The organism is Pseudomonas tremae, assembly GCF_001401155.1.
GTDB classification, from domain to species: domain Bacteria; phylum Pseudomonadota; class Gammaproteobacteria; order Pseudomonadales; family Pseudomonadaceae; genus Aquipseudomonas; species Aquipseudomonas tremae.
Genome location: NZ_LJRO01000313.1, coordinates 1 through 113,097 on the forward strand (window position 1 = coordinate 1; position 113,097 = coordinate 113,097).

109 protein-coding genes, 2 tRNA genes, 2 other RNA genes and 1 pseudogene (1 of these 114 only partly in view) are annotated in these 113,097 nt (G+C 58.2%); 77 read left to right on the forward strand and 37 right to left on the reverse strand.

From position 1 onward, the window contains the following. Positions 1–130 (forward strand): annotated as a pseudogene (locus tag ALO43_RS17685) (GNAT family N-acetyltransferase); the annotation flags it as partial. A 620-nt stretch (positions 131–750) separates the two neighbouring features. On the opposite strand, the gene ALO43_RS17690 reads toward ALO43_RS17685, so the two are convergent. The 7 genes from ALO43_RS17690 to smpB all read right to left on the reverse strand — a co-directional run bounded on the left by ALO43_RS17690 (position 751) and on the right by smpB (position 4,857). Further along, the gene (locus ALO43_RS17690; protein WP_005888926.1) at positions 751–1,317 is read right to left on the reverse strand and encodes a GNAT family N-acetyltransferase; all 567 of its coding nucleotides are present in this window, start codon (positions 1,315–1,317) and stop codon (positions 751–753) included. Between the two features lie 286 nt (positions 1,318–1,603). Further along, the gene (locus ALO43_RS17695; RefSeq protein WP_005888928.1) at positions 1,604–2,029 is read right to left on the reverse strand and encodes a DUF1493 family protein; all 426 of its coding nucleotides are present in this window, start codon (positions 2,027–2,029) and stop codon (positions 1,604–1,606) included. A gap of 2 nt (positions 2,030–2,031) precedes the next feature. After that, positions 2,032–2,463 carry an STM2901 family protein gene (locus ALO43_RS32150; RefSeq protein WP_005888930.1) on the reverse strand — a complete coding sequence of 144 codons (432 nt, stop codon included), beginning with the start codon at positions 2,461–2,463 and terminating at the stop codon, positions 2,032–2,034. Between the two features lie 11 nt (positions 2,464–2,474). After that, entirely contained in the window at positions 2,475–2,978 is a 504-nt protein-coding gene (locus ALO43_RS17705) for an Hcp family type VI secretion system effector (protein WP_005888931.1), read from the reverse strand. Positions 2,979–3,303: 325 nt separating this feature from the next. Next, positions 3,304–3,695, reverse strand: a transfer-messenger RNA (tmRNA) gene (gene ssrA / locus ALO43_RS29155). Between the two features lie 111 nt (positions 3,696–3,806). Next, positions 3,807–4,091, reverse strand: coding sequence for a hypothetical protein (locus ALO43_RS17710; protein WP_024668778.1), 285 nt, complete (start codon positions 4,089–4,091; stop codon positions 3,807–3,809). 283 nt (positions 4,092–4,374) lie between these two features. Continuing rightward, a complete protein-coding gene (gene smpB, locus ALO43_RS17715) occupies positions 4,375–4,857 on the reverse strand; it encodes an SsrA-binding protein SmpB (protein ID WP_005888957.1) in 483 nt (160 codons plus the stop codon). Positions 4,858–4,970: 113 nt separating this feature from the next. On the opposite strand from smpB, the gene ALO43_RS17720 reads away from it, so the two are divergent. From ALO43_RS17720 to ALO43_RS17730, 3 genes are read left to right on the forward strand one after another with little or no spacing between them, the layout of a single operon-like run. Beyond that, positions 4,971–6,374 carry a sodium-dependent transporter gene (locus tag ALO43_RS17720; RefSeq protein WP_024690090.1) on the forward strand — a complete coding sequence of 468 codons (1,404 nt, stop codon included), beginning with the start codon at positions 4,971–4,973 and terminating at the stop codon, positions 6,372–6,374. A 7-nt stretch (positions 6,375–6,381) separates the two neighbouring features. Then, positions 6,382–6,816 (forward strand): type II toxin-antitoxin system RatA family toxin, encoded by a 435-nt coding sequence (locus ALO43_RS17725; protein ID WP_005888959.1) that lies wholly within the window; start codon positions 6,382–6,384, stop codon positions 6,814–6,816. Continuing rightward, positions 6,809–7,123, forward strand: coding sequence for an RnfH family protein (locus tag ALO43_RS17730; RefSeq protein ID WP_005888960.1), 315 nt, complete (start codon positions 6,809–6,811; stop codon positions 7,121–7,123). The genes ALO43_RS17725 and ALO43_RS17730 overlap by 8 nt, the downstream gene beginning before the upstream one ends. 65 nt (positions 7,124–7,188) lie before the next feature. Here ALO43_RS17730 and ALO43_RS17735 read toward each other — a convergent pair whose 3' ends face one another. After that, positions 7,189–7,710 carry an outer membrane protein assembly factor BamE gene (locus ALO43_RS17735; protein WP_005888962.1) on the reverse strand — a complete coding sequence of 174 codons (522 nt, stop codon included), beginning with the start codon at positions 7,708–7,710 and terminating at the stop codon, positions 7,189–7,191. A gap of 98 nt (positions 7,711–7,808) precedes the next feature. Here ALO43_RS17735 and fur point away from each other — a divergent pair, with 98 nt between their 5' ends. Further along, positions 7,809–8,216 carry a ferric iron uptake transcriptional regulator gene (fur, locus tag ALO43_RS17740; protein WP_002555142.1) on the forward strand — a complete coding sequence of 136 codons (408 nt, stop codon included), beginning with the start codon at positions 7,809–7,811 and terminating at the stop codon, positions 8,214–8,216. 47 nt (positions 8,217–8,263) lie between these two features. On the opposite strand, the gene recN is transcribed toward fur, so the two are convergent. Beyond that, the gene (recN, locus tag ALO43_RS17745; RefSeq protein ID WP_005888965.1) at positions 8,264–9,937 is read right to left on the reverse strand and encodes a DNA repair protein RecN; all 1,674 of its coding nucleotides are present in this window, start codon (positions 9,935–9,937) and stop codon (positions 8,264–8,266) included. Positions 9,938–10,207: 270 nt separating this feature from the next. On the opposite strand from recN, the gene grpE reads away from it, so the two are divergent. From grpE to greA, 7 genes are all read left to right on the forward strand, one after another. Beyond that, positions 10,208–10,771 (forward strand): nucleotide exchange factor GrpE, encoded by a 564-nt coding sequence (gene grpE, locus ALO43_RS17750; protein WP_005888968.1) that lies wholly within the window; start codon positions 10,208–10,210, stop codon positions 10,769–10,771. A 110-nt stretch (positions 10,772–10,881) separates the two neighbouring features. After that, positions 10,882–12,798, forward strand: coding sequence for a molecular chaperone DnaK (gene dnaK / locus ALO43_RS17755; protein ID WP_005888970.1), 1,917 nt, complete (start codon positions 10,882–10,884; stop codon positions 12,796–12,798). Between the two features lie 326 nt (positions 12,799–13,124). Beyond that, positions 13,125–14,264, forward strand: coding sequence for a molecular chaperone DnaJ (dnaJ, locus tag ALO43_RS17760; RefSeq protein ID WP_005888972.1), 1,140 nt, complete (start codon positions 13,125–13,127; stop codon positions 14,262–14,264). Positions 14,265–14,286: 22 nt separating this feature from the next. Next, positions 14,287–15,090: a 4-hydroxy-tetrahydrodipicolinate reductase gene (dapB, locus tag ALO43_RS17765; protein WP_005888974.1), complete on the forward strand. Its 804-nt coding sequence runs from the start codon at positions 14,287–14,289 to the stop codon at positions 15,088–15,090. Between the two features lie 215 nt (positions 15,091–15,305). Beyond that, positions 15,306–16,442 (forward strand): glutamine-hydrolyzing carbamoyl-phosphate synthase small subunit, encoded by a 1,137-nt coding sequence (carA, locus tag ALO43_RS17770; protein WP_005888976.1) that lies wholly within the window; start codon positions 15,306–15,308, stop codon positions 16,440–16,442. Positions 16,443–16,579: 137 nt separating this feature from the next. After that, complete coding sequence (gene carB, locus ALO43_RS17775) at positions 16,580–19,801, forward strand: carbamoyl-phosphate synthase large subunit (RefSeq protein WP_005888978.1); 3,222 nt, start codon at positions 16,580–16,582, stop codon at positions 19,799–19,801. Continuing rightward, positions 19,798–20,274, forward strand: a complete 477-nt coding sequence (gene greA, locus ALO43_RS17780) for a transcription elongation factor GreA (protein ID WP_002555134.1) — start codon at positions 19,798–19,800, stop codon at positions 20,272–20,274. The genes carB and greA overlap by 4 nt, the downstream gene beginning before the upstream one ends. A gap of 80 nt (positions 20,275–20,354) precedes the next feature. Here greA and ALO43_RS17785 read toward each other — a convergent pair whose 3' ends face one another. Next, on the reverse strand, positions 20,355–20,666 hold the full coding sequence (locus tag ALO43_RS17785) for a YhbY family RNA-binding protein (RefSeq protein WP_054997869.1): 312 nt from the start codon (positions 20,664–20,666) through the stop codon (positions 20,355–20,357). A gap of 103 nt (positions 20,667–20,769) precedes the next feature. Between ALO43_RS17785 and rlmE the strand changes: the two genes are divergently transcribed. The 16 genes from rlmE (at position 20,770) to ALO43_RS17865 (ending at position 36,794) form a co-directional block, all read left to right on the forward strand. After that, positions 20,770–21,420: a 23S rRNA (uridine(2552)-2'-O)-methyltransferase RlmE gene (gene rlmE, locus ALO43_RS17790; RefSeq protein ID WP_005888982.1), complete on the forward strand. Its 651-nt coding sequence runs from the start codon at positions 20,770–20,772 to the stop codon at positions 21,418–21,420. A 193-nt stretch (positions 21,421–21,613) separates the two neighbouring features. Beyond that, complete coding sequence (gene ftsH, locus ALO43_RS17795) at positions 21,614–23,518, forward strand: ATP-dependent zinc metalloprotease FtsH (protein WP_003313633.1); 1,905 nt, start codon at positions 21,614–21,616, stop codon at positions 23,516–23,518. A gap of 8 nt (positions 23,519–23,526) precedes the next feature. Continuing rightward, positions 23,527–24,378: a dihydropteroate synthase gene (gene folP / locus ALO43_RS17800; protein WP_024668783.1), complete on the forward strand. Its 852-nt coding sequence runs from the start codon at positions 23,527–23,529 to the stop codon at positions 24,376–24,378. Positions 24,379–24,394: 16 nt separating this feature from the next. Continuing rightward, complete coding sequence (glmM, locus tag ALO43_RS17805; protein ID WP_005888986.1) at positions 24,395–25,738, forward strand: phosphoglucosamine mutase; 1,344 nt, start codon at positions 24,395–24,397, stop codon at positions 25,736–25,738. A 66-nt stretch (positions 25,739–25,804) separates the two neighbouring features. Further along, entirely contained in the window at positions 25,805–26,560 is a 756-nt protein-coding gene (tpiA, locus tag ALO43_RS17810; RefSeq protein ID WP_005888987.1) for a triose-phosphate isomerase, read from the forward strand. Positions 26,561–26,564: 4 nt separating this feature from the next. After that, entirely contained in the window at positions 26,565–26,945 is a 381-nt protein-coding gene (gene secG / locus ALO43_RS17815) for a preprotein translocase subunit SecG (protein WP_024668786.1), read from the forward strand. A 46-nt stretch (positions 26,946–26,991) separates the two neighbouring features. Beyond that, positions 26,992–27,077, forward strand: a tRNA-Leu gene (locus tag ALO43_RS17820). A 95-nt stretch (positions 27,078–27,172) separates the two neighbouring features. After that, a tRNA-Met gene (locus ALO43_RS17825) sits at positions 27,173–27,249 on the forward strand. A gap of 130 nt (positions 27,250–27,379) precedes the next feature. Then, positions 27,380–27,838, forward strand: a complete 459-nt coding sequence (rimP, locus tag ALO43_RS17830) for a ribosome maturation factor RimP (RefSeq protein WP_005888991.1) — start codon at positions 27,380–27,382, stop codon at positions 27,836–27,838. A 59-nt stretch (positions 27,839–27,897) separates the two neighbouring features. Continuing rightward, positions 27,898–29,379: a transcription termination factor NusA gene (gene nusA / locus ALO43_RS17835; RefSeq protein ID WP_005888993.1), complete on the forward strand. Its 1,482-nt coding sequence runs from the start codon at positions 27,898–27,900 to the stop codon at positions 29,377–29,379. A gap of 27 nt (positions 29,380–29,406) precedes the next feature. Continuing rightward, positions 29,407–31,944 carry a translation initiation factor IF-2 gene (gene infB, locus ALO43_RS17840; protein WP_054997870.1) on the forward strand — a complete coding sequence of 846 codons (2,538 nt, stop codon included), beginning with the start codon at positions 29,407–29,409 and terminating at the stop codon, positions 31,942–31,944. Positions 31,945–32,103: 159 nt separating this feature from the next. After that, positions 32,104–32,520, forward strand: a complete 417-nt coding sequence (rbfA, locus tag ALO43_RS17845; protein ID WP_005888997.1) for a 30S ribosome-binding factor RbfA — start codon at positions 32,104–32,106, stop codon at positions 32,518–32,520. Positions 32,521–32,523: 3 nt separating this feature from the next. Continuing rightward, the gene (gene truB / locus ALO43_RS17850; protein WP_005888999.1) at positions 32,524–33,441 is read left to right on the forward strand and encodes a tRNA pseudouridine(55) synthase TruB; all 918 of its coding nucleotides are present in this window, start codon (positions 32,524–32,526) and stop codon (positions 33,439–33,441) included. Positions 33,442–33,599: 158 nt separating this feature from the next. After that, the gene (rpsO, locus tag ALO43_RS17855) at positions 33,600–33,869 is read left to right on the forward strand and encodes a 30S ribosomal protein S15 (RefSeq protein WP_002555121.1); all 270 of its coding nucleotides are present in this window, start codon (positions 33,600–33,602) and stop codon (positions 33,867–33,869) included. 175 nt (positions 33,870–34,044) lie between these two features. Then, positions 34,045–36,150 carry a polyribonucleotide nucleotidyltransferase gene (pnp, locus tag ALO43_RS17860; protein WP_024668788.1) on the forward strand — a complete coding sequence of 702 codons (2,106 nt, stop codon included), beginning with the start codon at positions 34,045–34,047 and terminating at the stop codon, positions 36,148–36,150. Positions 36,151–36,440: 290 nt separating this feature from the next. Beyond that, positions 36,441–36,794 carry a BON domain-containing protein gene (locus ALO43_RS17865; protein WP_002555119.1) on the forward strand — a complete coding sequence of 118 codons (354 nt, stop codon included), beginning with the start codon at positions 36,441–36,443 and terminating at the stop codon, positions 36,792–36,794. A 148-nt stretch (positions 36,795–36,942) separates the two neighbouring features. On the opposite strand, the gene ALO43_RS17870 is transcribed toward ALO43_RS17865, so the two are convergent. The 3 genes from ALO43_RS17870 to ALO43_RS17880 all read right to left on the reverse strand — a co-directional run bounded on the left by ALO43_RS17870 (position 36,943) and on the right by ALO43_RS17880 (position 41,355). Then, positions 36,943–37,248: a DUF2845 domain-containing protein gene (locus ALO43_RS17870; protein WP_054997871.1), complete on the reverse strand. Its 306-nt coding sequence runs from the start codon at positions 37,246–37,248 to the stop codon at positions 36,943–36,945. 26 nt (positions 37,249–37,274) lie between these two features. Then, complete coding sequence (locus tag ALO43_RS17875) at positions 37,275–40,229, reverse strand: DUF748 domain-containing protein (RefSeq protein WP_053931509.1); 2,955 nt, start codon at positions 40,227–40,229, stop codon at positions 37,275–37,277. 109 nt (positions 40,230–40,338) lie between these two features. Continuing rightward, positions 40,339–41,355, reverse strand: coding sequence for a class I SAM-dependent rRNA methyltransferase (locus ALO43_RS17880; protein ID WP_053931508.1), 1,017 nt, complete (start codon positions 41,353–41,355; stop codon positions 40,339–40,341). Positions 41,356–41,518: 163 nt separating this feature from the next. Between ALO43_RS17880 and ALO43_RS17885 the strand changes: the two genes are divergently transcribed. Then, positions 41,519–43,102 (forward strand): alkaline phosphatase D family protein, encoded by a 1,584-nt coding sequence (locus ALO43_RS17885; RefSeq protein WP_054997872.1) that lies wholly within the window; start codon positions 41,519–41,521, stop codon positions 43,100–43,102. A 105-nt stretch (positions 43,103–43,207) separates the two neighbouring features. After that, on the forward strand, positions 43,208–44,158 hold the full coding sequence (locus tag ALO43_RS17890) for an AEC family transporter (RefSeq protein ID WP_005889008.1): 951 nt from the start codon (positions 43,208–43,210) through the stop codon (positions 44,156–44,158). Here the strand turns inward: ALO43_RS17890 and ALO43_RS17895 are convergent. The 6 genes from ALO43_RS17895 to gatC all read right to left on the reverse strand — a co-directional run bounded on the left by ALO43_RS17895 (position 44,145) and on the right by gatC (position 49,425). Beyond that, entirely contained in the window at positions 44,145–44,528 is a 384-nt protein-coding gene (locus tag ALO43_RS17895; RefSeq protein WP_054997873.1) for a carboxymuconolactone decarboxylase family protein, read from the reverse strand. The two genes, ALO43_RS17890 and ALO43_RS17895, sit on opposite strands and share 14 nt — an antisense overlap. Before the next feature lie 32 nt (positions 44,529–44,560). Further along, positions 44,561–45,592: a calcium/sodium antiporter gene (locus ALO43_RS17900; protein WP_005889010.1), complete on the reverse strand. Its 1,032-nt coding sequence runs from the start codon at positions 45,590–45,592 to the stop codon at positions 44,561–44,563. Positions 45,593–45,656: 64 nt separating this feature from the next. After that, positions 45,657–46,025 (reverse strand): septal ring lytic transglycosylase RlpA family protein, encoded by a 369-nt coding sequence (locus ALO43_RS17905; RefSeq protein WP_005889011.1) that lies wholly within the window; start codon positions 46,023–46,025, stop codon positions 45,657–45,659. A gap of 190 nt (positions 46,026–46,215) precedes the next feature. Then, positions 46,216–47,661, reverse strand: a complete 1,446-nt coding sequence (gene gatB, locus ALO43_RS17910) for an Asp-tRNA(Asn)/Glu-tRNA(Gln) amidotransferase subunit GatB (protein ID WP_024668791.1) — start codon at positions 47,659–47,661, stop codon at positions 46,216–46,218. A gap of 10 nt (positions 47,662–47,671) precedes the next feature. Continuing rightward, positions 47,672–49,123, reverse strand: a complete 1,452-nt coding sequence (gene gatA, locus ALO43_RS17915) for an Asp-tRNA(Asn)/Glu-tRNA(Gln) amidotransferase subunit GatA (protein ID WP_024668792.1) — start codon at positions 49,121–49,123, stop codon at positions 47,672–47,674. A 14-nt stretch (positions 49,124–49,137) separates the two neighbouring features. After that, positions 49,138–49,425 carry an Asp-tRNA(Asn)/Glu-tRNA(Gln) amidotransferase subunit GatC gene (gatC, locus tag ALO43_RS17920; RefSeq protein ID WP_002555109.1) on the reverse strand — a complete coding sequence of 96 codons (288 nt, stop codon included), beginning with the start codon at positions 49,423–49,425 and terminating at the stop codon, positions 49,138–49,140. 205 nt (positions 49,426–49,630) lie between these two features. On the opposite strand from gatC, the gene mreB reads away from it, so the two are divergent. The 8 genes from mreB (at position 49,631) to tldD (ending at position 60,919) form a co-directional block, all read left to right on the forward strand. Then, positions 49,631–50,668 carry a rod shape-determining protein MreB gene (mreB, locus tag ALO43_RS17925; RefSeq protein ID WP_002555108.1) on the forward strand — a complete coding sequence of 346 codons (1,038 nt, stop codon included), beginning with the start codon at positions 49,631–49,633 and terminating at the stop codon, positions 50,666–50,668. 230 nt (positions 50,669–50,898) lie between these two features. After that, positions 50,899–51,966, forward strand: coding sequence for a rod shape-determining protein MreC (gene mreC, locus ALO43_RS17930; protein WP_054997874.1), 1,068 nt, complete (start codon positions 50,899–50,901; stop codon positions 51,964–51,966). Continuing rightward, positions 51,959–52,450, forward strand: coding sequence for a rod shape-determining protein MreD (gene mreD, locus ALO43_RS17935; protein WP_024668794.1), 492 nt, complete (start codon positions 51,959–51,961; stop codon positions 52,448–52,450). Before mreC ends, mreD begins: the two co-directional genes overlap by 8 nt. Positions 52,451–52,517: 67 nt before the next feature. After that, a complete protein-coding gene (locus ALO43_RS17940; protein ID WP_053480146.1) occupies positions 52,518–53,120 on the forward strand; it encodes a Maf family protein in 603 nt (200 codons plus the stop codon). Next, positions 53,117–54,574, forward strand: a complete 1,458-nt coding sequence (rng, locus tag ALO43_RS17945) for a ribonuclease G (protein ID WP_005889028.1) — start codon at positions 53,117–53,119, stop codon at positions 54,572–54,574. The genes ALO43_RS17940 and rng overlap by 4 nt, the downstream gene beginning before the upstream one ends. Positions 54,575–54,767: 193 nt before the next feature. Beyond that, complete coding sequence (locus ALO43_RS17950; RefSeq protein ID WP_054997875.1) at positions 54,768–58,583, forward strand: YhdP family protein; 3,816 nt, start codon at positions 54,768–54,770, stop codon at positions 58,581–58,583. Between the two features lie 48 nt (positions 58,584–58,631). After that, positions 58,632–59,477 (forward strand): carbon-nitrogen hydrolase family protein, encoded by an 846-nt coding sequence (locus tag ALO43_RS17955; protein ID WP_054997876.1) that lies wholly within the window; start codon positions 58,632–58,634, stop codon positions 59,475–59,477. Positions 59,478–59,479: 2 nt separating this feature from the next. Next, positions 59,480–60,919 (forward strand): metalloprotease TldD, encoded by a 1,440-nt coding sequence (gene tldD, locus ALO43_RS17960; RefSeq protein ID WP_054997877.1) that lies wholly within the window; start codon positions 59,480–59,482, stop codon positions 60,917–60,919. Positions 60,920–60,960: 41 nt separating this feature from the next. On the opposite strand, the gene yjgA is transcribed toward tldD, so the two are convergent. Next, on the reverse strand, positions 60,961–61,482 hold the full coding sequence (yjgA, locus tag ALO43_RS17965; RefSeq protein WP_003364101.1) for a ribosome biogenesis factor YjgA: 522 nt from the start codon (positions 61,480–61,482) through the stop codon (positions 60,961–60,963). Between the two features lie 107 nt (positions 61,483–61,589). Between yjgA and pmbA the strand changes: the two genes are divergently transcribed. The 3 genes from pmbA (at position 61,590) to ALO43_RS17980 (ending at position 64,283) form a co-directional block, all read left to right on the forward strand. Then, complete coding sequence (gene pmbA, locus ALO43_RS17970) at positions 61,590–62,936, forward strand: metalloprotease PmbA (protein WP_005889033.1); 1,347 nt, start codon at positions 61,590–61,592, stop codon at positions 62,934–62,936. Between the two features lie 272 nt (positions 62,937–63,208). Then, complete coding sequence (locus ALO43_RS17975; RefSeq protein ID WP_054997878.1) at positions 63,209–63,670, forward strand: tetratricopeptide repeat protein; 462 nt, start codon at positions 63,209–63,211, stop codon at positions 63,668–63,670. A gap of 1 nt (position 63,671) precedes the next feature. Continuing rightward, positions 63,672–64,283: a superoxide dismutase gene (locus tag ALO43_RS17980; RefSeq protein WP_024668799.1), complete on the forward strand. Its 612-nt coding sequence runs from the start codon at positions 63,672–63,674 to the stop codon at positions 64,281–64,283. A gap of 197 nt (positions 64,284–64,480) precedes the next feature. On the opposite strand, the gene ALO43_RS17985 is transcribed toward ALO43_RS17980, so the two are convergent. The 10 genes from ALO43_RS17985 to ALO43_RS18030 form a co-directional block, all read right to left on the reverse strand. Continuing rightward, the gene (locus ALO43_RS17985; RefSeq protein ID WP_005889036.1) at positions 64,481–64,753 is read right to left on the reverse strand and encodes an HPr family phosphocarrier protein; all 273 of its coding nucleotides are present in this window, start codon (positions 64,751–64,753) and stop codon (positions 64,481–64,483) included. Positions 64,754–64,769: 16 nt separating this feature from the next. Beyond that, positions 64,770–65,627 (reverse strand): RNase adapter RapZ, encoded by an 858-nt coding sequence (gene rapZ, locus ALO43_RS17990; protein WP_005889037.1) that lies wholly within the window; start codon positions 65,625–65,627, stop codon positions 64,770–64,772. A 2-nt stretch (positions 65,628–65,629) separates the two neighbouring features. After that, positions 65,630–66,097 carry a PTS IIA-like nitrogen regulatory protein PtsN gene (gene ptsN / locus ALO43_RS17995; RefSeq protein ID WP_005889038.1) on the reverse strand — a complete coding sequence of 156 codons (468 nt, stop codon included), beginning with the start codon at positions 66,095–66,097 and terminating at the stop codon, positions 65,630–65,632. 11 nt (positions 66,098–66,108) lie between these two features. After that, the gene (gene hpf / locus ALO43_RS18000) at positions 66,109–66,417 is read right to left on the reverse strand and encodes a ribosome hibernation-promoting factor, HPF/YfiA family (protein WP_005889040.1); all 309 of its coding nucleotides are present in this window, start codon (positions 66,415–66,417) and stop codon (positions 66,109–66,111) included. A 74-nt stretch (positions 66,418–66,491) separates the two neighbouring features. Further along, entirely contained in the window at positions 66,492–67,985 is a 1,494-nt protein-coding gene (locus tag ALO43_RS18005) for an RNA polymerase factor sigma-54 (protein ID WP_005889042.1), read from the reverse strand. A gap of 181 nt (positions 67,986–68,166) precedes the next feature. Next, on the reverse strand, positions 68,167–68,892 hold the full coding sequence (gene lptB, locus ALO43_RS18010) for an LPS export ABC transporter ATP-binding protein (protein ID WP_005889045.1): 726 nt from the start codon (positions 68,890–68,892) through the stop codon (positions 68,167–68,169). Beyond that, the gene (gene lptA, locus ALO43_RS18015; RefSeq protein WP_005889046.1) at positions 68,892–69,440 is read right to left on the reverse strand and encodes a lipopolysaccharide transport periplasmic protein LptA; all 549 of its coding nucleotides are present in this window, start codon (positions 69,438–69,440) and stop codon (positions 68,892–68,894) included. Before lptA ends, lptB begins: the two co-directional genes overlap by 1 nt. Then, complete coding sequence (gene lptC / locus ALO43_RS18020) at positions 69,427–69,999, reverse strand: LPS export ABC transporter periplasmic protein LptC (RefSeq protein WP_005889048.1); 573 nt, start codon at positions 69,997–69,999, stop codon at positions 69,427–69,429. Before lptC ends, lptA begins: the two co-directional genes overlap by 14 nt. 8 nt (positions 70,000–70,007) lie before the next feature. Beyond that, complete coding sequence (locus tag ALO43_RS18025; RefSeq protein ID WP_024668800.1) at positions 70,008–70,547, reverse strand: KdsC family phosphatase; 540 nt, start codon at positions 70,545–70,547, stop codon at positions 70,008–70,010. Then, positions 70,547–71,521: a KpsF/GutQ family sugar-phosphate isomerase gene (locus tag ALO43_RS18030; protein WP_024668801.1), complete on the reverse strand. Its 975-nt coding sequence runs from the start codon at positions 71,519–71,521 to the stop codon at positions 70,547–70,549. Before ALO43_RS18030 ends, ALO43_RS18025 begins: the two co-directional genes overlap by 1 nt. Before the next feature lie 304 nt (positions 71,522–71,825). Between ALO43_RS18030 and ALO43_RS18035 the strand changes: the two genes are divergently transcribed. The 10 genes from ALO43_RS18035 to hisC all read left to right on the forward strand — a co-directional run bounded on the left by ALO43_RS18035 (position 71,826) and on the right by hisC (position 79,812). Further along, positions 71,826–72,635, forward strand: a complete 810-nt coding sequence (locus ALO43_RS18035; protein ID WP_005889055.1) for an ATP-binding cassette domain-containing protein — start codon at positions 71,826–71,828, stop codon at positions 72,633–72,635. Next, a complete protein-coding gene (gene mlaE / locus ALO43_RS18040; RefSeq protein ID WP_005889057.1) occupies positions 72,635–73,432 on the forward strand; it encodes a lipid asymmetry maintenance ABC transporter permease subunit MlaE in 798 nt (265 codons plus the stop codon). The genes ALO43_RS18035 and mlaE overlap by 1 nt, the downstream gene beginning before the upstream one ends. Next, on the forward strand, positions 73,432–73,899 hold the full coding sequence (gene mlaD / locus ALO43_RS18045) for an outer membrane lipid asymmetry maintenance protein MlaD (protein ID WP_005889059.1): 468 nt from the start codon (positions 73,432–73,434) through the stop codon (positions 73,897–73,899). The genes mlaE and mlaD overlap by 1 nt, the downstream gene beginning before the upstream one ends. 10 nt (positions 73,900–73,909) lie before the next feature. Then, positions 73,910–74,560, forward strand: coding sequence for an MlaC/ttg2D family ABC transporter substrate-binding protein (locus ALO43_RS18050; protein WP_005889061.1), 651 nt, complete (start codon positions 73,910–73,912; stop codon positions 74,558–74,560). Continuing rightward, entirely contained in the window at positions 74,557–74,862 is a 306-nt protein-coding gene (locus ALO43_RS18055) for an STAS domain-containing protein (protein ID WP_005889063.1), read from the forward strand. The genes ALO43_RS18050 and ALO43_RS18055 overlap by 4 nt, the downstream gene beginning before the upstream one ends. A gap of 114 nt (positions 74,863–74,976) precedes the next feature. Beyond that, positions 74,977–75,216 carry a BolA family protein gene (locus ALO43_RS18060; protein WP_005889065.1) on the forward strand — a complete coding sequence of 80 codons (240 nt, stop codon included), beginning with the start codon at positions 74,977–74,979 and terminating at the stop codon, positions 75,214–75,216. 22 nt (positions 75,217–75,238) lie between these two features. Next, positions 75,239–76,504 (forward strand): UDP-N-acetylglucosamine 1-carboxyvinyltransferase, encoded by a 1,266-nt coding sequence (gene murA / locus ALO43_RS18065; RefSeq protein WP_005889067.1) that lies wholly within the window; start codon positions 75,239–75,241, stop codon positions 76,502–76,504. Between the two features lie 150 nt (positions 76,505–76,654). Continuing rightward, a complete protein-coding gene (hisG, locus tag ALO43_RS18070) occupies positions 76,655–77,290 on the forward strand; it encodes an ATP phosphoribosyltransferase (RefSeq protein ID WP_005889068.1) in 636 nt (211 codons plus the stop codon). 123 nt (positions 77,291–77,413) lie between these two features. Further along, entirely contained in the window at positions 77,414–78,760 is a 1,347-nt protein-coding gene (gene hisD / locus ALO43_RS18075) for a histidinol dehydrogenase (RefSeq protein ID WP_053480140.1), read from the forward strand. Next, entirely contained in the window at positions 78,760–79,812 is a 1,053-nt protein-coding gene (gene hisC / locus ALO43_RS18080) for a histidinol-phosphate transaminase (RefSeq protein ID WP_053480139.1), read from the forward strand. The genes hisD and hisC overlap by 1 nt, the downstream gene beginning before the upstream one ends. A gap of 124 nt (positions 79,813–79,936) precedes the next feature. Here hisC and algW read toward each other — a convergent pair whose 3' ends face one another. Then, positions 79,937–81,097, reverse strand: a complete 1,161-nt coding sequence (algW, locus tag ALO43_RS18085) for a Do family serine endopeptidase AlgW (RefSeq protein WP_005889072.1) — start codon at positions 81,095–81,097, stop codon at positions 79,937–79,939. Between the two features lie 111 nt (positions 81,098–81,208). Here algW and ALO43_RS18090 point away from each other — a divergent pair, with 111 nt between their 5' ends. From ALO43_RS18090 to cysN, 3 genes are all read left to right on the forward strand, one after another. After that, on the forward strand, positions 81,209–81,967 hold the full coding sequence (locus tag ALO43_RS18090; RefSeq protein ID WP_005889073.1) for a Nif3-like dinuclear metal center hexameric protein: 759 nt from the start codon (positions 81,209–81,211) through the stop codon (positions 81,965–81,967). A gap of 144 nt (positions 81,968–82,111) precedes the next feature. Next, complete coding sequence (gene cysD, locus ALO43_RS18095; protein ID WP_005889074.1) at positions 82,112–83,029, forward strand: sulfate adenylyltransferase subunit CysD; 918 nt, start codon at positions 82,112–82,114, stop codon at positions 83,027–83,029. Positions 83,030–83,041: 12 nt separating this feature from the next. Continuing rightward, positions 83,042–84,940: a sulfate adenylyltransferase subunit CysN gene (cysN, locus tag ALO43_RS18100; protein WP_005889075.1), complete on the forward strand. Its 1,899-nt coding sequence runs from the start codon at positions 83,042–83,044 to the stop codon at positions 84,938–84,940. Between the two features lie 340 nt (positions 84,941–85,280). Here the strand turns inward: cysN and ALO43_RS18105 are convergent, their stop codons facing one another. Further along, positions 85,281–85,724 (reverse strand): Z-ring associated ZapG family protein, encoded by a 444-nt coding sequence (locus ALO43_RS18105; protein ID WP_005890140.1) that lies wholly within the window; start codon positions 85,722–85,724, stop codon positions 85,281–85,283. A 145-nt stretch (positions 85,725–85,869) separates the two neighbouring features. On the opposite strand from ALO43_RS18105, the gene ALO43_RS18110 reads away from it, so the two are divergent. From ALO43_RS18110 to zapE, 3 genes are all read left to right on the forward strand, one after another. Further along, positions 85,870–86,499 (forward strand): alpha/beta hydrolase, encoded by a 630-nt coding sequence (locus ALO43_RS18110; protein ID WP_005890141.1) that lies wholly within the window; start codon positions 85,870–85,872, stop codon positions 86,497–86,499. 39 nt (positions 86,500–86,538) lie between these two features. Continuing rightward, positions 86,539–87,888 (forward strand): tryptophan--tRNA ligase, encoded by a 1,350-nt coding sequence (locus ALO43_RS18115; protein ID WP_005890142.1) that lies wholly within the window; start codon positions 86,539–86,541, stop codon positions 87,886–87,888. 61 nt (positions 87,889–87,949) lie between these two features. Continuing rightward, positions 87,950–89,044, forward strand: coding sequence for a cell division protein ZapE (gene zapE, locus ALO43_RS18120; protein ID WP_005890143.1), 1,095 nt, complete (start codon positions 87,950–87,952; stop codon positions 89,042–89,044). A gap of 19 nt (positions 89,045–89,063) precedes the next feature. Here zapE and ALO43_RS18125 read toward each other — a convergent pair whose 3' ends face one another. Continuing rightward, positions 89,064–89,984 carry a GlxA family transcriptional regulator gene (locus tag ALO43_RS18125; RefSeq protein ID WP_162010123.1) on the reverse strand — a complete coding sequence of 307 codons (921 nt, stop codon included), beginning with the start codon at positions 89,982–89,984 and terminating at the stop codon, positions 89,064–89,066. Positions 89,985–90,477: 493 nt separating this feature from the next. On the opposite strand from ALO43_RS18125, the gene rplM reads away from it, so the two are divergent. The 4 genes from rplM to ALO43_RS18145 all read left to right on the forward strand — a co-directional run bounded on the left by rplM (position 90,478) and on the right by ALO43_RS18145 (position 92,638). Continuing rightward, positions 90,478–90,906: a 50S ribosomal protein L13 gene (rplM, locus tag ALO43_RS18130; protein ID WP_002555065.1), complete on the forward strand. Its 429-nt coding sequence runs from the start codon at positions 90,478–90,480 to the stop codon at positions 90,904–90,906. A 14-nt stretch (positions 90,907–90,920) separates the two neighbouring features. After that, positions 90,921–91,313: a 30S ribosomal protein S9 gene (gene rpsI, locus ALO43_RS18135; RefSeq protein WP_002555064.1), complete on the forward strand. Its 393-nt coding sequence runs from the start codon at positions 90,921–90,923 to the stop codon at positions 91,311–91,313. Positions 91,314–91,592: 279 nt separating this feature from the next. Further along, positions 91,593–92,210 carry a glutathione S-transferase N-terminal domain-containing protein gene (locus ALO43_RS18140; RefSeq protein ID WP_005890147.1) on the forward strand — a complete coding sequence of 206 codons (618 nt, stop codon included), beginning with the start codon at positions 91,593–91,595 and terminating at the stop codon, positions 92,208–92,210. A 17-nt stretch (positions 92,211–92,227) separates the two neighbouring features. Beyond that, the gene (locus tag ALO43_RS18145) at positions 92,228–92,638 is read left to right on the forward strand and encodes a ClpXP protease specificity-enhancing factor (protein WP_005890148.1); all 411 of its coding nucleotides are present in this window, start codon (positions 92,228–92,230) and stop codon (positions 92,636–92,638) included. A gap of 47 nt (positions 92,639–92,685) precedes the next feature. Here the strand turns inward: ALO43_RS18145 and ALO43_RS18150 are convergent, their stop codons facing one another. The 4 genes from ALO43_RS18150 to ALO43_RS18165 form a co-directional block, all read right to left on the reverse strand. Further along, positions 92,686–93,264 carry a BON domain-containing protein gene (locus tag ALO43_RS18150; RefSeq protein WP_005890149.1) on the reverse strand — a complete coding sequence of 193 codons (579 nt, stop codon included), beginning with the start codon at positions 93,262–93,264 and terminating at the stop codon, positions 92,686–92,688. Continuing rightward, complete coding sequence (locus ALO43_RS18155; protein WP_024668808.1) at positions 93,261–93,854, reverse strand: phosphoheptose isomerase; 594 nt, start codon at positions 93,852–93,854, stop codon at positions 93,261–93,263. Before ALO43_RS18155 ends, ALO43_RS18150 begins: the two co-directional genes overlap by 4 nt. Positions 93,855–94,021: 167 nt before the next feature. Then, positions 94,022–94,393, reverse strand: a complete 372-nt coding sequence (locus ALO43_RS18160) for a YraN family protein (RefSeq protein ID WP_005890153.1) — start codon at positions 94,391–94,393, stop codon at positions 94,022–94,024. Beyond that, entirely contained in the window at positions 94,393–96,207 is a 1,815-nt protein-coding gene (locus ALO43_RS18165) for a penicillin-binding protein activator (RefSeq protein WP_024691042.1), read from the reverse strand. Before ALO43_RS18165 ends, ALO43_RS18160 begins: the two co-directional genes overlap by 1 nt. Before the next feature lie 281 nt (positions 96,208–96,488). Between ALO43_RS18165 and rsmI the strand changes: the two genes are divergently transcribed. The 16 genes from rsmI to ftsA form a co-directional block, all read left to right on the forward strand. Then, positions 96,489–97,358: a 16S rRNA (cytidine(1402)-2'-O)-methyltransferase gene (rsmI, locus tag ALO43_RS18170; RefSeq protein ID WP_024691041.1), complete on the forward strand. Its 870-nt coding sequence runs from the start codon at positions 96,489–96,491 to the stop codon at positions 97,356–97,358. A gap of 76 nt (positions 97,359–97,434) precedes the next feature. Then, positions 97,435–97,792: RNase P RNA component class A (gene rnpB, locus ALO43_RS18520), an RNA gene on the forward strand. Between the two features lie 307 nt (positions 97,793–98,099). Beyond that, complete coding sequence (gene mraZ / locus ALO43_RS18175) at positions 98,100–98,555, forward strand: division/cell wall cluster transcriptional repressor MraZ (RefSeq protein WP_005620303.1); 456 nt, start codon at positions 98,100–98,102, stop codon at positions 98,553–98,555. A 2-nt stretch (positions 98,556–98,557) separates the two neighbouring features. After that, the gene (rsmH, locus tag ALO43_RS18180) at positions 98,558–99,499 is read left to right on the forward strand and encodes a 16S rRNA (cytosine(1402)-N(4))-methyltransferase RsmH (RefSeq protein ID WP_083492198.1); all 942 of its coding nucleotides are present in this window, start codon (positions 98,558–98,560) and stop codon (positions 99,497–99,499) included. Beyond that, positions 99,496–99,789: a cell division protein FtsL gene (ftsL, locus tag ALO43_RS18185; protein WP_003340690.1), complete on the forward strand. Its 294-nt coding sequence runs from the start codon at positions 99,496–99,498 to the stop codon at positions 99,787–99,789. The genes rsmH and ftsL overlap by 4 nt, the downstream gene beginning before the upstream one ends. Further along, complete coding sequence (locus ALO43_RS18190) at positions 99,786–101,516, forward strand: peptidoglycan D,D-transpeptidase FtsI family protein (RefSeq protein WP_005890163.1); 1,731 nt, start codon at positions 99,786–99,788, stop codon at positions 101,514–101,516. The genes ftsL and ALO43_RS18190 overlap by 4 nt, the downstream gene beginning before the upstream one ends. Then, the gene (locus ALO43_RS18195; protein ID WP_024668813.1) at positions 101,516–102,982 is read left to right on the forward strand and encodes a UDP-N-acetylmuramoyl-L-alanyl-D-glutamate--2,6-diaminopimelate ligase; all 1,467 of its coding nucleotides are present in this window, start codon (positions 101,516–101,518) and stop codon (positions 102,980–102,982) included. The genes ALO43_RS18190 and ALO43_RS18195 overlap by 1 nt, the downstream gene beginning before the upstream one ends. Beyond that, positions 102,975–104,345, forward strand: a complete 1,371-nt coding sequence (locus ALO43_RS18200) for a UDP-N-acetylmuramoyl-tripeptide--D-alanyl-D-alanine ligase (protein ID WP_005890167.1) — start codon at positions 102,975–102,977, stop codon at positions 104,343–104,345. Before ALO43_RS18195 ends, ALO43_RS18200 begins: the two co-directional genes overlap by 8 nt. Next, entirely contained in the window at positions 104,345–105,427 is a 1,083-nt protein-coding gene (gene mraY / locus ALO43_RS18205) for a phospho-N-acetylmuramoyl-pentapeptide-transferase (RefSeq protein WP_005890169.1), read from the forward strand. The genes ALO43_RS18200 and mraY overlap by 1 nt, the downstream gene beginning before the upstream one ends. Positions 105,428–105,432: 5 nt before the next feature. Continuing rightward, positions 105,433–106,779 (forward strand): UDP-N-acetylmuramoyl-L-alanine--D-glutamate ligase, encoded by a 1,347-nt coding sequence (gene murD / locus ALO43_RS18210; RefSeq protein WP_024668815.1) that lies wholly within the window; start codon positions 105,433–105,435, stop codon positions 106,777–106,779. Beyond that, positions 106,776–107,990, forward strand: a complete 1,215-nt coding sequence (ftsW, locus tag ALO43_RS18215) for a putative lipid II flippase FtsW (RefSeq protein WP_005890173.1) — start codon at positions 106,776–106,778, stop codon at positions 107,988–107,990. Before murD ends, ftsW begins: the two co-directional genes overlap by 4 nt. Next, the gene (gene murG / locus ALO43_RS18220) at positions 107,980–109,050 is read left to right on the forward strand and encodes an undecaprenyldiphospho-muramoylpentapeptide beta-N-acetylglucosaminyltransferase (protein WP_024668816.1); all 1,071 of its coding nucleotides are present in this window, start codon (positions 107,980–107,982) and stop codon (positions 109,048–109,050) included. The genes ftsW and murG overlap by 11 nt, the downstream gene beginning before the upstream one ends. Continuing rightward, positions 109,043–110,503 (forward strand): UDP-N-acetylmuramate--L-alanine ligase, encoded by a 1,461-nt coding sequence (gene murC, locus ALO43_RS18225; RefSeq protein WP_005890176.1) that lies wholly within the window; start codon positions 109,043–109,045, stop codon positions 110,501–110,503. Before murG ends, murC begins: the two co-directional genes overlap by 8 nt. After that, complete coding sequence (locus ALO43_RS18230; protein ID WP_054997880.1) at positions 110,500–111,459, forward strand: D-alanine--D-alanine ligase; 960 nt, start codon at positions 110,500–110,502, stop codon at positions 111,457–111,459. The genes murC and ALO43_RS18230 overlap by 4 nt, the downstream gene beginning before the upstream one ends. Before the next feature lie 3 nt (positions 111,460–111,462). Next, a complete protein-coding gene (locus ALO43_RS18235) occupies positions 111,463–112,332 on the forward strand; it encodes a cell division protein FtsQ/DivIB (protein ID WP_005890178.1) in 870 nt (289 codons plus the stop codon). A 14-nt stretch (positions 112,333–112,346) separates the two neighbouring features. After that, positions 112,347–113,097, forward strand: the 5' portion of a protein-coding gene (ftsA, locus tag ALO43_RS18240) for a cell division protein FtsA (protein ID WP_003364017.1). Its footprint extends 506 nt past the window's final position; only the first 751 of its 1,257 coding nucleotides appear in the window; the start codon lies at positions 112,347–112,349; the stop codon falls past the right edge of the window.

Genomic DNA, 113,097 nt, shown 5'->3' on the forward strand with positions numbered 1-113,097 from the left:
GATTTATAAGTGCCATCTGGATGTGATGAAGACGAATGAGGCTGCTGGGCGGTACTGGTCGGGGCAGGGTTGGGTGTTGCGGGAAGATATTGATCGGTATTCGATGGTGCGGCGGGAGGGGGATGTTTGAAGGGGGGGCTCTCTCTGGGATAAAAAACGATAATATTTCGGCTAGCTTGTCACGACATCCCATACGTTTCGCTTTTTCAACTTGTTCGATAGCAAGGGTGATAGGCTCAGTAGTGCCGTGCACGTACCGAAAATAGTTGACTTGAACAGTTCATGCTGCGGCCGGCCTTTGGCCTAGACCCGGAGGACATTCAGACCTATTACGCCGAAGCTTTTGAGCTTAGGCACAACATGAAGCGCTTTGATCGTTACTTAAATCAAAACGGGCCCACTTGGACAATGGATCAACGTGCTGACCACGTACGAGCCTTGTTGGTACCATTTGCAGAGCTGCATGGTATGGGCATGGCTCACCGCGACGTGGATTGCCACAATTTGTGGTATGCAACGGATAACGCCACTATTGTGACCTCGGAATACTACGCCTCATTTATTTCCGAACAAACCACAGTCAAAGACATCCGGACACTGCTTAAAAGCACGCAGTTGCAACTGCCCGAAGATGTGTTCAGCGGAGCGGGCGACATTCTCGACCCCTTTCGCGTGGACGTATTTTTACTTGGCCAGATCGCTCACCGCATTTGCTTTGTGGATAAACGATTGGAGCGCGAGGATCAGATTTCAGTCTGGCGTCCGCACGCCAGCGGTGATCCGTTTAATGGCCAGTTGGATGAGTTTTTCGCCAAGGCCCTGGATTGGGATGCAGCCAATCGCTATAAAGATGCCGGAGTTTTTCCGCATCGGTGTACAAGCCAGCTCAAGACCGGTGGGCGAGGTATAGAAAGCTTGAATATCTCCGTGATAGCCACACCGACGATAGAACGCGGTTGCGTTAGAGGTAGCATCTAAATGGATGTCGACGATCGCAGCTTTAAAGGCCAGTCGCTCAAGGTATAGGAGCATTGTCTTGCCAATCCCCTGTCCCATGAATGCAGGCAATACGAAAATAGCGCCTATCTCTCCAGACTGGAAATCAATCAGACCTGTTGCGACCGGTATCTCGCCCAACCAGGCAAAGTGGTACTCCTTTTCCACCCAAGCCCGATATCGGTCTGTGAGCGGCACATCAGTCCACGCCATTATCTGCTCAGCGGTATCGACGGTAATGCATTGATGCCGGATCGCCTGGAGGCGTATATCAAACACGGCCTCGGTGTTAGTACGTTTGGCTGGGCGAATCAACAGCATCTTCACTCTCCTTGTCATCAATGAGTTGGAAGGGCAATGAAAAAGCCCTATCCATTTCTGGCGGGGCTTCTGGTCAATGCTTCTGTTCTAAGCGCGCACCGCCCTATGACCCGCCAAAGGCAGTCATCAAGGGGTACATCATGCTAACGAGATTTGTAGAAGTCATTGATCGACAATCTGGAGATTTGAGCACTGTATCAAGAAACGAAAATGCGGACTGGCGAGTTTATCGTCCGGGAAGGGCCGACTCGGCGAGTGTTCACTGGTCTATCCTCCGACACAGATATTACCTTGTTCTTATGCTAAAGCCCTCAAGAGGGATTTCTTCGGTTCGATTGTAAATTGGCGAAGTGCTAAAGTTTATGTTTTCAAGAGTTTCGCAGTTCCATGTCTTGGTTTGGGCAGCGTTATATAGCATGCCTAACGTCATGATCCTCTTTGCGCGTCGGTCTTTAGATCTGAAGAACACAAAAATGTCAGTCCCTTCTGGCTTGAAGTAACGGTAATGGTCGTAGTCGCCGGGGTCAACACCAAAATGTTCGAAAAAATTTTCCATAAAGTCACTGGCATCGTCACCATCAAGCCCTAGATCCCAGCTGACTCTAGTGGCGAGGCTGAGAGTTTCAAAAGCCTTTCGGCCAAATCCAACATAAAAGTAGATTCTCTCTACGAGATAGTCAACTATTTCATAGTTCAGATCGTTTCTATCCATTTTTAAAAAACCTGATCTTGTTCATCTACGATAGAGTTGTAGGTGTTCACCGTTATGTAGCCTATTTTACCAAGCTCGTATGCGGTATAGGACCATCCTATAACGGGTGTTGCTCGTGCGATGAAACCACCAATACTTCGTGTCCATCGAAGGTGCGGCGGGAACCATCCTGTAAGAGACGGTGCCCTGAAGCTTCCGGGGAACTTGCGGTTATTTAGAGTGCGCCGCATGACTATAGACATGATCGACGTGTTATTAATCGCTCCGCCAGGCTTCGCTCTAGTAGGTATTATATTGGCGCCTAAGACGATGGACAGTGCAGCCCCTACATCGTCCAATCCAAATTCATCCATTGCCACCTCCGTGGCAATAACAAATAGCAGTTCATTCGCGGTTAGTCCGCAGTCGCCGTCATAACAATATATTCTCGCCACTTAAGATGTCCTTATGCGTAAGTGCTATTTCGTATTTGATCCCAGCCGCCGGAGATCTGTCCAATTATCAAGCCGGTGGTTCGGCTTTGCTGTGAATACTGCATGCTGACCTTAGCGTAACTAAACCTTACCACCTCCTCGGGAAAGTTTGAGGGCGATTGCTCAAATAGATTGCCGGAGGCAACGCCGCTTATGATAACTTCGTCAAACACATATTCCAGATATTTTTGCTTTTCGCCGCCAGCACGACGCACGCATAGCTTCATTTGCTTAATATGTTGGCCTGCGCAACATGCCTCGAAAATCTTAGGTGTCGAAGTGTCAATGGTTTTTACAACGCTGAAGTCGCTTAAGTACACTCGGCCAACTGTAGCCCCGCCAGCCGAGCTTGCGGTTCTTGACACTGACTGAGCGGCTGATAAGCAAAACGTACTAATCTCAATCCAGTTTTTGCAGTCAGAGTCCGTTGACTCTCCACTAATAGCATCAATCCAAAGAAATGCATCAATACTCATTCCAGCTCCTTGGAATATTTTTAATGTGAATTGTTGCCTTTACACGATAGCATAAAGTATGTATCTAAGGCTCGTAAGCAACCGTCAGACAGTATAGGTTGACCTCTCGGCGTAACCCCCATTCCTATAATGGCGCATCATTCTGGTTCGGATTCCAGTCGATGGCAAGTATCAGAATCTTTCACTATCTCTGCCAGCCTCTGCGGCCAACTGGTCCGCTGTGTTTTTGCTATCATTAAGCTTGCATCACTCAGCCAAAACAGCCCAAAAAGGCACAAAAAAAGCACTTGCGTAAACGCGAAGTGCTTGATTTGTAACGCTTGTATGGTGGAGCCGGGGGGATTTGAACCCCCGTCCGCCAGTACTCCGCTGTCGGTACTACATGCTTAGCCGTGTCTATTAAGTTAACCCTCAGCGACCCGACGGGCAGGGTGCTTTGGGCGAGTTGCGTAAGTTTTAGTCGCTTCGTCCGCAACGTACTAGGCGACGATCCTGTTCTATATGACAATCATTTCGGGTTTACAGGCATCCCCTGATGATTGCTGGAGCCGAAGCTACCAGAAGGAAGGCTAGCACCGCTTACGCGGCGAGAGCGTATTCCCCGTAGGTTTCGTCATTGGCAACTATAGAAAGTTGCAACAGTGGATTTACGAGTTCTGTTACCAACTCGGCATGCACCTAAAGTTTCATCACCGGCGTCGAATCCAAATCGGCCCCGAGATTGCTTTCGCAATCGCTGGGGCGGAGTGTACACCGATTGGCGTGCCACGTCGACCCGTTTGCTGCAATCGATCAGGTCAGCCTGCACAGCCAGCCTGATCGACGGTGTTATTTAGTGCCTTCGCTACCCGAGCCAGTGTTTTTCAGCGAAGTGATCACCTTGGTGGTGATTTCGACGCATTTTTTCTCGTCCTTCTGGGCTTGAGCGGCCTTGGCGTTCTTCTCGGTGGTTTCGAGCATGGTCTTGTTTTCAGGGCTCAGGTTGGTGCCGGAAGAGGCCTGGGCATTTTCGATGGTCTTGATGTTCGCAGCACACAAATCATCGGCGGCGAAAACCGGCGAAGCCAACAGGGCAGCGCTGAAGAACAATCCAGTGAGGGCGGTACGCTTCATGTGTCTCTCCTTATAACCTGTGGACTCGGTGTGGCCGGTCTTTGACGCCGTCGCCCGAGGGTTTTGAAAGCCCGTTTTACAGTTGGGCCTAAAGGATTGACTGTGTCGTAACGCAGGCGTTCTATTTTATTTTTGGGCTGGAGCGAAAAAGCCACATAGGGCTGCTCGGGCACCAAAGTGGGGCGATCTTCGAGGAGATTGTGAATTGTTAGCGGAGGAGGGGGCAATGCTGAGGTGAAGAGGCGTCCAATGCACGGGCATGGCATTGGACGCGTCGCAGGACTTATTCGTCCTTGCCCTTGGAGCGAACGGCGCGTTGCAGCTCGCGGTCCGAGTCGCGTTCGCGCTCGGTGTGGCGCTTGTCGTATTCCTTCTTACCCTTACCCAAAGCAATTTCGCACTTGATCAGGTGCTGCTTCCAATAAATGGAAAGGGCCACGCAGGCATAGCCTTTCTGCTGAACCGCGGTGGTGAGCTTTTCGAGCTCGCGCTGGTTCAGCAGGAGTTTGCGGGTGCGTGTCGGGTCAGCGATGACGTGCGTGCTGGCAGTCTTGAGCGGCGTGATGTGGCAACCCATCAGCCAGGCCTCACCGTCCTTGAGCAGCACGTAACTGTCGACCAGCTGTACCTTTGTGGCACGCAGGCTTTTTACTTCCCAGCCAGCCAGGACCAGACCGGCCTCGAACTTGTGTTCGATGAAGTAATCGTGACGCGCCTTCTTGTTCTGCGCGATGGTCCCTGTGGGGTTTTTCTTGAGCTTAGCCATAGGGGGCGCATTATAGGGAGTTGCATCAATGTCGGCTACGGGAAAGCGCGTGCTTGAGCACAAAGGTTGAATCCCGGACAATGCGCGATCTTTTTTGGCTGGGCGTTTCAATAATGTCGACGGACAAGGTTTCGGTCCACGGTAGCTGGGCAAGCCGCTGGGTGTTCATCCTGGCTGCCACTGGTTCCGCCGTGGGGCTGGGCAGTATCTGGAAATTCCCGTACATGGTCGGTGCCTATGGCGGCGGCGCATTTGTGCTGGTGTTTCTGGCGTGCATCGCGTTGATCGGCATTCCGGTCATGATTGCGGAGACGCTTATCGGTCGTCGCTCGCGCCTCAGCCCTGCCAATGCGCTCAAGACCCTGGCGGTGGAATCGGGACATTCGGCGCGCTGGTCCTGGGGGGCCTTCGCCGGGATGATCACGGCGTTGCTGATTCTCTCCTTTTATAGTGTGGTGGGCGGCTGGTCGCTGGATTACATCATCGACATGGGGCGCGGCGATTTTCAGGGTGTGTCGCCGGATCAGGTCGGTGCGTATTTTGGCGCTGTAATTGCCGACCCGTGGCGCCTGATTCTGTGGCACACCGTGTTCATGCTGCTATCGGCCGTGGTGATCGGCAAAGGCGTCGAGGCGGGCCTGGAGAAAAGCCTGCGCATCATGATGCCCATGCTGTTCCTGCTGATGCTGGCGTTGTTGGGCTATAGCCTGACAACCGGGCACTTCATGGAAGGTGTGCATTTTATGTTCGACTTCAACCCGGACAAAGTGCTGGATGGCTTGCTGCCGGCGATGGGCCACGCGTTCTTTTCGTTGAGCGTCGGCGTTGGCTCGATCATGGTCTACGGCGCTTACATGACCAAAGACGCCTCGATCAGCACAACCGTCGTCGGCATTGCATTGCTCGACACGTTCGTCTCGCTGCTGGCAGGGCTTGCACTGTTTCCGATTGTGTTTGCCGCCGGCCTCAACCCGAGTGAAGGCCCCGGCCTTATGTTCGTCACCTTGCCTTACGCGTTCGGCAATGTGGCTTTCGGTCAGTTGATGGGCATCGTGTTCTTTGTATTGGTGGCCGTCGCAGCCTGGAGCTCGGCCATTTCATTGCTGGAGCCGATGGTGGCTTATCTGGTCGAACGCACCCGCGTTCGCCGGGGCTGGGTAACGTTCTGGTTGGCGTTTACGTGCTGGTTTGTCGGGCTCGGGACGGTGTTTTCCTTCAATATTTGGCAAAAAGCGAAGTTCTTCGTGAACGATGGGGGCGTATTCCACCTCTACCAGTGGGGGGCATCAACTGGCCTCGACTTCTTCGGAGTCATTGATTTCTTCACTTCGCGGATCATGCTGCCGCTGGGTGGTTTGTGTTTCGTGGTATTCGCTGGCTGGGTGATGAACCGTGAGGCGGTGCGCGACGAATTGTCGATTCGCAGCCCATTGCTCTTCAGCCTGACCTTCTTTTTGATGCGCTACGTGGCGCCGCTCGGCATTCTTGTGGTGTTTGCCGCTCAGCTCTGGAAATGACGCTCACATGACTACGCACATACAACGTTCTGCCTTATTGCCTTATCCGGCCAGGTTTCTTTACGACCTGGTCAACGACGTGGCCCGTTATCCCGAATTTCTGCCGTGGTGTTCGTCTGCCACCGTGCTGGAGGCCAGTGAAGCGCAAATGCGCGCCAGTCTGGAGATTGCCAAGAGCGGTCTGAGTCAGAAATTCATGACGCGCAACACGCTGATTCCCGGCGAGTCGATCGTGATGGATCTGGTCGAAGGGCCATTCGAGCAGTTTCACGGCGTTTGGACTTTCAAGCCGTTGGGTGAGAAAGCCTGCAAGATCAGCCTTGATCTTTCGTTTGATTACGCCGGGACAATCGTTCGCGCAACCTTGGGGCCACTGTTCAATCAGGCGGCCAATACGCTGGTGGATGCGTTCTGCCAGCGGGCGAAAGAGCTACATGGCTGAGGCATCGATTCAGGTCGAGGTGGTGTATGCCTCGGTACAGCGTCAGGTGTTGATGACGGTTGAGGTCCCCGCCGGCTCGACCGTGAGTCAGGCGCTGGCGATGTGTGGCATGGATCGGGAGTTTCCCGAGCTGGATCTGACTCAATGCCCGGTGGGTATTTTCGGTAAAGTGGTCACTAATCCCGCCGAGCGTCTGCTGGCAGCAGGGGAGCGGATCGAGATTTATCGCCCGCTATTGGCCGACCCGATGGAAATCAGACGTCTGCGCGCAGCCAAGGCGCGTGAAAAAAGAGGGCTGTCTGGCTGAACATTTGCTGAAAGAGACCCGCAAAAAAGCCCGGCACGCCGGGCTTTTTGATGAGCGTCTGAAGACTAACGGTTGTTAGTGTCCAGCGGCTCCTGGGTCGGGACCGGAACGGTCTCAACGCTGTCCACGTCCTTCTGGATAGTGTCCAGCAGCGAGCCTGGTTTGGCTGGCTCTTCTGGTTTCTGCTCAGGTTGCTTCTCTGCAGGCGTCGCGGTATCGCTGCCTTTGCCGAGAATGGCCTCATCGCGACTGACGCCGGGCATGAAGTCACCTGACAGGCTGACCAGTTGGTCGCTGTCGTTGAATACCAGACTGACACGCTCCTGCTGGCGTTCACCGCCACCTGGCTGCAGGCTGTACAGGTAATCCCACCGGTTGGAGTGGAAAGTGTCGGTCAACAGGGGGTTGCCCATGATAAACCGTACTTGCCGCCGGGTCATTCCGGGGCGCAACTGGTCTATCATGTCCTGCGTGACGACATTACCCTGCTGGATGTCGATTTTGTAAACCCCGGGGAATGAACAACCGGCGAGTGCGAGCAGTCCCACGAAGGTGAAACTGGTTAGCAAGAGCTTGGTGTTTTGCATCGGTGGGCGACTTCCACTATCTTGGCTGGGACAACGTAAACCCCGATCATACCTGCATTAAGAGAAGCTGCGAAGCAGCGTCTGCGAGAAAGCTGACCATGGTTGAAAATAGCGAACTACGTAAAGCAGGACTCAAGGTAACATTGCCGAGGGTTAAAATACTCCAAATGCTCGATTCTGCCGAGCAGCGCCACATGAGCGCCGAGGATGTCTACAAGGCTCTCATGGAGGCTAGCGAGGACGTCGGCCTGGCCACGGTTTACCGTGTCCTGACCCAGTTTGAAGCCGCGGGATTGGTGGTTCGCCACAATTTCGACGGCGGTCACGCTGTGTTCGAGCTGGCTGACGGCGGCCACCACGACCATATGGTCAATGTGGAGTCAGGTGAGGTGATCGAGTTCTTCGACGAAGAAATCGAGAAGCTTCAGAAGGCCATTGTCGAAAGACACGGCTTTGACCTGGTGGATCACAATCTGGTGCTCTACGTCCGCAACAAGAAGGCATAGCACTAGCAACGAAGGCGACCCAGGGTCGCCTTTGTGCTTTTTATCGTTCAGCTTTTGGCCGTGACGACCATCTTCTTGGCGTGCGCCAGGGATTCCTTGGTCAGGTCGATGCCGCCCAGCATTCGGGCCACTTCTTCTATGCGCTCAGTTTTGCTGAGTTTGGAAACCGCTGTGCGCGTTGCGTCGTTGTCCCTGACCTTGTGCACGAAGAGGTGCTGATGGCCCTGCGCTGCAACCTGCGGAAGGTGCGTGACGGTCATCACTTGCCCGCGTTCACCCAGGCGGCGCAAGAGCTGGCCCACGATTTCAGCGGTGGGGCCACCAATGCCGACGTCGACTTCGTCGAACACCAGCGTCGGGACGCGCGAGGTTTGCGCAGTAATGACCTGGATGGCGAGGCTGATTCTCGAAAGCTCACCGCCTGACGCGACTTTCGCCAGTGCCTTCAGCGGCTGGCCCGGGTTGGCGCTGACCAGCAGTTCTACCTGCTCCAGGCCATGCGGAAGCGGTTCTGCATTGGCATTGGGTTTAAGCTCGATCTGGAAGCGACCGCCGGGCATGCCCAGGCGATGAATTTCCTGTTCGACGGCGCTGGCCAGTTTTGTCGACGACGTGTGGCGCAGATCGCTCAGCTCACGGGCTTTTTCCTGGTAGTGGCGAGCGAAGGCCTGGACTTCGTGCTCCAAGCGCTCGATGGATTCGTCATTGGCGTTCAGCGTTTCTATTTCATCCAGCAGTTTCTGTTGCAGTGTAGCGACTTCGCCCGGCTGGATGCGATGTTTGCGTGCCAGTGTATAGATAGCATCGAGTCGCTCTTCAAGCTGTTGCAGTCGAGCCGGATCGGCATCGAAATGATCCAGAAAGCGGTTCAGTTCGCCCACCGCTTCTTCAACCTGAATCTGGGCGCTGGACAGCAAGCCTGTCGCCTCGCTCAATGCCGAGGGCGAATGGTCGACACTGCCGAGCCTGTGAAGGCTGGCGGTCAGGGCATTCAGCACATTGCCGGAGTCGCTTTCACTGCACTGCTCGACTACTTGCCGACAGATGCTCAGCAGGCTTTCGGCGTTGGTCAGGTCCTTGTGTTCCTGCTCGAGCTGTTCAAGCTCGTTCTCGCCGAGGCTCAGGCTTTCCAGCTCTTCCAGTTGATAGCTCAATAGCTGATGCCGGGCGCGTTGTTCGTCGCCGGAATTGGAAAGGCGCTCCAGCTCTTGGCGTGTCTGGCGCCAGCGCTGGGCGGCAAGATGGACCTGACGTGCGAGGTCGGTTGCGCCAGCGTATTCGTCCAGCAGGCGACGATGGGTGTCGGTCTTGAGCAGCGACTGATGCTCATGCTGACTGTGGATGTCGATCAGCAGTTCGCCCAGCGCTTTCAGGTCGCCCTGAGGGCAGGGCGAACCATTGATATAAGAGCGTGAGCGACCTTCGGCGGTAATCACGCGACGCAGGATGCAAGGGCCGTCGTTGTCCAGGTCGCGCTCTTTCAGCCAGGCCTCGGCCTCGGGAATGTCGCCCAGATCGAACGTGGCGAGTATGTCGGCCTTGTCGGCACCTGGCCTGACCACGCCGCTGTCGGCCCGATCGCCCAGAGTCAGCCCGAGAGCATCGAGCATGATCGATTTGCCAGCGCCGGTTTCGCCGGTGATGACGCTCATGCCCCGATCCAGTTCAAGATCAAGGTGTTCGACGATGGCGTAGTTGTGTACGGAAAGGTGCACCAGCATTGAGCGGCTCCCGGGCTGTTTGTCTGGTTATTTATACAGTGTTTTTCTTGTTGCTGACAATGCCCCTGCTTAGCTCGATTTAATCGGTTTCCGGAGGTTCTTAGTCCCTGTTGCTCGCCAAGGCGATTTTCCCGAGGGGCTGGAAGGCGGATTTTTTGTCAGGGAATACGTATCTGGATGACTTGGAACCCTTGAAGCCGAAAAATCCGGTCCCATATAGGGGACAGAAGCGCGAATCGGGATCGCGGAAGTTTTTAGAGGAGAATACTTATGGCTGACGAACAGAATCTGGATGCGCAGGCTCAGGATCAGGCTGCCGAGGCAGGCGCGGGTGAAGAGTTGACAACCCGCGTGCAGGTGCTCGAAGAGCAACTGGCTGCTGCGCAGGACCAATCCCTTCGGGTGGCTGCGGATCTGCAGAATGTCCGCCGCCGTGCCGAACAGGATGTTGAAAAGGCGCACAAGTTTGCGCTGGAAAAATTTGCCGGTGATCTCTTGCCGATCATCGACAGTCTGGAGCGAGGCCTTGATCTGTCCAGTCCGGACGATGAAAGCATTCGTCCAATGCGTGAAGGCATCGAGCTGACCTTGAAGATGTTCCAGGACACTCTCAAGCGTTATCAGCTGGAAGCCATCGATCCGCACGGTCAACCGTTCAGTGCTGACCAGCACCAGGCGATGGCCATGCAGGAAAGTACTGATGTAGAGCCCAATACGGTGCTCAAAGTGTTCCAGAAGGGTTATCAGCTTAACGGTCGTCTGTTGCGCCCGGCCATGGTTGTGGTCAGCAAGGCACCGTCGCCTGCAACGCCGTCAATCAACGAGCAGGCTTGAAATAAGCAGTAAGGCCCCCATTTAAAGGTCAAGCGTTTAAGAGCTACCGCAAGTTGTAAACGCAATTGCGGCAACCACATTCAAATTTTGCAAGTTTCGGGAGAGTCAAGATGGGCAGAATTATCGGTATCGACTTGGGGACTACCAACTCCTGCGTCTCCATTCTGGAAAACGGTAACGTCAAGGTTATCGAGAACGCCGAAGGTACTCGTACTACACCTTCGATCATCGCTTATGCAAATGATGGCGAGATTCTGGTCGGTCAGTCCGCCAAGCGTCAGGCGGTCACCAACCCGCACAATACTCTGTACGCGGTGAAGCGCCTTATCGGTCGTAAGTTCGAAGAGGATGTCGTTCAGAAAGATATCCAGATGGTCCCTTACAAGATCGTCAAGGCTGACAACGGTGATGCCTGGGTTGAAGTGAATGGCCAGAAAATGGCGCCTCCTCAGATTTCCGCTGAAATCCTGAAGAAAATGAAAAAGACTGCCGAAGACTACCTCGGCGAAACGGTTACCGAAGCGGTCATTACCGTTCCGGCCTACTTCAATGACAGTCAGCGTCAGGCAACCAAGGACGCTGGCCGTATTGCTGGTCTGGACGTCAAGCGCATCATCAACGAACCAACCGCAGCCGCGCTGGCTTACGGTATGGACAAGGCCAAAGGCGATCACACTGTCATCGTTTATGACCTGGGTGGCGGCACTTTCGACGTCTCGGTTATCGAGATCGCTGAAGTTGATGGCGAGCACCAGTTTGAAGTGTTGGCAACCAACGGTGACACGTTCCTGGGCGGTGAAGACTTCGATATTCGCCTGATCGACTTCCTGGTCGACGAGTTCAAGAAAGAAAGCGGCATGAACCTTAAAGGTGACCCGCTGGCCATGCAGCGCCTGAAAGAGGCTGCTGAAAAAGCCAAGATCGAGCTTTCGTCCAGCCAGTCGACCGATGTCAACCTGCCTTACATCACTGCAGATGCAACCGGTCCAAAGCATTTGAACGTGAAAATCTCGCGTTCCAAGTTGGAATCACTGGTTGAAGACCTGGTTCAGCGCACTATCGCACCGTGCGAAATGGCGCTTAAAGATGCCGGTATCGAAAGAAGCCAGATTAACGACGTGATTCTGGTCGGTGGTCAGACTCGTATGCCGCTGGTCCAGAAGCTTGTTACCGAGTTCTTCGGTAAGGAAGCACGTAAAGACGTCAACCCGGACGAAGCTGTTGCAATGGGTGCTGCCATCCAGGGCGCTGTACTGGCCGGTGATGTCAAAGACGTTCTGCTGCTGGATGTAAGCCCGCTGACCCTGGGTATCGAAACCATGGGCGGCGTGATGACTGCGCTGATCGAGAAGAACACCACGATTCCTACCAAGAAATCTCAGGTGTTCTCGACTGCTGACGACAACCAGAACGCCGTGACCATTCACGTGCTGCAAGGTGAGCGTAAGCAGGCGACTCAGAACAAATCGTTGGGCAAGTTCGATCTGGCCGAGATTCCGCCAGCTCCACGCGGCGTGCCACAGATCGAAGTAACCTTCGACATCGACGCAAACGGCATCTTGCACGTTGGCGCGAAAGACAAGGCGACCGGCAAGCAGCAGTCCATCGTGATCAAGGCCAACTCCGGTCTGTCCGAGGAAGAAATTCAGAAGATGGTTCGCGACGCCGAAGCCAACTCTGAAGAAGACCGCAAGTTCGAAGAGCTGGCATCTGCCCGTAACCAGGGCGATGCACTGGTCCATTCGACTCGCAAGATGATCACTGACGCAGGTGACAAGGTCACTGCCGAAGAGAAGACTGCCGTCGAAGCTGCGCTGGTTGCTCTGGAAGCTGCCATCAAGGGCGACGACAAGGCTGTCATTGAAGCCAAGGTCGAAGAGTTGTCGAAGGTTTCCGCGCCAATCGCTCAGAAGATGTATGCCGAGCAGGCCGAAAACCCTGAAGCAGCAGCCAAGCCTGCTGAAGAAGCGACCAAGGCTGACGATGTCGTCGACGCCGAGTTTGAAGAAGTGAAAGACCACAAGTAAGCGCAGGCTCACTTGAAAGCCGGTTGACCTCTTTCGGGCGGTGGCTGGTAGGATGTCGCCGCGCGGGAGCTTGCTCCCGCGTTGGCGTGTCTGGAACACCCAAAATTTCGACGTGTGGAGTCGCTCCGCATGTCATGTGGCAAGGTCGCTACGCTCCTGCGTAGCGACTCATTCTGCCGCTTTACCGGTCAGTCATATCTGGCTTTTGAATGAAGACCAGGATCGTTGAATCGACGTGAGTTGGGTCCGGGGCCTGAGTTGGGCTCAACGAGTTTGGCAGGTCTCAGGAGAGTCTTGCCGAACGTCCTCAAGAGTACGGAAGAACTATGGCAAAGCGTGATTATTACGAAGTGTTGGGAGTGGAGCGAGGCTCCAGCGAGGCAGACCTGAAAAAGGCTTACCGTCGTCTGGCAATGAAGCACCACCCTGACCGTAACCCTGATGACAAAGCGTCGGAAGAACTGTTCAAAGAGGCCAACGAGGCTTACGAAGTTCTTTCGGATGCCAGCAAGCGCGCTGCCTACGATCAATATGGTCATGCCGGTGTTGACCCAGGCATGGGTGGCGGCGGTTTCGGTGGCGGCGCCGGTGGCGCCAATTTCTCCGATATCTTCGGCGACGTGTTCAGCGATTTCTTCGGTGGCGGTCGCGCTGGCGGCGGCGGTGGTCGCGGCGGTGCGCAGCGTGGCAGCGATCTGCGTTACACGCTGGAGCTGAATCTGGAAGAAGCAGTTCGCGGCACGACCGTGAATATTCGTGTTCCGACACTGGTCAATTGCAAACCTTGCGACGGCAGCGGCGCCAAGAAAGGCTCGGCCCCCGTGACGTGCCCTACCTGTGGCGGTATTGGTCAGGTGCGTATGCAGCAGGGTTTCTTCTCTGTGCAGCAAACCTGCCCGCGCTGTCATGGTCAGGGCAAGATCATTTCCGACCCGTGCGATTCGTGTCATGGCGAAGGTCGTGTTGAAGAGTACAAGACGCTTTCCGTCAAAGTGCCGCCTGGCGTCGATACCGGTGACCGTATCCGCCTGTCTGGTGAGGGCGAGGCGGGCGTGCAGGGCGGGCCGACTGGCGACCTGTATGTCGTGATCAATGTGCGCGAACACGCGATCTTCCAGCGTGACGGCAAGCATCTTTTCTGTGAAGTGCCTATCAGCTTCACCGATGCAGCGCTGGGCGGCGAGCTTGAAGTGCCGACGCTCGACGGTCGCGTCAAACTGAAGATTCCGGAAGGTACTCAGACCGGCAAGCAGTTCCGCTTGCGCGGCAAGGGTGTCGCTCCGGTGCGTGGCGGCGGTGCGGGCGATTTGATGTGCCGCGTGGCAGTCGAGACGCCGGTCAACCTGAGCAAGCGTCAGCGTGAATTGCTTGAAGAGTTCCGCACATCGCTCGAAAACGACGAATCCCACTCTCCCAAGGCCAGTGGCTGGTTTGAGGGTGTGAAGCGTTTCTTCGGCGATCTGTAAGGCTGACAAACAGGAGCAGAGCATGCGACGTATTGCTGTAGTAGGTGCCGCAGGGCGCATGGGCAAGACTTTGATCGAAGCGGTTCAGCAGGCGCCTGGCGCCGGGCTGACTGCTGCTGTCGATCGTCCCGACAGCACGCTGGTGGGGGCTGATGCCGGCGAGTTGGCGGCGCTGGGTCGTATCGGTGTGCCGCTGTCAGGTGATCTGGCAAAAGTGGCGGACGAGTTCGACGTGCTGATCGATTTTACTCATCCGTCGGTGACGCTGAAGAACCTGGCGTTCTGCCGCAAGGCAGGTAAGGCCATGATTATTGGCACGACCGGTTTCAGTGCCGAAGAAAAGCAGCGTCTGGCAGAGGCGGGCAAAGACATTCCGATCGTGTTTGCCGCCAATTTCAGCATCGGTGTGAATCTTTGCCTGAAACTGCTCGACACTGCGGCGCGGGTTCTGGGTGATGAGGTCGATATCGAAATCACCGAGGCGCACCATCGGCACAAGGTCGATGCGCCTTCCGGAACCGCCCTGCGTATGGGTGAGGTGGTTGCCAATGCACTGGGCCGGGATCTGGAAAAAGTCGCTGTCTATGGGCGTGAAGGCCAGACCGGCGCGCGTGATCGCCAGACCATCGGCTTTGCGACCATTCGTGCGGGTGACGTGGTCGGTGATCATACCGTGCTGTTCGCAGCTGAAGGTGAGCGGGTCGAGATTACTCACAAGGCATCCAGCCGCATGACCTTCGCCAAAGGCGCGGTTCGTGCGGCCATGTGGCTTGAAGGCAAGGCTCCAGGGCTCTATGACATGCAGGATGTATTGGGTCTGCATTGATTTTTACAGGGCCGGCCAAGACCCTGTCGCATTTTCCCGCTTTTCAGGCTCATTGGTGGTAGACCAAAATGGGCCTTTTCTGTAAGCTACAGCTTTAGTGTGTCCACTAAAAGCGCGCAGATGATTCCATAAGAAAGCGGGGTGACGTTACTACGTCATTCCGCTTTTTTGCAGCCTGCGATCGCCCTTTCAGGTTTTATTTACGGGAGGTCTTCTTGACTAAGCCAGCCATACTCGCCCTTGCTGATGGCAGCATTTTTCGCGGCGAAGCCATTGGAGCCGACGGTCAGACCGTTGGTGAGGTGGTGTTCAACACCGCAATGACAGGCTATCAGGAAATTCTTACCGATCCTTCCTACGCCCAGCAGATCGTTACCCTGACTTACCCTCATATCGGCAACACCGGTACTACACCTGAAGACGCAGAGTCTGATCGTGTGTGGTCAGCCGGCCTGGTCATTCGTGACCTGCCGCTTGTAGCCAGCAACTGGCGTAACAAGATGTCTCTCGGTGATTACCTGAAAGCCAACAACGTCGTTGCCATCGCTGGCATCGACACGCGTCGCCTGACCCGCATCCTGCGTGAGAAAGGCGCCCAGAACGGCTGCATCATGGCAGGCGATAACATTTCGGAAGAGGCAGCCATTGCTGCCGCTCGCGGCTTCCCTGGCCTCAAGGGCATGGATCTGGCGAAGGAAGTCAGCACCAAGGACACTTATGAGTGGCGCCACAGTGTCTGGAATCTGAAGACCGACAGCCACCCTGAGATCGCTGCTTCCGAGCTGCCTTACCACGTTGTCGCCTACGACTATGGCATCAAGGTCAACATCCTGCGCATGCTCGTAGAGCGCGGTTGCCGTGTGACAGTGGTCCCGGCGCAAACGCCTGCCAGCGAAGTGCTTGCCTACAAGCCGGACGGCGTTTTCCTGTCCAACGGCCCGGGTGATCCCGAGCCTTGCGACTACGCTATAAAGGCCATCAGAGAAGTGCTGCAAACCGAATTGCCGGTATTCGGCATCTGCCTCGGTCACCAGTTGCTGGCGCTGGCTGCTGGCGCCAAGACCGTGAAAATGGGTCACGGCCACCACGGTGCAAACCACCCGGTTCAGGATCTGGACACCGGCGTTGTGATGATCACCAGCCAGAACCACGGTTTTGCGGTTGATGAAGCGACGCTGCCGGGCAACGTTCGCGCTATCCACAAGTCGCTGTTCGACGGCACCCTGCAGGGTATCGAGCTGACCGACAAGAGCGCGTTCAGCTTCCAGGGTCACCCCGAAGCGAGCCCTGGCCCGAACGATGTAGCGCCGCTGTTTGATCGCTTTATCGAAGCCATGGCCAAGCGCCGCTGACCGGTTGCCTTGAGACTGTAATACGCAGGTGCCCAGGGCGGCCCCGGACCCAATGTCCGGTTGCTGCCGCCCCGGCCACCTCAGATAAATGTTCAAGACGGCTTGCCGACTGAACCTGCGGATTTGAGTGACCAACCATGCCAAAACGTACAGACATAAAAAGCATCCTGATTCTTGGTGCCGGCCCCATCGTGATCGGCCAGGCCTGTGAGTTCGACTACTCTGGCGCCCAGGCCTGCAAGGCACTGCGCGAAGAGGGCTACCGCGTCATCCTGGTGAACTCCAACCCCGCCACCATCATGACTGACCCGGCGATGGCCGACGCGACCTATATCGAACCGATCAAGTGGCAGACCGTTGCCAAGATCATCGAAAAAGAGCGCCCGGACGCACTGCTGCCGACCATGGGTGGCCAGACCGCGCTGAACTGCGCGCTGGACCTGGAGCGCGAAGGCGTCCTGGAGAAGTTCGGCGTCGAGATGATCGGCGCCAATGCCGACACCATCGACAAGGCTGAAGACCGCTCGCGTTTCGACAAGGCCATGAAGTCCATCGGCCTGGCGTGCCCACGTTCCGGCATCGCGCACAGCATGGAAGAAGCCAACGCGGTTCTTGAAAAACTCGGCTTCCCTTGCATCATCCGTCCTTCATTCACGATGGGTGGCACGGGCGGCGGTATCGCTTACAACCGCGAAGAGTTCGAAGAAATCTGCGCCCGCGGTCTGGACCTGTCGCCGACCAAGGAACTGCTGATCGATGAATCTCTGATCGGCTGGAAAGAGTACGAAATGGAAGTTGTCCGCGACAAAAAGGACAACTGCATCATCGTCTGCTCCATTGAAAACTTCGATCCGATGGGCGTGCACACCGGCGACTCGATCACCGTTGCGCCCGCACAGACCCTGACCGACAAGGAATACCAGATCCTGCGTAACGCCTCGCTGGCGGTACTGCGTGAGATCGGCGTTGAAACCGGCGGTTCCAACGTACAGTTCGGCATCTGCCCGGACACCGGTCGCATGGTCGTGATCGAAATGAACCCGCGTGTTTCGCGCTCTTCGGCGCTGGCCTCCAAGGCCACCGGTTTTCCGATTGCCCGGGTCGCTGCCAAGCTGGCTGTCGGTTACACCCTCGACGAACTGTCGAACGAAATCACTGGCGGCAAGACACCGGCGTCTTTCGAGCCGTCCATCGATTACGTGGTCACCAAGCTGCCGCGCTTTGCGTTCGAGAAGTTCGCCAACGCAGATGCCCGCCTGACCACTCAGATGAAGTCGGTCGGTGAAGTCATGGCCATCGGCCGCACCTTCCAGGAGTCCTTGCAAAAAGCCCTGCGCGGTCTGGAAGTGGGCGTTTGTGGTCTTGACCCGAAGCTGGACCTGAGCCATCCGGAAAGCATGAGCACGCTCAAGCGTGAGCTGACTGTGCCGGGTGCCGAGCGCATCTGGTATGTCGCCGATGCATTCCGTGCGGGCATGTCGGTCGAAGACATCTTCGCCATGAACATGATTGACCCCTGGTTCCTGGTTCAGATCGAGGATCTGGTCAAGGACGAGGAAAAGGTCAAGACCCTGGGTCTGTCGGCTATCGATCGCGACCTGATGTTCCGCCTCAAGCGCAAGGGCTTCTCCGATGCGCGTCTGGCCAAGCTGCTGGGCGTCACCGAGAAGAATCTGCGTACGCATCGCCACAAACTCGAAGTGTTCCCGGTCTACAAGCGTGTCGATACCTGCGCAGCCGAGTTCGCCACCGATACAGCGTACCTGTACTCCACGTACGAAGAAGAATGCGAAGCCAACCCTTCGACTCGCGACAAGATCATGATCCTTGGTGGTGGCCCGAACCGCATCGGCCAGGGTATCGAGTTCGATTACTGCTGCGTCCATGCCGCTTTGGCGCTGCGTGAAGACGGGTACGAGACCATCATGGTCAACTGCAACCCGGAAACCGTTTCCACTGACTACGACACTTCCGACCGTCTGTACTTCGAGCCAGTCACTCTGGAAGACGTGCTGGAAATCGTGCGCGTCGAGAAGCCGAAAGGCGTCATCGTCCAGTACGGTGGCCAGACGCCATTGAAACTGGCTCGCGCTTTGGAAGCTGCTGGCGTGCCGATTATCGGTACCAGCCCTGATGCCATCGACCGTGCCGAAGACCGCGAGCGGTTCCAGCACATGGTCGAGCGTCTGAACCTGCGTCAGCCGCCAAACGCTACCGTGCGCAGTGAAGATGAAGCTATTCGGGCTGCGGCCAAGATCGGTTACCCGCTGGTGGTGCGTCCGTCCTACGTGTTGGGCGGTCGGGCGATGGAAATCGTTTACCAGGAAGACGAGCTCAAGCGTTACCTGCGTGAGGCGGTTCAGGTCTCCAACGACAGCCCTGTGTTGCTCGACCACTTCCTGAACTGTGCAATCGAGATGGACGTCGATGCGGTCTGCGACGGCACCGATGTGGTGATCGGCGCGATCATGCAGCACATCGAACAGGCGGGCGTTCACTCCGGTGACTCCGCATGCTCGCTGCCGCCATACTCGCTGCCTGCTCATATCCAGGACGAGATGCGCGAGCAGGTCAAGAAGATGGCTCTGGAATTAGGCGTCGTCGGACTGATGAACGTACAGCTGGCCCTTCAAGGCGAAGATATCTACGTCATTGAAGTGAACCCGCGTGCATCGCGCACCGTGCCGTTCGTGTCCAAGTGCATCGGTGTTTCCCTGGCCATGATCGCCGCTCGCGTGATGGCAGGTAAAACCCTGAAAGAGCTGAACTTCACCAAGGAAATCATTCCGAATTTCTACAGTGTGAAAGAGGCCGTGTTCCCGTTTGCCAAGTTCCCTGGCGTTGACCCGATCCTCGGCCCGGAAATGAAGTCGACCGGCGAAGTGATGGGCGTAGGCGATACCTTCGGTGAAGCGTTCGCCAAAGCCCAGATGGGCGCCAGCGAAGTGTTGCCAACGGGTGGCACTGCGTTCATCAGCGTGCGGGACGATGACAAGCCTCTGGTTGAAGCGGTCGCTCGTGACCTCATCAATCTGGGCTTCGAGATCGTCGCAACGGCGGGGACTGCCAAGCTGATCGAGGCGGCAGGCCTGAAAGTGCGTCGCGTCAACAAGGTCACCGAAGGCCGTCCACACGTGGTCGACATGATCAAGAATGACGAAGTCACGCTGATCATCAACACCACCGAGGGGCGTCAGTCGATCGCAGATTCCTACTCCATCCGTCGCAACGCCTTGCAGCATAAAATCTACTGCACCACTACCATTGCAGCGGGCGAAGCGATCTGTGAAGCGCTCAAGTTCGGTCCCGAGAAGACCGTGCGTCGCTTGCAGGATCTCCATGCAGGATTGAAGGCATGATCAAATACCCAATGACTGTTCAGGGCGCTCGCGCCCTGGAAGAAGAACTGACTCACCTGACCAAGGTGATTCGTCCAAAGTTGAGCCAGGACATCGGTACTGCGCGTGAGCTGGGCGACCTTAAGGAAAACGCCGAATACCATGCTGCTCGTGAGCAGCAGGGTATGGTCGAGGCACGTATTCGTGATATCGAAGGCCGCATGCAGAACGCTGTGGTGATCGATGTCACGACTATCCCGCATACCGGCAAGGTTATTTTCGGCACGACAGTCGAAATCGCCAACGTCGAAACGGATGAAAGCGTGGTCTACCAGATCGTGGGTGAGGACGAGGCGGATATCAAGAAGGGCAAGATTTCAGTGGGTTCGCCCATCGCCCGTGCCTTGATTGCCAAGGAAGAGGGTGATGTCGTTGTCGTAAAAACGCCGAGTGGCGTCATCGAGTACGAAATCATCGAAGTGCGTCATATCTGATGCCTGTCGCCCGCTGTGGCGGGCGCAGTCAGTGGTAAAAAAGAGTCAGGGCGCGCTTTTGGCGGCCCTGACTTCTGTTTTTATCCGTGTTCGCGGTGGACGTTGGACAGCAGCTTGTTTACCTTTGGGTTCTTGCGGTAGATCAGCGCCATCTTGCCGATGACCTGTACAAGGTCGGCCGAGCCCGCCTTGCACAGTTCTGCTACGGCTCCCAGACGGCTTTCGCGGTCGAGGATATTGAGCTTGATCTTGATCAGCTCGTGATCGCTCAAAGCGCGCTCAAGTTCTGCAAGCACACCTTCAGTCAAACCATTGTCTGCCACGATCAATACCGGTTTCAGATGGTGGCCAATGGATTTGTATTGTTTCTTCTGCTCTGGAGTGAGCGGCATAATCTGACCTCTGCGTCTGATCTTTTAAAAGCGGCGGCCAGTTTACCCGAGCGAGTCCGGGACCGCCCAGTTAATCACGACTCGTTTATTTTTGAGGTGCCCTGTGGCCCGTTCCAAGACAAGCCATAACTGGCTCAAAGAACACTTCGACGACAAGTACGTCAAAATGGCTCAAAAGGACGGCTACCGTTCGCGTGCCAGCTACAAGCTTTTAGAGATTCAGGAAAAGGACAAGATCATTCGTCCTGGCATGACCGTTATCGACCTCGGTGCCGCGCCTGGAGGCTGGTCGCAGGTGACCAGTCGTCTGATCGGCGGTCAAGGTCGTCTGATTGCTTCCGACATACTCGAGATGGACAGCATCCCGGATGTGACCTTCATTCAGGGGGATTTTACCGAGGATGCCATTCTGGAACAGATTCTGGAGGCTGTCGGTAATACACAGGTAGACCTTGTGATTTCCGATATGGCCCCCAATATGAGTGGATTGAGCGCTGTCGACATGCCGCGTGCAATGTTTCTCTGTGAATTGGCGCTCGATCTTGCCGGTCGGGTACTGCGTCCCGGTGGCGATTTTCTGATCAAGGTCTTCCAGGGTGAAGGCTTCGATGTCTACCACAAGGATATTCGCAAGCTGTTCGACAAGGTGCAGATGCGCAAGCCTTCGTCGTCCCGCGACAGGTCACGCGAACAATATCTGCTGGCTCGTGGCTTTCGTGGAATCGATGGTGCAGCCAGCATCGAGCGTTTTTGACGAAGCGCGATAGCTTTTTTCAAATGGCGTAATCGATGCAGCATGACTGAACATCGTGTTGTCAAAGTTTCACAAAGGGTTACAGACGGTGTCTGCCGTATCTGTAGGTTCTGTAGTAAGTTAGGCCGGTGAATATCATGCGAGGCACGCTTGCTGCGTGGAGCTTGCTTCAGAGGGTAGCTAATTGAACGATATGGCAAAGAATTTGATCCTGTGGTTGATCATCGCGGCTGTCCTGGTGACGGTGATGAACAACTTCTCCAGCCCGAACGAGCCGCAGAACCTCAACTATTCCGAGTTCATCCAGCAGGTCAAGGATGGCAAGGTCGAGAAGGTTTCTGTAGACGGCTACGTCATCACGGGCAAACGCAGTGACGGTGATACCTTCAAGACCATCCGCCCGAACATCCCGGACAACGGTCTGATTGGCGATCTGGTCAGTAATAATGTCGTGATCGAAGGCAAGCAGCCCGAGCAGCAAAGCATCTGGACCCAGTTGCTGGTAGCCAGCTTCCCGATACTGGTCATCATCGCGGTGTTCATGTTCTTCATGCGCCAGATGCAGGGCGGGGCGGGTGGCAAAGGCGGCCCGATGAGCTTTGGCAAGAGCAAGGCGCGTCTGCTGTCCGAAGATCAGGTCAAGACGACCCTGGCTGACGTTGCAGGTTGTGACGAAGCCAAGGAAGAAGTTGGCGAGCTGGTCGAGTTTCTTCGCGATCCGGGCAAGTTCCAGCGTCTCGGCGGCCGAATCCCTCGCGGTGTGCTGATGGTCGGTCCTCCGGGTACCGGCAAGACGCTGATCGCCAAGGCTATTGCCGGTGAAGCGAAAGTGCCTTTCTTCACCATTTCCGGTTCCGACTTCGTCGAAATGTTCGTGGGTGTCGGTGCAAGCCGCGTTCGCGACATGTTCGAGCAAGCCAAGAAGCACGCTCCGTGCATCATCTTCATCGACGAAATCGATGCGGTCGGCCGTCATCGTGGCGCTGGCATGGGTGGCGGTCACGACGAGCGCGAACAGACTCTCAACCAATTGCTGGTGGAGATGGACGGCTTCGAGATGAACGACGGCATCATCGTTATCGCAGCGACCAACCGTCCTGACGTGCTGGACCCTGCGTTGCTGCGTCCAGGCCGTTTCGACCGTCAGGTTGTGGTCGGGCTGCCGGATATTCGCGGTCGTGAACAGATTCTCAAGGTTCACATGCGCAAAGTGCCTATGGGTGAAGACGTCAATCCAGGCGTTATCGCTCGCGGTACTCCGGGTTTCTCAGGTGCCGATCTGGCCAACCTGGTCAACGAAGCGTCGTTGTTCGCTGCGCGCTCCGGCAAGCGTGTCGTCGAGATGAAAGAGTTCGAACTGGCCAAAGACAAAATCATGATGGGCGCCGAGCGCAAATCGATGGTCATGTCCGACAAAGAGAAGCGCAACACGGCTTACCACGAGGCGGGTCACGCCATCGTAGGACGTCTGGTGCCTGAGCATGATCCGGTCTACAAGGTTTCGATCATCCCGCGCGGTCGAGCGCTGGGTGTGACCATGTTTCTGCCTGAAGAAGATCGTTACAGCCTGTCCAAGCGCGCGCTGATCAGCCAGATCTGCTCGCTGTACGGCGGCCGTATCGCAGAGGAAATGACACTGGGCTTTGACGGCGTCACGACGGGCGCCTCTAACGACATCATGCGTGCCAGCCAGATTGCCCGGAATATGGTCACCAAGTGGGGCCTTTCCGAAAAGCTCGGCCCGCTGATGTATTCCGAAGATGAAGATGCAGGTTATCTGGGGCGTGGCGGCAGTCAGAACTCCAGCGTTTCCGGTGATACCGCCAAGCTGATCGATTCGGAAGTACGAAGCATCATCGACCACTGCTACGGTACTGCGAAGCAGTTGCTTACCGACAATCGCGACAAGCTCGAAGCGATGGCCGATGCGTTGATGAAGTATGAAACCATCGATGCCGATCAGATCGACGACATCATGACTGGTCGTACACCGCGCGAGCCGCGTGACTGGGGCGGTGGCTCGGGTACCAATGGTACGCCGATCACACCGGACCCACGCCCTGAGACTCCGATCGGCGGTCCGGCTGCCGAGCATTAAGGTCTGACATGACATCTGCGCTGTACCCGACCCGGTTGCCTTGCGGCAACCGGGTTCTTGATTTGGCTCATACGCACGTGATGGGCATTCTCAACGCAACTCCAGACTCCTTCTCCGATGGCGGCCGTTATGGCACGCTGGATGCTGCGCTGCGGCATGCGCAAGCAATGGTCCTGGCAGGTGCCACTCTGATCGACGTCGGGGGAGAGTCCACGCGCCCTGGTGCACGACCGGTATCTCCCGCCGAGGAGGTAGAGCGCGTGGCGCCTGTTGTCGAGATCATCGCGCGTGAGCTTGACGTGATTATCTCGGTCGATACATCCACGCCTCAGGTCATGCTGGAGGCGGCGCGTCTGGGCGCAGGCCTTATCAACGACGTACGCTCCCTGCAGCGTCCAGGCGCGCTTGAGGCTGCTGCAAGCACGGGTTTGCCGGTCTGCCTGATGCATATGCTGGGCGAGCCCGGCACCATGCAGGACGATCCGCATTATCAGGACCTGGTGGGTGAGGTCAGTGCGTTCCTGCTCGAGCGCATGAATCATTGCGTTGCTGCAGGTATTCATCGGCATCAGATCATTCTTGATCCGGGTTTTGGTTTTGCCAAGACGCTTGAACACAACCTCAGCCTGTTCAGGCAGATGGAGGCGCTGCACGTTCTGGGTCAGCCTTTGTTGGTCGGTGTATCGCGCAAGAGTATGATTGGCGCCGTATTGGGGCGTCCGGTAGACCAGCGTCTGTCGGGAGGGCTGGCCCTCGCTGCTTTGGCTGTGACCAAAGGAGCAAAAATTCTACGTGTGCACGATGTCGCCGAAACGGCTGACGTGGTGCGCATGATCGCAGCTGTCGAAGCAGCTGAATAACAACAGTGGGGCATCCATGAGTACCAGAAAATATTTCGGAACCGACGGCATTCGTGGTCGGGTAGGGCAGTTCCCGATCACACCCGAGTTCATGCTCAAGCTGGGCTGGGCTGCAGGCATGGCTTTCCGCAAAATGGGCACCTGCCGGATTCTGGTTGGCAAAGACACGCGTATTTCCGGTTACATGTTCGAGTCCGCGCTTGAGGCCGGACTTTCTGCGGCAGGTGCCGACGTGCTGCTGCTGGGGCCGATGCCGACACCTGCCATCGCCTACCTGACACGCACTTTTCACGCCGAAGCGGGCATTGTCATCAGCGCATCGCACAACCCGCATTACGACAACGGCATCAAGTTTTTCTCCGGGCAGGGCACCAAACTGCCGGATGAAATCGAAATGATGATCGAAGAGTTGCTTGATGCGCCGATGACCGTGGCCGAGTCCGAAAACCTCGGCAAGGTCTCGCGGATCAACGACGCCGCAGGGCGGTACATCGAGTTCTGCAAGAGCAGCGTGCCGACCAGCACCGATTTCGCCGGTCTCAAGATTGTGATCGATTGCGCGCATGGCGCTACCTACAAGGTTGCCCCGAACGTTTTTCGTGAGCTGGGTGCTCAGGTCGTGGTGCTTTCTGCGCAGCCTGACGGGCTCAATATCAACAAGGATTGCGGTTCTACCCACATGGAGGCGCTGCAGGCTGCAGTGGTTGCGGAGCATGCCGACATGGGCATCGGCTTCGATGGTGACGGCGATCGCGTGCTGATGGTCGATCATACCGGGACCATCGTCGATGGCGATGAACTGCTCTACATCATTGCTCGTGACCTGCATGAACGTGGCCGCTTGCAGGGTGGTGTCGTCGGTACGCTGATGAGCAACCTGGGGCTTGAGCTGGCCCTTGCCGAGCAGAATATTCCGTTCGTGCGCGCGAACGTCGGTGACCGTTACGTCATCGCCGAGCTTCTCGAGCGCAACTGGCAGATCGGCGGAGAAAACTCCGGCCACATCGTCTGTTTCCAGCATGCCACGACCGGCGATGCGATTATCGCCTCGTTACAAGTGATACTGGCGCTGCGTCGCAGTGGCATCAGCCTGGCCGAGGCGCGACTCAAGTTGCGTAAATGCCCGCAGATCCTGATCAACGTGCGGTTCGAGGGCTCAAGTGTCGACCCGGTTACTCATCCGTCTGTGCAGGAGGCCTGTGCGCGCGTTACAGAGCAGATGGCGGGGCGTGGCAGGGTCTTGTTGCGCAAGTCGGGCACCGAGCCGCTTGTGCGTGTAATGGTCGAAGGTGAGGACGAGGCGCAGGTCAGGGCGTACGCCGAAGAGCTTGCAAAACTGGTTGCTGAAGTTTGCGCCTGATTTCGGCTTGCCAGTGTCGGAAGTGTTGGGTAACATCTGCGCCCACTTTGACCCACGAGGTGTAGCATGCGTCGCCCAATGGTAGCTGGTAACTGGAAAATGCACGGTACCCGCGCCAGCGTCGCTGAGCTGATCGAGGGGCTGGGCACGCAGGTGTTGCCAGGCAACGTTGATATTGCCGTAATGCCTGCGAGTCTGTTCATTCATCAAGTGGTCGAGGGGCTGCAGAAGACCTCCATCATCGTTGGTGCGCAAGATGCAGCCATCAAGGCCGAGCAGGGCGCATTGACGGGTGAAGTTGCTTCGAGCCAGCTGGCTGATTCCGGTTGCAGACTGGTACTCGTCGGGCACTCCGAGCGTCGTCAGTTGATTGGCGAACAGGATGATGTGCTCAACAAGAAGTTTGCAGCCATTCAGGCAAGCGGTCTGACCCCTGTGCTTTGCATAGGTGAGACGCTGGAAGAGCGCGAGGCAGGTCGGACGCTTGAAGTTGTCGGGCGTCAGCTTGACAGCGTAATTGCCGAGTTTGGCATCAAGGCGCTGATCAATTCAGTCATCGCCTACGAGCCGGTCTGGGCCATTGGCACCGGATTGACCGCTTCGCCTCAACAGGCGCAGGACGTGCACGCTTCAATTCGTGCGCAACTGGCAAAAGAGAATGCCGAAGTCGCACAAGGTGTGCGGCTTCTCTATGGCGGCAGCGTGAAGGCGGCCAATGCGGTCGAGCTTTTCAGTATGCCGGATATCGATGGGGGGCTCATTGGTGGCGCCTCCCTGAATGCAGATGAGTTCGGTGCGATCTGTCGCGCCGCGGGAAACTGAAAAAATGCTGGAAACAGTCGTAATTGTTTTTCACCTGTTGGGCGCTCTGGGCGTTGTTGCTCTCGTATTGCTGCAGCAGGGTAAAGGTGCGGACGCCGGTGCGTCTTTCGGAGCCGGTGCATCAAATACCGTCTTCGGTGGGCAAGGAACTGCTACCTTTCTCAGTAAGTTTACTGCTATACTTGCGGCATGTTTTTTCATAACCAGCTTGGGGTTAGGTTACTTTGCTAAAGAGAAAGCTCATCAGCTGACTCAAGCAGGTTTGCCAGACCCGGCAGTACTGGAAGTGAAGCAAAAGCCGGCGGCAGATGATGTTCCGGTGCTCGAAGCGCAAAAGCCAGCAGTTGTTCCTGCTGACGTACCTCCAGCTTCCGAGCAAAAGTAAAAAAGAATTCGGCGATGTTTTTGCGAGATCGCCAAAGAGTTGTAATGCCGAGGTGGTGGAATTGGTAGACACGCAACCTTGAGGTGGTTGTGCCCAATGGGTGTAGGGGTTCGAGTCCCCTTCTCGGTACCAATTAACAAGGAAGCCCGCATTAGCGGGCTTTCTTGTAGGTGGATGTTGGATTGACCCAGCAATGGATCGGTCGTATACTTCCGCCCCAGCTTTGTCGCGGGGTGGAGCAGTTTGGTAGCTCGTCGGGCTCATAACCCGAAGGTCGTTGGTTCAAATCCAGCCCCCGCAACCAGTTTTAGCGGAGCCCCTTTTAAGGGGCTTTTTGTTAGCTGGACAGTACATGACGTCGATGTTCAGCGGCGTTTTCAGGGATGGGCTTTTGCCCATTTTTTTATTTTTAAAGCATGCACGAGGGGGTTCAGGTGTCGAGCAAGCTGGAACAGTTGCAGGACTTGTTGGCCCCGGTGGTCGTGGCCCTTGGCTATCAATGCTGGGGGATCGATTTCAGTTCCCAGGGCAAGCATTCGGTGCTGCGCATTTATATCGACAAGGAAGGTGGTGTTCTGGTGGACGACTGCGCAATCGTCAGTCGCCAGATCAGCGGTGTGTTGGACGTAGAAGATCCAATCAGCACCGAATACACCCTCGAAGTGTCTTCTCCTGGCATGGAGCGCCCGCTGTTCACTATTGAGCAGTTTGCTTCGTACGCCGGGGAACAAGTGAAAATAAAGCTGCGCTCGCCTTTCGAAGGTCGGCGCAACTTTCAAGGCCTTCTCCGCGGGGTGGAGGAGCAGGATGTCGTGGTGCAGGTTGAAGACCATGAATTCCTGTTGCCGATCGACTTGATCGACAAGGCCAACATTATTCCCACGTTTGACTGAGACGTGCCGGTTATTGCGGATCCCGCGGATCCAATGGCTTGCGAAAGGCGAGGCGTACGATGAGCAAAGAAGTACTGCTGGTTGTTGAGTCGGTGTCCAATGAAAAGGGCGTTCCGGCAAGTGTGATTTTTGAAGCGCTGGAGCTGGCTCTGGCCACCGCTACCAAAAAACGTTTTGAAGATGAAGTTGAGCTCCGTGTAGAGATCAACCGCCAAACGGGTAACTACGAGACTTTCCGTCGCTGGACAGTTGTCGAGGACGAAGACCTGGACGATCCGGCTTACGAGCTGGCCGTTGATCAGGCCCAGGCTAAAAGGCCGGGTGCCGTTGCTGGCGAGCTGATCGAAGAAAAGATTGATTCCATCGAATTCGGTCGTATCGCGGCGCAGACTGCCAAGCAAGTCATTGTGCAGAAAGTTCGTGAGGCCGAGCGTGCGCAGGTAGTAGATGCCTACCGCGAGCGTCTGGGTGAAATCATTTCTGGTACTGTTAAGAAGGTCACGCGTGACAATGTCATCGTTGATCTTGGTAACAATGCCGAAGCATTGCTGGCGCGTGAAGACATCATCTCCCGGGAGACTTTCCGGGTCGGTGTTCGCGTCCGTGCTCTGCTCAAGGAAATTCGCACTGAAAACCGTGGCCCTCAGCTGATCCTGTCGCGTACTGCGCCAGAGATGCTGATCGAGCTTTTCCGCATTGAAGTACCGGAAATTGCCGAAGGTCTCATCGAGGTGATGGCTGCCTCCCGTGACCCGGGTTCGCGTGCAAAAATCGCTGTTCGCTCCAAGGATAAACGAATCGATCCGCAAGGCGCCTGTATCGGCATGCGCGGTTCGCGAGTTCAGGCTGTCTCCGGCGAGCTGGGTGGCGAACGTGTGGATATCGTGCTTTGGGACGATAACCCTGCGCAGTTCGTGATCAATGCAATGTCCCCTGCAGAAGTAGCAGCAATCATCGTAGATGAAGATGCGCATGCAATGGACATCGCAGTGGGGGCGGACAACCTGGCCCAGGCTATTGGTCGTGGCGGTCAGAACGTGCGTCTGGCCAGTCAGTTGACCGGCTGGACCCTGAACGTAATGACCGAATCGGACATCCAGGCCAAGCAGCAAGCTGAAACCGGTGACATCCTGCGCAATTTCATCGAAGAGCTCGAAGTCGATGAAGAACTGGCACAGGTTCTGGTTGATGAAGGCTTTACCAGCCTGGAAGAGATTGCCTACGTACCGTTGGAAGAAATGCTCAACATCGACGGCTTTGACGAAGACATCGTCAACGAGCTTCGCGCTCGTGCCAAGGATCGTTTGTTGACTAAAGCCATCGCTACAGAGGAAAAGCTGGCAGACGCCCATCCGGCCGAAGACCTGCTCTCGCTTGAGGGTATGGACAAGGATTTGGCGATGGAACTGGCGGTGCGCGGCGTAATTACCCGCGAAGACCTGGCCGAGCAGTCTATAGACGATCTGCTCGACATCGACGGCATTGACGATGATCGTGCCGGCAAGTTGATCATGGCCGCCCGAGCCCATTGGTTCGAGTAAGTAGGCGCGGCCTGAGGAGAGAAGTGCATGACGCAAGTCACGGTGAAAGAACTGGCCAAAGTGGTCGACACACCGGTAGAGCGCCTGTTACAGCAGATGCGTGAGGCAGGTCTGCCACACACCGCCGCCGAGCAAGTTGTGACCGATAACGAAAAACAGGCTTTATTGACGCACTTGAAAAGTGGTCACAAGGCCAAGGTGGAAGAGCCTCGCAAGATTACCTTGCAGCGCAAGACCACCAGCACCCTGCGCGTTGCTGGCAGCAAGAGCATCAGCGTTGAAGTGCGCAAGAAAAAAGTATTCGTGCAGCGTAGCCCGGAAGAGATCGAAGCCGAGCGCAAGCGCGAGATAGACGAACGCCGTGCGGTAGAAAATGCCGCTCGTCAAAAGGCTGAAGAAGAAGCCAAGCGCCGCGCTGAAGAAGATGCGCGTAGCCAGCCTGCTGGTGCCCAGACTACCGAACAGGCTGCTTCGGCACCTGCTCAGCCTGTCGCTGCTGCCGAGCCGGTGCGTGAAGCACCGGTGGCCGCTGCTCCGGCACCTGCCAATGCCGCACCTTCAGCCGACGCTCGCAAGCGTGACGAACAGCGTCGCCCTGACAAGCCTCGTGCTGATGACCGCAATGCCCGTGGCGGCGACGGCGAGCGTAAAAACGCGCCGCATCGCGCTTCGGTAAAAGAGAAGGCTCCCGCCCCTCGCGTTGCTCCTCGTACCACCGACGAAGAAAGCGACAGCTTCCGTCGTGGTGGTCGCGGCAAAGGCAAGCTGAAGAAGCGTAACGCGCACGGTTTCCAGAGCCCTACCGGCCCTGTTATTCGTGACGTTGCCATTGGCGAGACCATCACTGTCGGCGAGTTGTCGGCACAGATGTCGGTCAAGGCTGCTGAAGTCATCAAGTTCATGTTCAAGATGGGCACCCCGGTGACCATCAACCAGGTACTGGATCAGGAAACTGCCCAGTTGATCGCCGAAGAGCTGGGCCACAAGGTCACGCTGGTCAGCGACAACGCCCTGGAAGATTCCCTGGCTGAATCGCTGAAGTTCGAAGGCGAGTCGTTCTCTCGTGCGCCGGTTGTGACCGTAATGGGCCACGTCGACCACGGCAAGACCTCGCTGCTCGACTACATCCGTCGCGCCAAGGTAGCTGCTGGCGAAGCCGGTGGTATCACTCAGCATATCGGTGCCTACCACGTTGAAACCGAACGCGGCATGGTTACTTTCCTCGACACCCCTGGTCACGCCGCGTTTACCGCCATGCGTGCTCGTGGTGCCAAGGCTACCGACATCGTCATCCTGGTGGTTGCTGCCGATGACGGCGTGATGCCGCAGACCATCGAAGCCGTCCAGCATGCTGTTGCTGCTGGTGTGCCGCTGGTCGTTGCTGTGAACAAGATCGACAAGCCGGGTGCCGACCTCGATCGCATCCGCAGCGAGTTGTCAGTCCATGGCGTGACCTCCGAAGAGTGGGGCGGTGATACGCCTTTCGTTTCGGTCTCCGCGAAAATGGGTACTGGTGTCGACGAACTGCTGGAAGCTGTTCTGCTTCAAGCTGAAGTTCTGGAACTCAAGGCGACTCCTTCGGCTCCTGGCCGTGGTGTTGTTGTCGAGTCCCGTCTTGACAAGGGCCGTGGCCCGGTCGCTACTGTTCTGGTTCAGGACGGTACTCTGCGTCAGGGCGACATGGTTCTGGTCGGTTCGAACTTTGGTCGCATTCGCGCCATGCTTGATGAGAACGGCAAGCCGGTCAAAGAAGCAGGTCCTTCGATTCCGGTCGAAATCCTGGGTCTTGACGGTACTCCGGATGCTGGCGACGAGATGTCGGTACTGGCTGACGAGAAGAAAGCCCGTGAAGTCGCGTTGTTCCGTCAAGGCAAGTTCCGCGAGGTCAAACTGGCTCGCGCTCATGCCGGCAAGCTGGAAAACATCTTCGAGAACATGGGCCAGGCAGAGAAGAAGACGCTTAATATCGTCCTCAAATCTGACGTACGTGGTTCCCTCGAAGCGTTGAACGGCGCCTTGAACGGCTTGGGTAACGACGAAGTGCAAGTGCGCGTGGTCGGTGGCGGTGTCGGTGGTATCACCGAGAGCGACGCCAACCTGGCACTGGCCTCCAACGCTGTACTGTTCGGCTTCAACGTGCGTGCCGATGCTGGCGCCCGCAAGATCGTCGAGCAGGAAGGTCTGGATATGCGTTACTACAACGTGATCTACGACATCATCGAAGACGTCAAGAAAGCCCTTACCGGTATGCTTGGCAGCGACGTTCGGGAGAACATCCTGGGCATCGCCGAAGTCCGCGATGTGTTCCGTTCGCCGAAATTCGGCGCGATCGCAGGCTGTATGGTTCTCGAAGGCACTGTCTACCGTAACCGTCCGATCCGTGTACTGCGTGAAGACATCGTTATCTTCGAAGGCGAGCTGGAATCCCTGCGCCGCTTCAAGGACGACGCTGCCGAAGTACGTGCCGGCATGGAATGCGGTATCGGCGTCAAGAGCTACAACGACGTCAAGGTCGGTGACAAGATCGAAGTCTTCGAGAAGGTCCAAGTGGCTCGCAGCCTCTAAATCGCGAGCCTCGGGAGCCACGTTGGAAGCGTCGCATGCAAATGCCCTGTTTCCTGCGTGGGCTCTAAACGCAACGCCCGGTCTGACAATTGTCAGACCGGGCGTTTGCCGCTTTCAGACGGTCAGGGTTTGGTCCCGGATCAGTAACAGGTAACAAACATGGCAAAAGAATACAGCCGTACCCAACGTATCGGTGATCAGATGCAGCGCGAACTGGCGCAGCTGATTCGTCGCGAAATCAAGGACCCACGTGTGGGTCTGGTCACTATCACCGCCGTAGACGTCAGCCGTGATGTCGGTCATGCAAAGATTTTCATGACTGTCATGGGGCAGGACAATGCCGAAGATATCGCGCAGACCATCAAGGTGCTCAACTCTGCAGCAGGTTTCCTGCGCATGCAGCTGGCCCGTGAAATGAAGTTGCGCAGCGTGCCTCAACTGCATTTCCACTATGACGAAAGCGTCGTACGTGGTGCGCACCTCTCGGCCCTGATCGAGCGCGCAGTGGCAGAAGACGGCCAGCATCAGGAAGGCCCTGCTTCGCCAGACGCAAAACCTGAAAGTACCGGGGAATAAGCGGTGGCTCAGGTCAAGCGTATACGTCGCAATGTCAGCGGGATCATCCTGCTCGACAAGCCGCTGGGCTTCACTTCCAACGCCGCTCTGCAAAAGGTCCGCTGGCTGCTCAATGCCGAGAAAGCCGGGCACACGGGCAGTCTTGATCCTCTGGCAACCGGCGTCCTGCCGTTATGCTTTGGCGAGGCTACCAAGTTCTCTCAGTACTTGCTCGATTCGGACAAGTCCTACGAGACCCTGGCGCAACTCGGTAAGACCACTAACACGGCCGACGCCGAGGGTGAGGTTTTGCTGACCCGTCCGGTGACCGTTGGTCGCGACGATATTGAAGCGGTTCTTCCGCATTTTCGCGGGCAAATCAGCCAGATACCTCCCATGTACTCAGCCCTCAAGCGTGACGGGCAGCCACTTTACAAGCTGGCGCGTGCAGGGGAAGTAGTGGAGCGCGAGCCTCGTTCTGTTACTATTGCGCGCCTGGAATTACTTGATTGCGAAGGCGAGACAGCCCGTTTTTCGGTGGACTGCAGTAAAGGCACCTATATCCGTACGCTGGTCGAGGATATTGGTGAGAAGCTTGGTTGTGGTGCTTACGTCGCAGAGCTGCGCCGTACCCAGGCCGGGCCTTTCTCGCTGGCACAAACAGTTACCCTGGAAGAGCTGGAGCAAGTGCATGCCGACGGCGGCAATGAAGCGGTAGACCGCTTTTTGATGCCTTCGGACAGTGGCTTGCTGGACTGGCCGCTGCTGAAGTTTTCCGAGCACAGTTCGTTTTACTGGCTGCATGGTCAGCCAGTACGCGCCCCGGACGCGCCGCAATTCGGCATGGTACGGGTGCAGGATCACGAAGGTCGCTTCATCGGTATCGGTGAAGTCAGCGAAGACGGGCGCATTGCGCCGCGTCGATTGATTCGGTCAGAGTGACCGAAACCAGTCCATTGGCAGGCTAGCCTGCGAGTGGGGTGGAACGAGGATGGCTGTCAACAGGCACGGTCATATCTCATTTTTTAATACGGGGTTTTGTCCCCGGCCTGTTGGAAACGTTTCTCCGGAAGCGCTTCCCTGAAATAAGGATTGCCCACATGGCACTCAGCGTTGAAGAAAAAGCTCAGATCGTAACCGACTACCAGCAAGCTGTTGGTGATACAGGTTCGCCAGAAGTGCAGGTTGCACTGCTGACCGCCAACATCAACAAACTGCAAGGCCACTTCAAGGCCAACGGTAAGGACCACCACTCGCGTCGTGGCCTGATCCGTATGGTAAACCAGCGTCGCAAGCTGCTGGATTACCTGAAAGGTAAGGACGTTAGCCGTTACAGCGCCCTGATCGGTCGTCTGGGTCTGCGTCGCTAATAACGACGTTGCTAGAGGTTGGTTGTCTGTCATGATCCATCGGGCTTGCCCGGGGGTGATGGCAGGCTCCCAGCCTCAAGTTTTATCTGGGCTGTGGAAGGGGCCGATTCCCCACGCTGCCCAAGAATTCGCAAGAAACCAGTTCCCCAAGAGCCACAAAGAAAGGTAGGAAACCGTGAACCCGGTAATCAAAAAGTTTCAGTTCGGTCAATCGACCGTAACCCTCGAGACAGGCCGTATCGCCCGTCAAGCCTCTGGCGCAGTATTGGTCACCGTTGACGACGACGTCAGCGTACTTGTGACTGTGGTCGGCGCCAAACATGCTGACGCTGGCAAAGGCTTCTTCCCTCTGTCCGTGCACTACCAGGAAAAAACCTACGCTGCCGGCAAGATTCCCGGCGGTTTCTTCAAGCGTGAAGGCCGTCCTTCCGAGAAAGAAACCCTGACCTCGCGTCTGATCGACCGTCCGATCCGTCCGCTGTTTCCAGAAGGCTTCATGAACGAAGTGCAGGTTGTCTGCACCGTCGTCTCCACCAGCAAGAAAATCGATCCGGACATCGCTGCGATGATCGGTACGTCTGCTGCTCTGGCCATCTCCGGTATTCCGTTCGACGGTCCGGTCGGTGCTGCGCGCGTTGCTTTCCACGAAAGCACCGGCTACCTGTTGAACCCGACCTACGAGCAGTTGCAGGCTTCGAGCCTGGACATGGTTGTGGCCGGTACTTCCGAAGCCGTTCTGATGGTTGAATCGGAAGCCAAAGAGCTGACCGAAGACCAGATGCTGGGCGCTGTGCTGTTCGCCCACGACGAGTTCCAGGTGGTCATCAACGCCATCAAGGAACTGGCTGCCGAAGCCGCCAAGCCTACATGGGACTGGCAGCCTAAGCCTGAAGCGACCGCACTGCTGGGCGCTATCCGTGCCGAGTTTGGCGACGCGATCTCCCAGGCTTACACCATCACCGTCAAGGCCGACCGCTATGCGCGTCTGGGCGAGCTGAAAGATCAGGTCGTTGCCAAGCTGGCTGTTGAAGAAGGCAGCCCGTCTGCCAGCGAAGTCAAAGCGGCTTTCGGTGAAATCGAATACCGCACCGTTCGCGAAAACATCGTCAACGGCAAGCCGCGTATCGACGGCCGTGACACCCGCACCGTACGTCCTCTGAACATCGAAGTCGGCGTTCTGCCCAAGACTCACGGTTCGGCACTGTTCACCCGCGGCGAAACTCAGGCGCTGGTTGTTGCCACTTTGGGTACTGCCCGTGACGCACAGTTGCTCGACACCCTTGAAGGCGAGAAAAAAGACCCCTTCATGCTGCACTACAACTTCCCTCCGTTCTCGGTGGGCGAGTGTGGTCGCATGGGCGGTGCTGGCCGTCGCGAGATCGGTCACGGTCGTCTGGCTCGTCGCAGCGTACAGGCCATGCTGCCGGGCGCTGATGTGTTCCCGTACACCATCCGTGTTGTGTCGGAAATCACCGAGTCCAACGGTTCCAGCTCCATGGCTTCGGTCTGCGGTGCATCCCTGGCACTGATGGACGCTGGTGTTCCGATGAAAGCGCCGGTTGCCGGTATCGCCATGGGCCTGGTCAAGGAAGGCGAGAAGTTCGCCATTCTGACCGACATCCTGGGTGACGAAGATCACTTGGGCGACATGGACTTCAAGGTAGCCGGTACCTCCAAAGGTGTTACCGCGCTGCAGATGGACATCAAGATCAAGGGCATCACCGAAGAAATCATGGAGATCGCTCTGGGCCAGGCCCTGGAAGCTCGCCTGAATATCCTCGGTCAGATGAACCAGATCATCGGTCAGTCGCGTAACGAGCTGTCGGCCAATGCTCCGACCATGATCGCGATGAAAATCGACACCGACAAGATCCGTGACGTGATCGGCAAGGGTGGCGCAACCATCCGTGCAATCTGTGAAGAGACCAAGGCTTCGATCGACATCGAAGACGACGGCTCGATCAAGATCTTCGGCGAATCCAAGGAAGCGGCTGAGGCTGCACGTCAGCGCGTTCTGGGTATCACCGCAGAAGCAGAGATCGGCAAGATCTACCTCGGCAAGGTTGAGCGCATCGTCGACTTCGGCGCATTCGTCAACATTCTGCCTGGCAAGGACGGTCTGGTTCACATCTCCATGTTGAGCGACGCTCGCGTAGAGAAAGTGACCGACATCCTGAAAGAGGGTGAAGAAGTCGAAGTACTGGTACTGGACGTGGATAACCGCGGCCGTATCAAGCTGTCGATCAAAGACGTAGCCGCAGCGAAAGCGTCGGGCGTCTGATTGATTTAAGCCGCTTGTGAAAAAGGACTCTTCGGAGTCCTTTTTTTATGTGCGCAATTAGGGGGTTACAGCGCCGTCGCGCAAAAAGCCATCTTTGAAACATGCATCTTGCAAGGATTAAAGCTGGTTAACGGGCAATCTGCACGATTACGCAAACTAACTAAAAATATAACTATATGATTTATATGGATTTTTCGTCGAGCTCGTATCTGGCACAGCGCTTGCGATATAACCAGTAACCCTGCAGCCACTCACCTGGCGCAGTTTTTGAGAAAAACAGGAGTTATCGTATGAAGAAGTTTGCTATCGCTGCCGCTACCGCAACTGCCCTGACTCTGACCATGGCTAACGCTGCTTTCGCACAGACCTCGGCTCAAGCGCCAATGGTTCTGGCAGCCAACACCACTACTCAAGAAGTCAAAGAAGATACTTCTGACACCTGGATCACCACCAAAGTCAAAGCCGACCTGCTGACTGAAAAAGGCATTCCTGGTTCGGACATCAAGGTTGAGACCAACAAAGGCGTGGTTTCCCTGTCCTCCATGGTAAAAGTTACTGAAGCCCAGAAAAACACCGCCGTCGCCATCACCAAGAAAATCAAAGGTGTTAAAGACGTATCGGCTGCTGGCCTGAAAGCCGAGTAATCGAATACTGCCTCATGAACACCCGCAGTCATTGATTGATGGAAAGTTCATGCGAGGCAACAAGGATGTTGCCATTACAGGCCCCGACTGAAGAGTTGGGGCCTGTTCTATTGTGGGCAGCCGTTTTACAGACAGGTGCTTGTGGCGATCAGCGACCGCGCCTGCTGTCTATCCGGACCAGACGTCCGCCTTCGAAGTGCAAGTACTGATACATCCCGTTGTCTGGACCGTAGATCCACTCTTCGATTTTGACGGTCTCTGCCCGGCGATAGTCGGCGCTGAATGTTTCCTGGGTGCCGGTAACCTCCTGACTGGCTGGCGCGCCGCACTTCTGCTGAACCTCGAACGTCCTGTCCCCGGTACTGATCAGCTGGTTGCCGCAACGCAAGGTCGATGCGAGGCTCGGCAAGGCGACTGATCCTGCTGCCAGGGTCAGTGACAGGTTGATCAGCATTTTGATTCGCATGTGTGGCAACGGATTTACTCACTGTCCAGGTGGAGCGGGCTGATGACTTTACCATCCGGTTGGGCCTGACCGAGTCGCGCGTCCACAAAGTAGACCCGCGCGTCTTCCAGCTTGCCCTTGTCAACCAGGTAGTCCTTGATGCTGCTGGCCCGGTTCTGGCCCAGCTCACGCAGTAATACTTCGTTACTGCTCCAGAACTTGAGTACGGCTGCACGCATCTGGCCGGCACGCTGGTCCTTGCTCAGGCTGGCCCATTCGGCAGGCGGCTGCTGTTTCAGGCGAGTCCGGTAGATGCCTTCCAGCATCGGTGCTTTCTCAACGTCTGGAACCTCTATAAGGCCAGCTTTGGCCGGAACCTTGTCGCCGCGGCGCTGAAGAATCTTGTAATACGTGTATTGATATTCGCGTTCGAGCCTCTGCTGAGCAATCAACGGACCGTCGCTGCTGGCGGCGCTGGTGCCTTCGATCTCAAGCTTGAGGTCCGGACGTTCCTTGAGGGCGCCAGAGAGCTTGTCCAGGGCCTTTTGCGCTTCTGCCGACAAGTCACTCGAACCTGGCGCGAAGCTGACGCTACCGAGGTCCTCGGAGCTTCCGCCAGCAACCAGTCCGCCGAGCATCTTGAACGGGGCTTGCGCGGCGCGCAGCACGAGGTTGCGCAGGGTTTGCCAGACAATCGGCATCACGCTGAACTGAGGATTGTTGAGGTCCCCTTCGATCGGCAACTCAAGCGAAATTCGACCCTTGGTGTCCTTGAGCAAGGCGACGGCCAGGCGAATAGGCAGATCAAGTGCATCCGGGCTGTCGACCCGTTCGCCCAATTGCAACTGCTCGATCAATACCTTGTTCTGGGCCTTGAGCTGGCCTTTGGTGATCAGGTAGTGCAGGTCGAGGTTCAACCGACCCTTGCGAATCCTGAACCCTGCGAACTTGCCGGAATAGGGCGTCAGGTTGGTCAGTTCGACACGCTTGAAGCTGGTGGTGATATCCAGGCTGGCCATCGGGTCAAACGGGTTGACGCTGCCTTTGATGGTCACTGGTGCATAACGGTCGACCTTGCCTTCGATGTTTACCGGGGCAGGCGTGGCCTTGCGGTTGTCTATGGTGCCTATGCGACCGTTGAGTTGTTGCACGGCGGTCGCGAAGTTAGGTGTCAGGGTCATGTCGGCAAAGTTGGCCGAGCCATCCTTGATGTTCACTTCACCGACATAGATCGCCAGCGGGTTTTCCTTGTTCTTCCTGGGCGGCGACTTGGCTGTTTTCGGTTGCGCTGCAGTCTTGTCGTCCGGTTGCGGGATCAGCAGGTCATCGATATTGGTGGTGCGGTCCTCGTTGATCATGAAGCGCGCGTAAGGCTGGCTCATGTTCACCCTGGCGATCGAAAGCCCGGTGCCGTGCTGGTAATCCAGCCCTTCAAGCTCCAGCTGTTGCCATTTGAGAAAGTCCCGCTGTTTGAGGGTATCGAGCGTATGGAGCTGGTTGACTTGCGCCTTGCCGGTCACGCTGAATGCAAGCGGTTCGGTACTTTTCAGATTGACTGCAAGGTCACTGCCCAGCATACCGCTGCGCAATTCCAGAAGAATGAACGGGCTGATATAGGCCTGAGCCACTCGCAAGTCTATGTCTCGGGTCGTCACGTTCAGACGCGCACTCACCGGGTTGAGATTTACGTCGCCGCTTGCGCTGAGAGTGCCTTGTTTACCCAGCCCGGTGTCGAGCTTGAGGGTAAAGGGTGATTTATTCAGGCTGTCGAAGTTCTGGATATCCACATTAAGCGGGCCGACATCCAGCGCAACAGGTTCCTTGGGCACGCGATCCGCAAGGTGGACCGTGTAGTTGCGCAGCTGTACGTCACGCAACAGCACCTGCCATGGCTTGCTCGGCGTCGACGCTTGAGCGCTGCTGGCTGACGCTGGCTGAGCTGCCTTTTCGTCCACTGCCGGCTTTTGCGGCGGGGCCGGCTTGCCCGGCTGGCTGGCGAACAATTTTTGCCAGTCCAGCTGCCCGTCCGCCTCGCGCGCGGCCCAGGTTTCCAGCTTTTGGCTACGGATCTTGCCTACGTTGACCAGTTGCTTTGCCAGGTCGACCGATGTTTCGCTGACGTCCAGGCGTTGCAGGCGCACCAGAGGTCGCCCGTCAGGCGTGTTCAACGCAAAGGGCGCGACGCTGGCTGACAGGTTGGTCAACTGGAAGCGGGTTTCCTTGGTCAGATCGAGCTTGTAGGCGGTGCTGAAATTGAGCACGCCATCCTCAAGTGCCAGAGGCAAGGCATCACGCACATAGGGCCACCACAGTTTCATCTTTCCATCGGTGACTTTAAGCGTGCCCTCGGACGTGATCGGTATCAGGCTGATACGGCCTACCCAGTCAATCTGTCCGCCATCCGGCCCTGCCGCGACCAGTGTCATATCGGCATTGTCTTCGGGCAGCGTGCTGAGGTTCTTGAGTTCGAAATTGAGTGCGTCGTAGAGAAACTCGATGGGCTGGCCGGGGCGCAGATCCTGAAAGTGAACGTAGCCATCGGCCAGTTTTATTTCGTCGATGCGCAGCGGGAACGGCTTGGCGGGTGGCTCATCCTGCTTAGGTTCGCTGGCTGGCAGTTTGAACAGCTGAGCCAGGTTGAGCTTGCCTTGCTTGTCGAACAACAGCTCGGTCTTTGGTTTGATCAGCTCGACACGTTGCAGATGCAGGGCCCGTGTCCACAGGCTGTCGATTTGCAGATTGGCGTAGAGCTTTTCAAACGCAACCTGCTCCTTGCCCGGCGTACCGATGTTCATGCCCCACAGGGTCAATTCGAGCGTGTAGGGATTGAATTCAAGCCGCTCCAGCCTGGCCGGTACGGTCGAGTAATTGGCCAGTTGCTGATTCGCAACACGCAGAGCAACGCCGGGAAGGATGAAAAACCCCAGCAAGCTGTAGAGCGCAAGCACAGCCAGCACGGAGCCAAGTGTGTATTTCAATCCTCTGGACATGGGCAGCGGCGTCTCTCTCTTTTGGAAGCCCTTGGAGTATGGCATGCCTGTTCGGTTCCCAAGGCACTGCCGTCACGGCTTGTAGGAGTTTTCCGGTATTAAATACGGATCAAAGTTGCAGAATCAGCGTTTTCAACGGGGGCTGATTATCCAGAGAAGGGAAGTCCTCGGCGGGGCGCATTTCCTGACAGTCGCGCACCGGGCGCCCAGCCTTGGTTGCGCAGCGTAATACCTGCTCACGCCAGTCTTGCATGCTGACCTTTGCCAGATTGTTGCAGCAGATCAGCACGCCGTCGTCTGCTGTGGTCAGCAGGGCAGGTTTTAGCAGGCTTTGATAATCGCGCAGCAGGTCAACGGTGCCGAAAGCACTCTTGGCCCAGGCAGGCGGGTCGAGCAGGACCAGATCATATTGGCGCTGTTGCAGCTTTACGTAGCTGGGCAACTGCTGGCTGCGCCGCGCTGCGATGGGCAGCCCGGCCAACTGGCGAATCGCCGGGAAATAATCCGACTGAATGAACTGCATCGTTGGCAGATGGGGGTTCAGCGCACCATTCTCGCGGCCCACCGCGAGGTTGCCTTCGGCGAAATCCAGGTTGCACACCTCGCTGGCGCCACCGGCCGCAGCACTCAGACCTACGCCGCAGGTGTAAGCGAACAGGTTCAGGACACGCTTGCCCGCACTGTGCTGCTTCACCCAGCCACGTGTATTGCGCAGGTCGAGAAACAGCAGCGGGTCCTGGCCGGCATGTCGTCCACGGACCCGGTAATTGAGCCCCCATTCGTGCCCGACATGGTCGGCCAGCGCCGCATCTTCAGCCTTGTAGACCGTGTCTTGACGGTCCACACGCGAGTTGCCTTGCGAGCGATCGTTATAGACCAGCAGGGTTTCCAGCCCCAGGTAAGCATTGACCTGCGCATGCAAGGCGAGCAATGCCTCGCGATCCAGGCGGGTGTGGAAACTCTGCACCAGCAACTGCGGGCCGTAACGGTCGATGGTCAGCCCGCTGGCGCCTTCCTGGCTGCCGTGAAACAGTCGATAGCAATCCGTACCCTGCCTGTGCAGTTCGCCAAGCAATGGTTGGCGATTGTCGAGGGCGACGCCGAGCGCCTGATTCAAGGAAGACATGCTGAGCGCCTCGGGCTGGAATTAGGCGCGGGAGTTTACCAGTTACCGGTCGCCAGAGGTTTTTGCCGTCTGTTCTAGAGTCTGGAAGCCTGGGAGGGGCTGTCACACAGTGCCAACATTGTCCTGCTAAGTTGCTTTTTTGCCTGTCAGTGAGGGGATAACCGTGAGCCAGTTCGATCTCAAGCGTCGCCGTGTCATTCAGGCAGTCGGGGCCGTCGGGGCGGGTTTGATGCTGCCGGGCGTTGCGCCGGCAGTTATCGCATCCGTCCAGGACCGGCCAAAGATGGCTGACGGTGTTCAGTCCGGTGACGTATTCGGCGACAAGGCAATCGTCTGGAGCCGCAGCGATCGGCCTTCGCGCATGGTCGTTGAGTGGGACACGCGCAGTATGTTTACCCAGCCTCGTCGGGTGGTGTCGGCGCTCGCTGATCAGCGCACCGATTTCACCGCGCGCGTCGAATTGAGCGGACTGCCGGTCGATCAGGCGATTTTCTACCGCGTTTCGTTTGAAGATGCACAGAGCGGTGTGGTCAGCGAACCATGGTTCGGCCATCTGCGCAGCATGCCGCAACAGCGTCGTGACATTCGTTTCGTCTGGAGTGGTGACACGGTCGGGCAGGGCTTTGGCATCAATCCCGACATTGGCGGCATGCGTATCTACGAAGCGATGCGTTTGCGCTTGCCCGATTTTTTTATCCACAGCGGCGACACCATCTACGCCGACAGTCCGGTGCCGGAGCAGCTCACTACCGAAGGGGGCCGCATCTGGCGCAACATTACCACCGAGGCAAAAAGCAAGGTGGCGGAGACCCTTGACGAATACCGGGGCAATTACCGCTACAACCTGATGGATGAAAACATGCGCCGCTTCAATGCCGAAGTGCCGCAGATCTGGCAGTGGGACGACCACGAAGTCACCAACAACTGGTCGCCCAGCAAACAGCTGGATGATCGTTACAAGGTCAAGGATATTCAGTTGCTGTCCTCGCGTGCCCGTCAGGCGTATCTGGAATACGCGCCTTTGCGCCTGCAAGAGGCGGACAAGGGCGGGCGCATCTACCGCAAAATCCCCTATGGCCCGATGCTCGATGTGTTCGTCCTCGACATGCGCAGCTACCGCGACGGCAATGACGCCAACCTGGCCGACAAGCCTGGCCCGACCACCGCTTTTCTTGGTCGTGAGCAACTCGACTGGCTCAAGCGCGAACTCAGCGCGTCGCGTGCGCAATGGAAAGTCATTGCCGCTGACATGCCTATCGGTCTGGGCGTGCCGGATGGCGAGGTGAGCCCCGGTGTCCCGCGTTGGGAGGCCATTGCCAACGGCAATGATGGCCCGGCGCTCGGCCGGGAGCTGGAGGTTGCCGAGCTGTTGGCGTACCTGCGCGCGCAGAAGGTTCGCGATTGTGTCTGGCTGACCGCCGATGTCCACTACTGCGCGGCGCATCATTATCAGCCGGATCGAGCCGTGTTTCAGGACTTTGACCCGTTCTGGGAATTCGTGGCCGGGCCACTGAATGCGGGCAGCTACGGCCCCAACGTGCTGGACAATACGTTTGGCCCTGAGCTGGTGTTCCAGAAGGCGCCGCCTGCACAGAACACTTCACCTTTCGCGGGTTACCAGTTCTTTGGTGAAGTGAATATCGATGGGCAAACCGGCGAGATGTCCGTCGCGCTGCGTGATCTTGATGGTGTGTCGGTGTTTGAGCGCAAATTGCAGCCGACGGTGGAAGTCGGCCGAATCGTCTGACAGACAGCTGTAGCGGGGCGGGCAGGTTTTTCGGAAATTCCTTGCAACATGCTTGTCGCCGGTGGCCTATCATGAGCTACCTAACGACGAGACCGGATGCGTTGCATGCTGGCTATCTTTCTCGAAACCCTGAACATCACCGCCCCGGTGTTTGCCATGCTGTTCCTGGGTGTGTTCCTCAGGCGCATCGGCGCGATCAACGACGGTTTCATCGTCGCCGCTTCCGGGCTGGTGTTCAACGTCACCATGCCTGCATTGCTGTTTCTGGGCATCATCCACGCTGATTTGCGCACCGCGTTGCAACCCCGGCTGCTGATTTTTTTCAGCATCGCGACGCTGCTCAGTTTCGCGTTCGCCTGGGGCTGGGCGATCTGGCGCTGCCCGTACGCCGAGCGGGGGATCTACGTCCAGGGCGCGTTCCGCGGCAATAATGGTGTGATTGGTCTGGCGCTGGCAGCCAGTATGTATGGCCCGCCCGGGATTTCTCTGGGGGCGATTCTCGCGGCGCTCGTTATCGTGTTTTACAATACGCTGTCGACGGTAGTGCTGGCTGTATACAGCCCGGTGATCAAGTCTGACCCCTGGAGCATCTTCAAAAGTGTGCTGGCCAACCCGCTGATCATCAGCGTGCTCATTGCCTCCCCCTTCGCCTACTTCAGCATCGGTCTGCCTACCTGGCTGGAGACTTCCGGCAGCTATCTGGCACAGATGACGTTACCTCTGGCGCTGATCTGCATCGGTGGCACCCTGTCGCTGGCGTCGTTGCGCAAAAGCGGCAAGCTGGCCATCAGCGCGAGTGTCATGAAGATGGTCACATTGCCGGTGCTTTGCACGCTGGCAGCCTGGCTGGCAGGTTTTCGCGGGACTGAGCTGGGAATTCTGTTTCTCTACTTCGGCAGCCCGACCGCCGCAGCCAGCTACATCATGGCGCGCACTGCCAACGGCAACTATGAACTGGCTGCGGCGATCATCGTGATCACCACGCTGGCTGCCGCGGTGACCACCAATGTCGGAATTTTCATCCTGCAGTGGGGTGGCTGGATCACGCCGACGTGACGTAGCTGTCGATCACTTCCTGCGCTGCACGAAACGCGTCGATGGCTGCCGGCACGCCCGCGTATACCGCGCAATGCAGCAATGCTTCGCGAATCTCCTCGACCGTGCAGCCGTTGTTCAACGCACCTCGTACATGGCCCTTCAGCTCTTGCGGGCATTTGAGGGCAGTCAGGGTGGCCAGGGTAATCAGGCTGCGGGTCTTCAACGGCAGACCTTCACGGTTCCAGACGCTGCCCCAAGCGTGTTCATTGACGAAGTCCTGCAAAGGCTGGCTGAAATCGGTGGCATTACCCAAGGCCCGGTCGACGTAGACATCGCCCATTACCTGGCGGCGGATCTGCTCGCCGTCGTTGATTTTTTTGTCTGTCATGGCGTTTCTCCTGGGGTCGATGCGGGTTGAAATCAGTGCTGGCGGCGCCACGCGCTGACTGTGCGCCAGGCAACGATAAGGCCCAGCACAGGCAAAACAAAGGCAAGCATCCCGCCTTCAAGCCGGCTGGCCAGCGCCATGCCGGTACTTATCGCCAGAATATGCAGACCGTAGGTCAGGTACAGCGCCAACAGTAGCAGGCCTTCGATACGGTCGATGCGGTAGCCGGAATAGAACAGCGGCACGCACAGCAGCGAAACACCCAGCATGACAGGCAGGTCGAACACCAACGCGTTCGGCGAAATGGTCAGTGGCACGGGGGCGACCAGCGCAGTCAGCCCCAACACTCCCAGAAGATTGAACAGGTTGCTGCCGATCACATTGCCCACTGCAATATCGCGTTCGCCGCGCAGCGCCGCTATCAGCGAAGTCATCAGCGCAGGCAGCGAAGTGCCAATGGCAATCACTGTCAGGCCGACAATACGCTCGGAAAGCCCCAGATGAATAGCCATCACCACCGAGGCACCGACCAGCAAGTGGCCGCCGGCAGTCAGCATCAGCAAACCGGTGGCAAGCATGGCCATGCGCGTGAAGGTACGAGGTTTTTCCGCTGTGGCGGCGTTGCCATGGCGAGGGCCATGCCCGCCTTGACGGATGATGATTATCAGGCAGGCCAGCAGCCCGCTCAGAAGCAGCAGGCCGTCGAACCTGCTGAATTCGCCACTCCACGAAAGGCCGATGGCCAGCAGGCAGGCGCCGATCATCAGCGGGATGTCTACACGCACCACCTGGCGGGCCACGCGCAGCGGGATGATCAGCGAGCAAAGGCCGAGTATGACCAGCACATTGAAAATATTGCCACCGATGACACTGCCTACCGCGATGTCTGTGTTATCCGAGAAGGCGGCTTGCAGGCTGACAGCCATCTGCGGCGCACTGGTGCCCATTGCCACGACGGTCAGGCCAATGATCAAGGGCCTGACCTTGAAAATTGCAGCCAGGTGCACGGCTGAGCGCACCGACAGCTCTGCGCCGATCAGCAGCAACAGCAAACCGCTGAGCATCTGAATCAGCGCGGGAGCGGGCAGGGCCGATAGCTGGAGAATAGGAGTGTCCTTGACTGAGGGTTTAATCGAGGGCCTGAACGCGAACGGGCGCGGTGCCGCTGCGCAGCATACCCAGTTGTTCGGCGGCTTCGCGAGAGACATCGATCAGTCGCCCGCGCGTGTGGGGGCCGCGGTCATTGACGCGCACAATCACTGATTTGTCGTTGTTCAGGTTGGTGACCTTCACTCGTGTCCCGAACGGCAGCTGCCTATGGGCGGCGGTCAGGGCATTTTGATTGAAGGGCTCGCCGCTGGCAGTGCGATTGCCGTGATGGCGGGCTCCGTAATAAGCGGCCGTGCCCGTCTCGTCATAACCGTGAGGGTCAATGATGTGATTGGCGCAACCAGCCAGCAAGGTCAGCAGGCTGCCGGCAAGAAGAAGTCGGCGCATGGGGGTGAGATCCTGAGTGCCAGTGGGATTGAGGTGAATCTCGTGCCAATGCTCTGCGTTGATATGCATTTCGTGATGCTCCGCGTCACAACTCGATGTCGCACCGCGTACTCGACACTCGACGCAGAGCGTCCGGAAAGGCGTCCCCAGGCAGGGCATGGGGACGCTAGACGCTAGAGTGACGAGGCGATCAACCCTCCAGCTTGGCCTTCAGCAGTTCGTTGACCTGCTGTGGGTTGGCCTTGCCTTTGGAGGCTTTCATGGCCTGGCCGACGAAGAAGCCGAACATTTTGCCGCGTTTGGCCTCGTCAGCCGCGCGGTACTGTTCGACCTGTTCCGCATTGGCGGCCAGTACGTCATCGAGCATCGATTCGATGGCGCCGCTGTCGGTCACCTGTTTCAGGCCGCGCTTTTCGATGACTTCATCGGCGCTACCTTCACCATTGGCCATCGCTTCAAAGACCATTTTGGCGATCTTGCCCGAAATGGTGTTGTCGGTGATGCGTTTGAGCATGCCGCCCAGTTGCTCGGCGCTGACTGGCGACTGGTCGATTTCGACCCCCTGTTTGTTCAACAGGCTGCCCAGTTCGACCATGACCCAGTTGGCCGCCAGTTTGGCGTCGCCGCTGATGCTGACCACTTTTTCGAAATAGTCGGCCTGCTCGCGGCTCGAAGCCAGCACGCTGGCGTCATAGGTCGACAAGCCGAACTGGCTCTGGAAACGCTCGCGTTTCTGGGGTGGCAGTTCCGGCAGCGTGGCGCGGGTTTCTTCGATGAACGAGTCTTCGATGATCACCGGCAACAGGTCCGGGTCGGGGAAGTAACGGTAGTCGTTGGCTTCCTCCTTGCTGCGCATGGCGCGGGTTTCGTTGGTATTCGGGTCGTACAGGCGCGTCTGCTGGATAACCTTGCCGCCGTCCTCGATCAGGTCGATCTGGCGCTGGATCTCGCTGTTGATGGCCTTCTCGATGAAGCGGAACGAGTTGACGTTCTTGATCTCGCAGCGCGTGCCGAACTCGACCTGGCCCTTCGGGCGAATCGACACGTTGCAGTCGCAACGCAGCGAGCCTTCGGCCATGTTGCCGTCGCAGATGCCCAGGTAGCGGACAATCGCGTGGATCGCCTTGACGTAGGCCACGGCTTCCTTGGCGCTGCGCATGTCCGGCTCGGAAACGATCTCCAGCAATGGCGTGCCAGCACGGTTCAGGTCGATGCCGGTCATGCCCTGGAAGTCTTCGTGCAGGCTCTTGCCTGCGTCTTCTTCCAGGTGCGCGCGGGTAATGCCGACGCGCTTGACCGTGCCGTCTTCCAGCGTGATGTCCAGGTGGCCCTTGCCGACGATCGGCAATTCCATCTGGCTGATCTGATAGCCCTTGGGCAGGTCAGGGTAGAAGTAGTTCTTGCGGGCAAACACGTTGTGCTGGCCGATTTCCGCATCAACTGCCAGGCCGAACTTGACGGCCATGCGCACGGCTTCCTTGTTCAGGACCGGCAACACGCCCGGCATGCCGAGGTCTACGAGGCTGGCCTGAGTATTGGGTTCGGAGCCGAATGTGGTGGCGCTACCGGAAAAAATCTTTGATTGGGTCGAGAGCTGAGTGTGAATCTCCAGCCCGATGACGACTTCCCATTGCATGTGTTTCTCCTCAGAAGCCTTCAGGTGCGCGAGTGTGCCAATCAGTGACTTGCTGATACTGATGCGCCACATTCAAGAGGCGGCCTTCCTGGAAATACGGAGCGAGCAGCTGCACGCCGACCGGCAGACCATCGACAAAACCCGCTGGCATGGACAAGCCGGGCAGGCCCGCCAGGTTGGCGGTGATGGTGTAGAAGTCTTCCAGGTATTCGGCAATCGGGTCATGAGTCTTGGCGCCGATTTTCCAGGCCGGGTTAGGCGTGGTCGGGCCGAGAATCACGTCCACTTCGGCAAATGCGCTCATGAAATCGTTCTTGATCAGGCGACGGATTTTCTGCGCCTGCAAGTAGTAGGCGTCGTAGTAACCCGCCGACAGCGCGTAGGCGCCGACCATGATGCGACGCTGGACTTCCGGGCCGAAGCCTTCGGCGCGCGAACGCTTGTACAGGTCGGTCAGGTCTTTCGGGTCTTCGCAGCGGTAGCCGAAGCGCACGCCGTCGAAACGCGACAGGTTGGACGATGCTTCTGCCGGGGCAATGACGTAGTAGGCCGGGATGGCATGCTGCAGGTTCGGCAGGCTGACTTCCTTGACGATAGCACCGAGCTTTTCCAGCTCTTTGACGCTTTCATGCACCAGCTGCGCGATGCGCGGGTCGAGGCCTGCACTGAAATACTCTTTCGGCACGCCGATACGCAGGCCCTTGAGCGAGGTATTCAGGCTGGCGGAGTAATCCGGGACCGGCTCGTCGATGCTGGTGGAATCCTGCGGGTCAAAGCCGGCCATGCCTTGCAGCAGCAGTGCGCAGTCTTCTGCGGTGCGAGCCATCGGCCCGGCCTGATCGAGACTGGAGGCGTAGGCGATCATGCCCCAGCGCGACACACGACCGTAGGTCGGCTTGAGGCCGGTGAGGTTGGTCAGTGCTGCGGGCTGGCGGATCGAGCCGCCGGTATCGGTACCGGTTGCGGCAGGCAGCAGGCGTGCAGCGACAGCGGCTGCCGAACCACCCGAAGAACCGCCTGGTACGCATTCCAGGTTCCACGGGTTTTTCACGGCGCCATAGTGACTCGACTCGTTGGCTGAACCCATGGCGAATTCGTCCATGTTGGTCTTGCCCAGTGTCACTGTGCCAGCCGAGGCCAGTCGTGAAACCACGGTGGCGTCGTACGGTGCCTTGAAATTATCGAGCATCAGAGACCCGCAACTGGTGCGGATGCCCTGGGTGCAAAACAGGTCCTTGTGCGCCAGCGGGGCGCCGAGCAAGGCGCCATTCTCACCAGCTGCACGCCGAGCGTCCGCCGCTTGGGCCTGAGTGATGGCCAAGTCTTCGGTGAGGGTGATGAAACTGTTGAGCTGCGGGTCGAGCTGTGCGATGCGCGACAGCAGAACCCGGGTCAGCTCTTCAGAAGAAAACTTTTTTTCGGCGAGTCCGCGAGCGATCTCGGCCAGAGTCATTTGATGCATGCAGGCGCTTTCCCTTACTCGATGACTTTCGGAACCAGATACAGACCGTCCTGGACCGCAGGTGCGATGGCTTGGTAAGTGTCGCGGCGATTTCGCTCGGTGACAGCGTCTTCGCGCAGGCGCTGGGTTGCTTCCAGCGGATGGGCCAGCGGTTCGATGCCGGTGGTGTCGACCGCCTGCATCTGATCGACCAGACCGAGAATGCTGTTCAATGCTTCGGTAGTACGCGGGATATCGGCGTCATTGAGCCCCAGTCGGGCCAGATGAGCGATTTTTTCCACGTCGGAGCGTTCAAGCGCCATGAGGTATCTCCAGTGGAAGGCTGACGGATTTGCTTTGTTGCCAATTGCGGAACACTATCGCGTTATGACTGTCTCAAGCCGCTAACGTCGAGGGTAGGGTTCGGAAAAGCGTCAATTTAGCATATTGGCTCCTTGCCCAAAATCCCTGTCGTTGTTAGAGTTTGCCGCACTTTTTTTACCACGCGTTCCCTAGGGTCCCTTTCCCATGTTCAAGAAACTGCGTGGCATGTTTTCCAGTGATCTATCCATCGACCTGGGCACTGCCAACACCCTTATCTACGTGCGTGAGCGCGGTATCGTTCTGAATGAGCCCTCTGTCGTCGCCATTCGTACTCATGGCAACCAGAAGAGTGTCGTCGCTGTCGGTACCGAGGCCAAGCGCATGCTGGGCCGTACTCCAGGCAACATTGCAGCCATTCGCCCCATGAAAGACGGCGTTATCGCCGATTTCAGCGTCTGCGAAAAAATGTTGCAGTACTTTATCAACAAGGTTCACGAAAACAGCTTTCTGCAGCCTAGCCCTCGTGTGCTGATCTGCGTGCCGTGCAAATCCACTCAGGTTGAGCGTCGCGCCATTCGCGAATCGGCCCTGGGCGCAGGCGCACGGGAAGTATTCCTGATCGAAGAGCCAATGGCAGCAGCCATCGGCGCGGGTCTGCCAGTAGAGGAAGCTCGCGGTTCGATGGTTGTCGACATCGGCGGCGGCACCACGGAAATCGCGCTGATCTCCCTGAACGGTGTGGTGTATGCCGAATCCGTACGTGTGGGCGGCGACCGTTTCGACGAAGCGATCATTACCTACGTGCGTCGCAACTACGGCAGCCTGATCGGCGAGTCCACCGCCGAACGCATCAAGCAGGAAATCGGCACGGCCTACCCGGGCGGTGAAGTGCGTGAAGTCGACGTCCGTGGCCGTAACCTGGCTGAAGGCGTGCCTCGTGCGTTCACCCTGAACTCCAACGAAGTGCTTGAAGCACTTCAGGAGTCGCTGGCGACCATCGTTCAGGCGGTCAAAAGCGCCCTGGAACAATCGCCTCCAGAACTCGCTTCGGACATCGCCGAACGTGGTCTGGTGTTGACCGGTGGTGGTGCGCTGTTGCGTGATCTGGACAAACTGCTGGCTCAGGAAACAGGTCTGCCGGTGATCGTTGCCGAAGACCCGCTGACCTGCGTGGCGCGTGGCGGTGGCCGTGCGCTGGAAATGATGGATAAGCACACCATGGATCTGCTCTCCAGCGAATAATTCGCCGGGGTGCCTTTCATGGAGCCTTTTGTATGCAGGTGGCGTATGTGCTACCTGTGTGCATCAGGCTGACGCCGAAACAGGTGCCTATCTCTCTCATTTGTCCGGGCCGGTTACATACCGCATGAATAATTGCCATTTGAAGTTCGATCCGACGATCGCATGCCTGGAAGGAGCGGCCTATTAAACCGCTTTTTACAAAAGGCCCGTCGCTGGGCGTTCGTCTGCTGGTGCTGGCCGTTCTGTCGGTTGCGTTGATGGTTGTCGACGCCCGCTTTACGATCCTCAAGCCCGTGCGCAGCCAGATGTCGATGGTGCTCATGCAGTCCTACTGGATCGTCGATCTGCCACAACGTTTGTATCAAGGCGTTGCCAGTCAGTTCGGTAGCCGCACCGAGCTAATCGCAGAAAACGAAAAACTCAAGACTGAAGCCCTGCTCCTGCAAGGTCGCCTGCAAAAGCTGGCGGCATTGACCGAGCAGAACGTTCGTCTGCGCGAGTTGCTGAATTCCTCGGCACTGGTCAATGAGAAGGTCGAGGTCGCCGAGCTGATCGGCATGGACCCGAACCCTTTTACCCATCGCATCATCATCAACAAGGGCGAGCGCGATGGCGTGGTGCTCGGCCAGCCGGTGCTCGACGCGCGCGGCCTGATGGGCCAGGTTGTCGAGCTCATGCCCTACACCTCACGCGTCTTGTTGCTGACTGACACGACCCATAGCATCCCGGTGCAGGTCAATCGCAACGGTCTGCGCGCCATCGCCAGTGGCACCGGCAACCCGGAGCGTCTTGAGCTTCGGCATGTGGCAGATACGGCTGACATCAAAGAGGGCGACCTGCTGGTCAGCTCCGGGCTCGGCCAGCGTTTTCCGGCAGGCTACCCGGTGGCGACGGTCAAGGAAGTCATTCACGATTCCGGCCAGCCGTTTGCGATCGTTCGCGCTGTGCCCACGGCAGCCCTGAATCGCAGCCGCTACCTGCTGCTGGTGTTCTCCGACGGTCGCTCGCCGGAAGAGCGGGCAGCTGATGCTGCGCAGGCTCAGGAATCGCTCGACAAGGGTATCGAGCCTACAGTGATGGCGACATTGCCTCCGCCGGCGCCCGCATTCCCGATGTGGCCGCAGGCGAGCATCCCGGTATTCCCCGGCAGCACCGCTGCTCATAAATCTGCCGCTCAGCGGACGACGCCAGCGCCTGCCGCTGTGCCTGTCACGCCAGCGAAGCCCGCCTCCCGGCCGGCCTCGTCCCGACCGGCTGCAACGACGCCTTCCGGCGCCCGGGAGCCTATCGATGGTTAGTCATGTTTCCGGGCGCAATGGCTGGGTGGTCTGGCTGACGTTCGCGATCGGCCTGCTGCTGAGCGTTTCGCCGCTGCCACAGTTCATGGAAATCTTCCGGCCCTTGTGGCTGGCCTTGCTGCTGACCTTCTGGGTTCTGACGCTGCCGCACAAATATGGTATGGCCACTGCGTGGATACTCGGGCTGATGGAAGATGTGCTGTATGGCACATTGCTCGGCCAGAATGCGCTGATCCTCAGCCTGATCACGTTCCTGGTGATGTCCTTGCAGCAGCGCCTGCGCATGTTTCCCATGTGGCAGCAGTGTCTGGTGCTGTTGGTAGTGTTTGGTCTGGCGCAGCTTGCGCAGCTTTGGCTGAGCGCGTTGACGGGTAATCGTCAGCCCACTCTGGCGCTGGTTCTGCCGGCGCTGGTCAGTGCGCTGTTGTGGCCCTGGATAAGTTACGGCCTGCGTGGATTGCGCAAACGTTTGAAAATCAATTAAACGCAAGGTGAGCGAGACGCCCTGTTGCGTCGTTCGTGCTCACCCGCACAGACACGGAGATGTCCTTATGCCCTTGCTTTATCTGGCTTCTGGCTCGCCGCGCCGCCGCGAACTTCTGACTCAGATCGGTGTGCCCTTTACCGTGCTGGGCGCTCAGATTGACGAAACCCCTCTTGACCACGAAACCCCTGCGGCCTATGTCGAGCGTCTGGCGCTCGGAAAGGCCCAGGCCGGGCTAGCGTTGTTGCCAGCCGATCAGCAGGCGTGTGTGATGGGTGCTGACACCGCAGTGGTGCTGGATGGACGCATTCTCGGCAAACCGGTCGATGAAGCGGACGCCCTGGCCATGCTGAATGCCTTGTCAGGGCGTGAACACAGCGTGCTGACGGCCGTCGCGCTCTGTGACCGGCAACGCAGTGAAACCCGTGTCGTGAGCAGTCTTGTGCGCTTTCGCCCGATTCAGGCCCCTGAGGCACACGCCTACTGGGCCAGCGGCGAACCTGCCGACAAGGCCGGGGGCTATGCCATTCAAGGGCTGGCGGCGATTTTCGTCGAGGCCTTGCAAGGCAGCTATTCTGGGGTTGTGGGTCTGCCTCTGTGCGAAACCGCAGAACTGCTCGGCCGTTTCGGCATACCCTGCTGGCAATGCCTGGAAGGTGACAAGTCATGAGTGAAGAGATTCTGATCAACATCACCCCCATGGAATCACGGGTAGCAGTGGTGGAAAACGGCGTGCTGCAAGAGGTGCATGTCGAGCGCACCCAGCGGCGGGGTATCGTCGGCAACATCTACAAGGGCAAGGTCGTACGGGTGTTGCCTGGTATGCAGGCAGCGTTTATCGACATCGGCCTGGACCGCGCGGCGTTCATTCATGCATCGGAAATCTCCATGCGCGAAGGGCCTGCGGTCGAAAGCATCGCATCGCTGGTGCACGACGGGCAGAGCCTTGTGGTGCAGGTCACCAAGGATCCGATCGGCAGCAAGGGCGCACGGCTGACGACGCAGCTATCCATCCCCTCACGTTACCTGGTGTACATGCCGCGCACTGCCCACGTCGGTATTTCCCTGAAAATCGAGGACGAGGCGGAGCGCGAGCGGCTCAAGAAAGTGGTCAGTGATTGCGTGGCCCTTGAGGGTATCAAGGAGGCCGGAGGCTTTATCCTGCGCACCGCAGCGGAAGGCGCGGGTGCTGATGAAATCCTGATGGACATTCGTTACCTGCGCAGGCTCTGGGATCAGATTGCCGAGCAGATAAAGACTGTCAGCCCGCCCACGGTGATTTACGAAGACTTGGGGCTAGCGCTGCGGACCTTGCGTGATCTGGTCAGCCCGCGCATCGAGAAAATCCGTATCGACTCTCGAGAAACCTTTCAGAAGACCACGCAGTTCGTGGCTGAACTGATGCCTGAAATTGCTGATCGACTCGAGCATTATCCGGGCGAGCGGCCGATATTCGACCTGTATGGCGTCGAAGACGAAATCCAGAAAGCTCTCGAGCGCAAGGTGCCGCTCAAGTCGGGCGGATATCTGGTGATCGACCCTGCCGAGGCGATGAGCACCATCGACGTCAATACCGGGGCGTTTGTGGGGCATCGCAACCTGGAAGAAACCATCTTCAAGACCAACCTCGAAGCGGCGATCGCGATTGCCCGGCAACTGCGTCTGCGCAACCTGGGCGGTATCATCATTATCGACTTCATCGACATGGAGGACGGTGAACACCAGCGTCAGGTATTGCGCACGCTCGAGAAGCAGCTGGAGCGCGACCACGCCAAGACCAACATCATCGGTATCACCGAGCTCGGTCTGGTGCAGATGACGCGCAAGCGCACCCGTGAGAGCCTTGAGCAGGTGCTGTGCGAGCCCTGCCATTGCTGTGCCGGACGCGGCAAGCTGAAAACCCCCGAGACCATCTGTTACGAAATCTTCCGCGAGATTCTGCGCGAAGCCCGTGCTTATCAGGCCGTGGGTTATCGGGTTCTGGCCAATCAGCGTGTGGTGGACCGATTGCTGGACGAAGAATCGGGCAATGTGGCTGAACTTGAGAGCTTTATTGGCCGCACCATCCGTTTTCAGGTAGAAACCATGTACTCGCAGGAACAATACGACGTAGTGCTGCTCTGAGGATGCTGGCCGTTTGAAAGTTATTTTGAGAAGTTATAACGAGCGCCCGAAGGGTTTTTGGCAGGTATGCCGTTTTATCGAGAATGATGTGTGGCGAACGAGCAAAACCTGTACCTGACCGCACCTGCACCGTTGAGCCGGAATCGATTCGCCGATTCCGGTTTTTGCATCCCGCAGTGGAGGGCATCCTGAAATGGGGCGCCTTTCTCGCATCATTGCGACTCTGACGCGCTGGGGGCTCGGCCTGTGTGCGCTGCTGCTGGTGCTCGCGGCGCTTTACGTCAGCCTCGGACGTCAGCTCACACCCCTGGTTGCCGAATACCGTGTCGATGTAGAAACCAAAGCCACCAGCGCGCTGGGTATGCCATTGAGCATCGGGCGGCTGGAAGGCAGCTGGAGCCGCTTTGCTCCAGTGCTGCTGGCCCACGATGTGATGGTCGGCGAAGGGGCGACAGCCTTGCGTCTGGATCGCGTGCGGGTCGTTCCCGATCTATGGGGCAGCCTGCTGGCCCGAGAAGTGCGGATCGCTCACCTTGAGGTAGACGGTCTGCAGTTCATCCTCAGGCAGGATCAGGACGGCAATTGGGCAGTGCAGGGCTTGCCGGTGCGTGACGACAGCCCGTTCGACCCCGAGCAGGTGCTGAACCAGGTGCAGGCGGTCGAACATCTGTCGCTGCTTGGTAGTCAGGTGACGGTGCAGCCGTATGATGCTGCGCCGATGACCTTGACCTATGTCGATCTGGGCCTGGCCACCGGCCCCTATCACCAGCGTCTTGATGCCCGCCTGACTCTGCCGGACGGTCAGCCGTTTGCGCTGAACGTGCGCTCGCGCATTCAGGCCAGTCAGTGGAAAGAAGGCGAGGCCGATATATACGCCAGCCTGCCGCAAAGCGACTGGGCCAAATGGTTGCCGAAAAGCCTCACGCGTGAGTGGAGCCTGTCGACGCTGCAGGCTGGCGGCGAGGTGTGGATGAGCTGGGGTAAAGGCACCGTCCAAAGCGCCACCGCGCGCCTCAATGCGCCGCAGATCAAAGGCGCCTACGCCAGCCGCAAGCCATCGACGGTCTATAATCTGGCACTTAACGCCTGGTTCGCGCGTACAGACGCAGGCTTTGACGTTAATCTTGATTCACTGGCGATGAGCCTCGGCAGCGATCGTTGGGAAAGCCGCCTGCAGCTGACCCAGGCTGCTGCGACACCTGACAGCGAAGAACTCTGGCACGTACAGGCTGACCGCCTCGACCTTACGCCGCTCACACCGTTGATCGACTCCTTTGCGCCATTGCCGGAAAAAGCCATGGCCGTGGTTGATGGCCTCAAAGTCACAGGCGGGCTGCGCAACGTGTTGCTCGACTATCGTCCGCAAGCCACGGGCGACCAGCGCCTCGGGTTTGCGGCCAATCTGGACAACATCGGTTTCAACGCTTATCGCGGCGCGCCGGCTGCCGGCAATGTCAGCGGTGCAATCAGCGGCGATCTGGGACAAGGTGAGCTGCGGCTCGATACCGATGATTTCATGCTGCATCTGGACCCTATTTTCGCCAAACCGTGGTTTTACCGGAAGGCCAATGCTCGCCTGACCTGGAAGCTGGACGATCAGGCGTTCACCCTGATCGCCCCCTACATCAAGGTGCTGGGTGATGAGGGCAAGATAGCTGCGGACTTCCTGATCAAGATCCACCTCAGTCACGATCAGGAAGACTACATGGACTTGCGCGTCGGCATGGTCGATGGCGACGGTCGCTATACCAGCAAATACCTGCCGACCGCGCTCAGCCCGGAACTCGATCACTGGCTGCGCACTGCGGTGGTGAGTGGTGCGGTCAAGCAAGGTTTTTTCCAGTACCAGGGCTCGCTTAACAAGAGCTCTCCTGACACAGCCCGTGTGATCAGCCTGTTTTTTGATGTCAGCAATGCAACGCTGGCGTTCCAGCCGGGCTGGCCTTCGCTGACCGGTGTGGATGGCAAGGTGTATGTTGAAAACAGCGGTGTACGTGTCAAGGCGAGCAAGGGGCAATTGCTGAACACCAAAGTCAGCAATGTGCTGGTGAATATCCCGCATGTCCCGTCAGGTCAGGACAGCCACTTGTTGGTCGATGGCAATTTTTCCGGAGGCCTGGGCGATGGCCTGAAAATCCTTCAGCAAGCACCGATCGGCACCGGCAGCACGTTTGCCGGATGGCAGGGCGAAGGCCCGCTGGATGGCAAGCTGAAGCTGGATATTCCGCTGGCCAAGGGCGTCGAGCCCAAAGTCCTGGTGGATTTCAGCACGGACAATGCACGCTTGAAGCTGGCCGATCCGGTGCTGGAGCTGACCCGACTCAAGGGCGACTTCCGGTTCGACAGCAACAGCGGCCTGAGTGGCAAGGGCATCAAGGCACAGGCATTTGATCGTCCGGTGACAGCGGAAATCGCTGCCGAGGGCAAGCCAGGCGCCAATGTGACGCGCATTATGGCTAACGGTCAGGTCACCGTGAAGAAACTGACTGACTGGCTGAACGTTACGCAACCGTTACCGGTGTCTGGCGATCTGCCCTATCAGTTGCAGTTGACACTGGACAGCAAGGACAGCCCGATGCTGATCAGTTCCACCCTCAAAGGGGTGGCGATCGATCTGCCGGCGCCGTTCGGCAAGACGGCAGATGAAGAGCGCCCGAGCGAATTCCGCATGACCCTTCAGGGAGCCGAGCGTCGGTTGGGCGCCGCCTATGACAATCTGGCCAACTTTGCTTTCGCAGCACCAGGCGGCAAATTCGCCGACGGGCGTGGCGAGCTTTATCTGGGCCGGGGCGGCGCAATCGTGCCTGATGCCAAAGGGGTGAGAGTTCGTGGTGAACTGTCCGAGCTGGACGTTGCCCCCTGGCAGGAATTGGCAGCACGTTATTCCGGCGGTGATGCGGGTGGTAGCGCCAAACAGCTGCTCAACAGCGTAGACCTGCAGATCGGCAAGCTGACGGCGATGGGCACCACGCTGAATGACGTACGTGTTCAATTGCAGCGCAACGCCGCAGCATGGGCCTTGTCGCTGGACAGTGCGCTGGTCAAAGGTACGGCGCTGCTGCCGGACGCCAAGTCTGCGCCCATCGGCATCGACATGCTGTATGTGCGCCTGCCAGCCTCTGACCCGAATGCCACCGTAATCGAGAACGCGCCTGATCCGCTGGCGGACATAGACCCGCGCAATATTCCGGCGCTGGACGTCAAGATCGCCCAGCTGTTTCAAGGCGATCAACTGCTGGGCGCCTGGGCGCTGAAGATTCGTCCAACGCCCGCTGGCATGCGTATGTCGGACCTGAGTCTGGGGCTCAAAGGCATCCTGCTTGAGGGCGACGGTGCCTGGGAGGGCGCTCCGGGTGCCAGCAGCAGTTGGTTCAAGGGCCATCTGGCCGGCAAGAACCTGGCAGATGTGCTGAAGGCCTGGAATTTTGCGCCGACCGTTACCAGTGAACGTTTCGAACTGAATGTTGACGGACGCTGGCCCGGTTCGCCTGCCTGGGTAGGCCTCAAGCGTTATTCCGGCAGCCTGGATGCCACGTTGAACAGAGGCCAGTTTGTCGAGGTCGAAGGTGGTGCCCAGGCGTTGCGCGTGTTCGGTCTGTTGAACTTCAATTCCATTGGTCGTCGCTTGCGTCTGGACTTCTCTGACCTGCTCGGTAAGGGTTTGAGCTATGACCGGGTCAAGGGCTTGTTGGTGGCCAGCGATGGGGTTTACGTGACACGCAATCCGATCACCCTGACCGGACCGTCCAGCAACCTGGAACTCAACGGTACGCTGGACATGGTTCGCGACCGGGTGGATGCCAAGCTGTTGGTGACCTTGCCAGTGACCAACAACTTGCCGATTGCCGCCCTTATCGTCGGCGCGCCGGCCATTGGCGGAGCGCTGTTTCTGGTCGACAAGCTGCTGGGCGACCGGGTTGCCCGCTTCGCCAGCGTTCAGTACAAGGTTGAAGGGCCGTGGAAAGAACCGAGGATCACCTTCGACAAGCCATTTGAGAAACCCCAGTAGCGCCTCATGGAGTACAGTGGTGGCCATGTCATCAAGGAGCGGGGCGCAATGTCTTTTGCCGTGATTCAGATGGTCAGCCAGAGCGACGTCGAAGCCAACCTGGCCAAGGCACGTGGCTTGCTGGAGCAGGCCGCCGAGGGCGGTGCCCGGCTTGCTGTGCTGCCTGAAAACTTCGCTGCCATCGGGCGTCGCGACGTAGCAGATATCGGTCGCGCAGAAGCTGATGGGCAAGGGCCGATCCTGCCATGGTTGAAACTTGCCGCTCGCGACCTCAAGTTATGGATTGTTGCCGGAACATTGCCGCTGCCGCCTGATGGTCAACCTGATGGCAAGGTGACGGCGTGCTCATTGCTGATCGATGAGCACGGCGAGCAAGTAGCCCGTTATGACAAACTGCACCTGTTCGACGTAGACGTTGCCGACCATCGAGGCCGTTACCGTGAATCGGACGACTACGCGCATGGCAACAATGTGGTGGTAGCCGACACACCTGTCGGTCGTCTGGGGATGACGGTCTGTTACGACCTGCGTTTTCCCGAGCTGTATACCGCGCTGCGTGAAGCGGGCGCTGAACTGATTACTGCGCCGTCGGCATTTACGGCGGTTACGGGGGCTGCGCATTGGGACATCTTGATCCGGGCGCGGGCCATCGAAACCCAGTGCTACGTGCTGGCGGCGGCACAAGGCGGGGTCCATCCGGGGCCTCGCGAGACTTACGGGCACGCGGCCATCGTTGATCCATGGGGCCGCGTACTGGCTCAGCAAGCGCAGGGTGAAGCCGTGCTGCTGGCCACACGCGACAGTGAAGAACAAGCGTCCATACGGGCGCGGATGCCGGTGTCCAGTCACCGGCGCTTTTTTTCGCAGGACGCCATGCGGCCTGCTTCGGAGTAAATATGAGTGATCTGTCCTCAGTCAGCGAACACCTTCTGGCACCTGGCGGCCTGACCCTCGACAGCCTGCAATCGGTGCTCGGCGAGCTTGCCGGTCCTGGTATCGACGCGGCTGATCTGTATTTTCAGGGCATGATTTCCGAGTCTTGGTCACTCGAAGACGGCATCGTCAAGGAAGGCAGTTTCAATCTGGATCAAGGTGTGGGCGTGCGTGCCCAGTCGGGCGAGAAGACCGGTTTTGCGTACAGCAACGCTATCACCCATGACGCTCTGCTCACGGCTGCCCGCACTGCGCGCTCGATCTCCCGCGCTGGTCAGAATGGCCGGGTACAGGCGTTCACGTCGCAGGACGTCGCCCAGTTGTACGCCCCGGATAACCCGCTGGAAGTGCTGAGCCGAGCCGAGAAGGTCGAGTTGCTCAAGCGTATCGACGTCGCGACGCGCGCGCTGGACTCGCGTATCCAGCAGGTGTCGGTGAGCATGGCCGGGGTCTGGGAACGCATTCTGGTCGCGGCCGCTGATGGCAGCCTGGCTGCCGATGTGCGTCCGCTGGTGCGCTTCAACGTCAGCGTTATCGTCGAGCAGAACGGCCGTCGCGAGCGTGGCGGGCATGGCGGAGGCGGGCGTACCGACTACCGTTATTTCCTCGCTGACGATCGTGCGATGGGTTATGCGCGCGAAGCGTTACGTCAGGCGCTGGTCAATCTCGAAGCTATCCCGGCGCCGGCAGGCACCTTGCCTGTAGTGCTCGGTTCCGGCTGGTCCGGTGTTTTGCTGCATGAGGCGGTGGGTCACGGTCTGGAAGGCGATTTCAACCGCAAAGGCAGTTCGGCCTATAGCGGACGCATGGGCGAGATGGTCGCGTCGAAACTCTGCACCATCGTTGACGACGGTACATTGGTCGGGCGTCGAGGTTCGCTGAGCGTCGATGACGAAGGCACGCCAACCGAATGCACCACGCTGATCGAGAACGGTGTGCTCAAGGGCTACATGCAGGACAAGCTCAATGCCCGGTTGATGGGCGTGGCGAGCACCGGCAACGGTCGTCGCGAGTCTTATGCGCATCTGCCAATGCCGCGCATGACCAACACCTACATGCTGGGCGGGCAGAGCGATCCGCAGGAAATCATCGCGTCGGTGAAGCGAGGCATCTATTGCGCCAGCCTCGGCGGCGGTCAGGTTGATATCACCAGCGGCAAGTTCGTGTTTTCGACCAGTGAGGCTTACCTGATCGAAGACGGCAAGATCACTGCGCCGGTCAAAGGTGCGACCCTGATCGGTAATGGGCCAGAAGCGATGAGCCGGGTTTCGATGGTCGGCAACGATCTGTCGCTGGACAGCGGCGTTGGTACATGCGGTAAGGATGGTCAGTCATTGCCGGTTGGTGTGGGGCAGCCTACGCTGAAAATTGACGCGATCACGGTTGGCGGTACGGGTAACTGATTGTGAGTCGGGGCCGGTTGTTGCCAGCCCCGAGGTCGACATCAACGCAGTCCGCGTTGAAGTTCGTCCAGCTCACGGATGTATTTGAAGATTTTGCGGCTGGTGGCCGGCGGTTTGTTGCGTGCAACTTCGTGTTGCGCCTGACGGATCAGCGAACGCAGTTGCTGACGGTCGGCGTCGGGGTATTCGACAACGAATTTCTCGAGGTCGGCGTCATCACCTGCGATCAGGCGATCTCGCCAGCGCTCCAGATTATGAAAACGTTCGTTGTACTGGCGAGTGGATGCGTCGAGTTGATCCAGAAGCACCAGAATGGCTTCCTGGTCCTGATCGCGCATCAGCTTGCCAATGAACAGAATATGCCGTTTTCGGGCGATATTGGCCGTGTGTTTGGGCGCTTCAGCCAGAGCCTTGCGCAAGGCGTCGGTCAGAGGCAGCTTGGCCAGTACATCGGCTTTGAGTGTTGTCAGTCGCTCGCCGAGATCAACCAGAGCATGCAGCTCTCGTTTGACCTGGGTTTTGCTTTTCTCCCCGTCGAGGGAGTCGTCGTAAGAATCAACCATGGGGGCAGTCCGCAAATAAACGCCGCCATGATAACCAGTCGAGGGCCGCTTGTCCGGCCCGGTCGGTATTCGGCCTGTGCTGAAAGAAGAATTTGATGGAGAAAGTCATGAGTGCAACCCAAAGCGTCGGCCCACAGGCCTTGCCCGAGCTGCAGGAACAGGTCGAGCAGATCATCGCTGAAGCCAGGCGTCAGGGCGCCAGTGCCTGCGAAGTCGCTGTGTCGGTGGATCAGGGGCTGTCGACATCGGTCCGTCAGCGTGAAGTCGAGACAGTCGAATTCAATCGCGATCAGGGCTTCGGTATCACCTTGTACGTAGGGCAGCGCAAAGGCTCTGCCAGTACGTCGGCAACAGGCGCCGATGCCATCCGCGAAACGGTCGCTGCCGCACTGGCGATCGCCGAGCATACGTCCGAGGACGAAAGCTCCGGTCTGGCCGATGCGGCGTTGATGGCCAAGGAAGTCATGGATTTCGATTTGTATCATGCCTGGGACATCACCCCCGAACAGGCCATCGAACAGGCGCTGACCTGTGAAGCGGCTGCGTTCGACGCCGACAGCCGCATCAAGAATGCGGACGGCACCACGCTCAACACGCATCAGGGCTGTCGTGTATACGGCAACAGCAATGGCTTTGTCGGCGGCTATGCGTCGACCCGGCACAGCCTCAGTTGCGTGATGATCGCCGAGGGCGACGGCCAGATGCAGCGCGACTACTGGTATGACGTCAATCGCAAGGGCCAGTTATTGGCCGACGCGCAGAGCATCGGTCGCAAGGCTGCATTGCGTGCGGCGAGCCGTCTGGGCGCGCGTCCTGTGCCAACCTGCGAAGTGCCAGTGCTGTTCGCTGCCGAGCTGGCGGGTGGCCTGTTCGGCAGTTTTCTCGGCGCGATTTCCGGCGGCAACCTGTACCGTAAATCATCGTTCCTCGAAGGTTCGCTGGGCCAACGGCTTTTCCCTGAGTGGATGACCATCGACGAGCGTCCGCACCTGATGCACGCCATGGGCAGCTCTGCGTTCGACAGCGACGGTCTGGCGACCTATGCCAAGCCGTTTGTCGAGAACGGCGACCTGGTTTCCTACATATTGAGCACCTATTCCGGCCGCAAGCTGGGCATGCCGAGTACCGCCAATGCGGGGGGCGTCCACAACCTGTTCGTCACTCACGGCACAGAAGATCAGGACGCGCTGATCCGACGCATGGGGCGTGGCCTGCTGGTCACCGAGCTGATGGGCAGTGGCCTGAACATGGTGACTGGTGACTATTCTCGCGGGGCTGCAGGTTTCTGGGTCGAAAACGGCGAGATCCAGTTCCCGGTTCAGGAAGTGACCATTGCTGGCAATATGCGTGACATGTTCAAGCAGATCGTCGCCGTCGGCAGCGACCTTGAATTACGCAGCAACATCCGTACAGGCTCGGTACTGATCGAACGGATGATGGTGGCGGGAAGCTGAACCCCCGTCACCACTTGAGCGACTCCTCATGCCAATGCGCTGCATTGGCATGCAGTTTTTGAACGATCCCCGCCGCACTCCCTTCGCATCACCCTTCCATGATCAGAACTCATGAGTGACTGATCGCTCTTGTGTTACCCCTTTCAAGAATCAATCTCATCGGCAGGCTTGTGTTGAGTCAGAATCTCATTTAATAATGAGTATCATTTGAAGGTGTATTTTGGCTGCCTGTGTCATTTGATCCGCTCAGCCAGCGCCTCTGGAGGTATGTCATGCAGCATTGGGAACGCACCATTGAACAGGCCAATCGCTGTTTCAGTCTTGGTGAGTGGGTCGAGGCGCGTGAGTTGTACCTTCAGGCGCTGGCCCTGGCGCAAGTGCTGTTCGAACGCTGGAAGGATGTCGACGAAGCCGTTGCCGCCTGCGTGATCTCCCATCACAACCTAGCGGACCTGCACCTCAGTCTCGGTCAGCCGGAGGAGAGCGCGGAGTACCTCTGTGCGATCCATCAGCATTTATTGCAGACCATGCAGAACCCGCGCCTGCCACCGTCCCTGCGCCAGGCTGCACTGCGCCACAGCAGCAAAACCTATGCAGAGCTGCTGAGCTTCATCAGTGAACATGGCGAATATCCGCGTACCCATCGACTGCTGAACTGCAACGGCGAGCGCCTCAGGTCGTCGCTACAGCACGATTCCACGGCCTCCTCAGGCCTTTTCCACGGAGCACATTGATATGTCCTACACCTTGCCAGCACTGCCTTACGCCTACGATGCACTTGAGCCGCATATCGATGCGCAGACCATGGAAATTCACTACACCAAGCATCACCAGACCTACATCACCAACCTCAACGCAGCGGTCGAAGGAACCGAGTTTGCCGACTGGTCCGTCGAAAAGCTGGTGGCCAGCGTCAGCCAACTGCCTGAGAACCTGCGCCCTGCGGTTATCAATCAGGGCGGCGGCCATGCCAACCATTCGCTGTTCTGGGAAGTGATGGTGCCCGGCGGCGGTGGCTTGCCCCAAGGCGCTATCGCGGCTGCAATCGATGAGCAGCTGGGCGGCTTCGAGCGTTTCAAGGAAGCTTTCACCAAAGCGGCATTGACGCGTTTTGGCAGCGGCTGGGCCTGGCTGAGTGTCACCCCGGACAAAAAGCTGGTCGTTGAAAGCAGCGGCAACCAGGACAGCCCGTTGATGAACGGCAATACGCCGATTCTAGGCCTGGACGTATGGGAGCATGCCTACTACCTGCGGTATCAGAACCGTCGGCCCGAATACATCAACGCGTTTTACAACGTGATCAACTGGAACGAAGTTGCCCGACGCTATGAAGCCGCACTGGCCTGACTGTCAAATCAGGCGAGTCTGCACGTGCGCTCTGAAGTGCTTACTATCAGCCGTGTGAGGCGGTTGCGTCTTGTTGTCGGGGCGCTTCTGTTTATGGCGGGAATGGCGCTGTTGGCAGGGCAGGGCCTGAGCTGGTTGCAGGTGCAGTGTTGCGGGTGATGCATCGAGCATCCGCGTGACGTACCTGGTACGAGGGCTTATTCGCCCTCGTCGAACTTGTTATCAATCAGCTCTACCAGCCCGTCCAGCGCTTCCTGTTCGAACTCGCCTTCGGTGTGCAGATGGATCTCGGTGCCTTTGCCAGCTGCGAGCATCATCACCGCCATGATGCTTTTCCCGTCGACCATGCTTTCCGGCGCGCGGCCGACTCTTATCTTGCAGGGAAACTTGCCTGCGACACCTACGAATTTGGCGGCGGCACGGGCGTGCAGACCCAGTTTGTTGATAATTGTGATTTGACGGGCGGGCATCGCAGAGAAAATCCTTTCAGCTAAGGTCGCGGTGGCGAACCTGAACATTCTTGAGTGATTGTTGCAAGACCTGACCAAGCCTTTCTGTCAGGTAGACGGAGCGGTGATGCCCGCCGGTGCAGCCGATGGCAATAGTAACGTATGAACGATTACTGGCAGCGAACCGCGGCAACCATTTATTGAGGTAGGAGAAGATATCCTGAAACATTTCTTCTACATCGGGCTGCACTGACAAGTAGTCGATGACCGGCTGCTCAAGGCCTGAATGGTCGCGTAGCTCGGGCTTCCAGTAGGGGTTGGGCAGGCAGCGCACGTCGAAAACCAGATCTGCGTCAACAGGCATGCCACGCTTGAACCCGAAAGACTCGATCAGGAAGGCGGTGCCTGGCTCAGGCTTGTTCAGCAAGCGCAGTTTGAGCGCATCGCGCAGCTGGTAGAGGTTCAGGTGAGTGGTGTTGATCTTCAGGTCGGCCAGGTCGATGATCGGGCCGAGCAGGGTGGTCTCGTCGCGTATCGCTTCGGCCAGTGAACGATCTGCCGTACTCAGCGGATGGCGACGACGGGTTTCCGAAAAGCGCTTGAGCAGCGTTGCTTCGTCCGCATCGAGGTACAGCACGTCACACTGGATATTGCGCGCGCGCACTTCATCGAGCATTTGCGGAAAGCGGGTCAGGTGGCTTGGCAGGTTGCGTGCATCAATTGAAACCGCCAGCAACGGCTCGGCCAGCTCGGTATTGATCAGCGCGCGCTCTGCCAGCTCTGGCAGCAGGCCGGCCGGAAGGTTGTCGACGCAGTAGAAGCCACTGTCTTCAAGAACATCCAGCGCGGTACTTTTGCCCGAGCCCGAGCGGCCACTGACGATGATCATGCGCATGGTCAGGTCTTTCCGTTCTGTACGTCCAGCACCACTTGATAAAGCGCTTCGTTACTGGTGGCACTGCGCAAGCGCTTACGCACATCTTTATCGTCGAGCATGCTGGCGATCTGGCGCAGCAACTCCAGGTGCTCATCGGTAGCGGCTTGTGGCACCAGCAATACAAACAGCAGGTCTACCGGCGCACCATCGATGGCGTCAAAATCAATCGGGTTGGCGAGGTGAATCACGGCACTTACAGGCTGCTCGCAGGCGGCAAGGCGGCAATGAGGGATGGCTATGCCATTGCCGAAACCGGTCGATCCCAACTTTTCGCGAGCCACGAGACTGGTAAATACGGTGTCCGTATCTATCGTCGGGACTTCGCGACCGATCAGGTTGGCGATTTCCTGGAGTACAGACTTTTTACTGCCGCCCGGCGCGTTCACAAGTGAACGGCCGGCGGTCAGGATATTTTCAATTCGGATCATTTAAATGGGCGTTAGCGAGCGGCCGCACCTTTGAGGATGCTTTGCTGCTTTTCCTTATGCTTGAGCAATTGTCTGTCGAGCTTGTCAGTGAGCAGGTCGATAGCTGCATACATATCGTCATGTTGAGCATTGGCAACGACCTCTCCACCGTGGATATGCAGCGTGGCTTCGATCTTTTGCTTTAGCTTCTCGACCGCCATCGTGACCTGCACGTTCGTAATCTTGTCAAAATGCCCCTCGAGCTTCCTGAGCTTGAGCTCAATGTATTCGCGAAGGGGTTTGGTCACTTCCAGTTGGTGTCCACTGATGTTGACTTGCATACAGTTTCTCCTTTGCCAGTGCATAAAGCGACAGGCGTGATGCCTGTCACCGGGACGCTGTGGCTCGGCCTGCATCACATCAATCGCTTACGCTCACTGGAAGGCGCTATCCCGAGTGACTCGCGGTATTTGGCGACTGTGCGACGGGCTACTTGAATGCCTTGTGCCTCCAGTAAACCAGCGATCTTGCTATCACTCAACGGCTTTTTCTGATTTTCCGCAGCTACCAGTTTTTTGATGATCGCGCGGATCGCCGTAGACGAGCATTCGCCGCCTTCGGAGGTGCTCACATGGCTCGAGAAGAAGTATTTCAGCTCGTAAATACCGCGTGGGGTGTGCATGAACTTTTGCGTCGTCACCCGCGAGATGGTCGACTCGTGCATGCCCACTGCCTCGGCAATGTCATGCAGGACCAGCGGTTTCATGGCCTCGTCGCCGTACTCGAGAAAGCCTCGCTGATGCTCGACGATCTGGGTGGCCACTTTCATCAGGGTTTCGTTGCGGCTTTGCAGGCTCTTGATGAACCAGCGGGCTTCCTGCAACTGGTTGCGCATGAAGGTGTTGTCGGCGCTGGTATCGGCGCGACGCACGAAGCCGGCGTATTGCGGGTTGACGCGCAGGCGCGGTACGGATTCCTGATTGAGTTCGACCAGCCAGCGCTCGTTGTCTTTTCGCACGATTACATCGGGAATGACGTATTCGGCTTCCGTAGACTCGATTTGCGAACCAGGGCGTGGATTGAGGCTCTGGATCAATTCGATGACCTGACGCAGTTCATCTTCCTTGAGCTTCATGCGGCGCATCAACTGCCCGTAGTCGCGGCTCCCGAGCAGGTCGATGTAGTCGGTAACCAGACGTTGCGCTTCGGTCAGCCACGGGGTTTTGGCCGGAAGCTGGCGCAGCTGCAGCAGCAGGCATTCGCTCAGGTTGCGCGCCCCTATGCCTGCCGGCTCGAACTGCTGGATGCGATGCAGAACGGCTTCTATTTCGTCGAGTTCGATATCCAGCTCAGGATCGAAGGACTCGAGGATTTCTTCGAGTGTCTCGTCCAGATAACCCTGGTTGTTAATGCAGTCGATCAGCGTAACGGCTACCAGGCGGTCCTTGTCGGACATCGGCGCAACGTTCAGTTGCCATAGCAGGTGGCTTTGCAGGCTTTCGCCTACCGAGGTCCGGGTGGTGAAGTCCCACTCGTCATCGTCATTGCTTGGCAAGCTGCTGGCACTGGTCTGGTAAACGTCTTCCCATGCCGTATCGACCGGCAATTCGTTCGGGATGCGCTCGCTCCACTCGCCGTCCTCCAGGTTGTCCACGGTAGGCGCGGATTCCTGATAGGTGGGTTCTTGAACGTCTGGGTTGGGCTTTTGTTCGATGTTGTCGGCAAGCGGGTCGGAGTTGTCGAAGTCGTCGCCTTCTTCCTGCCGCTCAAGCATAGGGTTTGACTCCAGCGCCTCTTGAATCTCCTGCTGGAGGTCCAGAGTGGAAAGCTGAAGTAAGCGGATTGCCTGTTGCAGCTGCGGTGTCATCGTCAGCTGCTGGCCCATTCTCAAGACTAGCGATGGTTTCATGGCAGGGGCTAAACACCTTATTCGCCGGCGCACACGCGCCATCTACTACAGGCGCCGGAGCGCCATCATTAAGCAAATTATATGCCTGAAACCTGTACCTTTGCCTAGAGCGTTATGACAAATAAAATAATGTCAATACGCTGCCCGGGCTTCCACTGCCGCGATGTGCGGCGGCAGTCGATCAGAGGCGGAATTCGTGACCGAGGTAGACTTCCTTCACCAGCTGATTCGCGAGAATGGTCTCTGAATCACCTTCTGCAATCAGCTGTCCGTCATTGACGATGTAGGCAGTTTCGCAGATGTCCAGGGTTTCCCGAACGTTGTGGTCAGTGATCAGTACGCCGATACCCTTGGCCTTGAGGTGGTGAATGATCTGCTTGATGTCGCCCACCGAGATCGGGTCGACGCCTGCAAACGGTTCATCCAGCAGGATGAATTTCGGAGCAGTGGCCAGAGCGCGGGCGATTTCGACGCGGCGACGCTCGCCACCCGAAAGGCTCATGCCCAGATTGTCGCGGATGTGGGTAATGTGGAACTCTTGCAAGAGGCTTTCCAGCTCCTTGCGGCGGGCTCCGGCATCGAGTTCCTTGCGGGTCTCGAGGATCGCCATGATGTTGTCGGACACGGACAGCTTGCGGAAGATCGATGCTTCCTGGGGTAAGTAGCCGATACCTGCGCGGGCGCGACCGTGCATGGGTTGATGGCTGACATCCAGATCATCAATCAGTACTCGACCCTGATCAGCCCGCACCAGGCCGACGATCATATAGAAGCAGGTGGTCTTGCCGGCGCCGTTGGGGCCTAGCAGACCGACGATCTGGCCGCTGTCGATGGAGATGCTCACATCGCGCACGACCTGTCGGCCCTTATAGCTTTTAGCCAGATGCTGGGCTTTGAGCGTCGCCATTACTGGGCCTTCTGAGGTTGATCGGTTTTCTTTTTGGGCTGGATGACCATGTCGATACGCGGACGTGGTGTGGTCAGCTTGGTGCCACCATTGGCGCGGCCAGCAGTGACAACCTGCCTGACCGTGTCATAGACGATCTTCTCGCCTTCGGAGGTATTGCCGTCATTGATAACCTTGGCCTTGTCGATCAGGACAATGCGGTCCTGCCCGGCGTAATACTGAATAGTGACGGCATACGCCTGCACGATCGGCTTGTCCGGCGCAGGCTTCTGCTCGTAATAGGCCAGGTTGCCGACCGAGGTGAAAACGTCGACTTCCCCTTGGGCATTACGTGTGATCGTTACCGTGTTGCCGGTCACTTTCATCGAGCCCTGGGTGATGATGACATTGCCCTTGTAGGTCGCAACGCCTTTCTTGTCATCGAGCTGGGCATCGTCCGACTGGATGTGGATCGGCTGATCGCGGTCAGTTGGCAGGGACCAGGCGCTCGCGCTTCCCAGTGCTGCGCCCAGGCCGAGCAATAAAGGAAGAGTTTTAACGAGACTCATACTGTCCTCTTACGTTGGAGAGCAGGTCCATCCTGCTGTCTTTCAAATACGCTTTCATTCCCTTGGCCGTAGTGACACCGCCCGCGCCGTCGATTCTAACGTCTTGGTCGGTCTCCGCATATTGCTTCTGAGGGAATACGGTCATGCGACTACTGGTGATAATGGTCGTACGTTGTTTCTCATCGGTGCGCTCCACACGAACGGCGTCCATCAGTTCGACCTGATCGCCGGCCGATGAAACTTCGCCTCTTTTGCTCTGCACGTGCCAAGGGAACTCGCCACCACGGTACATATGCAGATTCGGCATTGTCAGCAGGCTCACGTCCGTGGCCTTTACATGCTCTACCTTGTCGGAGGTCATGTCGTACTGAAGTGTGCCGTCGGGCAAGTACTGCACGCTGCGTGTATTGATTGCATAGTAGTCGATGGCGGTGTCGTCAGCCGACCCTGCAGGTTGATCCATGAAGCTTTCCGGGCTGACGTTCCAATAGCCGACAGCTGCCAGCAGTACTGCCAGTACCCCGAAAAGCAGGAACTTCCGAATTTTTTTAGTGAACATAATGGCTTCTATAAATAGGCGGAGTGAGCCGCTTCAAGGTTGCCTTGCGCACTCAGAATCAGTTCGCAGAATTCGCGTGCAGCGCCTTCGCCGCCTCGCGCTTTGGTTATCCCGTGTGCATGCTCGCGTACAAAACCTGCCGCGTTGGCGACGGCCATGCCCAGACCGACGCGTCGAATGACTGGCAAGTCTGGCAGATCATCGCCCAGATAGGCGACTTGTTCGTAATCAAGTTTCAACTCGGCCAGCAATTGATCCAGTACCACCAGCTTGTCTTCACGCCCTTGAAACAGGTGCGCGATGCCCAGGCTCTTCGCCCGGCGCTCGACGATCGACGTTTTACGGCCGCTGATAATGGCAGTAGTAACGCCCGAGGCTATCAGCATTTTTATGCCCTGGCCGTCCAGTGTGCTGAAAGTCTTTATTTCGCTGCCATCTTCCAGGAAGTAAAGACGACCGTCAGTCAGTACGCCGTCGACGTCGAAAACGGCCAGCTTGATAGCCTTGCCGCGTTGCATGAGATCCTGTGTCATCGTTTCGGTATCCATTACATGACGCCTGCGCGCAAGAGATCCTGCAGGTTGAATGCGCCCACAGGCCGGTCGTTCCGGTCTACGACAACCAGAGCGCCGATCTTGTGGTCTTCCATGATTTTAAGTGCTTCGGCGGCAAGCATCTCTGCGTGCACGGTCTTGCCGTGAACCGTCATGACGTCATCGATGGTGGTCTGGCGGATATCGACAGGGCGGTCCAGCGTTCTGCGCAGGTCGCCGTCCGTGAATATGCCAGCGAGGGTGCCGTCGGCTTCCAGAATGGCAGTCATGCCCAGGCCCTTGCGGGTCATTTCCAGCAGCGCGTCCCTGAGCAGGGTGCCGCGCTGGACGCTGGGCAGCGCGTCACCGGAGTGCATGACGTTCTCGACCTTGAGCAGCAGGCGTCGGCCAAGTGCGCCACCCGGATGAGAGAACGCGAAGTCTTCGGCAGTAAAGCCTCGTGCGTCGAGCAGCGCCACAGCCAGGGCGTCGCCCATGACCAGTGCGGCGGTGGTAGAAGAAGTCGGCGCAAGGTTCAGCGGGCAGGCCTCATGCGCCACGTGGGCATTCAGGTTGATGTCTGCGGCCTTGGCCAGAATCGAGTCGGGGTCGCCGGTCAGGCTGATCATCTTGATGCCCAACCGTTTGATAAGAGGCAGCAGGGTTACGATCTCGTTGGTGCTGCCGGAGTTGGACAGCGCCAGAATGATGTCATCGCGGGTGATCATGCCCATGTCGCCGTGACTGGCTTCGGCCGGATGCACGAAAAAAGACGTGGTGCCGGTGCTTGCCAGTGTGGCTGCGATCTTGTTGCCAACGTGTCCGGACTTGCCCATGCCGACCACCACAACCCGCCCTTTGCTGGCCAGGATCATTTCGCACGCTCGCACGAAATCCCCGTCCAGGCGCTCAAGCAAGCCTTGCATGGCTTCTATCTCGAGACGAATGGTGCGTTGCGCCGAGTGGATCAGATCACTGGATTGGTTCATGTCTGGAAAGGGTCAGCCTGCTGAAAGGCGGCGATTATAGCGGTAATGAACGATTCCCTCACGTCTGATCGTCGTTGTGTTGTTTTTAAACGAATTTCCTACGCGACTGCGGGTCTGTATTCAAGCCTGTGGCCATAACATTGTGGTACAGAATATTTTAGCGAATACCTGAACCGGTCGGTTCTCTTCTTGGGGGCGGTTGGCTGCGGTGATATAGTTCGCGGCTTGTTCGGACTGCCTGGGCAGCTTGTCTGCCGCCACTGTTCAGTGGCCGAGGGCGGATGCTGTATCGCAAGGAGTTTAGATGAGTTCTGATGACGCCTATGCGGTCGAGTTGAAAGGTGTGTCTTTCAAACGCGGTACGCGCACCATTTTTAATGACGTCGATATTCGTATTCCACGCGGCAAGGTCACGGGAATAATGGGGCCGTCTGGCTGTGGCAAGACTACCTTGCTGCGCCTGATGGGCGCTCAGTTGCGCCCGAGCGCCGGCCAGGTTTGGGTGAACGGCCAGAACCTGCCCGATCTTTCGCGCAGTGACCTGTTCGACGCGCGCAAGCAGATGGGCGTGCTGTTCCAGAGCGGCGCGCTGTTTACCGATCTCGACGTTTTTGAAAACGTCGCCTTTCCATTGCGTGTGCACACCGAACTGCCGGAAGAGATGATCCGCGACATCGTTCTGCTCAAGCTTCAGGCCGTAGGCCTGCGCGGCGCGGTAGAGCTGATGCCCGATGAGCTGTCGGGTGGCATGAAGCGTCGTGTGGCGCTGGCTCGTGCGATTGCCCTTGACCCGCAGATCCTGATGTACGACGAGCCTTTCGTCGGGCAGGACCCGATTGCAATGGGGGTGCTGGTGCGCCTGATCCGCCTGCTCAATGATGCTTTGGGGATCACCAGTATCGTGGTGTCTCACGACCTCAGCGAGACGGCGAGCATCGCCGACTATCTCTATGTTGTGGGCGATGGACAAGTGCTGGGGCAGGGTACGCCACAGGAACTGATGTCCTCGGACAATCCGCGTATTCGTCAATTCATGACCGGCGAGCCCGATGGCCCTGTGCCGTTCCATTATCCGGCGCCGGATTTTCGCGAAGATCTTTTGGGGAAGCGCTGATGCGCAATAAGTCACTGATGGACCGGGTTCGTCTGCTTGGACGTTCGGCCATCGATATCGTTGCTGTTCTGGGCCGCTCCGGCCTTTTTCTGGTGCATGCCCTGCTGGGGCGTGGTGGTGCTGGCAGCAGTTTTCAGCTGTTGATCAAGCAGCTGTATTCCGTCGGTGTGATGTCTCTGGTCATCATCGTGGTCTCCGGCGTATTCATCGGGATGGTGCTGGCGCTGCAGGGCTTCAGCATTCTTGCCAAATACGGTTCCGAGCAGGCCGTCGGTCAGATGGTAGCCCTGACGTTGCTGCGTGAACTGGGACCGGTGGTCACAGCCTTGCTCTTTGCCGGTCGCGCAGGGTCTGCACTGACCGCCGAGATCGGCAACATGAAGTCCACCGAGCAATTGTCGAGCCTTGAGATGATCGGCGTCGATCCGCTCAAATACATCGTTGCGCCGCGCTTGTGGGCCGGTTTTATCTCGTTGCCGATTCTGGCGATGATTTTCAGCGTGGTGGGTATCTGGGGCGCTTCCTGGGTAGCGATAGATTGGCTGGGAGTCTATGACGGTTCTTTCTGGTCGAACATGCAGAACAGCGTTTCTTTCACGAACGATGTGCTCAATGGGGTGATCAAAAGCGTCGTATTTGCCTTCGTGGTGACATGGATTGCCGTTTTCCAAGGGTATGACTGCGACCCTACTTCCGAGGGGATCAGCCGCGCGACAACCAGGACGGTTGTATATGCCTCCTTGGCCGTGCTGGGACTGGACTTTATTTTGACCGCCTTGATGTTTGGAGATTTCTGATGCAAAACCGTGCCATCGAAACCGGTGTCGGCCTTTTCCTGCTGGCCGGGATACTGGCTCTGCTGCTGCTGGCCCTGCGAGTCAGTGGTCTGAGCACAAGCGCGAGCACCGACACCTATAAACTTTATGCTTACTTCGACAATCTGGCCGGTTTGACTGTCAGAGCCAAGGTCAGCATGGCTGGCGTGACTGTCGGCAAGGTGACCGCGATCGATCTGGATCGCGACACCTTTACAGGTCGCGTCACTCTGGAAATACAGAAAAAGGTCGACAACCTGCCTTCGGACTCGACCGCGTCGATTCTGACCGCCGGGCTGCTGGGTGAAAAGTACATAGGCATCAGTGTTGGCGGCGATGACAAGCTTCTCAAGGATGGCGGGACCATCCATGACACGCAATCGTCTCTGGTACTTGAAGACCTGATCGGAAAATTCCTGCTCAATACAGTAAGTAAAGACGCCAAGTGAGGAGCTTCAAATGATCTCTATTCTGCGCCGTGGTCTGCTGGTGTTGCTGGCCGCTTTGCCTATGCTGGCCAACGCTGCGGCGACCCCCTCGGCCCATGATCTGGTGGAACGCACCACCAAGGAACTGCTGAGTGATCTCGCGACCAATCGTGAAGAGTACAAGTCCAACCCGAGCGCGTTCTACGATGCGCTGAACCGCATTGTGGGCCCGGTGGTGGATGCGGATGGCATTTCCAAAAGCATCATGACCGTCAAGTACTCGCGCAAGGCATCGCCTGAGCAAGTAAAGCGCTTCGAAGAGAACTTCAAGCGCAGCCTGATGCAGTTCTACGGAAACGCACTGCTTGAATTCAACAATCAGGGCATCACCGTTGCGCCAGCCAAGGATGAAGGCGACGACCGTACCAGCGTGGACATGCAGGTGAAGGGCTCCAACGGTGCCGTTTACCCGGTTTCCTACACGCTGGTGAAGCTGAACGGCGAGTGGAAAGTCCGTAACGTTGTGATCAACGGTATCAACATCGGCAAGCTGTTCCGTGATCAGTTCGCCGACGCCATGCAGCGTAATGGCAATAATCTGGACACCACGATCAACAACTGGGCGGGCGAGGTTGCCAAGACCAAGTCCACCGTTGACGCATCGCAGAAGCCGGCACAATGAGCGAGGCCGCTGTTCGTCTGGCCGGCCCGGGCGAGTTGAAGCTGATCGGGGTGCTGGATTATCGTACCGGACCGCAATTGCGCAAGCAGGGTGCGGCACTGATCAAATCCGGTGACCTGCCCGAGCTGACGCTTGATTGTTCCGGTGTCGAGAAGTCCAGCAGTGTAGGATTGGCATTGCTGCTTGCTTTCATGCGCGATGCACGAGATGCAGGCAAGTCGATTACAGTCCGCTCGCTGCCTGAAGACATGCGCCAGATAGCCCGTGTTTCAGGTCTTACCGAGCTACTGGATACCCACTGACAGGCATCATCGAGAAAGCCCTTTATCCGGGACCCGTTCGTCGGGCTTCGCATAACATGGGCTTTTTTGTATGATGGCCGACCCGCGCGCGTACAGCGCCGATCGAGGTTAAGCATGCAGGCTGTAGAAGTTAAAAGCTTCCTTGAAGGAAAGCTGCCGGAAATCAAGGTGGAAGTCGAAGGCGAAGGCTGTAACTTCCAGCTGAATATCATCAGTGACGAGTTGGCCGGCCTGAGCCCGGTCAAGCGTCAGCAGCAGATTTACACCCATCTGAACCCCTGGATTGCCGATGGCAGCATCCACGCGGTGACCATGAAATTTTTCAGCCGCGCTGCGTGGGCCGAGCGTACCTGAGCCAATTGGTGTCGAGACTCTAATGGATAAATTGATTATTACCGGCGGCGTTCGTCTTGATGGCGAAATTCGCATTTCCGGGGCAAAGAACTCTGCCCTGCCGATCCTTGCCGCCACGTTGCTGGCTGATGGGCCAGTCACCGTTCAAAACTTGCCCCACCTGCACGACATCACCACTATGATCGAGCTGTTCGGTCGCATGGGTATCGAGCCGGTGATCGACGAGAAACTCAGCGTCGAGATCGATGCTCGTACCATCAAGACCCTGGTGGCTCCGTACGAACTGGTGAAAACCATGCGTGCGTCGATTCTGGTGCTTGGGCCTATGGTCGCCCGCTTTGGCGAGGCCGAAGTGGCCCTGCCAGGCGGCTGTGCCATTGGCTCGCGACCGGTCGACCTGCACATCCGTGGCCTCGAGGCCATGGGCGCGATCATTGATGTCGAAGGTGGTTACATCAAGGCCAAGGCCCCAGAGGGCGGTCTGCGCGGTGCGCACTTCTTCTTCGACACCGTGAGTGTGACCGGTACCGAAAACATCATGATGGCTGCCAGCCTCGCCAACGGCCGTAGCGTACTTCAGAACGCCGCTCGCGAGCCTGAGGTTGTCGATCTGGCGAACTTCCTGATCGCCATGGGTGCAAAAATTCACGGCGCAGGCACCGACACCATCACTATCGATGGCGTCAAGCGTCTGGGGTCAGCCACCTACAAGGTCATGCCTGACCGTATCGAGACCGGCACCTACCTGGTGGCCGCTGCCGTTACCGGTGGTCGCGTCAAGGTCAAGGACACCGATCCGACCATCCTCGAAGCAGTGCTGCTCAAGCTTCAGGAAGCCGGTGCCGAAGTCACGACCGGTGAAGACTGGATCGAGCTGAACATGCACGGCAAGCGTCCGAAGGCCGTCAACGTGCGCACTGCGCCTTATCCGGCGTTCCCTACCGACATGCAGGCGCAGTTCATCTCGCTCAATGCCATTGCCGAAGGCACAGGCGCGGTTATCGAGACCATTTTCGAAAACCGCTTCATGCACGTGTATGAAATGCACCGTATGGGCGCCCAGATCCAGGTCGAAGGCAACACTGCAATCGTGACCGGTACCGAAGTGCTCAAGGGCGCGCCAGTCATGGCGACCGACTTGCGTGCATCGGCCAGTCTGGTGATTTCTGCGCTGGTCGCTCAGGGCGACACGTTGATCGATCGCATTTACCACATAGACCGTGGTTACGAGTGCATCGAAGAGAAGCTGCAAATGCTGGGCGCCAAGATCCGCCGCGTTCCGGGCTAGCAACCTGCGGCCCTGATGCCAAAGGCATGGGGCCGCCTGTTCTGTCGCGGGTGTGATTTCTGATTCGTTTCACCTCGGACCTCGGGCCGAGGGTTGTCACACGCCGTTTGCGTCGTGACAAAGGTTTCCTGATAAGGACTGACGTTTCCCATGTTGACCATCGCACTGTCCAAGGGCCGCATTCTTGACGACACCCTGCCGCTTCTCGCCGAAGCTGGCATCGTGCCGACCGAGAATCCGGACAAGAGCCGCAAGCTCATCATCCCCACGACTCAGGCTGACGTGCGTCTGCTGATCGTGCGTGCCACCGATGTGCCGACGTATGTCGAGCATGGTGCCGCCGACCTGGGCGTCGCGGGCAAGGATGTGTTGATGGAATACACCGGCCAGGGCCTGTATGAGCCGCTGGACCTGCAGATCGCCAAGTGCAGGCTCATGACTGCCGGTGCCATCGGCGCGGTGGAGCCCAAGGGGCGCCTGCGCGTGGCCACCAAGTTCGTCAATGTCGCCAAGCGTTACTACGCCGAGCAAGGGCGTCAGGTCGATATCATCAAGCTTTACGGCTCCATGGAGCTGGCACCGTTGATCGGTCTCGCAGACAAGATAATCGACGTGGTCGACACCGGCAATACCTTGCGGGCCAACGGTCTAGAGCCGCAGGAGCTGATCGCTCACATCAGCTCGCGGCTGGTCGTGAACAAGGCTTCCATGAAAATGCAGCACGCCCGCATCCAGGCCCTTATCGACACCTTGCGCAAGGCTGTCGAGTCTCGACACCGCAGCTGATCCCTCCACGCAACTTCGAGTTGCGTCCAGCTATCCGTGTCATAGCCAAATTTCTCAGGTGCCTGCGCGGATAGCTTGGTAGCTTTAGGCTCCTGAGCATCCGCCAATTATTGAGGCCCTGTTATGACCACTCCCACTGCAATTCGCCGACTCGATGCTGCTGACCCGGATTTCGCACGACATCTGGATCATCTGCTGAGCTGGGAGAGTGTGTCTGACGACTCGGTTAACCAGCGCGTGCTCGATATCATCAAGGCTGTGCGTGAGCGGGGCGATGCTGCGCTGGTCGAATTCACCCAGAAGTTCGACGGGCTGCAGGTTGCGTCGATGGCCGACCTGATTTTGCCGCGCGAACGTCTGGAACTGGCATTGACCCGCATCACACCGGTGCAGCGCGAAGCTCTTGAAAAGGCTGCGGAACGCGTGCGCAGCTACCACGAGAAGCAAAAGCAGGACTCCTGGAGCTACACCGAGGCCGATGGCACGGTACTGGGCCAGAAGGTCACGCCGCTCGATCGTGCAGGTCTTTATGTACCGGGAGGCAAGGCCTCTTACCCCTCGTCAGTGCTGATGAATGCCATCCCGGCGAAAGTTGCCGGTGTGACCGAAGTAGTGATGGTCGTGCCGACACCGCGTGGTGAAATCAACGAGTTGGTGCTGGCGGCAGCGTGCATCGCCGGTGTGGATCGCGTATTCACTATTGGTGGTGCGCAGGCCGTTGCGGCGTTGGCCTACGGTACTGAAAGCGTGCCGAAAGTCGACAAGGTCGTCGGCCCTGGCAATATCTATGTCGCCACGGCCAAGCGTCATGTATTCGGTCAGGTCGGTATCGACATGATCGCGGGTCCGTCCGAGATTCTAGTGGTGTGCGACGGTCAGACCGACCCTGACTGGATCGCCATGGACCTGTTTTCCCAAGCCGAGCACGACGAAGACGCCCAGGCCATTCTGGTCAGCCCGGATGCCGAGTTCCTCGACAAGGTAGCCGTCAGCATCACCCGGCTGTTGCCGACGATGGACCGGGCGGCGATTGTCGAAACCTCGATCAATGGCCGTGGCGCGCTGATCAAGGTGGCGGACATGGCGCAAGCCATCGAAGTGGCAAACCGTATCGCGCCTGAACACCTGGAGTTGTCCGTCGCCGACCCTGAAGCCTGGCTGCCGCATATTCGCCACGCGGGTGCGATCTTCATGGGGCGACACACCTCCGAGGCGCTGGGTGACTATTGCGCAGGCCCCAACCACGTGTTGCCGACTTCCGGCACGGCACGCTTCTCATCGCCACTGGGTGTGTATGATTTCCAGAAGCGCTCGTCGATCATCTATTGCTCGCCGCAGGGCGCCTCCGAGCTGGGCAAGACAGCGTCCGTACTGGCGCGTGGTGAGTCATTGAGCGGCCACGCCCGCAGCGCAGAATACCGAATCACTGACCCTGACTGGAAAGCTGGCAACATCGAGGACGGCAAATAATGAGTAAATTCTGGAGCCCTTTCGTCAGCAGTCTCGTGCCTTACGTGCCGGGCGAGCAACCGAAGCTGAGCAAGCTGGTCAAGCTCAACACCAACGAGAACCCCTACGGTCCGTCGCCCAAGGCTATCGAGGCCATGCGTGCGGTGCTGACCGACGACTTGCGTCTGTATCCCGACCCCAATAGCGACCTGCTCAAGCACGCTGTTGCCGGTTATTACGGCGTTCAGCCCAATCAGGTATTTCTCGGCAACGGCTCCGATGAGGTGCTGGCGCACATCTTTCACGCGTTGTTCCAGCACGACGCGCCGCTGCTGTTTCCGGATATCAGCTACAGCTTCTATCCGGTTTATTGCGGCCTGTATGGCATTGGTTACGAAACGGTGGCGCTGGACGAGCAGTTTCAGATCCGTGCCGAAGACTACGCCCGGCCGAACGCCGGGATCATCTTCCCCAACCCGAATGCACCCACCGGTTGCCTGCTGGGTCTGGACAAGGTCGAGCAGATCATCAAGGCCAGCCCGGACTCTGTGGTCGTCGTTGACGAAGCGTATATAGACTTCGGTGGCGAGACTGCGATCACGCTGGTCGATCGTTATCCCAATTTGCTGGTCACCCAGACCTTGTCCAAATCGCGCTCGCTGGCCGGTCTGCGCGTAGGTCTCGCGGTAGGGCATCCCGACCTGATAGAGGCGTTGGAGCGGGTCAAGAACAGCTTCAACTCGTACCCGCTGGACCGTATGGCCAACGCAGGTGGCGCGGCAGCTTTCGACGACCGCGAGCATTTCGAGTCAACGCGCGACAAGGTCATCGAAAGTCGTGAAGCGCTGGTCGAGCAGTTGCAGGGCAAAGGCTTTGAAGTGTTGCCCTCGGCTGCCAACTTCATCTTTGCCCGCCATCCGCAACACGACGCTGCTGCGCTGGCTGCAAAGCTGCGCGAGCAGGGCGTGATCGTGCGCCACTTCAAGCAGCAACGTATTGCCCAGTTTCTGCGTATCAGCATTGGTACGCCAGAGCAGCATCAGGCTTTGCTGGAGGGCCTGAGCGGGATTTAAGGGGTAGCGCCGATCAGCCCTGAAACGGGGCCTTCAGGCTTCTGCCCGCTGGTTAGCGGGCAGAATCAAAAGCGGGTTTGTGCACAACACCAAGCGCGGAGCATGGGCTTCAGCCGCTAGCGCATTACTCCGGCGCTTCTGCAGGGGTAGGCGCAGGCGGTGGACGCAGGCCGACTTCGGCGCTCAGGCGCATTTCCTTGCCGTTGCGCATCACGTCGATGGCAATCTTGTCCTTGGGCTTGGTGCGCGCCACCTGGTTCATGGAGCGGCGGCCGTCACCGGCGGGTTGGCCGTTGATGCTCAGGATCACGTCACCCAGCTGCAGCCCGGCCTTCTGCGCCGGTCCGTCGCGGAAGATGCCCGCCACTACGATCCCGGGGCGATCTTTCAATCCGAACGACTCGGCCAGCTCCGGCGTCAGTGGTTGAACTTCGATGCCCAGCCAGCCACGAATGACCTGGCCGTGTTCGATGATCGACTTCATGACATCCATCGCAAGCTTGGTCGGAATGGCAAAGCCGATACCCTGAGAACCACCCGATTTGGAAAAGATCGCAGTGTTGATGCCGATCAGGTTGCCGCTGGCGTCTACCAGGGCGCCGCCCGAGTTGCCGGGGTTGATGGCGGCGTCGGTCTGAATGAAGTCTTCGTAAGTGTTGAGGCCCAGTTGATTGCGCCCGGTAGCGCTGATGATGCCCATGGTCACGGTCTGGCCGACGCCGAACGGGTTGCCGATGGCCAGAGCGACATCACCGATGCGAATGCCGTCGGAGCGTGCGATGGTGATCGCTGGCAGGTTTTTCAGGTCAATCTTCAGTACCGCCAGATCGGTTTCCGGATCGCTGCCGATCACCCTGCCGACGGTTTCGCGGCCATCCTTGAGCGCCACCACAATCTGGTCGGCACCGGTGGTCACATGGTTGTTGGTCAGGATATAGCCTTCGGGACTCATCATCACGCCAGAGCCGAGGCTTGACTCCATACGTTTCTGCTTGGGCGTGTTATCGCCGAAGAAGCGCCGGAACTGTGGGTCTTCGAACAGAGGGTTATTGCCTTTGTTCACCATCTTGGTGGTATAGAGGTTGACCACTGCCGGTGCTGCGGCGATTACCGCATCGGCATATGAAGACGGACCTTGCATGACATTGGTGGTCTGTGGCGCCTGCTGAAGATTGACGTCCAGGCTCGGCAGGCCGACCCATTGAGGATAGCGCTGAATAATCAGCAGGGCGATAAGCACGCCGGCCAGCAATGGCCAGCCGAAAAAGCGCAGTGCCTTGAGCATTGAACAAGTCCTGATGGTTGCGGGCGCAGAAAGTTTAGCCACGGGTGCGCCATAATGGCGGGCATTATACGAGTACAACGCAGCTCTGAACTGCATATTTAGGAGTCTTTTATGGCTGTTGCTCTCAGCACTCTGGTCGAAGAAGCCGACCGCTATCTGAACAGCGCCCGGATTCAGGATTACTGCCCCAACGGTCTTCAGGTCGAGGGGCGCCCGCAGGTCATGCGCATCGTCAGTGGCGTGACGGCCAGCCAGGCATTGCTGGACGCCGCGGTCGACGCCCAGGCGGATCTGATCCTGGTCCATCACGGTTATTTCTGGAAGGGCGAAAACCCCTGTGTCGTCGGCATGAAACAGCGTCGCCTGAAGACCTTGCTCAAGCACGACATCAGTCTGCTGGCCTATCACCTGCCGCTGGATGTGCATCCTGAGGTGGGCAATAACGTGCAACTCGCCCGTCAGCTGGACATTACGGTCGAAGGGCCGCTTGATCCGGAAAACGCGCGCGTTGTCGGACTGGTCGGTTCCTTGGCAGAGCCCATGACCCCGCGTGATTTCGCCCGTCGTGTACAGGATGCGCTGGGGCGCGAGCCGTTGCTTGTGGAGGGCAGCCCGATGGTTCGTCGTGTCGGCTGGTGCACCGGAGGCGGGCAGGGCTATATCGATCAGGCGGTGCTGGAGGGCGTGGACCTTTTTCTCAGTGGCGAAGCGTCGGAGCAGACCTTTCACAGTGCTCGGGAAAACGACATCAGTTTTATCGCCGCCGGTCATCACGCTACTGAGCGCTATGGTGTTCAGGCGCTGGGGGATTATCTGGCTCGCCGTTTCGCCCTGGAGCATATCTTCATCGACTGCCCGAACCCGATCTGACTGATCAATCAGCGGGGCATATGCATAGATCGTTTCGATCTAGATGCATCGCTGAATAGCGATATCACGCATGTTAAAGTGCCCGGCTCGAATACGGCCCGCAGGCCGCCCCGGTTTTCCGGCCCATAACGAACGTGAGTAGCCATGGTTGACAAACTGACGCATCTGAAACAGCTGGAGGCGGAAAGCATCCACATCATCCGCGAGGTCGCCGCCGAGTTCGATAACCCGGTGATGCTGTACTCGATCGGCAAGGATTCGGCCGTGATGCTGCACCTGGCGCGCAAGGCATTCTTCCCTGGCAAACTGCCGTTTCCGGTCATGCACGTCGATACACGCTGGAAATTCCAGGAGATGTATCGCTTCCGTGACCAGATGGTCGAAGAGATGGGCCTGGACCTGATCACCCATATCAACCCCGACGGCGTGGCGCAGGGTATCAACCCGTTCACCCACGGCAGTGCCAAGCACACCGACATCATGAAGACCGAGGGCCTCAAGCAGGCGCTGGACAAGCATGGTTTCGACGCCGCATTCGGCGGTGCCCGTCGCGACGAAGAGAAGTCCCGGGCCAAGGAGCGCGTTTATTCGTTCCGTGACAGCAAGCACCGTTGGGACCCTAAAAACCAGCGTCCCGAGCTGTGGAATGTTTATAACGGCAACGTCAACAAGGGCGAGTCGATCCGTGTGTTCCCGCTGTCCAACTGGACCGAGCTGGACATCTGGCAGTACATCTACCTCGAAGGCATCCCGATCGTGCCGCTGTATTTCGCCGCCGAACGCGATGTGATCGAGAAGAACGGCACGCTGATCATGATCGACGACGATCGGATCCTCGAGCATCTGACCGATGAAGAGAAGTCGCGCATCGTCAAGAAAAAGGTCCGCTTCCGTACGCTGGGCTGCTACCCGCTGACCGGTGCAGTCGAGTCCGATGCGACCAGCCTGACCGATATCATCCAGGAAATGCTGCTGACGCGAACTTCCGAACGCCAGGGCCGGGTCATTGACCATGACGGCGCCGGCTCGATGGAAGAAAAGAAACGTCAGGGTTATTTCTAAGGAGGATGTCACATGTCGCATCAATCTGATTTGATCAGCGAGGACATCCTCGCCTATCTGGGCCAGCACGAACGCAAGGAAATGCTGCGCTTTCTAACCTGTGGCAACGTCGATGACGGCAAGAGCACGCTGATCGGGCGTCTGCTGCACGACTCGAAGATGATCTACGAAGATCACCTGGAAGCCATTACCCGTGACTCGAAGAAGTCCGGCACTACCGGCGACGATGTCGATCTGGCGTTGTTGGTGGATGGCCTTCAGGCCGAGCGGGAGCAGGGCATCACTATCGATGTGGCTTATCGCTATTTCTCCACGGCGAAGCGCAAGTTCATCATTGCCGACACGCCCGGCCACGAGCAATACACCCGTAACATGGCCACCGGCGCGTCGACCTGCGACTTAGCGATCATCCTCGTGGATGCGCGCTATGGCGTGCAGACCCAGACGCGTCGTCACAGCTATATCGCGTCGCTGCTGGGCATCAAGCACATCGTCGTGGCCATCAACAAGATGGACCTCAACGGCTTCGATGAAAGCGTGTTCGAGTCGATCAAGGCTGATTACCTGAAGTTCGCTGAAGGCATCGCCTTCAAGCCGACCACGATGGCCTTTGTGCCGATGTCGGCGCTTAAAGGCGACAACGTGGTGAACAAGAGCGAACGGTCGCCTTGGTATACCGGTCAGTCGCTGATGGAAATCCTTGAAACCGTCGAAATCGCCAACGACCGTAATTACACCGACCTGCGCTTCCCGGTGCAGTACGTCAACCGCCCGAACCTCAATTTCCGTGGTTTCGCCGGCACGCTCGCCAGCGGCATCGTGCACAAGGGCGACGAGATCGTGGTGCTGCCTTCAGGCAAAAGCAGCCGCGTGAAGTCCATTGTCACGTTCGAAGGCGAGCTGGAACAGGCGGGGCCGGGTCAAGCCGTGACGCTGACCATGGAAGACGAAATCGATATTTCTCGCGGCGACCTGTTGGTGCATGCCGACAATGTCCCGCAGGTCAGCGATGCGTTCGACGCCATGCTGGTATGGATGGCTGAAGAACCGATGCTGCCGGGCAAGAAATACGACATCAAGCGCGCTACCAGCTATGTGCCGGGCTCGATTGCCAGCATCACCCATCGGGTCGATGTGAACACGCTGGCAGAAGGCCCTGCCAGCTCGTTGCAGTTGAACGAGATCGGTCGTGTCAAAGTCAGCCTGGACGCGCCTATCGCGCTGGATGGTTACAGCAGCAACCGCACCACGGGCTCGTTTATCGTTATCGATCGCCTGACCAATGGCACTGTCGCGGCAGGCATGATCATCGCCAAGCCTGTGTCGGGCGGCGGTTCGCAGCATCATGGCGAGCTGGCTCACGTTTCTACCGAGGAGCGTGCACAGCGTTTCGGTCAGCAGCCAGCCACCGTGCTGTTCAGTGGCTTGTCTGGCGCGGGCAAAAGCACGCTGGCGTACGCGGTCGAGCGCAAGCTGTTCGACATGGGCCGTGCGGTGTTCGTGCTGGACGGCCAGAACCTGCGTCATGACCTGAACAAGGGCTTGCCGCAGGATCGCGCCGGTCGTACCGAAAACTGGAGCCGTGCCGCCCACGTGGCGCGTCAGTTCAATGAAGCGGGGCTGCTGACACTGGCTGCCTTTGTCGCGCCGGATGCCGAGGGGCGCGAGCGTGCCAAGGCGCTGATCGGCAAGGATCGTCTGATCACCGTTTATGTTCAGGCATCCCCGACTGTCTGCCGTGAACGTGACCCGCAAGGCCTGTACGCTGCTGATGGCGACAACATTCCTGGTGAGTCCTTCCCGTATGACGTGCCACTGAATGCCGATCTGGTGGTCGATACGCAGACACTCAGCGTGGAAGAAAGCGTCAGGCAGGTGCTGGACCTGCTGCGTAGCCGCGGCGCGATCTAGTTCTGCCGGTTGACAGGCCGGTAGTCTCTAGCGTCTGTACTGGCGCCTTGGCGAGCAAGCTCACTCCCACACACAATCTTGTGGGAGTGGGCTTGGCGACGAACTGCTGTAGGAGCGGACTTGTCCGCGAACTGCCGGGAACCGGCAGCAACATAGGTGTCTACGGCACATCAGGCACAACCAAGGTGGCTCGTTTCAGGGCCGCTTCGCAGCCCATCGCAGCCGTCGTAACCTCCTGAAGTTCCCACGCCCTGCGAACAGCAGCCGATGCAGTTTTTACTTTCACAAAAAAGCCCGTCGCGGATGTTCTCTGCGGCGGGCTTTTGCGTTGCGGTAACGCTTACTTTTTCAAACCGTAATGCTCGTCGAGCATGCCAGGAGAATTAGGCGACTTGGGCGCGTAATCCTTCGGCGTTTCGGTATCGCGCGGAGGGGTCAGGCGGTCGCGATGATCGCGGTGCGCATGATTGGCCTCTGGGTGCAGGGCTGCGAGCAGGCGCTGGCGTGTCAGCTCGTCAAGCGCCAGGCGGTTGGCGCCCTCGGCAAGGTGTTCCTGAACATCCTGATAGCTCTGCGAAAGCTTTTGCACCAGGTTGGCCGTGCTGTTGAAATGCGTGACTACCTCGTTCTGATAGGTATCGAAACGTTCCTGAATGTTGTCCAGCTGGCGCTGGGTGCTGTTCGGAACGGTGTTGGGCAGCAGGCGTGCCACCAGGAAACCAATGACGACACCTGCCACCAGGGCGAGTGTCGGCAACAACCAGACTAAGAGCGAGTGTTCCACGAGTCCTTCCTCTATAAACGGCTTTGCTTTACGTTAACGGCTCGAACCTGCGCTGTATACCCGCGACGTGTCGTTGATATGCAAGTCGCAGACAATCAGCTAGACGAGTCGACCCATTTCGAGGTCACGGAGTTCTGTTTTGCTCATGCGTGAAACCCCATTATTTATCGATGGCCCAGAAGGCCAGCTCGAAGCGTTGTATCAGGATGTGCCCGACGCTCGAGGCGTTGCGCTGATCTGTCATCCTAACCCGATCCAGGGCGGAACGATGCTCAATAAAGTCGTGTCGACGTTGCAGCGTACCGCACGGGACCAGGGCCTTATCACGTTACGCTTCAATTATCGCGGCGTGGGTGCCAGTGCCGGTACCTCGGTTGCCGGGCCTGGCGAGATCGATGATGCTCAGGCCGCAGCTCAATGGTTAAGAGCGCAACACCCTGATCTGCCAATGACGCTGTTCGGCTTTTCGTTCGGCGGTTATGTTGCCGCAAATCTGGGCGGAAGGCTCGAGGCGCAGGGTGAAAAACTGACGCACCTGTTTCTGATTGCGGCAGCGGCCTCACGGCTCGAGGATCAAAGTGTGCTGCCACAGACCTGCCCGCTGACGATCATTCAGCCAGAGGCTGATGAAGTCATTGACCCTGAAACGGTTTATGCGTGGTCTGCCGCGTTGCAGCGCCCCCATGAGCTGCTGAAAGTGGCAGAATGCGGACACTTTTTTCACGGCAAGCTGACTGATCTGAAAGATCTGCTCTTGCCGCGACTTCCCAACTGATTGCAGCCCGTATTGCATCCTTTAGATAAGCGACTTGCCATGACCACTCGTATCCTGACCGGTATCACGACCACCGGCACTCCCCATCTGGGCAACTACGCGGGCGCGATTCGCCCGGCTATCGTTGCCAGTCGCCAGAGTGATTTCGATTCGTTCTATTTCCTGGCCGATTACCACGCGCTGATCAAGTGCGATGACCCGTTGCGCATTCAGCGTTCGCGTCTGGAAATCGCAGCGACCTGGCTGGCAGCCGGTCTTGATGTTGATCGCGTGACCTTCTATCGCCAGTCGGACATTCCGGAAATTCCGGAACTGACCTGGCTGCTCACCTGTGTGGCGGCCAAGGGCCTGCTCAACCGCGCCCATGCTTACAAGGCCTCGGTAGACAAGAACGTGGAGGGCGGCGAAGACCCGGACGCGGGCATCACCATGGGCCTTTACAGCTATCCGGTGCTGATGGCGGCCGACATTCTGATGTTCAATGCGCATCAGGTTCCGGTGGGTCGCGACCAGATCCAGCATGTGGAAATGGCCCGTGACATCGGTCAGCGCTTCAACCACCTGTTCGGCAATGGCAAAGAGTTCTTCGTCATGCCCGAAGCGCTGATCGAGGAGAGCGTTGCCACGCTGCCGGGGCTGGACGGGCGCAAGATGTCCAAGAGCTACGACAACACCATTCCGTTGTTCAGCAGCGCCAAGGAGATGAAAAACGCTATCTCGCGCATCGTCACTGACTCGCGCGCGCCCGGCGAAGCGAAGGACCCGGACAACTCCCACCTGTTCACCCTGTATGAGGCGTTCTCGACGCCCGAGCAGTGCGCCGGGTTCCGTTCCGACCTGTTGCAGGGCCTGGGGTGGGGTGAGGCGAAGAATCGCCTGTTCACCCTGCTCGATGCGCAGTTGAGCGAAGCGCGTGAGAACTACTTGGGGCTGATCGAACGCCCGGCTGACCTCGAAGACATCCTGCTCGCCGGTGCCCAGAAAGCCCGTCGCGTTGCTACCCCGTTCCTTGAGGAGTTGCGTGAGGCCGTTGGCCTGCGCTCGTTTCGTACCGTCGTGCAGAACGCCGACACCGGCAAGAAAAAAACCGCCAGGGGCGCTCGTTTCGTCAGCTTCCGTGAAGACGACGGCAGCTTCCGTTTTCGCCTGTTGGCGGCTGATGGCGAGCAGTTGCTGTTGTCGCGCAATTTCGCAGACGGCAAGGCTGCCGGCCTTGTCAGCAAGCAACTGCAGCAGGGAGCCGAGCTCGACCTGCGCAGTGAAAACGACCGTTTTACCCTGTGGCTGGATGGCGAATGTGTGGCCGATAGCCCGGTATTCGCCGATGCTGCTGCGCGTGACAACGCCATTCAGACCCTCAAGCTGGCACTCGCTCCTCAACAGGACTGATTGCCAATCCCTGGGGTCGTCGCTACAGTGACGACCCGTTTTTGTTGCCCTGCTAACGAATATGACGCCCCTAGAACGATATCAAGCTGATCTGAAACGCCCGGACTTCTTCCATGATGCCGCGCAGGAAAACGCCGTGCGTCATCTGCAGCGCCTGTACGACGATCTGGTCGCCGCTCACGACAGCAAGCCTGGCCTGTTCGGCAAGCTGTTCGGCAAGAAAGAGCCGACTCTGGTCAAAGGCCTGTATTTCTGGGGTGGCGTGGGTCGCGGCAAGACGTATCTGGTTGATACGTTCTTCGAAGCGCTGCCATTCAAGGAGAAGGTCCGTACCCACTTCCACCGTTTCATGAAGCGCGTACACGAAGAGATGAAGACCCTCAAGGGCGAGAAAAACCCGCTGACGATCATCGCCAGGCGTTTTTCCGACGAGGCGCGAGTCATCTGCTTTGACGAGTTCTTTGTCTCCGACATCACTGACGCCATGATTCTCGGCACGCTGATGGAAGAGCTGTTCAAAAATGGCGTGACGCTGGTGGCAACGTCCAACATCGTTCCCGATGGTCTGTACAAGGACGGCCTGCAACGTGCGCGTTTTCTGCCGGCCATTGCGCTGATCAAGCAGAACACCGATATCGTCAACGTCGACAGCGGTGTCGACTATCGTCTGCGTCACCTCGAGCAGGCCGAGCTGTTCCACTTCCCGCTCAATGAGGCCGCGCAGGAAAGCATGCGCAAGAGCTTCAAGGCGCTGACGCCGGATTGCGCCGAGACCATCGAAAACGATGTGCTGATGATCGAAAATCGCGAGATTCGCGCCCTGCGCACTTGTGACGACGTTGCGTGGTTCGATTTTCGCGAGCTGTGCGACGGCCCTCGTAGCCAGAACGATTACATCGAGCTGGGCAAGATATTCCACGCCGTGCTGCTCAGCGGTGTCGAGCAGATGGACGTTGCCACCGATGACATCGCCCGACGCTTCATCAACATGGTCGACGAGTTCTACGATCGCAACGTCAAGCTGATCATCTCGGCTGAAGTCGAGCTGAAGGACCTGTACACCGGCGGTCGATTGATGTTCGAGTTCCAGCGCACGCTCAGCCGTCTGCTGGAAATGCAGTCCCACGAGTTCCTCTCGCGGGCGCACAGGGCCTGAATCGCCTTAAGAGATCTGGCTAAGGCTTTTCGCTGACAGCGTTAAGCCTGGGGCTCTCGAACTGCTGCCGGTACTGATTGGGTGACAGCCCGGTGTGCTGGCGGAACAGGCGCGCGAAGAAGCTGGCGTCGTCATAGCCCACCTCATAGCTGATGGTCTTGATGCTCTTTCGAGTGCCTGACAACAACCCTTTTGCCGTTTCTATTCTCAGTCTTTGCAGGTAATGCAGCGGCTTGTCACCTGTTGCAGTCTGGAAGCGGCGCATGAAATTGCGAATGCTCATGCCGTGCTCGCGGGCCACGTCTTCAAAGCGGAACTTGTCGGCGAAGTGGTCTTCGAGCCAGTGCTGGATCTGCAGAATCACGACATCCTGATGCAGCTTCTGCCCGCCAAAGCCGATCCGGCCGGGCGAGTAGGTGCGGCGCACTTCATAAAGAATATCCCGGGCTACAGCCTGAGCGACGTTGGCACCGCAGAATCGCTCGATCAGGTAAATATACAGATCGCAGGCTGATGTGGTTCCGCCTGCGCAGTACACGTTGTCTGCGTCAGTCAGGTGTTTATCCTGATTGAGCAGCACGTTGGGGTAGCGCTCGGCGAATGCACTGAAGAAGCGCCAATAGGTCGTGGCTTCCTTGCCATCCAGCAGCCCGGCCTCGGCGAGCCAGTAGACCCCCGTGGCCTCGCCGCATATCACAGCACCATTGGCGTGCTGTTCGCGCAGCCAGGGCAGTACCTGCGGATAGCGCTGGCAAAGCGTGTCGAAGTCGTCCCAGAACGCCGGGATGACGATTATGTCGCTCTGGCAAAGCGCGCCGTCGACCGGCAGCGTTACGTCGCTGAAACTGTTGACGGGCTGGCCGTCCGGGCTGATCAGGCGCGTTTCAAAGGCGGGTATCAGGCCATGGCCCAATTGCTTGCTGTAGCGCAGGCTGGCCAGATGGAAGAAGTCCTTGGCCTGCATGACAGTCGACGCGAACATCTTGTCGGTGGTCAGGATGCTGACGCGGCGCAGAGGGGTGGCGTGTCGGATCGGCATAATCGTTATTCTTATATGGGTAAATGGTCAAGCAGCGGCTGGATCGTCTTATTTTTTGCCAGGCGTGTCCAGTGGCCTCACGGTGCGGCCCTTGCGGACCTGCGATGATGGCCTTGTGCTAATCCGGTGAATATCCGCCAATAACCACCTCGCGGGCAATAAACAGAGTGTGAACAAAAAATCCGGTTGAGGTTATTTTCGCAGTCTGTATAATCCGCCAGCTCTTTGCAGTGGAAGTGATGCGCCGTCTGCCGAAGAATCTTGCCGTATAACGGACGCGCTGACCCGAGCCCCCGATAGCGTCTGTTTCCGGCTGCCTTTGACTTGTCAAAGTACGCACTATTCAGTAAGATCCGCCGTCTAATTTTCAGGGCGGCCCCTGAGGCTATAAAGAATGAAAACTTTTACTGCTAAACCGGAAACAGTTAAGCGCGACTGGTTCGTCGTCGACGCTGCTGGTCAGACCCTGGGTCGTCTGGCCACCGAAATCGCGAGCCGTCTGCGTGGCAAGCACAAACCGGAATACACTCCGCACGTTGACACCGGCGACTACATCGTCGTGATCAATGCCGAGCAGATCCGCGTTACTGGTGCCAAGACCACCGACAAGATCTACTACTCACACTCCGGTTTTCCGGGCGGGATCAAGTCGATCAACTTCGAAAAGCTGATCGCCAAAGCTCCTGAGCGCGTGATCGAGACCGCGGTCAAAGGCATGCTGCCTAAAAACCCGCTGGGTCGCGACATGTATCGTAAGCTGAAAGTCTATGCGGGCGCTGTACACCCTCATACTGCTCAGCAGCCCCAAGAACTGAAGTTTTAACGGAATAGTTCATTATGTCGGCGACTCAAAATTACGGCACTGGCCGTCGCAAGACCGCAACCGCTCGCGTTTTCCTGCGTCCGGGTACTGGTAACATCTCGATCAACAACCGCTCCCTGGACAACTTCTTCGGCCGCGAAACTGCCCGCATGGTAGTTCGTCAGCCGCTGGAATTGACCGAGACCGTTGAAAAGTTCGACATCTACGTCACCGTTATCGGTGGCGGCGTAAGTGGTCAGGCTGGCGCAATCCGCCACGGTATCACTCGCGCTCTGATGCAGTACGACGAGACGCTGCGCGGTGCTCTGCGTAAAGCAGGCTTCGTGACTCGCGATGCTCGTGAAGTTGAACGTAAGAAAGTCGGTCTGCGTAAGGCGCGTAAGCGTCCGCAGTACTCGAAGCGTTAATTCGCTCTTCGTTCAAGAAAGAACGTCCAGCCCTTCGCGGGGCTGGGCGTTTTTTTATGGGTGTGGTTTTTACTGGTCAGGTATTTCCAAGGTGGGCGTTCAACGTGGATATTGCGATGTTTATGCGCCTGTCGACGAAGATTACAGAATTTACTTCGCTAAATGAGCTATCTTGTCGCCCGCGACGAACACCTGTCCTGTTGCGTTCATTATCGGAGGCGCCCATGAGGCGCGTTCGTTCGTCTGTCCGATAAATTTTAACAAGCGAGGAGGATCGCCATGGGCGTGACCAACCGGTTGGCCTGTTACTCCGACCCCGCCGACCACTATTCCCATCGCGTGCGCATCGTGCTCGCGGAGAAAGGTGTCAGCGCCGAAATCATTGAGGTTGTTGCAGGTCGGCACCCGCCGCAGCTCATTGAAGTCAATCCGTACGGCAGCGTACCTACCCTGGTCGATCGTGACCTGGCGTTGTACGAGTCGACGGTGGTGATGGAATACCTGGATGAGCGTTATCCGCATCCACCCTTGTTGCCTGTCTATCCTGTCACTCGTGCCAACAGCCGTCTGCTGATCCATCGCATTCAGCGTGACTGGTGCGGTCTTGTCGATCTGATTCTCGACTCGCGCAGCAAAGAGCCGGCCCGTGTTCAGGCGCGCAAGGAGCTGCGTGAAAGTCTGGCGGGGGTTTCCCCGCTGTTTGCGGAAAAAGCTTTTTTCATGAGCGACGAGCTAAGTCTTGTTGACTGCTGTCTACTCCCCATACTCTGGCGTTTGCCGATTTTGGGTATTGAACTGCCGCGGCCTGCCAAGCCGTTGCTTGATTACATGGAGCGCCAATTTGCGCGTGAGGCTTTTCAGGCGAGTCTGTCTGCTGCCGAACGTGAAATGCGCTAAGGCTTAAGGAGCCGTTAATGAACTCCAGTCGCCCTTATCTTGTTCGCGCTCTCTATGAGTGGATCGTCGATAACGATTGCACCCCGCATGTGCTGGTCAATGCGGAGTATCCCGCCGTGCAGGTCCCGCAGGGGTTTGCCAATGATGGTCAGATTGTCCTGAACGTGTCGCCCAGTGCAGTGCGTCATCTGCACATGGATAACGAAGCTGTCAGCTTTGAAGGCCGCTTCGGCGGCGTGCCGCATACGCTTTTCGTGCCGGTTGCCGCCATTCTGGGTATTTATGCCCGGGAGAATGGGCAGGGCATGGTTTTCGATCTGGAGCCTTCCATGGAAGAGGCTGATGATGTCGAGATCGAAGACGATACGCCGCCAGACAGCGAGCCGCCGCGTCCAAGCGGCAGGCCGAGTCTGAAAGTGGTGAAATAAAAAAAGGCGATCCTCGGATCGCCTTTTTCACGTCTGCCTTTTGAGCGTCAGTCGATGTACTCGAACAGTTTGACGATCTTTTGCACGCCGGAAACGCCCTGTACAAGGTTGGCGGCGCGATTGGCTTCATCCTGGGTCACCAGGCCCAGCAGGAATACGATACCGTTCTCGGTCACCACTTTGATGCGTGAGCCGGGGATCGATGCATCGGCGATCATCTCGGCTTTGATCTTGGTGGTCAGCCAGGCATCGTTGTTACGTGCCAGCAAGGACGATGGCGCCATGACCTGAAGTTCGTTGTTGACCTTCTTGACGCGCTGGACCGAGCTGGCGGCCTGTTCGGCCATGGCCTTGAGGTCGGCTCGCGGTGTCTGGCCGGCGAGCAGCACGATGCCGTTGAAGCTGGTCACGACGATGTGCGAGCCTTCGGCCAGGTCCGGGTTGGCCTTGGAGATGTTGACTGCTGCTTTGGTTTCGATCAGTGAGTCATCGATCTTGCTGCCAAAGGTACGCGTGCCGCGATCGTCTTCGATCGGTTTGTCGCGTGAGGCCGTGATCACCGAACTGCATCCGGTGATGCTGAGGCACAGTGTCAGAACCAGTAGGCTGAGACGATTAGGGGTCATTCTTCACTCCCGAACAGTTGGCTGTCGATCAAATCGCAGAGGCAATGGATCGCCAGCAGATGGACTTCTTGTATACGTGCTGTGACGTTAGCCGGTACGCGTATTTCTACATCCTCGGGCAGCAGCAGCGAGGCCATTCCGCCGCCGTCGCGTCCCGTCAATGCTACGACAATCATTTCACGATCATGTGCGGCCTGGATGGCCTGAATAATATTCGCCGAATTGCCGCTGGTGGAAATCGCCAGCAACACATCGCCCGGCTGACCCAGTGCGCGAATCTGTTTGGAGAAGATTTCGTTGTAGCTGTAATCGTTGGCGATCGAGGTGATCGTCGAGCTGTCGGTGGTCAGTGCGATGGCAGGCAGGCTGGGCCGTTCGCGCTCGAAGCGGTTGAGCAGTTCCGAGGAAAAATGCTGCGCATCGCCCGCCGAGCCGCCGTTGCCGCACGCGAGCATCTTGCCTTCATTGAGCAGGGCATTGACCATCACCTGGCTGGCTTGCTCGATAAAGGGTGCAAGGACTTCCATCGACTGTTGCTTGGTTTCGATGCTGGCCTGAAACAGCCGGCGAATTCGGGATTGCATGTCCATCAATGTGACCTTATTAGAGCGTACGGCGGCGGGGCGGACGCGCCGGGCTCTCCCGGACGCTATCCGGCACACACGGTGTGCAGCCGGCAAAACAAATAGCGAAATCAATGAAGGTAAAAGCCTGGCACATGTCGTCAGCGCGCTCAGGCTGTCGTGCGTCGAGCATGTCAGCTGTCGAACGCGCTTTTGATCCAGTTCAACGGTGCAGCATTGCCAGGGTCGCCCTCAATGGCGATCACATCGAAACGACAGGGATGGCTGGCCCAGCCTGGTGCATGTTGCAGAAAAAGCTGCGCGGCGATGACGAGTTTACCTTGCTTGCGAAAATCGACGCTTTCCGTCGCGCCGCCCCATCCGGAATGGCGGCGGTAGCGAACTTCCACGAATACTACTGTATCGCCATCAAGCATGACCAGATCAAGCTCGCCGCGTGTGCACAACCAGTTTTGTTCGATGAGGCGCAGACCCTGCTGTTGCAGATACTGCAGGGCGTAGGCTTCTGCCTCGCGCCCTGCTTGCTGGCGGGTGCCGCGTTGCATCAAGGGGCTGTGTCCGGCAGGCGCTGGATTTTGCCGTCCACGAACTCTGCCCAAGGCAGTTGGCGTTCGATGCGGCGATCCGGGTTCATGCTCAGGCTGCCGGACAGGCCGTCGATGCGGCTCTCTGGCATTGCCTTGAGCTGGCCAAGGCGCGGAGCCAGACGATAGGCGTCGATGCCCATTGCATAGAGGCGACCGAGGCTGCCCGCTGCTTGTGGCCATTGAGCGGTGACCTGCTGGCGCAGCGGGTCATCGGCATTGAGCAACCAGGGCGTTTCGCAGAAGCGCACACCGTTGAGGTCCATGTACTGCGCGTGATCATTGCTGTTGGTGAACAGGTGCGACGTGGCGTAGACCGGAACGTCACCGGCGTACTGGAAGACCATGGTCGGTTTGATCTGTTGCGCTTGCTGGGGTGTTGCGGCAAGGAACATGAAGTCGATGTCCTGGCGACGGCTTGGCTGAGCGGCAACCTGAGTGCCAGCTGTGCTTTGCAGGCGCTGGGCACGGCCTTCGCTGTTGCGCAGCTGGAACAGGTCGGCAACCTGTTGGGCCAGTTCTACAGGCTGATCAACGTGCTCGGCAGCGATCAGGGTGCCGCCTTTGGCCTGCCAGCTCTTGCGGAACGCATCCAGAACGCGGTCGCCCCATTCACCCTTCGGCACCATCGCAACGGCGCTGCGCTTGCCATCAGCCCAGGCACGACGGGCCACTTCGCGTGCTTCGTCTTCGGCGGCGAGGCCGAACTGATACAGCTGCGCAGGGCCTTCGGTGCTGGTGTCGCTGTAATTCAGGGCGAGGGTGGTAATCGGCAGTTGCTGGCGGCTGTTCAGTTGTTTGACGAGATTCTTTTCCAGCGGGCCGACGACCAGTTGCGCGCCTGCGGCCTGAGCCTGACGGTAGAACTCATCCATGGACGTGACGCGCGAGCTGTCAAAGACCTGGATGGCGGGCGGATTCTCTCCGGCCTGCTGCGCCTGGAAGTGCGCCGCCATGAAGCCTTCACGAAGCGCCTTGGCAACCGCTGCCAGTTGGCCATCCTGCGGCAGCAGCAACGCTATCTTAGTAATTGGCTCGCTGGTCAGAGCGCGCAGTTTCGCAAGTGCGGTGGGCAATTGCAGTGCGGCCGGGTGTTTCGGGTTTTGCGCTTTCCAGTTGTCGATGGCGGTTTGCTGTTGCTCCAGCGTGCCAGCGCCTTTGATCGAGCGTGCAAGGTTCAGCCAGCCGCCCAGGTCGTCGGTTGCTGTGCTTTGCAGCTGGTCGGCTGGAAGGGCGGAGACCAGTGTCCAGATCGCGTCGTTGTTCGCGCTGGCGTCCGCGCCTTGCAGTAGCGGGCCTGCATAGACCCGCTCATGAACGGCCGCCAGCATCTGGTTATCGGCTTCCAGTGCGCGGGCTTTGACCATGTGTGTGCGAACCTGCTGCTCGACCGACAGTTCACCCAGGCGCTGCATGCTTGGGTGATTCAGCGCTGTCAGTGCCGCTTTGGGTTGATTGCGGCCCATCGCCAGTTCGGCGGACAGCGTGCTGGCATACACCTGAAGGCCGGGTTTGAGCTGATCGAGTTGTACCTGTCCGAGGATTTGCGCAGCGCGTCCTGCGTCATTCTGGCGGCTGGCCAGGTCGGCGGCACTCAAGCGCAGCGTTGCGGCCTGCTCGGGTGTTTTGGCGCTGGCGGCCTGATCGAGCAATTGCTCGATGCTGGCGTCAGGGGTACGAGGCAGCTCGCCAAGGCTGGACGAGGGCGAGCTGGCACACGCTGCTAGGAGGGCAGCGAGGCAGAGGGCAGAGAGCAGCCGCAGACAAGCGATCATTGGTATGTTCCTGAGACTCGAGCGAATTAACGGAGAATTGTACCCAAGCGCTGGCCGGGGTGCGACGTCGAAGGTGTTTAAAGCCATGATATTGGTCGCGTTAAGGTCATCTGTCGGCCAAATCGTTCAATTCGAGAGGGATGCCGTACTCCACGGTTGGACGTAATCATGTTTTCATTCCCTTTTTATCGGCATCCCTGGTGCGCGAACCGTTGATATGGGCCGCAGCCTGTACAATGCGTTTTTCCAGGCACCCAGCTTTAACATATGAGGTTTGCGTTTTGACTGTTCCGGTTGTTTCGAATTCCACTCCGGGTTCGCTTTATGTTGTGGCGACTCCTATCGGCAATCTGGACGATATGAGCGTGCGAGCGCTGAAGGTGTTGCGTGAAGTTGCGCTGATCGCGGCAGAAGATACGCGTCACTCTGCGCGTCTGATGCAGCACTTCGGGATATCAACGCCTTTGGCTGCCTGCCACGAGCATAACGAACGGGACGAGGGTAGCCGGTTCATCACTCGCCTGCTGGCGGGCGACGATATCGCGCTGATTTCCGATGCCGGAACGCCCCTGATCTCTGATCCCGGGTATCACCTTGTGCGCCAGGCACGTGCCGCGGGCGTGCCGGTGGTTCCGGTGCCGGGTGCCTGTGCCCTGATTGCAGCGCTTTCGGCGGCTGGTCTGCCTTCTGATCGCTTCATATTCGAAGGCTTTCTTCCAGCCAAGGCCGTGGGTCGCAGGGCAAAGCTCGAGAAGGTGAAGGAAGAGCCGCGTACACTTATTTATTACGAAGCGCCGCACCGGATCCTGGAATGCCTGCAGGATATGGAGCTGGTCTTCGGCGCCGACCGTCATGCACTGCTGGCTCGTGAAATAACCAAAACTTTCGAAACACTCAAGGGTCTGCCTTTGGGTGAGCTGCGCGCGTTCGTCGAGGGCGACAGCAATCAGCAGCGCGGCGAATGCGTTGTTCTGGTGGCTGGCTGGACGCAGCCGGAAGAAGACGATGTGGTAGGGGCGGAGGCCCGCCGGGTTCTGGGTTTATTGCTCGAAGAGATGCCGCTGAAGCGGGCTGCCGCGTTGGCTGCCGAGATCACCGGTGTGCGCAAGAACCTGCTCTATCAGGTGGCGCTGGAGGCTCAAAAGGGCTGACGAGCTGTTCCTGGAAGGGCTGGAGGTACTATTAAAGCTTGTTCTCGAAGGCGTGTGCCGCTAACCTTGTCGGCGGAGAGTCGATTGGACAGTCGCTGCCTCTTGTTGTTCCGCAACAAGGGGGGGAGGAAAGTCCGGGCTCCATAGGGCGGAGTGCCAGGTAACACCTGGGAGGCGCGAGCCTACGGAAAGTGCCACAGAAAATAACCGCCTAAGCACTTCGGTGCCGGTAAGGGTGAAAAGGTGCGGTAAGAGCGCACCGCACGTCTGGCAACAGTTCGTGGCAAGGTAAACCCCACTCGGAGCAAGACCAAATAGGGTTCCTAGGCGTGGCCCGCGCTGGAACCGGGTAGGTTGCTAAAGACGTCCAGTGATGGCCGTCGTAGAGGAATGACTGTCCTCGACAGAACCCGGCTTACAGATCGACTCTCCACCTTTTTCATACCTTCCGCTTTTCAGCAGCAAATCCCCTTCGTAATACCAAAAAAATCTTACAGCTCATAAATCACATTAACTTCGAGCCGCAATGGTTTGAGCTGTGTGGGATTAATCCGTCAGAACCTTCGTGAAATTCCCCTTTCTCGTCCGATACCGCTTCTAAATCTCCGAAATGTAAGGGTTTTCCTTAAGACCGTGCCTTGACGGTGTGGCAGGCGGGTTCCTATAGTGTGCGCAAGTGGCAGAAAGTGGCACGAAGTGGGTTTTTTTAGCGCAAAAAGCTAATATTCGGAGAATGCGCCTGTGTTCCGTGGTGCCAACGCAATCAATCTCGATGCCAAGGGCCGTCTCGCTATGCCGAGTCGGTACCGTGACGAGTTGGATTCGCGTAGCGCGGGGCAAATGATCGTGACCATCGATGCTGTAGACCCATGCCTGTGCCTCTATCCGCTGTCCGAATGGGAGCTGATAGAGGCAAAACTTCGTGATCTGGCGACGTTTCGTGAGGAGAACCGTCGGCTGCAGCGGCTTTTGATTGGTAATGCTGTCGACCTGGAGCTGGACGGCAGCGGGCGTTTTCTGGTGCCTCCGCGCTTGCGCGAGTACGCGCGGCTGGACAAGCGCGTGATGTTGGTAGGCCAACTCAACAAGTTTCAACTGTGGGACGAGGACGCCTGGAACGCTCTTGCTGATGCTGACCTGGCTGCCATTCAAAAACCTGGCGCGATGCCCGACGAATTACGTGACTTGATCCTGTGACTATGAATAGCGGCTTTACTCACATTACCGTGCTGCTCGAAGAAGCCGTGGAGGCTCTCGCGGTGCGCGCTGATGGCTGCTATCTGGACGGCACGTTCGGGCGTGGCGGGCATAGCCGCCTTATTCTGAGCCATCTCGGTCCTGACGGAAGGCTGCTGGGTTTCGACAAGGACCCTCAAGCGATTGCCACCGGGCAAGCGCTAGCGGCCGAAGACGGCCGCTTTGTCATTGTGCAGCGCAGCTTCGCCGAGCTGGGTTCGGAAGCTCTGGAGCGTAACCTGGCAGGCAAGGTCAGCGGTATTCTGCTGGATCTGGGTGTGTCGTCCCCGCAGCTGGATGACCCGGAGCGCGGCTTCAGCTTCATGAATGACGGCCCTCTGGACATGCGTATGGACCCGACTCGTGGCGTCAGTGCTGCCGAGTTCATTGCCAGTGCCCCCGCCGAAGAAATCGCCCGCGTGTTCAAGGAATACGGTGAAGAGCGCTTTGCAAAACGCATGGCCAACGCCGTAGTCCAGCGCCGTGAAATCCAGCCTTTCGAGCGCACGGCCGACTTGGCTGAAGTTCTCAAGGTGGCCAACCCTGCCTGGGAAAAAGGCAAAAATCCTGCAACGCGAGCCTTTCAAGGCTTGCGCATTCACGTCAACAACGAGCTGGGCGATCTGGAAGCTGGCCTCGAAGCGGCAATGGAAGCTCTGGAAGTGGGTGGACGTCTGGTGGTCATCAGCTTTCATTCGCTTGAAGACCGCATCGTCAAATTGTTCATGCGTAAGCTCGCCAAGGGCGAAGCTGACAACATGCCGCGCAACCTGCCTATTCAATACAAGGCATTCGAGCCGAAAATCAAGATTCACGGCAAGGCTCAATTCGCTTCCGATACCGAAACCAAGGCCAACCCACGCTCGCGCAGTGCTGTCATGCGTGTAGCGGAGAAGCTCAGGTGAGCCGGCTGTTCCTGAAACCTCTGCCCGGCGGCAGCTTCATTATGCTGCTGCTGTTTATTGCTGTCCTGATTTCGGCCATCGGCGTTTCCTATAGTGCCCATTGGAACCGCCAACTGCTCAACTCGCTGTATTCGGAGATGAGCGTGCGCGACAAGGCGCAGGCAGAATGGGGGCGTCTGATCCTTGAACAAAGTACCTGGACCGCGCACAGCCGTATCGAGACACTGGCCACCGAGCAACTGAAGATGCGCATTCCAAGCGCCGCTGAAGTACGGATGGTGGCGCCATGATGAAGCTTGAGGGCGCACTCTATCCGTGGCGTTTCCGCGTAGTCGTAGGGCTTCTTGTATCGCTGGTGCTTGCCATTTGCTGGCGCATCGTCGACCTGCAAGTCATCGACCATACCTTCCTCAAGGAGCAGGGCGACGCGCGCAGTCTTCGGCATATCCCTATTCCTGCTCACCGCGGTCTGATTACCGATCGCAACGGCGAGCCGCTTGCCGTGAGTACGCCGGTGACCACCCTGTGGGCCAACCCGCGCGAAATGCAGCAGGACAAGTCCAAGTGGCCAATGCTTGCAGCGGCGACAGGGCAGGACCTTAAAGCCCTGACCGAGCGTCTTGAAGCGCAGTCCACTAAGGAGTTCATATATTTGGTTCGCGGCATGACGCCTGAGCAGGGTCAGGCTGCGCTGGATCTGAAAGTGCCAGGTGTCTATGGCATCGAAGAATTCCGCCGTTTCTACCCGGCAGGCGACGTGACCGCACACATGGTCGGCTTTACCGACCTCGACGACCACGGTCGTGAAGGTGTAGAGCTGGCCTACGACGACTGGCTTGCTGGCGTGCCCGGCAAGCGTCAGGTCATCAAGGACCGGCGTGGACGGCTGATCAAGGACGTTCAGGTGACCAAGAATGCCAAGGCCGGAAAGACCTTGGCGTTGTCCATTGACCTGCGTCTGCAGTATCTGGCAACCCGTGAGCTGCGCAACGCGATCGTAGAGAACGAGGCCAAGGCCGGCAGCATGGTGATCATGGACGTCAAGACCGGTGAAGTCCTGGCGATGGTCAACCAGCCGACCTACAACCCGAACAACCGTCGCACGATGGTGCCCGCCGCCATGCGCAACCGGGCAATAATTGACGTGTTCGAACCGGGTTCGACCATGAAGCCGATTTCCATGACTGCAGCGCTGGACAGCGGTCGCTGGAAGCCGACCGACAAGGTCGAGGTTTATCCGGGCACTTTGCAGATCGGCAAATACACCATTCGTGACGTGACCAAGACCGAAGGCCCGATCCTCGATCTGACCGGCATTCTGATCAACTCCAGTAACGTCGGCATGAGTAAAGTCGCGTTCGATGTGGGCGGCGAAGCGATTTTCCGCGCCATGCAGCGTGTCGGTTTCGGTCAGTACACCGGTCTGGGCTTCCCTGGCGAGCGCGTTGGCAACCTGCCCAACTACCGTGAATGGCGCAAGGCAGAAACCGCCACGCTGTCCTATGGCTACGGCCTGTCGGTCACCGCGTTGCAACTGGTACACGCCTATGGCGCGCTGGCCAACAACGGCCGGATCGTACCGCTGACCATCTTGAAGACAGACAAAGAGCCAGAGTCGACTCAGGCCATTCCAGAGAAAACCGCCAAGACACTGCAGGGCATGCTCCAGCAGGTGATCGAAGACCCGCGCGGCGTGTATCGCGCCCGTGTGCCGTCCTATCACGTTGGTGGCAAGAGCGGTACCGCACGCAAGACGTCCATCGGCACCAAGGGCTACGCGGAAAACTCCTATCGCTCGCTGTTCGCCGGTTTCGGACCGATGAGTAACCCGCGTTACGCCATCGTGGTCGTCATCGATGAACCGAGCAAGGGCGGCTACTACGGCGGTCTGGTTTCTGCGCCAGTGTTCAGCAAGGTCATGTCCGGCACGTTGCGTCTGATGAACGTGACGCCTGACAACCTTGCGCCACCGGAGCAAGTCAATGCAGCACCCGCAGCCAAAGGAGGGCGTGGTTGATGACCTTGAGTCTGAGCAAAATTTTCGCTAATCATACCGACCGCGATCCACTGATTCGCGAGTTGACCCTGGACAGCCGTAACGTGCGTCCGGGCGATCTGTTTCTGGCTGTGCCGGGCATCAAGGCTGATGGTCGCGCGCACATTGCCGATGCGCTCAAGCGCGGCGCGGCGGCAGTGGCGTATGAGGTAGAAGGCTCCAACGTTCTGCCGCTCACTGACGTGCCGCTGATTCCGGTCAAGGGGCTTGCTGCGCAGCTTTCTGACATCGCAGGTCGTTTTTACGGCGATCCAAGCCGCAGGCTGAACCTGGTTGGCGTCACCGGCACCAATGGCAAGACCAGTGTCACTCAGCTGGTTGCCCAGGCGCTTGACGCACTGGGTCAGCGCTGCGGCATCGTCGGCACGCTGGGCACCGGTTTCTATGGTTCGCTGCAAAGCGGTCGCCACACCACGCCTGACCCTATTGCGGTTCAGGCGACGCTGACTGACCTGAAAAAGGCCGGCGCGCGAGCTGTGGCGATGGAAGTGTCGTCCCACGGTCTGGATCAGGGACGGGCGACCGCGCTGGCGTTCGACGTGGCAGTGCTGACCAACCTGTCTCGTGATCATCTGGATTATCACGGCACTATGGAAGCCTATGGCGCTGCCAAGGCCAAATTGTTCGCATGGCCAAATCTGAACTGCCGGGTGATCAACCTTGACGACGATTTCGGCCGTCAGATGGCTGGTCTCAAGCAGGAATCGCGTCTGATCACCTACAGCCAGCTGGACAGCTCGGCGTATCTGTATTGTCGCGAAGCCAAATTCGATGACGATGGCGTGCGCGCCACGCTGGTTACGCCGCAAGGCGAGCATTTTCTGCGCAGCAGCCTGTTGGGCCGGTTCAACCTGAGCAATGTGCTGGCTGCGGTCGGCGCTTTGCTGGGGCTGGATTACGCGCTGGACGAAATCCTCAAGGTACTGCCAAAACTCGAAAGCCCGGTCGGACGCATGCAGCGTCTGGGTGGTGCTGACAAGCCGCTGGTGGTCGTTGACTATGCGCACACCCCGGACGCGCTGGAAAAAGTGCTCGAAGCACTGCGCCCTCATGCCAAAGGTCGCTTGCTGTGCCTTTTCGGTTGCGGTGGCGACCGCGATCGCGGCAAGCGTCCGCTGATGGCGGAAGTGGTCGAGCGACTGGCCGACGGTATCTGCGTCACTGACGACAACCCTCGCAACGAATCATCTTCTCAGATATTCGCCGACATCCGTCCGGGCTTTGCGGCCGCCGACAAGGTGAGCTTCATCGAGGGACGCGCTCAGGCCATTGCCGAGTTGATCGCCGGTGCCAGCGCTGATGATGTTGTAGTGCTTGCTGGCAAAGGGCACGAGGACTACCAGGAAATCAGCGGCCAGCGTCAGCCGTTTTCTGATCTTGAAGAAGCTGCCCGAGCGCTTGCCGCGTGGGAGGCTGCCAATGCTTAAGCCCATGACATTCGCTGAGTTGCTCGTGCCGCTTGATGCCCGCAGGGTAGGTGGCGATTGCCGTTTCGACGGCGTGAGCACCGACAGCCGTGGTATTCAGGCGGGGCAACTGTTTGTGGCCTTGACCGGTCCGCGTTTCGACGGTCACGAATACCTTGAACAAGTAGCGGCCAAAGGTGCAGTCGGCGCGTTGGTCGAGCGCGAGGTTGAAGGCGCAACGCTGCCGCAACTGGTTGTGCTCGACACCCGCAAGGCCCTTGCCCAGCTGGGCGCGATGAATCGCAATGCGTTTGTCGACAAGCCTGTTGCTGCAGTCACCGGTTCCAGTGGCAAAACCACGGTCAAGGAGATGCTCGCAAGCATCCTGCGCACGCGCGGGCCTGTGCTGGCGACGCGTGGCAACCTGAACAATGAGCTCGGTGTGCCGCTCACCCTGCTGGAGCTGGCTCCCGAATACACCTCGGCTGTAATTGAGCTGGGCGCCTCGCGCGTCGGTGAAATCGCTTACACAGTCAGCCTCACCAAGCCGCATGTGGCCATGATCACCAACGCCGGGTCTGCCCATGTGGGCGAGTTCGGCGGTCCGGACAAAATCGTCGAGGCCAAGGGCGAGATCCTTGAAGGTCTGGACGCTACCGGCACGGCTGTGCTGAACCTGGAAGACAAGGCGTTTCCGATCTGGCGCAAGCGTGCAGGCAATCGTGCTGTGCTGACCTTCGCACTGGCTGACACGGCCGCCGATCTGTACGCCAGTGACCTCAGCCGGGATGCCAGAGGCTGCCCGGGTTTCACGCTCAACAGCCCATTGGGCAAAGCACAGGTGCAACTCAACCTGTTGGGTGCGCATAACGTCACTAACGCCCTGACCGCTGCGGCTGCTGCGTGTGCCCTGGGCGTGTCGCTGGAAGGCATCGTCACCGGTCTGAACAACGTGCAACCGGTCAAGGGCCGGGCGGTCGCGCAGATCGCCAGTAATGGCGTTCGCGTCATTGATGACACCTACAACGCCAACCCTGCGTCGATCAACGCTGCCGTCGATGTTCTAACCGGTTTCACCGGCCGTACCGTACTGGTGCTGGGCGATATCGGCGAACTGGGCGACTGGGCCGAGCAGGGGCACCGCGAAGTAGGTGCCTACGCCGCTGGCAAAGTGTCGGCCCTGTATGCCGTCGGCCCGCTGATGACTCATGCCGTCAGCGCCTTTGGTGAACATGCCTATCACTTTGCCAGTCAGGCAGAGCTGATCGCAGCGCTGGGCGCCGAGCAGGACCCTAATACCACTTTATTGATCAAGGGCTCGCGTAGCGCTGCGATGGAAAACGTCGTAGCTGCCTTGTGCGGTTCTAGCCTGGAGAAACATTAATGCTGCTGCTGTTGGCCGAGTTTCTACAACAGTTCTACAAAGGCTTTGCGGTCTTTCAGTACCTGTCTCTGCGCGGGATTCTTGGCGTGCTTACCGCACTGACGCTGTCGCTGTGCCTGGGTCCATGGATGATCCGCACTTTGCAGATGCGCCAGATCGGCCAGTCGGTCCGCAATGACGGTCCGCAGTCGCACTTGTCGAAATCCGGCACACCGACCATGGGCGGGGCGCTGATCCTGTCGTCCATCGGCATTAGCACCTTACTGTGGGCTGACCTCAGCAACCGCTATGTGTGGGTTGTGTTGCTGGTGACCTTCCTGTTCGGCGCCATCGGCTGGGTCGATGACTACCGCAAAGTGATCGAAAAGAATTCTCGGGGCTTGCCCAGCCGCTGGAAGTACTTCTGGCAGTCGGTGTTCGGCCTTGGCGCAGCCATCTTTCTTTATACGACTGCGCCTTCAGCAACTGAAACCACGCTGATCGTGCCAATGCTCAAGGATGTTCGCATTCCGCTGGGCATCGGCTTCATCGTGCTGACCTATTTCGTGATCGTGGGCTCCAGTAACGCCGTCAACCTGACTGATGGTCTGGACGGCCTGGCAATCATGCCGACCGTGATGGTCGGCGGCGCTCTGGGCATCTTCTGCTACCTGTCGGGTAACGTGAAGTTCGCTGAGTACCTGCTGATTCCTTATGTTCCGGGGGCGGGTGAACTGATCGTGTTCTCCGGGGCGCTGATTGGTGCGGGGCTCGGGTTCCTGTGGTTCAACACCTATCCGGCACAGGTTTTCATGGGCGACGTCGGTGCGCTGGCGCTCGGCGCGGCGTTGGGCACCATGGCCGTTATCGTGCGTCAGGAAATGGTCCTGTTCATCATGGGCGGCGTGTTCGTGATGGAAACACTTTCAGTGGTCATTCAGGTTGCGTCTTTCAAACTTACCGGCCGCCGGGTGTTTCGCATGGCGCCGATTCACCACCACTTTGAACTCAAAGGCTGGCCCGAGCCACGCGTGATCGTCCGTTTCTGGATCATCACCGTGATTCTGGTGCTCATCGGCCTTGCCACACTGAAACTGAGGTAAAACGAGTGTCCCTGATCGTTTCCGACCGCTTCCGCATTGTTGTGGGGCTTGGCAAAAGTGGCATGTCACTGGTTCGCTTCCTGGCGAACCGGGGCGTGTCCTTTGCTGTGGCCGACACGCGGGAGAATCCTCCTGAGCTGGCGACCTTGCGTCGTGAGTATCCGCAGGTGGAAGTGCGTTGTGGCGAGCTGGACGTCGATTTCCTCTGCCGTGCCGACGAGCTGTATGTCAGCCCCGGTCTGGCGCTGGCCACCCCTGCGCTGCAGCAGGCCCATGCACGCGGCGTGCAGCTGTCTGGCGATATCGAGCTGTTCGCGCGTTACGCGAAGGCACCGATTATCGCCATCACGGGTTCGAATGCGAAAAGCACAGTCACCACGTTAGTCGGCGACATGGCCAAGGCCGCAGGTAAGCGCGTCGCGGTGGGCGGCAACCTTGGCACTCCGGCGCTCGACCTGCTCAGTGATGACATCGATTTGTATGTGATGGAGCTGTCCAGCTTTCAGCTCGAAACCACCGACCAGCTCAATGCTGAAGTGGCGACCGTGCTGAATATTAGCGAAGACCACATGGACCGTTATACCGGTCTGCCTGCTTACCATCAGGCTAAGCACCGGATATTCCGCGGTGCCCGGCAAGTGGTGGTCAATCGTCAGGACGCGCTGTCCCGCCCGCTGATCGGCGAAGGTCTGCCTTGCTGGACGTTTGGCCTCAACAAGCCTGATTTTCACGGTTTCGGTCTGCGCGAAGAGAACGGCGAAAAGTACTTGGCGTTCCAGTTCGAAAACCTGATGCCGGTGCGTGATCTGAAAGTGCGCGGTGCGCACAATCAGGCCAATGCACTCGCTGCGCTGGCGCTGGGGCACGCTGTGGGCCTGCCATTCGAGGCCATGCTTGCCAGCCTGCGCGAGTTCACCGGGCTGGAGCATCGCTGCCAATGGCTGCGCGAGCATGACGGTGTGGATTACTACAACGATTCCAAGGCCACCAACGTTGGCGCTGCACTGGCTGCCATCAAGGGGTTGGGTTCGGACATCGATGGCAAGCTGGTCCTGATCGCTGGTGGCGATGGCAAGGGTGCTGACTTCAGCGGTTTGCGCGCACCAGTGACAGAACATTGCCGCGCGGTCGTCTTGCTGGGTCGCGACGCCGAACTGATTGCCCAGGTGTTGGGGGATGCAGTTCCGCTGATCCGCGTCGACACGTTGCAGGCCGCTGTAGAGCGCAGCGCATCGCTGGCTCAAGGCGGCGACGCTGTATTGCTTTCCCCCGCATGCGCCAGCCTGGACATGTTCAAGAATTATGAAGAGCGCGGACGTGTGTTCGCGCAGGCAGTGGAGTGCTTGTCATGATCTTCGGTGTGATCAAGCCTTATCCATCGCCGCTGATCAGCGGGCGCGGCATCGACCTCGACTTCCCGATGCTGGTCGGCTGTCTGGCTCTGCTGGGCCTTGGCCTGGTGATGATTACTTCTGCCTCGTCGGAAGTGGCTGCCGTGCAGTCCGGCAATACGCTGTACATGATGACCCGCCACCTGGTGTACCTGCTGATCGGTCTGGGCGCCTGCGGCGTGACCATGATGATTCCGGTCGCCACCTGGCAACGTCTGGGCTGGCTGATGCTGCTCGGTGCGTTCGGCCTTTTGCTGCTGGTGCTGGTGCCGGGAATCGGGCGCGAGGTGAACGGTTCTATGCGCTGGATCGGCTTCGGCGCGTTCAACGTGCAGCCATCCGAAATCGCCAAGGTATTTGTGGTGATCTTCCTCGCTGGCTACCTGATTCGTCAGCAGCAGGAAGTGCGTGAAAGCTGGATGGGCTTCTTCAAACCGTTCATCGTGCTTTTGCCGATGGCTGGCCTGTTGTTGATGGAGCCAGACTTCGGTGCAACTGTCGTAATGATGGGCGCGGCAGCCGCGATGCTGTTTCTCGGTGGCGTCGGCCTGTTCCGCTTCTCGCTGATGGTGGTGCTGGCAGTGGCGTCGGTGGTGGTGCTGGTTCAGGCACAGCCATACCGCATGGCGCGCCTGACCAACTTTACTGACCCGTGGGCTGACCAGTTCGGCTCCGGCTACCAATTGACCCAGGCGCTGATCGCCTTTGGGCGCGGTGAGTGGATCGGCGTCGGTCTGGGCAACAGCGTACAGAAGCAGTTCTACCTGCCAGAAGCGCACACCGACTTCGTGTTCTCGGTACTCGCCGAAGAGCTGGGCGTTGTCGGCTCGCTGCTGACTGTCGCGCTGTTCCTGTTTGTCAGTATTCGGGGCATGTACATCGGCATGTGGGCAGAAAGAGCCAAGCAGTTTTTCGGCGCTTATGTGGCTTACGGCCTGTCGTTCCTGTGGATCGGTCAGTTCCTGATCAACATCGGCGTGAACGTCGGTCTGCTGCCGACAAAGGGTCTGACGCTGCCTTTCCTCAGTTATGGCGGCAGCTCGCTGGTTATCTGCTGTGCAAGCCTGGGCCTGCTGCTGCGCATCGAATGGGAATCGCGCAACAACATGGGCAGCGAAGAAGCCGAGTTCCAGGAAAGCGATTTCGCCGAGGACACGCCCAATGGACGCTAACGTGCTGATCATGGCGGGTGGTACCGGCGGGCATGTGTTCCCGGCGCTTGCCTGCGCACGCGAGTTCCAGGCACGTGGCTACAACGTCCACTGGCTGGGCACGCCACGCGGCATCGAAAACGAGCTGGTGCCCCAGGCCGGTCTGAAGCTGCACCTGATCAACGTCACCGGTCTGCGTGGCAAGGGTCGCTTGTCGTTGCTCAAGGCCCCTTTGATGTTGCTCAAGGCCCTGATGCAGGCCCGCAAGGTCGTGCGCCAGTTAAAGCCGGTCTGCGTGGTCGGTTTTGGTGGCTACGTCACAGGCCCAGGCGGACTGGCGGCGAAGCTGGCGGGCGTACCGTTGATCATTCATGAGCAGAACGCCGTTGCAGGAACTGCCAATCGCAGCCTGGCGTCGTTTGCCAGCCGCGTGTGCGAAGCATTCCCGAACACGTTCGCTGCATCTGCCAAGCGTCGCACCACGGGCAACCCGGTGCGGGTCGAGCTGTTTCTGGAAACTCCGCGTCAGGCGCTGGCCGGACGCAAGGCTCGTCTGTTGGTTCTGGGCGGCAGCCTGGGCGCGGAACCCTTGAACAAACTGCTGCCCGAGGCGCTGGCCCGGCTGCCTCAGGACATCCAGCCCGACGTGTTTCATCAGTCGGGCAAGAATCATGACGCCGTTACTGCAGAGCGCTATCGCACCGCAGGCGTCGAGGCGCAAGTCGCGCCATTTATCCAGAACATGGCCCAAGCCTATGGCTGGGCCGACCTGGTGGTCTGCCGCGCAGGCGCATTGACCATCAGTGAACTGGCCGCCGCCGGTCTGCCGTCGTTGCTGATACCACTGCCCCACGCGATTGATGACCATCAGTCTCGTAACGCTGACTATCTGGCCCGAGAAGGCGCAGCCTTCGTCATGCCACAAGCGACAACTGGCGCCGCCGAGATGGCCGCACGCCTGAAAGAGGTTTTGATGCAACCCGAACAATTGAACAGCATGGCCCGCACTGCACGTCGCCTGGCCAGGCCCGATGCCACTAACGCTGTTGTGGATATCTGTGTGGAGGTGGCTCATGGTTGAGAATCAACGCGCCATGCCACAACCTGAAATGCGCCGTATCCGTCGCATCCACTTCGTCGGTATCGGCGGCGTAGGCATGTGCGGCATTGCCGAAGTGCTGCTGAACCTGGGTTACGAAGTTTCTGGCTCTGACCTCAAGAGCTCCCCGGTTACCGATCGTCTCGAATCGTTCGGTGCGCAGATTTTTGTCGGTCACCGTGCCGAAAACACCGTGGGTGCCGACGTACTCGTGGTGTCCAGCGCCGTGAACACCTCCAACCCGGAAGTGGCTACGGCTCTGGAACGCCGTATTCCCGTCGTGCCACGCGCCGAGATGCTCGCCGAGCTGATGCGCTATCGCCACGGCATCGCGGTTGCTGGCACACATGGTAAAACCACCACCACCAGCCTGATCGCTTCTGTGTTCGCTGCCGGTGGCCTGGACCCGACGTTCGTGATTGGCGGCCGGCTGAATGCTGCCGGCACTAACGCGCAATTGGGCACCAGCCGTTATCTGATCGCCGAAGCCGATGAAAGCGATGCAAGCTTCCTGCACCTGCAGCCACTGGTTGCAGTGGTCACCAACATCGACGCCGATCACATGGCGACCTATGAAGGCGACTTCAACAAGCTGAAGAAGACCTTTGTCGAGTTCCTGCACAACCTGCCGTTCTACGGTCTGGCAGTGATGTGCATCGACGATCCTGTGGTGCGTGAAATCCTGCCGATGGTCAAGCGCCCGACGCTGACCTATGGCTTCAGCGAGTCTGCCGACATACGTGCGATCAACGTGCGTCAGGACGGCATGCTGACTTTCTTTACCGTGTTGCGCCGCGACCGCGAGCCACTTGACGTGTCGGTGAACATGCCCGGCAACCATAACGTGCTCAACTCGCTGGCGACGATCGCCATTGCGACCGACGAAGGCGTCAGTGACGAGGCCATCGTTCAAGGTCTGTCGGGCTTTCAGGGCGTCGGTCGGCGCTTTCAGGTATATGGCGAATTGCCTGTCGACGGTGGCAACGTGATGCTGGTCGACGACTATGGTCACCACCCGCGGGAAGTGGCTGCCGTGATCAATGCAGTACGCGGTGGCTGGCCGGATCGTCGCCTGGTGATGGTCTACCAGCCACACCGTTTCAGTCGCACACGCGACCTGTACGACGACTTCGTGCAGGTGCTGGCCGATGCCAACGTACTGTTGCTGATGGAAGTCTACCCGGCCGGCGAAGAACCGATTCCGGGTGCGGACAGCCGCAACCTGTGCCACAGCATTCGTCAGCGCGGCCAGCTGGACCCGATCTACATCGAGCGTGGCGTCGAGCTGGCACCACTGGTCAAGCCATTGCTGCGCGCTGGCGACATTCTGCTGTGCCAGGGCGCCGGGGACATCGGTGGCCTTGCGCCACAGCTGCTCAAAAGCCCGCTGTTCGTCGGCGCCAAAGTGGCTTCAACCGAAGGTAAGCTGAAATGACAGCCGCCGCCCTGTCTTCCCTGCGCTCGACACTGGAGCCGAAAAGCTTCGGCCGTGTCGCCGTGCTCTTCGGTGGCAAGAGTGCCGAACGGGAAGTCTCTCTGAATTCGGGCAATGCAGTGCTTAAGGCGCTGCTCGATGCGGACGTCGATGCGTTCGGTATCGATGTGGGGGATGATTTCCTGCACCGTCTGGTCAGTGAAAAGATCGACCGTGCCTTCATCGTTCTGCACGGACGCGGTGGCGAAGACGGCACCATGCAAGGGCTGCTCGAGTGTCTTGAAATCCCTTACACAGGCAGTGGCGTACTGGCTTCTGCGCTGGCGATGGACAAGCTGCGGACCAAGCAGGTCTGGCAGAGTCTGGGCCTCCCGACGCCACTGCATGCGGTGCTGGAAAACGAGAACGATTGTATTTGCGCCGCGACGGAACTGGGCTTCCCTTTGATCGTCAAACCGGCCCATGAAGGTTCAAGTATCGGTATGGCGAAGGTGAACAGCGTCGATGAATTGATCGCCGCCTGGAAAGCCGCCAGTACCTACGATTCGCAAGTTTTAGTCGAGCAGTGGATTCAGGGCCCTGAGTTCACTGTGGCCTCTCTGCGTGGGCAGGTGCTGCCTCCCATCGGCCTTGGTACTCCTCACAGTTTTTACGATTACGACGCCAAGTATCTGGCTTCGGATACGCAATACCGTATCCCGTGCGGGCTTGGCGATGTTCAGGAACAGGCACTCAAAGAACTTGCTGCACGCGCCTGCTATGCCATTGGCATTGCCGGATGGGCGCGCACGGACGTCATGCAGGACGCGCAGGGCAAGTTCTGGTTGCTGGAAGTTAATACCGTGCCCGGCATGACCGATCACAGCCTGGTCCCGATGGCGGCGCGTGCTGCCGGTCTGGATTTTCAACAACTGGTGTTGGCGATTCTGGCCGACAGCGTTCAGGCGAGAGGGTAAGGCATGTACGGCCCGTCGGCACGTCCTCAGTCACCCGCTCCCGGCCGCAACAAGCCGGTGCCGCGTGGCGCCAGCCGGATGGTGGCCAAGGAGCCTCTGTCGGCGCGTCTGCCCAAGGCCAACTTCAGTTTCCTGAAGCGTCTGATGTGGCCGGTGCTGCTGGTGGTTCTGGGCTTCGGCACTTATGAGGCAGCACAGCGCCTGTTGCCGTATGCCGATCGGCCGATCACCCGCATCAATGTGCAGGGCGATTTGAGTTACATCAGCCAGCAGGCCGTGCAGCAGCGGATTGCGCCGTACGTGGCGTCGAGCTTTTTCAAGATCGACCTGACGGCCATGCGCACCGAGCTGGAGCAGATGCCGTGGATTGCGCACGCCGAGGTGCGTCGTGTCTGGCCGGATCAGGTAGTGATTCGTCTTGAAGAGCAACTGCCGGTTGCCCGTTGGGGCGACGAGTCGTTGTTGAACAACCAGGGGCAGGCTTTCACGCCGCGTGAACTGTCCAACTATGAACATCTTCCCCAGTTGTTCGGTCCGCAGCGGGCCCAACAGCAGGTGATGCAGCAGTATCAGGTGTTGAGTCAGATGTTGCGCCCTCTGGGCTTCTCCATCGTGCGCCTTGAACTGCGCGAGCGCGGCAGCTGGTTCCTGACAACAGGCGCCGGTAGTGCTGGCCCGGGTATCGAATTGTTGCTTGGACGCGACCACCTCGTCGAAAAAATGCGCCGTTTCATCGCGATTTACGACAAAACGCTGAAAGAACAAATCACGAATATCGCGCGTGTCGACTTGCGCTACTCCAACGGCCTGGCGGTCGGTTGGCGTGACCCGGCAGCGGCAACGACGGAAAAACCCGCCGTCGCGAAGAATTGATAAGAGGCAAGACCATGGCAAACGTGCAAAGCGGCAAAATGATCGTCGGGCTGGATATCGGTACCTCCAAGGTGGTGGCGCTGGTAGGCGAAGTCGCGGCCGATGGTTCGCTGGAAATCGTGGGTATCGGTACCCATCCTTCACGCGGCCTGAAGAAGGGCGTGGTGGTGAATATCGAGTCGACTGTGCAGTCGATCCAGCGCGCAATCGAAGAGGCGCAATTGATGGCCGGCTGCCGTATTCACTCGGCGTTCGTCGGTGTTGCGGGCAGCCACATTCGCAGCCTGAACTCCCACGGTATCGTGGCGATTCGTGACCGTGAAGTCAGCTCCGCCGACCTTGAGCGTGTGCTTGATGCCGCCCAGGCAGTGGCCATTCCTGCCGACCAGCGCGTGCTGCACACCTTGCCTCAGGACTACGTGATCGATAACCAGGAAGGCGTGCGCGAGCCTCTGGGCATGTCCGGCGTGCGACTGGAAGCCAAGGTACACGTAGTGACCTGCGCCGTGAATGCCGCGCAGAACATCGAAAAGTGCGTGCGCCGTTGTGGCCTGGAAGTCGACGACATCATTCTCGAGCAACTGGCATCGGCCTATTCGGTGCTGACCGACGACGAGAAAGAGCTGGGCGTCTGCCTGGTGGACATCGGTGGCGGTACCACCGACATCGCGATTTTCACCGAAGGCGCCATTCGTCACACCGCGGTCATCCCGATTGCCGGCGATCAGGTCACCAACGACATCGCCATGGCGCTGCGTACCCCGA

Excerpts from the sequence above, each read along its gene's own strand:
- ALO43_RS17690 (WP_005888926.1), bottom strand. The coding sequence starts at position 1,317 with ATGCTGTTGATTCGCCCAGCCAAACGTACTAACACCGAGGCCGTGTTT.
- ALO43_RS17695 (WP_005888928.1), bottom strand. The coding sequence starts at position 2,029 with ATGGATAGAAACGATCTGAACTATGAAATAGTTGACTATCTCGTAGAG.
- ALO43_RS17705 (WP_005888931.1), bottom strand. The coding sequence starts at position 2,978 with ATGAGTATTGATGCATTTCTTTGGATTGATGCTATTAGTGGAGAGTCA.
- ALO43_RS17710 (WP_024668778.1), bottom strand. The coding sequence starts at position 4,091 with ATGAAGCGTACCGCCCTCACTGGATTGTTCTTCAGCGCTGCCCTGTTG.
- smpB (WP_005888957.1), bottom strand. The coding sequence starts at position 4,857 with ATGGCTAAGCTCAAGAAAAACCCCACAGGGACCATCGCGCAGAACAAG.
- ALO43_RS17720 (WP_024690090.1), top strand. The coding sequence starts at position 4,971 with ATGTCGACGGACAAGGTTTCGGTCCACGGTAGCTGGGCAAGCCGCTGG.
- ALO43_RS17725 (WP_005888959.1), top strand. The coding sequence starts at position 6,382 with ATGACTACGCACATACAACGTTCTGCCTTATTGCCTTATCCGGCCAGG.
- ALO43_RS17730 (WP_005888960.1), top strand. The coding sequence starts at position 6,809 with ATGGCTGAGGCATCGATTCAGGTCGAGGTGGTGTATGCCTCGGTACAG.
- ALO43_RS17735 (WP_005888962.1), bottom strand. The coding sequence starts at position 7,710 with ATGCAAAACACCAAGCTCTTGCTAACCAGTTTCACCTTCGTGGGACTG.
- fur (WP_002555142.1), top strand. The coding sequence starts at position 7,809 with ATGGTTGAAAATAGCGAACTACGTAAAGCAGGACTCAAGGTAACATTG.
- recN (WP_005888965.1), bottom strand. The coding sequence starts at position 9,937 with ATGCTGGTGCACCTTTCCGTACACAACTACGCCATCGTCGAACACCTT.
- grpE (WP_005888968.1), top strand. The coding sequence starts at position 10,208 with ATGGCTGACGAACAGAATCTGGATGCGCAGGCTCAGGATCAGGCTGCC.
- dnaK (WP_005888970.1), top strand. The coding sequence starts at position 10,882 with ATGGGCAGAATTATCGGTATCGACTTGGGGACTACCAACTCCTGCGTC.
- dnaJ (WP_005888972.1), top strand. The coding sequence starts at position 13,125 with ATGGCAAAGCGTGATTATTACGAAGTGTTGGGAGTGGAGCGAGGCTCC.
- dapB (WP_005888974.1), top strand. The coding sequence starts at position 14,287 with ATGCGACGTATTGCTGTAGTAGGTGCCGCAGGGCGCATGGGCAAGACT.
- carB (WP_005888978.1), top strand. The coding sequence starts at position 16,580 with ATGCCAAAACGTACAGACATAAAAAGCATCCTGATTCTTGGTGCCGGC.
- greA (WP_002555134.1), top strand. The coding sequence starts at position 19,798 with ATGATCAAATACCCAATGACTGTTCAGGGCGCTCGCGCCCTGGAAGAA.
- ALO43_RS17785 (WP_054997869.1), bottom strand. The coding sequence starts at position 20,666 with ATGCCGCTCACTCCAGAGCAGAAGAAACAATACAAATCCATTGGCCAC.
- ftsH (WP_003313633.1), top strand. The coding sequence starts at position 21,614 with ATGGCAAAGAATTTGATCCTGTGGTTGATCATCGCGGCTGTCCTGGTG.
- folP (WP_024668783.1), top strand. The coding sequence starts at position 23,527 with ATGACATCTGCGCTGTACCCGACCCGGTTGCCTTGCGGCAACCGGGTT.
- glmM (WP_005888986.1), top strand. The coding sequence starts at position 24,395 with ATGAGTACCAGAAAATATTTCGGAACCGACGGCATTCGTGGTCGGGTA.
- tpiA (WP_005888987.1), top strand. The coding sequence starts at position 25,805 with ATGCGTCGCCCAATGGTAGCTGGTAACTGGAAAATGCACGGTACCCGC.
- secG (WP_024668786.1), top strand. The coding sequence starts at position 26,565 with ATGCTGGAAACAGTCGTAATTGTTTTTCACCTGTTGGGCGCTCTGGGC.
- nusA (WP_005888993.1), top strand. The coding sequence starts at position 27,898 with ATGAGCAAAGAAGTACTGCTGGTTGTTGAGTCGGTGTCCAATGAAAAG.
- infB (WP_054997870.1), top strand. The coding sequence starts at position 29,407 with ATGACGCAAGTCACGGTGAAAGAACTGGCCAAAGTGGTCGACACACCG.
- rbfA (WP_005888997.1), top strand. The coding sequence starts at position 32,104 with ATGGCAAAAGAATACAGCCGTACCCAACGTATCGGTGATCAGATGCAG.
- rpsO (WP_002555121.1), top strand. The coding sequence starts at position 33,600 with ATGGCACTCAGCGTTGAAGAAAAAGCTCAGATCGTAACCGACTACCAG.
- ALO43_RS17865 (WP_002555119.1), top strand. The coding sequence starts at position 36,441 with ATGAAGAAGTTTGCTATCGCTGCCGCTACCGCAACTGCCCTGACTCTG.
- ALO43_RS17870 (WP_054997871.1), bottom strand. The coding sequence starts at position 37,248 with ATGCTGATCAACCTGTCACTGACCCTGGCAGCAGGATCAGTCGCCTTG.
- ALO43_RS17875 (WP_053931509.1), bottom strand. The coding sequence starts at position 40,229 with ATGTCCAGAGGATTGAAATACACACTTGGCTCCGTGCTGGCTGTGCTT.
- ALO43_RS17880 (WP_053931508.1), bottom strand. The coding sequence starts at position 41,355 with ATGTCTTCCTTGAATCAGGCGCTCGGCGTCGCCCTCGACAATCGCCAA.
- ALO43_RS17890 (WP_005889008.1), top strand. The coding sequence starts at position 43,208 with ATGCTGGCTATCTTTCTCGAAACCCTGAACATCACCGCCCCGGTGTTT.
- ALO43_RS17895 (WP_054997873.1), bottom strand. The coding sequence starts at position 44,528 with ATGACAGACAAAAAAATCAACGACGGCGAGCAGATCCGCCGCCAGGTA.
- ALO43_RS17900 (WP_005889010.1), bottom strand. The coding sequence starts at position 45,592 with ATGCTCAGCGGTTTGCTGTTGCTGCTGATCGGCGCAGAGCTGTCGGTG.
- ALO43_RS17905 (WP_005889011.1), bottom strand. The coding sequence starts at position 46,025 with ATGCGCCGACTTCTTCTTGCCGGCAGCCTGCTGACCTTGCTGGCTGGT.
- gatB (WP_024668791.1), bottom strand. The coding sequence starts at position 47,661 with ATGCAATGGGAAGTCGTCATCGGGCTGGAGATTCACACTCAGCTCTCG.
- gatA (WP_024668792.1), bottom strand. The coding sequence starts at position 49,123 with ATGCATCAAATGACTCTGGCCGAGATCGCTCGCGGACTCGCCGAAAAA.
- gatC (WP_002555109.1), bottom strand. The coding sequence starts at position 49,425 with ATGGCGCTTGAACGCTCCGACGTGGAAAAAATCGCTCATCTGGCCCGA.
- mreB (WP_002555108.1), top strand. The coding sequence starts at position 49,631 with ATGTTCAAGAAACTGCGTGGCATGTTTTCCAGTGATCTATCCATCGAC.
- mreD (WP_024668794.1), top strand. The coding sequence starts at position 51,959 with ATGGTTAGTCATGTTTCCGGGCGCAATGGCTGGGTGGTCTGGCTGACG.
- ALO43_RS17940 (WP_053480146.1), top strand. The coding sequence starts at position 52,518 with ATGCCCTTGCTTTATCTGGCTTCTGGCTCGCCGCGCCGCCGCGAACTT.
- rng (WP_005889028.1), top strand. The coding sequence starts at position 53,117 with ATGAGTGAAGAGATTCTGATCAACATCACCCCCATGGAATCACGGGTA.
- ALO43_RS17950 (WP_054997875.1), top strand. The coding sequence starts at position 54,768 with ATGGGGCGCCTTTCTCGCATCATTGCGACTCTGACGCGCTGGGGGCTC.
- ALO43_RS17955 (WP_054997876.1), top strand. The coding sequence starts at position 58,632 with ATGTCTTTTGCCGTGATTCAGATGGTCAGCCAGAGCGACGTCGAAGCC.
- tldD (WP_054997877.1), top strand. The coding sequence starts at position 59,480 with ATGAGTGATCTGTCCTCAGTCAGCGAACACCTTCTGGCACCTGGCGGC.
- yjgA (WP_003364101.1), bottom strand. The coding sequence starts at position 61,482 with ATGGTTGATTCTTACGACGACTCCCTCGACGGGGAGAAAAGCAAAACC.
- pmbA (WP_005889033.1), top strand. The coding sequence starts at position 61,590 with ATGAGTGCAACCCAAAGCGTCGGCCCACAGGCCTTGCCCGAGCTGCAG.
- ALO43_RS17975 (WP_054997878.1), top strand. The coding sequence starts at position 63,209 with ATGCAGCATTGGGAACGCACCATTGAACAGGCCAATCGCTGTTTCAGT.
- ALO43_RS17980 (WP_024668799.1), top strand. The coding sequence starts at position 63,672 with ATGTCCTACACCTTGCCAGCACTGCCTTACGCCTACGATGCACTTGAG.
- ALO43_RS17985 (WP_005889036.1), bottom strand. The coding sequence starts at position 64,753 with ATGCCCGCCCGTCAAATCACAATTATCAACAAACTGGGTCTGCACGCC.
- rapZ (WP_005889037.1), bottom strand. The coding sequence starts at position 65,627 with ATGCGCATGATCATCGTCAGTGGCCGCTCGGGCTCGGGCAAAAGTACC.
- ptsN (WP_005889038.1), bottom strand. The coding sequence starts at position 66,097 with ATGATCCGAATTGAAAATATCCTGACCGCCGGCCGTTCACTTGTGAAC.
- hpf (WP_005889040.1), bottom strand. The coding sequence starts at position 66,417 with ATGCAAGTCAACATCAGTGGACACCAACTGGAAGTGACCAAACCCCTT.
- ALO43_RS18005 (WP_005889042.1), bottom strand. The coding sequence starts at position 67,985 with ATGAAACCATCGCTAGTCTTGAGAATGGGCCAGCAGCTGACGATGACA.
- lptB (WP_005889045.1), bottom strand. The coding sequence starts at position 68,892 with ATGGCGACGCTCAAAGCCCAGCATCTGGCTAAAAGCTATAAGGGCCGA.
- lptA (WP_005889046.1), bottom strand. The coding sequence starts at position 69,440 with ATGAGTCTCGTTAAAACTCTTCCTTTATTGCTCGGCCTGGGCGCAGCA.
- lptC (WP_005889048.1), bottom strand. The coding sequence starts at position 69,999 with ATGTTCACTAAAAAAATTCGGAAGTTCCTGCTTTTCGGGGTACTGGCA.
- ALO43_RS18025 (WP_024668800.1), bottom strand. The coding sequence starts at position 70,547 with ATGGATACCGAAACGATGACACAGGATCTCATGCAACGCGGCAAGGCT.
- ALO43_RS18030 (WP_024668801.1), bottom strand. The coding sequence starts at position 71,521 with ATGAACCAATCCAGTGATCTGATCCACTCGGCGCAACGCACCATTCGT.
- ALO43_RS18035 (WP_005889055.1), top strand. The coding sequence starts at position 71,826 with ATGAGTTCTGATGACGCCTATGCGGTCGAGTTGAAAGGTGTGTCTTTC.
- mlaE (WP_005889057.1), top strand. The coding sequence starts at position 72,635 with ATGCGCAATAAGTCACTGATGGACCGGGTTCGTCTGCTTGGACGTTCG.
- mlaD (WP_005889059.1), top strand. The coding sequence starts at position 73,432 with ATGCAAAACCGTGCCATCGAAACCGGTGTCGGCCTTTTCCTGCTGGCC.
- ALO43_RS18050 (WP_005889061.1), top strand. The coding sequence starts at position 73,910 with ATGATCTCTATTCTGCGCCGTGGTCTGCTGGTGTTGCTGGCCGCTTTG.
- ALO43_RS18055 (WP_005889063.1), top strand. The coding sequence starts at position 74,557 with ATGAGCGAGGCCGCTGTTCGTCTGGCCGGCCCGGGCGAGTTGAAGCTG.
- ALO43_RS18060 (WP_005889065.1), top strand. The coding sequence starts at position 74,977 with ATGCAGGCTGTAGAAGTTAAAAGCTTCCTTGAAGGAAAGCTGCCGGAA.
- murA (WP_005889067.1), top strand. The coding sequence starts at position 75,239 with ATGGATAAATTGATTATTACCGGCGGCGTTCGTCTTGATGGCGAAATT.
- hisG (WP_005889068.1), top strand. The coding sequence starts at position 76,655 with ATGTTGACCATCGCACTGTCCAAGGGCCGCATTCTTGACGACACCCTG.
- hisD (WP_053480140.1), top strand. The coding sequence starts at position 77,414 with ATGACCACTCCCACTGCAATTCGCCGACTCGATGCTGCTGACCCGGAT.
- hisC (WP_053480139.1), top strand. The coding sequence starts at position 78,760 with ATGAGTAAATTCTGGAGCCCTTTCGTCAGCAGTCTCGTGCCTTACGTG.
- algW (WP_005889072.1), bottom strand. The coding sequence starts at position 81,097 with ATGCTCAAGGCACTGCGCTTTTTCGGCTGGCCATTGCTGGCCGGCGTG.
- ALO43_RS18090 (WP_005889073.1), top strand. The coding sequence starts at position 81,209 with ATGGCTGTTGCTCTCAGCACTCTGGTCGAAGAAGCCGACCGCTATCTG.
- cysD (WP_005889074.1), top strand. The coding sequence starts at position 82,112 with ATGGTTGACAAACTGACGCATCTGAAACAGCTGGAGGCGGAAAGCATC.
- cysN (WP_005889075.1), top strand. The coding sequence starts at position 83,042 with ATGTCGCATCAATCTGATTTGATCAGCGAGGACATCCTCGCCTATCTG.
- ALO43_RS18110 (WP_005890141.1), top strand. The coding sequence starts at position 85,870 with ATGCGTGAAACCCCATTATTTATCGATGGCCCAGAAGGCCAGCTCGAA.
- ALO43_RS18115 (WP_005890142.1), top strand. The coding sequence starts at position 86,539 with ATGACCACTCGTATCCTGACCGGTATCACGACCACCGGCACTCCCCAT.
- zapE (WP_005890143.1), top strand. The coding sequence starts at position 87,950 with ATGACGCCCCTAGAACGATATCAAGCTGATCTGAAACGCCCGGACTTC.
- rplM (WP_002555065.1), top strand. The coding sequence starts at position 90,478 with ATGAAAACTTTTACTGCTAAACCGGAAACAGTTAAGCGCGACTGGTTC.
- rpsI (WP_002555064.1), top strand. The coding sequence starts at position 90,921 with ATGTCGGCGACTCAAAATTACGGCACTGGCCGTCGCAAGACCGCAACC.
- ALO43_RS18140 (WP_005890147.1), top strand. The coding sequence starts at position 91,593 with ATGGGCGTGACCAACCGGTTGGCCTGTTACTCCGACCCCGCCGACCAC.
- ALO43_RS18145 (WP_005890148.1), top strand. The coding sequence starts at position 92,228 with ATGAACTCCAGTCGCCCTTATCTTGTTCGCGCTCTCTATGAGTGGATC.
- ALO43_RS18150 (WP_005890149.1), bottom strand. The coding sequence starts at position 93,264 with ATGACCCCTAATCGTCTCAGCCTACTGGTTCTGACACTGTGCCTCAGC.
- ALO43_RS18155 (WP_024668808.1), bottom strand. The coding sequence starts at position 93,854 with ATGGACATGCAATCCCGAATTCGCCGGCTGTTTCAGGCCAGCATCGAA.
- ALO43_RS18160 (WP_005890153.1), bottom strand. The coding sequence starts at position 94,393 with ATGCAACGCGGCACCCGCCAGCAAGCAGGGCGCGAGGCAGAAGCCTAC.
- ALO43_RS18165 (WP_024691042.1), bottom strand. The coding sequence starts at position 96,207 with ATGATCGCTTGTCTGCGGCTGCTCTCTGCCCTCTGCCTCGCTGCCCTC.
- rsmH (WP_083492198.1), top strand. The coding sequence starts at position 98,558 with ATGAATAGCGGCTTTACTCACATTACCGTGCTGCTCGAAGAAGCCGTG.
- ALO43_RS18190 (WP_005890163.1), top strand. The coding sequence starts at position 99,786 with ATGATGAAGCTTGAGGGCGCACTCTATCCGTGGCGTTTCCGCGTAGTC.
- ALO43_RS18195 (WP_024668813.1), top strand. The coding sequence starts at position 101,516 with ATGACCTTGAGTCTGAGCAAAATTTTCGCTAATCATACCGACCGCGAT.
- ALO43_RS18200 (WP_005890167.1), top strand. The coding sequence starts at position 102,975 with ATGCTTAAGCCCATGACATTCGCTGAGTTGCTCGTGCCGCTTGATGCC.
- mraY (WP_005890169.1), top strand. The coding sequence starts at position 104,345 with ATGCTGCTGCTGTTGGCCGAGTTTCTACAACAGTTCTACAAAGGCTTT.
- ftsW (WP_005890173.1), top strand. The coding sequence starts at position 106,776 with ATGATCTTCGGTGTGATCAAGCCTTATCCATCGCCGCTGATCAGCGGG.
- murG (WP_024668816.1), top strand. The coding sequence starts at position 107,980 with ATGGACGCTAACGTGCTGATCATGGCGGGTGGTACCGGCGGGCATGTG.
- murC (WP_005890176.1), top strand. The coding sequence starts at position 109,043 with ATGGTTGAGAATCAACGCGCCATGCCACAACCTGAAATGCGCCGTATC.
- ALO43_RS18230 (WP_054997880.1), top strand. The coding sequence starts at position 110,500 with ATGACAGCCGCCGCCCTGTCTTCCCTGCGCTCGACACTGGAGCCGAAA.
- ALO43_RS18235 (WP_005890178.1), top strand. The coding sequence starts at position 111,463 with ATGTACGGCCCGTCGGCACGTCCTCAGTCACCCGCTCCCGGCCGCAAC.